Annotated in this window: 79 protein-coding genes and 1 pseudogene (1 of these 80 running past the window's edge); 44 read left to right on the forward strand and 36 right to left on the reverse strand. The window is 73.9% G+C overall.

Annotated elements, in window-relative coordinates:
- Positions 1-180 precede the first annotated feature (180 nt).
- Genes ACLWS4_RS28120 through ACLWS4_RS28135 form a run of 4 tightly spaced genes read right to left on the reverse strand, consistent with a single transcriptional unit; the run spans position 181 to position 3,741 of the window.
- Positions 181-1,029, reverse strand: coding sequence for a class II fructose-bisphosphate aldolase (locus ACLWS4_RS28120; protein WP_416875561.1), 849 nt, complete (start codon positions 1,027-1,029; stop codon positions 181-183).
- Positions 1,020-1,961, reverse strand: coding sequence for a 1-phosphofructokinase family hexose kinase (locus ACLWS4_RS28125; RefSeq protein ID WP_416875562.1), 942 nt, complete (start codon positions 1,959-1,961; stop codon positions 1,020-1,022). Before ACLWS4_RS28125 ends, ACLWS4_RS28120 begins: the two co-directional genes overlap by 10 nt.
- A complete protein-coding gene (locus ACLWS4_RS28130) occupies positions 1,958-2,872 on the reverse strand; it encodes an ROK family protein (RefSeq protein WP_416875563.1) in 915 nt (304 codons plus the stop codon). Before ACLWS4_RS28130 ends, ACLWS4_RS28125 begins: the two co-directional genes overlap by 4 nt.
- The gene (locus ACLWS4_RS28135) at positions 2,869-3,741 is read right to left on the reverse strand and encodes an SIS domain-containing protein (protein WP_416875564.1); all 873 of its coding nucleotides are present in this window, start codon (positions 3,739-3,741) and stop codon (positions 2,869-2,871) included. Before ACLWS4_RS28135 ends, ACLWS4_RS28130 begins: the two co-directional genes overlap by 4 nt.
- A 298-nt stretch (positions 3,742-4,039) precedes the next feature.
- On the opposite strand from ACLWS4_RS28135, the gene ACLWS4_RS28140 reads away from it, so the two are divergent.
- From ACLWS4_RS28140 to ACLWS4_RS28150, 3 genes are read left to right on the forward strand one after another with little or no spacing between them, the layout of a single operon-like run.
- Complete coding sequence (locus tag ACLWS4_RS28140) at positions 4,040-5,299, forward strand: extracellular solute-binding protein (RefSeq protein WP_416875565.1); 1,260 nt, start codon at positions 4,040-4,042, stop codon at positions 5,297-5,299.
- A 31-nt stretch (positions 5,300-5,330) separates the two neighbouring features.
- A complete protein-coding gene (locus ACLWS4_RS28145) occupies positions 5,331-6,311 on the forward strand; it encodes a carbohydrate ABC transporter permease (protein ID WP_117486237.1) in 981 nt (326 codons plus the stop codon).
- A complete protein-coding gene (locus ACLWS4_RS28150; protein ID WP_416875566.1) occupies positions 6,308-7,156 on the forward strand; it encodes a carbohydrate ABC transporter permease in 849 nt (282 codons plus the stop codon). Before ACLWS4_RS28145 ends, ACLWS4_RS28150 begins: the two co-directional genes overlap by 4 nt.
- 72 nt (positions 7,157-7,228) lie before the next feature.
- On the opposite strand, the gene ACLWS4_RS28155 is transcribed toward ACLWS4_RS28150, so the two are convergent.
- From ACLWS4_RS28155 to ACLWS4_RS28200, 10 genes and pseudogenes are all read right to left on the reverse strand, one after another.
- On the reverse strand, positions 7,229-8,407 hold the full coding sequence (locus ACLWS4_RS28155; RefSeq protein WP_074005824.1) for a Glu/Leu/Phe/Val dehydrogenase dimerization domain-containing protein: 1,179 nt from the start codon (positions 8,405-8,407) through the stop codon (positions 7,229-7,231).
- On the reverse strand, positions 8,404-8,622 hold the full coding sequence (locus ACLWS4_RS28160; RefSeq protein ID WP_049650321.1) for an MbtH family protein: 219 nt from the start codon (positions 8,620-8,622) through the stop codon (positions 8,404-8,406). The genes ACLWS4_RS28155 and ACLWS4_RS28160 overlap by 4 nt, the downstream gene beginning before the upstream one ends.
- Before the next feature lie 168 nt (positions 8,623-8,790).
- Positions 8,791-9,372: pseudogene (locus ACLWS4_RS28165) on the reverse strand (indole-3-glycerol-phosphate synthase); the annotation flags it as partial.
- Positions 9,369-10,061: a phosphoribosylanthranilate isomerase gene (locus tag ACLWS4_RS28170; RefSeq protein WP_416875567.1), complete on the reverse strand. Its 693-nt coding sequence runs from the start codon at positions 10,059-10,061 to the stop codon at positions 9,369-9,371. The gene ACLWS4_RS28170 and the pseudogene ACLWS4_RS28165, both read right to left, overlap by 4 nt.
- 6 nt (positions 10,062-10,067) lie before the next feature.
- Positions 10,068-11,207, reverse strand: a complete 1,140-nt coding sequence (locus tag ACLWS4_RS28175; RefSeq protein ID WP_049650324.1) for an acyl-CoA dehydrogenase family protein — start codon at positions 11,205-11,207, stop codon at positions 10,068-10,070.
- 13 nt (positions 11,208-11,220) lie between these two features.
- Positions 11,221-11,595 (reverse strand): ectoine synthase, encoded by a 375-nt coding sequence (locus ACLWS4_RS28180; RefSeq protein ID WP_049650325.1) that lies wholly within the window; start codon positions 11,593-11,595, stop codon positions 11,221-11,223.
- Positions 11,592-12,410: a tryptophan synthase subunit alpha gene (gene trpA / locus ACLWS4_RS28185; protein ID WP_375874681.1), complete on the reverse strand. Its 819-nt coding sequence runs from the start codon at positions 12,408-12,410 to the stop codon at positions 11,592-11,594. Before trpA ends, ACLWS4_RS28180 begins: the two co-directional genes overlap by 4 nt.
- Positions 12,407-13,429 (reverse strand): anthranilate phosphoribosyltransferase, encoded by a 1,023-nt coding sequence (locus ACLWS4_RS28190; RefSeq protein WP_416875568.1) that lies wholly within the window; start codon positions 13,427-13,429, stop codon positions 12,407-12,409. Before ACLWS4_RS28190 ends, trpA begins: the two co-directional genes overlap by 4 nt.
- 2 nt (positions 13,430-13,431) lie before the next feature.
- Complete coding sequence (locus ACLWS4_RS28195; protein ID WP_074005830.1) at positions 13,432-13,695, reverse strand: phosphopantetheine-binding protein; 264 nt, start codon at positions 13,693-13,695, stop codon at positions 13,432-13,434.
- Positions 13,692-15,194, reverse strand: a complete 1,503-nt coding sequence (locus tag ACLWS4_RS28200; protein ID WP_416875569.1) for an AMP-binding protein — start codon at positions 15,192-15,194, stop codon at positions 13,692-13,694. Before ACLWS4_RS28200 ends, ACLWS4_RS28195 begins: the two co-directional genes overlap by 4 nt.
- 436 nt (positions 15,195-15,630) lie before the next feature.
- Between ACLWS4_RS28200 and ACLWS4_RS28205 the strand changes: the two genes are divergently transcribed.
- From ACLWS4_RS28205 to ACLWS4_RS28260, 12 genes are all read left to right on the forward strand, one after another.
- Positions 15,631-17,334: a condensation domain-containing protein gene (locus tag ACLWS4_RS28205; RefSeq protein ID WP_416875570.1), complete on the forward strand. Its 1,704-nt coding sequence runs from the start codon at positions 15,631-15,633 to the stop codon at positions 17,332-17,334.
- Positions 17,335-17,492: 158 nt separating this feature from the next.
- A complete protein-coding gene (locus tag ACLWS4_RS28210; protein WP_416875571.1) occupies positions 17,493-21,443 on the forward strand; it encodes a non-ribosomal peptide synthetase in 3,951 nt (1,316 codons plus the stop codon).
- Positions 21,440-24,601 (forward strand): amino acid adenylation domain-containing protein, encoded by a 3,162-nt coding sequence (locus tag ACLWS4_RS28215; RefSeq protein WP_416875572.1) that lies wholly within the window; start codon positions 21,440-21,442, stop codon positions 24,599-24,601. Before ACLWS4_RS28210 ends, ACLWS4_RS28215 begins: the two co-directional genes overlap by 4 nt.
- Before the next feature lie 34 nt (positions 24,602-24,635).
- On the forward strand, positions 24,636-25,061 hold the full coding sequence (locus ACLWS4_RS28220; protein WP_416875573.1) for a nuclear transport factor 2 family protein: 426 nt from the start codon (positions 24,636-24,638) through the stop codon (positions 25,059-25,061).
- Between the two features lie 104 nt (positions 25,062-25,165).
- Complete coding sequence (locus tag ACLWS4_RS28225) at positions 25,166-27,082, forward strand: amino acid adenylation domain-containing protein (protein ID WP_416875574.1); 1,917 nt, start codon at positions 25,166-25,168, stop codon at positions 27,080-27,082.
- Positions 27,079-28,314, forward strand: coding sequence for a cytochrome P450 (locus ACLWS4_RS28230; RefSeq protein WP_380775854.1), 1,236 nt, complete (start codon positions 27,079-27,081; stop codon positions 28,312-28,314). Before ACLWS4_RS28225 ends, ACLWS4_RS28230 begins: the two co-directional genes overlap by 4 nt.
- A gap of 58 nt (positions 28,315-28,372) precedes the next feature.
- Entirely contained in the window at positions 28,373-29,131 is a 759-nt protein-coding gene (locus ACLWS4_RS28235; RefSeq protein WP_416875575.1) for a thioesterase II family protein, read from the forward strand.
- Positions 29,132-29,301: 170 nt separating this feature from the next.
- Complete coding sequence (locus ACLWS4_RS28240; protein ID WP_416875576.1) at positions 29,302-30,111, forward strand: 2OG-Fe(II) oxygenase; 810 nt, start codon at positions 29,302-29,304, stop codon at positions 30,109-30,111.
- Between the two features lie 127 nt (positions 30,112-30,238).
- Positions 30,239-30,901, forward strand: a complete 663-nt coding sequence (locus ACLWS4_RS28245) for a 2OG-Fe(II) oxygenase (protein ID WP_416875624.1) — start codon at positions 30,239-30,241, stop codon at positions 30,899-30,901.
- A 12-nt stretch (positions 30,902-30,913) separates the two neighbouring features.
- Complete coding sequence (locus ACLWS4_RS28250; RefSeq protein WP_416875577.1) at positions 30,914-31,255, forward strand: metal-binding protein; 342 nt, start codon at positions 30,914-30,916, stop codon at positions 31,253-31,255.
- Entirely contained in the window at positions 31,252-31,818 is a 567-nt protein-coding gene (locus ACLWS4_RS28255) for a hypothetical protein (RefSeq protein ID WP_416875578.1), read from the forward strand. The genes ACLWS4_RS28250 and ACLWS4_RS28255 overlap by 4 nt, the downstream gene beginning before the upstream one ends.
- Positions 31,815-32,573, forward strand: coding sequence for an alpha-ketoglutarate-dependent dioxygenase AlkB family protein (locus ACLWS4_RS28260; protein ID WP_416875579.1), 759 nt, complete (start codon positions 31,815-31,817; stop codon positions 32,571-32,573). The genes ACLWS4_RS28255 and ACLWS4_RS28260 overlap by 4 nt, the downstream gene beginning before the upstream one ends.
- On the opposite strand, the gene ACLWS4_RS28265 is transcribed toward ACLWS4_RS28260, so the two are convergent.
- The gene (locus ACLWS4_RS28265; protein ID WP_063780371.1) at positions 32,567-33,232 is read right to left on the reverse strand and encodes a LysE family translocator; all 666 of its coding nucleotides are present in this window, start codon (positions 33,230-33,232) and stop codon (positions 32,567-32,569) included. The genes ACLWS4_RS28260 and ACLWS4_RS28265 overlap by 7 nt on opposite strands.
- Before the next feature lie 342 nt (positions 33,233-33,574).
- Between ACLWS4_RS28265 and ACLWS4_RS28270 the strand changes: the two genes are divergently transcribed.
- The 3 genes from ACLWS4_RS28270 (at position 33,575) to ACLWS4_RS28280 (ending at position 36,723) form a co-directional block, all read left to right on the forward strand.
- On the forward strand, positions 33,575-34,675 hold the full coding sequence (locus ACLWS4_RS28270) for an SIS domain-containing protein (protein ID WP_049659031.1): 1,101 nt from the start codon (positions 33,575-33,577) through the stop codon (positions 34,673-34,675).
- Positions 34,676-34,715: 40 nt separating this feature from the next.
- Complete coding sequence (locus tag ACLWS4_RS28275) at positions 34,716-35,492, forward strand: SDR family NAD(P)-dependent oxidoreductase (protein ID WP_049659034.1); 777 nt, start codon at positions 34,716-34,718, stop codon at positions 35,490-35,492.
- Positions 35,493-35,568: 76 nt separating this feature from the next.
- The gene (locus ACLWS4_RS28280; protein ID WP_380741068.1) at positions 35,569-36,723 is read left to right on the forward strand and encodes a pyridoxal phosphate-dependent aminotransferase; all 1,155 of its coding nucleotides are present in this window, start codon (positions 35,569-35,571) and stop codon (positions 36,721-36,723) included.
- Positions 36,724-37,047: 324 nt separating this feature from the next.
- Here ACLWS4_RS28280 and ACLWS4_RS28285 read toward each other — a convergent pair whose 3' ends face one another.
- Positions 37,048-38,922, reverse strand: a complete 1,875-nt coding sequence (locus tag ACLWS4_RS28285) for an RICIN domain-containing protein (protein ID WP_416875580.1) — start codon at positions 38,920-38,922, stop codon at positions 37,048-37,050.
- A 261-nt stretch (positions 38,923-39,183) separates the two neighbouring features.
- Here ACLWS4_RS28285 and ACLWS4_RS28290 point away from each other — a divergent pair, with 261 nt between their 5' ends.
- The 5 genes from ACLWS4_RS28290 (at position 39,184) to ACLWS4_RS28310 (ending at position 44,750) form a co-directional block, all read left to right on the forward strand.
- Positions 39,184-39,639, forward strand: a complete 456-nt coding sequence (locus ACLWS4_RS28290; protein WP_416875581.1) for a hypothetical protein — start codon at positions 39,184-39,186, stop codon at positions 39,637-39,639.
- 244 nt (positions 39,640-39,883) lie between these two features.
- Positions 39,884-40,339, forward strand: a complete 456-nt coding sequence (locus tag ACLWS4_RS28295; protein WP_416875582.1) for a hypothetical protein — start codon at positions 39,884-39,886, stop codon at positions 40,337-40,339.
- A 178-nt stretch (positions 40,340-40,517) separates the two neighbouring features.
- Positions 40,518-40,706, forward strand: a complete 189-nt coding sequence (locus ACLWS4_RS28300; protein WP_049651158.1) for a hypothetical protein — start codon at positions 40,518-40,520, stop codon at positions 40,704-40,706.
- Positions 40,703-43,303 (forward strand): ABC transporter permease, encoded by a 2,601-nt coding sequence (locus ACLWS4_RS28305; protein WP_416875583.1) that lies wholly within the window; start codon positions 40,703-40,705, stop codon positions 43,301-43,303. Before ACLWS4_RS28300 ends, ACLWS4_RS28305 begins: the two co-directional genes overlap by 4 nt.
- A gap of 295 nt (positions 43,304-43,598) precedes the next feature.
- Complete coding sequence (locus ACLWS4_RS28310; RefSeq protein ID WP_416875584.1) at positions 43,599-44,750, forward strand: cytochrome P450; 1,152 nt, start codon at positions 43,599-43,601, stop codon at positions 44,748-44,750.
- Between the two features lie 168 nt (positions 44,751-44,918).
- On the opposite strand, the gene ACLWS4_RS28315 is transcribed toward ACLWS4_RS28310, so the two are convergent.
- Positions 44,919-46,103: a macrolide family glycosyltransferase gene (locus ACLWS4_RS28315; RefSeq protein WP_416875585.1), complete on the reverse strand. Its 1,185-nt coding sequence runs from the start codon at positions 46,101-46,103 to the stop codon at positions 44,919-44,921.
- Positions 46,104-46,544: 441 nt separating this feature from the next.
- Between ACLWS4_RS28315 and ACLWS4_RS28320 the strand changes: the two genes are divergently transcribed.
- The gene (locus ACLWS4_RS28320; protein WP_416875586.1) at positions 46,545-47,579 is read left to right on the forward strand and encodes a 3-oxoacyl-ACP synthase III family protein; all 1,035 of its coding nucleotides are present in this window, start codon (positions 46,545-46,547) and stop codon (positions 47,577-47,579) included.
- 18 nt (positions 47,580-47,597) lie between these two features.
- Here the strand turns inward: ACLWS4_RS28320 and ACLWS4_RS28325 are convergent, their stop codons facing one another.
- Entirely contained in the window at positions 47,598-48,881 is a 1,284-nt protein-coding gene (locus ACLWS4_RS28325; RefSeq protein ID WP_416875587.1) for an amidohydrolase family protein, read from the reverse strand.
- Positions 48,882-49,117: 236 nt separating this feature from the next.
- On the opposite strand from ACLWS4_RS28325, the gene ACLWS4_RS28330 reads away from it, so the two are divergent.
- Positions 49,118-50,182, forward strand: a complete 1,065-nt coding sequence (locus ACLWS4_RS28330) for an alpha/beta fold hydrolase (RefSeq protein WP_416875588.1) — start codon at positions 49,118-49,120, stop codon at positions 50,180-50,182.
- Here the strand turns inward: ACLWS4_RS28330 and ACLWS4_RS28335 are convergent.
- The 5 genes from ACLWS4_RS28335 to ACLWS4_RS28355 are packed head-to-tail and all read right to left on the reverse strand — an operon-like array spanning position 50,172 to position 56,692.
- Positions 50,172-51,476: an NAD(P)/FAD-dependent oxidoreductase gene (locus ACLWS4_RS28335; RefSeq protein ID WP_416875589.1), complete on the reverse strand. Its 1,305-nt coding sequence runs from the start codon at positions 51,474-51,476 to the stop codon at positions 50,172-50,174. The two genes, ACLWS4_RS28330 and ACLWS4_RS28335, sit on opposite strands and share 11 nt — an antisense overlap.
- Entirely contained in the window at positions 51,473-52,264 is a 792-nt protein-coding gene (locus ACLWS4_RS28340; protein ID WP_416875590.1) for an ABC transporter ATP-binding protein, read from the reverse strand. The genes ACLWS4_RS28335 and ACLWS4_RS28340 overlap by 4 nt, the downstream gene beginning before the upstream one ends.
- Positions 52,261-54,126, reverse strand: coding sequence for a dipeptide/oligopeptide/nickel ABC transporter permease/ATP-binding protein (locus ACLWS4_RS28345; protein WP_416875591.1), 1,866 nt, complete (start codon positions 54,124-54,126; stop codon positions 52,261-52,263). The genes ACLWS4_RS28340 and ACLWS4_RS28345 overlap by 4 nt, the downstream gene beginning before the upstream one ends.
- Before the next feature lie 2 nt (positions 54,127-54,128).
- Entirely contained in the window at positions 54,129-55,097 is a 969-nt protein-coding gene (locus tag ACLWS4_RS28350; RefSeq protein ID WP_416875592.1) for an ABC transporter permease, read from the reverse strand.
- An 11-nt stretch (positions 55,098-55,108) separates the two neighbouring features.
- A complete protein-coding gene (locus tag ACLWS4_RS28355; RefSeq protein ID WP_416875593.1) occupies positions 55,109-56,692 on the reverse strand; it encodes an ABC transporter substrate-binding protein in 1,584 nt (527 codons plus the stop codon).
- A 225-nt stretch (positions 56,693-56,917) separates the two neighbouring features.
- Here ACLWS4_RS28355 and ACLWS4_RS28360 point away from each other — a divergent pair, with 225 nt between their 5' ends.
- The 9 genes from ACLWS4_RS28360 to ACLWS4_RS28400 all read left to right on the forward strand — a co-directional run bounded on the left by ACLWS4_RS28360 (position 56,918) and on the right by ACLWS4_RS28400 (position 92,846).
- Complete coding sequence (locus tag ACLWS4_RS28360; RefSeq protein WP_416875594.1) at positions 56,918-58,618, forward strand: DUF885 domain-containing protein; 1,701 nt, start codon at positions 56,918-56,920, stop codon at positions 58,616-58,618.
- A 303-nt stretch (positions 58,619-58,921) separates the two neighbouring features.
- Positions 58,922-59,257 (forward strand): DUF5132 domain-containing protein, encoded by a 336-nt coding sequence (locus ACLWS4_RS28365; protein WP_074005859.1) that lies wholly within the window; start codon positions 58,922-58,924, stop codon positions 59,255-59,257.
- A 190-nt stretch (positions 59,258-59,447) separates the two neighbouring features.
- Positions 59,448-61,745, forward strand: a complete 2,298-nt coding sequence (locus ACLWS4_RS28370) for an ATP-binding cassette domain-containing protein (protein ID WP_416875595.1) — start codon at positions 59,448-59,450, stop codon at positions 61,743-61,745.
- A gap of 209 nt (positions 61,746-61,954) precedes the next feature.
- Entirely contained in the window at positions 61,955-85,891 is a 23,937-nt protein-coding gene (locus ACLWS4_RS28375) for a non-ribosomal peptide synthase/polyketide synthase (protein ID WP_416875596.1), read from the forward strand.
- Between the two features lie 3 nt (positions 85,892-85,894).
- Positions 85,895-86,110, forward strand: a complete 216-nt coding sequence (locus ACLWS4_RS28380; RefSeq protein WP_049649155.1) for an MbtH family protein — start codon at positions 85,895-85,897, stop codon at positions 86,108-86,110.
- An 11-nt stretch (positions 86,111-86,121) separates the two neighbouring features.
- A complete protein-coding gene (locus ACLWS4_RS28385; RefSeq protein ID WP_416875597.1) occupies positions 86,122-87,387 on the forward strand; it encodes a cytochrome P450 in 1,266 nt (421 codons plus the stop codon).
- A gap of 49 nt (positions 87,388-87,436) precedes the next feature.
- Entirely contained in the window at positions 87,437-88,186 is a 750-nt protein-coding gene (locus tag ACLWS4_RS28390) for an SRPBCC family protein (RefSeq protein ID WP_416875598.1), read from the forward strand.
- Positions 88,187-88,194: 8 nt separating this feature from the next.
- Positions 88,195-88,395, forward strand: coding sequence for a hypothetical protein (locus ACLWS4_RS28395; RefSeq protein ID WP_416875599.1), 201 nt, complete (start codon positions 88,195-88,197; stop codon positions 88,393-88,395).
- Positions 88,396-88,784: 389 nt separating this feature from the next.
- Positions 88,785-92,846: an LPXTG cell wall anchor domain-containing protein gene (locus ACLWS4_RS28400; protein WP_416875600.1), complete on the forward strand. Its 4,062-nt coding sequence runs from the start codon at positions 88,785-88,787 to the stop codon at positions 92,844-92,846.
- Positions 92,847-92,939: 93 nt separating this feature from the next.
- On the opposite strand, the gene ACLWS4_RS28405 is transcribed toward ACLWS4_RS28400, so the two are convergent.
- Together ACLWS4_RS28405 and ACLWS4_RS28410 are read right to left on the reverse strand one after the other, a co-directional pair.
- Positions 92,940-93,122 (reverse strand): hypothetical protein, encoded by a 183-nt coding sequence (locus ACLWS4_RS28405; RefSeq protein ID WP_380745461.1) that lies wholly within the window; start codon positions 93,120-93,122, stop codon positions 92,940-92,942.
- 565 nt (positions 93,123-93,687) lie between these two features.
- The gene (locus ACLWS4_RS28410; protein ID WP_049649160.1) at positions 93,688-94,044 is read right to left on the reverse strand and encodes a beta/gamma crystallin domain-containing protein; all 357 of its coding nucleotides are present in this window, start codon (positions 94,042-94,044) and stop codon (positions 93,688-93,690) included.
- A 532-nt stretch (positions 94,045-94,576) separates the two neighbouring features.
- Here ACLWS4_RS28410 and ACLWS4_RS28415 point away from each other — a divergent pair.
- From ACLWS4_RS28415 to ACLWS4_RS28445, 7 genes are all read left to right on the forward strand, one after another.
- Positions 94,577-94,975: an ArsR/SmtB family transcription factor gene (locus ACLWS4_RS28415; protein ID WP_416875601.1), complete on the forward strand. Its 399-nt coding sequence runs from the start codon at positions 94,577-94,579 to the stop codon at positions 94,973-94,975.
- Entirely contained in the window at positions 94,972-96,939 is a 1,968-nt protein-coding gene (locus ACLWS4_RS28420) for a heavy metal translocating P-type ATPase (protein ID WP_416875602.1), read from the forward strand. Before ACLWS4_RS28415 ends, ACLWS4_RS28420 begins: the two co-directional genes overlap by 4 nt.
- Positions 96,940-97,164: 225 nt before the next feature.
- Complete coding sequence (locus ACLWS4_RS28425) at positions 97,165-97,356, forward strand: hypothetical protein (protein ID WP_117486199.1); 192 nt, start codon at positions 97,165-97,167, stop codon at positions 97,354-97,356.
- Positions 97,357-97,358: 2 nt separating this feature from the next.
- A complete protein-coding gene (locus ACLWS4_RS28430; protein WP_074005869.1) occupies positions 97,359-97,715 on the forward strand; it encodes an ArsR/SmtB family transcription factor in 357 nt (118 codons plus the stop codon).
- Positions 97,716-97,795: 80 nt separating this feature from the next.
- Positions 97,796-99,439, forward strand: coding sequence for a SulP family inorganic anion transporter (locus ACLWS4_RS28435; protein WP_416875625.1), 1,644 nt, complete (start codon positions 97,796-97,798; stop codon positions 99,437-99,439).
- Between the two features lie 73 nt (positions 99,440-99,512).
- The gene (locus ACLWS4_RS28440) at positions 99,513-99,644 is read left to right on the forward strand and encodes a DUF6126 family protein (RefSeq protein ID WP_220450012.1); all 132 of its coding nucleotides are present in this window, start codon (positions 99,513-99,515) and stop codon (positions 99,642-99,644) included.
- A 148-nt stretch (positions 99,645-99,792) separates the two neighbouring features.
- Positions 99,793-100,242, forward strand: coding sequence for a GNAT family N-acetyltransferase (locus ACLWS4_RS28445; RefSeq protein WP_416875603.1), 450 nt, complete (start codon positions 99,793-99,795; stop codon positions 100,240-100,242).
- Between the two features lie 16 nt (positions 100,243-100,258).
- Here ACLWS4_RS28445 and ACLWS4_RS28450 read toward each other — a convergent pair whose 3' ends face one another.
- On the reverse strand, positions 100,259-101,101 hold the full coding sequence (locus ACLWS4_RS28450; RefSeq protein WP_416875604.1) for a hypothetical protein: 843 nt from the start codon (positions 101,099-101,101) through the stop codon (positions 100,259-100,261).
- Positions 101,094-101,606 carry a SigE family RNA polymerase sigma factor gene (locus ACLWS4_RS28455; RefSeq protein WP_049649167.1) on the reverse strand — a complete coding sequence of 171 codons (513 nt, stop codon included), beginning with the start codon at positions 101,604-101,606 and terminating at the stop codon, positions 101,094-101,096. The genes ACLWS4_RS28450 and ACLWS4_RS28455 overlap by 8 nt, the downstream gene beginning before the upstream one ends.
- 252 nt (positions 101,607-101,858) lie before the next feature.
- Between ACLWS4_RS28455 and ACLWS4_RS28460 the strand changes: the two genes are divergently transcribed.
- Positions 101,859-102,626, forward strand: coding sequence for a hypothetical protein (locus ACLWS4_RS28460; protein ID WP_416875605.1), 768 nt, complete (start codon positions 101,859-101,861; stop codon positions 102,624-102,626).
- A gap of 102 nt (positions 102,627-102,728) precedes the next feature.
- Here ACLWS4_RS28460 and ACLWS4_RS28465 read toward each other — a convergent pair whose 3' ends face one another.
- The 7 genes from ACLWS4_RS28465 to dcd form a co-directional block, all read right to left on the reverse strand.
- Positions 102,729-104,075, reverse strand: coding sequence for a hypothetical protein (locus tag ACLWS4_RS28465; RefSeq protein ID WP_416875606.1), 1,347 nt, complete (start codon positions 104,073-104,075; stop codon positions 102,729-102,731).
- Positions 104,076-104,163: 88 nt separating this feature from the next.
- A complete protein-coding gene (locus tag ACLWS4_RS28470; protein WP_416875607.1) occupies positions 104,164-104,904 on the reverse strand; it encodes a class I SAM-dependent methyltransferase in 741 nt (246 codons plus the stop codon).
- The gene (locus tag ACLWS4_RS28475) at positions 104,901-106,214 is read right to left on the reverse strand and encodes an MFS transporter (protein ID WP_416875608.1); all 1,314 of its coding nucleotides are present in this window, start codon (positions 106,212-106,214) and stop codon (positions 104,901-104,903) included. The genes ACLWS4_RS28470 and ACLWS4_RS28475 overlap by 4 nt, the downstream gene beginning before the upstream one ends.
- 87 nt (positions 106,215-106,301) lie before the next feature.
- The gene (locus ACLWS4_RS28480; RefSeq protein ID WP_380745352.1) at positions 106,302-106,814 is read right to left on the reverse strand and encodes an HIT family protein; all 513 of its coding nucleotides are present in this window, start codon (positions 106,812-106,814) and stop codon (positions 106,302-106,304) included.
- Positions 106,811-107,908 (reverse strand): glycosyltransferase family 4 protein, encoded by a 1,098-nt coding sequence (locus ACLWS4_RS28485; protein ID WP_416875609.1) that lies wholly within the window; start codon positions 107,906-107,908, stop codon positions 106,811-106,813. The genes ACLWS4_RS28480 and ACLWS4_RS28485 overlap by 4 nt, the downstream gene beginning before the upstream one ends.
- Positions 107,905-108,429, reverse strand: a complete 525-nt coding sequence (locus ACLWS4_RS28490; protein ID WP_049649173.1) for a dCTP deaminase domain-containing protein — start codon at positions 108,427-108,429, stop codon at positions 107,905-107,907. Before ACLWS4_RS28490 ends, ACLWS4_RS28485 begins: the two co-directional genes overlap by 4 nt.
- On the reverse strand, positions 108,426-108,953 hold the full coding sequence (gene dcd / locus ACLWS4_RS28495) for a dCTP deaminase (RefSeq protein WP_074005876.1): 528 nt from the start codon (positions 108,951-108,953) through the stop codon (positions 108,426-108,428). The genes ACLWS4_RS28490 and dcd overlap by 4 nt, the downstream gene beginning before the upstream one ends.
- A gap of 121 nt (positions 108,954-109,074) precedes the next feature.
- On the opposite strand from dcd, the gene ACLWS4_RS28500 reads away from it, so the two are divergent.
- A complete protein-coding gene (locus tag ACLWS4_RS28500) occupies positions 109,075-109,995 on the forward strand; it encodes an ROK family protein (RefSeq protein WP_416875610.1) in 921 nt (306 codons plus the stop codon).
- Between the two features lie 79 nt (positions 109,996-110,074).
- Here the strand turns inward: ACLWS4_RS28500 and ACLWS4_RS28505 are convergent, their stop codons facing one another.
- Together ACLWS4_RS28505 and ACLWS4_RS28510 are read right to left on the reverse strand one after the other, a co-directional pair.
- Positions 110,075-111,268: an argininosuccinate synthase-related protein gene (locus ACLWS4_RS28505; protein ID WP_416875611.1), complete on the reverse strand. Its 1,194-nt coding sequence runs from the start codon at positions 111,266-111,268 to the stop codon at positions 110,075-110,077.
- A gap of 91 nt (positions 111,269-111,359) precedes the next feature.
- Positions 111,360-112,694 (reverse strand): hypothetical protein, encoded by a 1,335-nt coding sequence (locus ACLWS4_RS28510; RefSeq protein ID WP_416875612.1) that lies wholly within the window; start codon positions 112,692-112,694, stop codon positions 111,360-111,362.
- Positions 112,695-113,490: 796 nt separating this feature from the next.
- On the opposite strand from ACLWS4_RS28510, the gene ACLWS4_RS28515 reads away from it, so the two are divergent.
- Positions 113,491-115,343, forward strand: the 5' portion of a protein-coding gene (locus ACLWS4_RS28515) for a non-ribosomal peptide synthetase (RefSeq protein WP_416875613.1). 67 nt of this gene lie beyond the right edge of the window; only the first 1,853 of its 1,920 coding nucleotides appear in the window; its start codon is at positions 113,491-113,493; the stop codon falls past the right edge of the window.

The following is a 115,343-nucleotide window of genomic DNA, read 5'->3' on the forward strand; positions in this document are numbered from 1 at the left end:
ACTCGGAGGGCTACGACCTGGTCGCGGTGATGCGCCGCGGCCGGTGGATCGTCGGCGGCGAGAGGTTCTCCACCGTCGAGCCCGCCTGAGCGACGCCGACGGCCGCCCTCCCCCACGCGGGGACGGGCGGCCGTGGTGTGTCGTGGTGGTCCCGGTCGGGCCGCGGGCGGTGGTGGTGGCTCAGGGCGCCGGTGCCGTCGCCTTGAGGACGCCGAGCAGCCGGGCGACCTCGGCGGCGACGGCCGCGCGGGCCGGCCCGAGGTAGCGGCGGGTGTCGACCAGCCGCGCGTCGTCGGCCAGGGCCCGGCGGACGGCGGTGCTGAACACCCGGTTGAGGTGGGTGGCGATGTTGACCTTGGTCATGCCGGCTTCCACGGCCGCGGTGAGGTCCCCGTCCGCCACACCCGAGGAGCCGTGCAGTACGAGCGGGACCGGCACCGCCCGGCGCAACCGTCCGATGAGCTCGAAGTCGAGCGCCGCGTCGCGGGTGGGCATCGCGTGCGAGGTGCCGACGGCCACCGCGAGCGCGTCCACGCCGGCGGCGGCGACGAACGCCGCGGCCTCGGCCGGATCGGTGCGCACCCCCGGGGCGTGGACGCCGTCCTTGCCGCCGACCTCGCCCAGTTCGGCCTCCACCCAGACGCCCGCGGCGTGGCACCGGCGCACCACCTCGGCGGTGGCCCGCACGTTCTCCGCGTACGACAGCGCCGAAGCGTCGAACATCACCGAGGTGAAGCCCAACTCCACGGCCCGGTCCACGAGTTCAACGGAGGTGGCGTGGTCCAGGTGGACCGCGACCGGCACCCGCGCGGCCCGGGCGACGGCCAGCGTGGCGGCGCCGATCGGCCCGAGGGCGCCGTGGTAGCGCACGGCGTTCTCGCTGATCTGCAGGATCACCGGCGCACCGGCGGCCTCGGCCCCGGCGACGATCGCCTGGGCGTGCTCCAGCTGGATGACGTTGAAGGCGCCGACACCGCACGCGGCTTCGGCCGCGGCGGCGGCGATCGGGCCGGTTCCGCTCAGGGGCATGGGTCTGACTCCTCGGTGGCGAAGGGGTGGACGTCCACGCGGGACCGCAGGGCGTGGTGGAGGGCGGGGTCGAAGTCGCCGGCCAGCGGTGCGGCGACGGCGGCCGCGGACAGTGCCACGGCCTCGGCCAGCCGGTCGGGCCAGGGCTCACCGCGGACCAGGCCGAGGGTGAGCGCGGCGACCGCGGCGTCGCCCGCGCCGGTGGGGTTGCCGGCCAGGCGCTCGGGCGAGCGGGCGCGCCAACCGCCGTGCGGGGTGACGGCGACGAGGCCGTCGGCGCCGAGTGAGGCGACCACCGCACCGGCGCCCGCGGTCCGCAGCCTGCGGGCGGCGGCCACCGGATCGGCCAGGCCGGTGGCGGCGGCGAGTTCCTCCGCGTTCGGCTTGACCAGGGCCGGTCCGGCCGCCAACGCCGTGCTCAGCGCCGTCCCGTCGGCGTCGAGCACCGCCGGGACGCCGTGCGCGTGCGCGAGCCGGAGCAGGTGGGCGTAGGCGTCCTCGGGCACGCCGCGCGGCAGGCTGCCGGAGAGGACCGCCGCCGCGGCGTGCGGCAGCAGGGTGTCGAGGTGGTCGAGGAACCGCGCCCATTCCCCGACGCCCACCACCGGGCCGGGTTCGAGCAGGATCGTGGTGTCCCCGGCGTCCTCCTCGACCACGGCCACCGTCCGCCGCGACTCGCCCGCGATCGCCAGCATGCGGTCGGCCAGGCCGGCGGACGCCAGTTCGGCGCGGATCGCCCGGCCGGTGAGGCCGCCGGTCAGGCCGGTGACCACGGTCGGGTGGCCGAGGGCGTGCAGGATCCGGGCGACGTTGACGCCCTTGCCGCCCGCGCGCTGGGCCACCGCCCGGACCCGGTTGCTGCCGTGCGGGCGCATCCGGTCCAGGTGGTGGGTGATGTCCAGGGCGGCGTTCAGGGTGACGGTGAGGATCACGCCGCCGCTCCCTCGCCCAGAAGGTCCCGCGCGAGCAGTCCGGCACCGAAACAGCCCGCCTCGTGGCCGAGTTCGGCGGGCAGGAGCTCGGGCATCGTCTGGAAGGAGAGCCGCGCCGTCAGAGCCGCCCGCAGTGGCGCGAAGTACGGCTCGCCCGCCCGGGCGAGGCCGCCGCCGATCACGATCCGCTCGGGGTCGAGCAGTGTGATCGCGCTCGCCAGGCCGTCGGCGAGCGCGTCGACGGCCTCCCGCCAGACGGTGGCGGCCGTGCGGTCCCCGGTCGCGGCGCGCCTGCCGACCTGCTCGGCGGTGACGCCCGCCTCCCCGGTGGCGGCGGTGTAGCGGCGGGCGACGGCGGCCGCCGAGGCGAGGGTCTCCACGCAACCGCGACGGCCGCAGGCGCACGGCTCGCCGCCGGGACGCACCACCAGGTGGCCCAGCTCGCCGGCCCGGGTGTGGCTGCCGGTGAGCGGCCGCCCGTCGACCATCAGCGCGGCGGCGATCCCGGTGCCGACGGGTACGAAGAGGAAGTCGCGGCTGCCGCGGCCGGCGCCGGCCCTGGCCTCGGCGATGCCCCCGGCCCGCACGTCGTGCCCGAACGCGACCGGGATGCCCAGGTGTTCGGACAGCAGCTGCCGGACGGGCAGGTCCCGCCAGCCGAGGTTGGCGGCCAGCACCGCGGTGCCGGCCGCCTCGTCGACGATGCCGGGAACGGCGATCCCCGCGGCGGCCGGGCGGAAGCGCCCGGCGAGTTCGGCGGCGCGGTCGAGGACGGTCTGGAGGGCGGCCTCCGGCCCGCGTTCGGCGCGGGTGAACCAGCGCTCGGTGTGGCGGAGGCGGCCGTCCGCGGCCACCGCCGCGCCCTTGATGTGGGTTCCGCCGACGTCGAGGGCGATCGCCGTCGCGGTCACGGCCGGGTGAGCACGATGGAGCGGGTGAGGTTGCGCGGCTGGTCGGGGTCCAGGCCGCGGCCCTTGGCCAGTTCGACGGCGAGCCGCTGGGCGCGGATCAGGTCGGCCATCGGGTCCAGCGCGCTCACCGACAGCACGGCGCCGGTCGGCTCGACCTGGTCGACCAGCCCGGTCGGCGGCTCGCCGAAGAACCACACCACGCTGCCGCGGCCGGTGACGCTGATCGGGCCGTGCCGGTACTCCATGGCCGGGTAGGACTCGGTCCACGACCCGGAGGCCTCGCGCAGCTTGAGGGCCGCCTCGTGGGCCAGGCCGACCGTCCAGCCGGTCCCGAGGAAGGTGAACTGGCCCGCCTCGGTGGCCCGTTCGGGCAGCGGGGCGGCCAGCGCCCGCTCGGCGTGGGCGGCCAGGTCGGCGGGGGCGAGCCCGAGGCGGCCGCGCAGCAGCGCCAGCGCGGTGGTGGCGAAGCGGGTCTGCACCACCGACTTCTCGTCGGCGAACTCCAGGTCGACCACGGTGCCGGCGGCCGTGCCGATCGGGGTGGCGAGGTCGCCGGTGAGCGCGACGGTCGGCGTCCCGCCGCAGCGCTGCAGCGCGGCGAGCACCTCGGTCGTGGTTCCCGAGCGGGTGATGGCGACGACACGGTCGTAGGCCCGGGCCGCGGGGAACTCGGAGGCCGCGAAGGCGTCGGTCTCACCGAGGCCGGCACCCTCGCGGAGGCCCGCGTACGCCTGCGCGATGTAGAGCGAGGTGCCGCAGCCGATCACGGCCACCCGTTCGCCGTGCTCGGGCAGTCCTGCGGGCTCCAGTTCCAGTGCCCTGCGCCAGCACTCCGGCTGGCTGGCGATCTCCCGTTCGACGTGACTCATCTGGCTCTCCTCGGTGGGGGCACGGGCGGCGCGCTCGGGGACAGGTCCGCACCGAGCACCGCTTTCTGCTGCAAGCATCTGCTTGAAACTGCTCTATTCATAGCCCAACGCGTCATCTGTGAGCAATACTGATCCACCGAGTGCCTTGCGGCACCCGGCCGGCGAGGCAAACTCAGTTCGGCGTATCTGCTCGATGTTGAGCAAACAGTGGTCATGCAGCGCAGCTTCGTGCAGGTCGCACCATCCCCCACCCGGGCCACCGCGGGGTCGGCCCCCACTCGCAAAGGCGGTACCAGAGATGAAGCGGCGCCTTTTCGCCCTGTCCGCGGCCACCCTGGCCGGAACGCTCGCACTGTCCGGATGCGGCAAGGGCTCGGCCTCCGGTTCGACCTCCGCCGACGGGGTGACGACGATCAGGTTCGTCGCCGCCGACTACGGCTCCAACGGCCAGAACCCGAGTCAGGCGTACTGGCAGGGCGTGATCTCGGCCTTCGAGCAGCAGAACCCCGAGATCAAGGTCGACCTCCAGGTCATCAACTGGAACGACATCGACACCCAGGTCAAGACGATGGTGCAGAACGGCAACCAGCCGGACGTCCTGCAGACCGGCGGCTACGCGGACTTCGCCAAGAACGGCCAGCTCTACCCGGCCCAGGAGGTCCTCTCCGGCAGCACCGCGGCGGACCTGCTCCCCGCGATGGCGCAGGCCGGCGAGCAGGACGGCACCCGGTACGGCATCCCGTTCATCTCCAGCGCCCGGATGTTCCTGTTCAACAACGAGCTCTTCAGGAAGGCCGGCCTCGATCCGGCCGCCCCGCCCAGGACGTGGGCCGACCTCACCACCGCCGCCACCGCGCTGAAGAACGCCGGCGTGGAGATCCCGCTCGGCGTGCCGCTGGGCAAGGAGGAGGCGCAGGGCGAGTCGTTCATCTGGATGCTGGAGAACCACGGCGGCTACCAGGACGCCAAGGGCCGGTACAGCATCAACTCGCAGGCCAACGTCGACACCTTCGGGCAGCTCAAGAGCTGGGTGGACGCCGGCCTGACCGAGCAGAGCCCGGCCTCCGTCAACCGCACCGACCTGGCCAAGGACTTCGCCTCCGGCAAGGTCGGCATGCTCAACGGCATCCCCACCCAGCTGAACGACCTCAAGGGCATGGACGTCACCTGGACCGCGATGCCCAGCAAGGACGGCACCGGAAAGGCCACCCTCGGCGTCGCCGACTGGATGATGGCCTTCAGGAAGGGCGGCCACAAGGAACAGGTCAAGGCCTTCCTCGACTTCGCTTACGGCCGGGACAACGCGGTGAGGTTCGACAAGGAGTACAGCCTGCTGCCGGTCACCCGGTCCGCGCTCACCGCGCTCCAGGCCGACCCGGACGAGCAGGCCCTGGCACCGTTCCTGCGGATCCTGCCCACCGCCACGTTCTACCCCCTCAGCGACCCGACCTGGCCGGCGGTCTCCGCGCAGATCAAGACGCAGATCGGCAGCGCGGTCAGCGACCCGAAGAAGACCCTCGACGCGCTCCAGAAGGCCGCGCAGCAGGCCGGTGAGTGACCCGGACGAGCGAACAAGGAATCCCGACACCGTGTCATTCCCCAGCAGCACAGACGCCCGGCCCGGCGAACCCGCCCGGCCGGCCGCGCCGCCGAAGCGTCCGTCGGCCCCGGGCCCGGGCCCCGCACCCGGGCGCCGTGCCCTGTTCGAACGGCTCGGGCCACTGCCGTGGCTGGCCCCGGCCATCGTGCTCATCCTCGGCGTGGTCGTGTGGCCGGTCGTCGAGATGGTCGCCACCTCACTGCGGAAGATCGACACCACCGGCACCGACCACGGCCCGGCCGGCCTGGTCAAGTACCGCAAGCTCTTCGGAGACCCCCGCCTGGCCGGAGTGCTGACCTGGACCGTCGTCTGGACGGTCGTCGTCGTCGGCCTGACCATGCTGATCTCGCTCGCGCTGGCGCAGTTGTTCAACCGGAACTTCCCCGGCCGTCGCGTCACCCGCTGGGCGCTCGTCGCGCCCTGGGCCGCCTCCGTACTGATGACCGCGATCGGCTTCCGCTGGATGCTCGACCAGGTCGCCGGCGTGTTCAACCGGCTGCTGCTCGACCTCGGCCTGATCGACCGCTCCCAGGCCTGGCTCGGCGACGCCGCCCACGCGAAGCCCTGGCTGGTGCTCGTCGCCGTCTTCGTCTCACTGCCGTTCACCACCTACACCCTGCTGGCCGGCCTGCAGACCATCCCCGAGGAGGTCCACGAGGCCGCCAGGGTCGACGGCGCCACGCCCTGGCAGACCTACCGCAAGGTCACCCTGCCGCTGCTGCGCCCGGCCTTCCTGGTCGGCCTGGTGATCAACCTGATCAACGTCTTCAACTCCTTCCCGGTCATCTGGGGCATGACCCAGGGCGGCCCGAACGCCGACACCGCCACCACCACCGTGTTCATGTACATGTTGCGCGGCTACGACGTCGCCGAGTCCGCCGCGATGTCCGTGGTCAACTTCGTCGTCGTGGTCCTCATGGTGGCCGTCTTCCTCAAGGTCAGCCGCTGGAACGGGGAGGAGGGCCGGTGACCACCCCGCAGTCGCCGCCGGCGAAGCACCACCCGCGCGCACGGACCGTCCTGCTCACCGCACTGGCCTGGGCGCTCGCCGCGCTCTTCGTGCTCCCGTACGTCGAGATGCTGATCACCGGCGGACGCCCGGCCGGCCAGCTGCGGGACAACTCCTACCTGCCGACGCACTTCGACTTCTCCGCGTTCACCAGGGTCTGGACGGACACCACGCTCGGCCAGAACCTGCGGACCACCCTGCTGGTGGCCGGAGGCTCGACGCTGCTGGTGCTGCTGGTCGCCCTGCCCGCCGCGTACTACACCGCCCGGGTGCGCTTCCGCGGCCGCAAGGCCTTCCTGCTGCTGGTGCTGGTCACCCAGATGTTCCAGCCCACCGCCCTTCAGGTCGGCCTCTACCGGGAGTTCTTCGCACTGGACCTGCTGGACACCCCGATCGTCCTGGTGCTCGCCAACGCCGCCTTCAACCTGGCCTTCGCGATCTGGATCCTGAGCGCCTACATCGGCTCCATCCCCAGGGAGCTGGAGGAAGCCGCGATGATCGACGGCAACGGTCGCATGGGCGCGCTGTTCCGCGTCACCCTGCCGCTGGCGCTGCCCGGCGTGGTCACCGCCGTGATCTTCACGTTCATCTCGGCCTGGAACGAGTTCATCATGGGCCTGACCCTCACCAACTCGCCCGACCGGCAGCCGCTCACGGTCGGCATCAACAACATGATCGGCGCCTACAGCGTGCAGTGGAACTACGTGTTCGCCGCCTCGCTGGTGGCCATCGTGCCGGTCGTCGTGCTGTTCGCGGTGATCGAGCGCCACGTCGTCTCCGGGCTCACCGCAGGCTCGGTCAAGTAGCCGACGCGCCGCGCCGCCCCGCTGCGAAGCAGCGTTCCGCGGGGCGGCGCGGGGGCGCGTCCCTCGGCCCGGTCACCGGTCGGCCGGGACCTCCGATCCGGTGGCGCCGGGCGGGGTCGCGCGCGAGCCGAGGAGTTGGGCGACCGGGTCGGCGCTGCCCGAGGCGCTCAGCTCCTGCACCAGCTCGCAGTTCCTGGCGACCCGGCCGGCGACCCAGTCGCGCAGCCACCCGGACAGTTTGGGGAGCGGCAGGTCGGACGGGGCCAGCCCGGTGAGCACGCACCCGGTCGCCGCGGCCCCGCCGACGTTGACGACCACGTCCGGCAGGACGGTGTGGCCGGCCTCGCGCAGCAGCCGGCGGGCCGGTTCGGTGCAGCTCAGGTTTCCGCCCTCGACCACCAGGCGGGCCCGGACCGCCGGCACCGCCTCCTCGTCGACCGCGGCGGGGGAGGCCGCCAGCACCAGCACGTCGGCGTCGACGTGCAGCCAGGCCTGCCCGGGCCCGTGGACCGTGACCCGGGCGGGCAGCCGGCTCCGGTCGATCGTGCCGTCGCTGCTGGTGAGCGCGGTGAGTTCGGCGACGGGCAGTCCGCGCTGGTCCTCGACCGTGCCCAGGACGTCGGCCACCGCCACCACCAGGTGGCCGTGGGCGGCCAGGTGGTCGGCCACCGCGCGCCCGACGGTGCCGAAGCCCTGGATCGCGACGCGCTGCGGGGTCCGCGCACCGGAGGCGCGCAGGGCGCCGAGCACCGCGACGGCCACGCCGAACCCGGTGATGTCGGCCATGTGGTCCCACAGTTCGGCCCAGCCGACGGTGAGGCGGGTGGTGCCGGGGCGGCGGGTGACGTCGTACCCGGCGGCCTCGAAGGCCTGCCGCCGGTCGGCGTAGGTGGTGCCCTGGTCGCAGCCCAGGTACACCCCGCCGTGCAGCAGCGGGGCCGCGGCGCGGCCGAACTCCCGCATCACCGCCCGCCGTTCGACGGCGGCGCCCGGATCGGGGGCGATGCCGGCCTTGGCGCCGCCGATGGGCAGGCCGACCAGCGCCAGCTTGTGGGTCATCGCCCGGGCGAGCCCGGCCAGCTCCCGCTCGGTCACCGTCGGGGTCATCCTGGTTCCGCCCATGGCCAGGCCGTCGACCATGGAGTCGACGACGACCCAGCCCCGGGCCCGGCACTCCGGGAGGTTCAGGGTGGTGGAGAGCACGGGCCCGGTCGCGGGGCGCGCACCGTGCGGCGCGAGCGTCCGGCTCACTGCGCACCACCTTCCTCCGGGACGGACCGCAGGCGCAGGCTGCGGGGGCGCATGTCGGTCCAGACGCGTTCGATGTGCGCGAGGCAGTCGTCCTTCGCGCCCCGGACGCCGTCCTCGTGCCAGCCCGCCGGGGTCTCGCGGTCGGCGGACCAGATCGAGTACTGCTCCTCGTCGTTGACGACGACCTTCCACTGCTCGGGTGCTTCGCTGGTCATGCCGTTACCTCCGGATGTCGATGGTTGGGGGTGGAGCCGGTTCGTGGCGAGGGCCGACGCGGTGCCGCGGTGGGCGTCGAGGCCGTCCAGCCAGCCAGGCAGGCTGGGGGCGAGCAGGAGGCCCGTCCCGATGAGCACACCGGCGAAGCCCTCCTGGAGCAGGCGGGCCGCGTCCTCGGGGGAGCGGACGGCTCCGGCGCTCACCGGGCACCGGGTGCCGCTGCCCAGCACCGCGGGCAGGAGCGCCGAGCTCCGCCCGAGGTCGCCGGCGCCGCGTTCGCGGTCGCCGATGTCCTTGTTGTTCACCGCGATCACGCACTCCTCGGCGCGTGGCACACGGCTGATCTCCTCCTCGGTGACGACCTCGACGAACGGCGTCAGGCCCAGGCCCAGGCCGAGTTCGACCAGGTGGCCCAGGGTGGCGCGCGGCAGCAGCGCGGCGGTGAGCAGGACCGCGGCCGCGCCGCTCTCCCGGGCCTGGTGCAGTTGGCTCCGGCGGGTGATGAAGTCCTTCTGCAGCACGGGCAGGTCCGTCGCCGCCACGACCTCGCGCAGCAGTTCCGGGGTGCCGCCGAACCACCGCCCGGTCACCACGGACAGGCAGGGGGCGCCGACCTCCTGGTAGTCGGCGACCAGCCGGGCGGCCGACCTGTCGCCGAACAGGTCCTGCCCGGCGCCGTCCTGGCGCTTGAGCTCCATGATCACCGGTCGGCGGGCGTCCAGCAGCGCCTCGATGAACGCGGCCGTCATCCGGGCCTCCCGGCCGCCCCGGCGCCGTCCGGCACCCGCCAGCCGCGCCGTACGGCCGTGACCCGCTCGGTGCTCAGCCGTCCGTCGGGGTCCCTGGCCGCGGTGTCCACGTCGATGCCCAGGAACAGGGGGTGGTCCAGCACCGCCCGGTAGGCCTCCCGGTTGTCGGCCGAGAGGCCGCCGGCCAGCAGGAAGGGGCGCGAGAGGCGGTCCGCGATCCCGAGGACGGCCGCGCAGTCGGCCGGTTGCCCGGTGCTGCCGATCCGGCCGTCCCCGGCCACCGCGTCCAGCAGGAAGAGGTCCGTTCCCGCCCGTTCGTACGCCGGGATCAGGGACAGCTCCGCGCGGGTGTCCGCACCGAGGTGCAGCACCTTGACCACGATGAGGTCCGTGCTGCCCTTCAGGGCGCGGACCAGGCCCGGCGGCTGGTAGCCGTGCAGTTGGACCCACGGCACCCGGGCCGCGGCCGTCGCCGCGCGCAGCGCCTCGGCGTCGTTGAGGAAGGTCACGAGGACCGGGCGCAGTCGCGCGGTTCGATGGACAGCGTCTGCCACCACAGTGAATTGATGGAGCGTCAGGTCGGCGTGACCCCTCGGGACGCCGTGCCACAGGCCGACGAGGTCGGCGCCGGCCCGGTCGAGCGAGGCCACGTCCTCGGCCGAGGCGGCTCCGCAGATCTTGAGCAGCATCGGGCGTCACAGCCCCAGCATGGCGGCGACGCGGTTGCGCTGGATCTCCGACGTGCCCGAGTAGATCGGGCCGGCGACGGCGTCGCGCAGGTCCTTCTCCAGCCCGTACTCGGCCAGGTAGCCGCTGCCGCCGAAGATCTGCACGGCGGCCAGGGCGGAGGAGAGGTTGCTCTCGCTGGCGAGGAGCTTGCTGACGGCGATGTCCCTCGTGACGTTCTCGCCCTGCGTCAGCCGGACGGCCGTGTCGTAGAGCCACTTCCGCGCGGTGTCCAGGCCGATGCTCATCTCCACGAGCTTGTGGGAGATCGACTGGTACGAGCCGATCGGACTGCCGAACTGGACGCGTTCCTTGGCGTACTCGACGCAGCGGTCGAGCCGGTGGCGCATCTGCCCGGTGCTGATGACGAAGGAGCAGAGGATCTCCCACTTCATCACGTGGTCCAGGACCAGGAACCCGGAGCCGACCCGGCCGATCACGGCGGACGCGGGGATCCGGCAGTCGTCGAAGTGCAGTTCGCTCAGCGGCGCGGTCCGCAGCCCCATGGTGGCGACGGGCGGCCCGATGACGAGCCCCGGGGTGTCCCGCTCCACGACGAAGGCGGTGATGCTGAGCGGGCCGCTGCTCGGATGGGTGCGCGCGTACACCACGAACACGTCGGCCACCGGGCCGTTGGTGATGAAGGACTTGCCGCCCCGCAGGACGAAATCGTCGCCCTCGCGGGTGGCCGTGGTCCTCATCGCCAGCGCGTCGGAGCCGCTCTCGGTCTCGCTGATCGCGTGCGCGCCGATCGTCTCTCCCGAGCAGATCCCCGGCAGGTGGCGCGCCTTGAGCTCCGGCGAGCCGAACCGTTGCAGCGGGACCCCGACGCCGACCAGGTGGGTGGCGACCGAGAAGTTCAGTCCGCCGTCACGGCACCCGGTGCCGAGCCGTTCGAGCACGTGCATGGTGGTGAGCAGGTCCTGGCCCAGCCCGCCCCACTGCTCGTCGAACGGCAGGCCGAGGATCCCGGACCTCTGGATCAGCTTCCACTTGTCCCACGGGAAGGCGCCTTCGGCGTCCCCTTCGAGATGGCCGGAGCTGAGCTCCTCGCACCACTGGGCGATCCCCTCGCCCAGGGCGAGCTGGTCGGCGTTCCACCTGATCATCTGTCCGTCCCTGTCAGTACTCGGAGAAGTCGGCCGAGTCCAGGTTGTGGCGCTCGTCGCCGCGCAACGCGGGCGAGAACACGCACACCAGGCGGAGGTCCTCCTCCGGGCTCGCGATCAGGAAGTGGGCGTCGTTGCGGTCGAGCGCGTACAGCGTGCCCGGCTCCAGCGGGTGGGAGGTGCCGTCGGTGTCCACGACCTCGCCCTTCCCTTCGATGCAGTAGCAGGCCTCCAGGTGGCGGCGGTACTCCAGCCGCGACTTGGTGCCGGCCCGGACGGTGGTGTCCGTCATCGTGTAGCCGAGGCCGTCGGACTCGAGCAGGAACCTGCGGCTGAGCCCGTTGCCCCAGTCCACGGTCTTCACGTCGGCAAGGTGTCGGACGATCATCGGTGTGCCTCCTGGCGGCTTGGTGAGTACGGCGAAACGGTCTGGATGAAGGTGTGGAACTCCTCGACCACGTCGGCCCCTTCGGCGAGGGCGTGCTCGATCCGGGCGACCCCGGCGCTGCCCACGACCGCGGCGTCGGCGCCGAGGCCGTGCAGCAGGTCGATGTCCGCCCGGGAGCGGACGCCGAACCCGACGGCGATCGGTGCGGTGGTCCTCGGCCGCAGCGCGGCCAGCGCGGCGGCCAGCTCCCGGTGGTCGGCGGTGAGCCCGCCGCCGCTGCGGCCGTAGTGGGCCACCAGGTACAGGTACGCGGTGGCGCAGTCGGCGGCCGCGGCCCGCACCTCGGGCGACGACGCGGCGTAGCAGGTGGCGACCAGGGGCAGCCCGGCCTCGCGCACCGCGTCGAGGCAGTCGGCCCGCAGCCGCGGCGGCAGTCCGTGGACCAGCAGCCCGTGGACGCCCGCGTCGGCGACCCGCCGGACGAAGCCGGGCACGGTCGGGGCCCTGACCGTGTGGCTCCAGTCGGCCAGCAGGGCCACCCGCAGGTGGCGCAGCCCGGGCAGGACCCCGGCGAGGAAGTCGAGCACCTCGTCGAGTCCGACGCCGTCGGCCAGGGCCCGCTGTGCCGAGCGGCGGATGACGGGCCCGTCGGTGACCGAGTTCGGAAAGGGCACCGCCAGCTCCAGGCAGTCCACCCGGCAGTCGTCGAGCATCCGCATCACGTCGGCCAGGACGGGCAGCGGGGGGTCCCCGGCGTTGAGGAACACGGCCAGGCCGGGCCGGTCCGGTGGCCGGCGGGCGAAGAACCCGCTCACCGCGCACGCGCCGGTCGGGTGCGGAGGCGGTCGACGAGGTCGCGGGCGGCGCCGCCGCGCAGGGCGTCCTCGGCCGCCCGGATCGCCTCCGGCCACCCGTCGATCAGCCCGCTCGCGACGGCCAGGGCGGCGGCGTTCAGGCAGACGGTCCGGGTGGCGAGCGCCGTCCCCGTTCCGGAGAGCACGCCGAGGAAGTGCTCGACCACGTCCTCTCCTCCGGTGGCGGGCCGCAGTTCGGCGATCGTGTCGGTCGCGCTCGTGGGAGCCTCGGCCGGCAGGTGGATCGGGTCGGTGCCGTCATTGGGGAGGAGGAGGTTGTCGACGGAGCCGACGAGCTCGTCGATGCCCAGCTCGTTGGAGCAGAGCCAGATCCTCCGGTCGGTGACGGTGGCGGCGACCTTCCCCAGCGCCGGCAGCAGTGAACGGTCCGAGACGCCGACGAGCTGGGCGGAGACCGGCACCGCGGCCAGGAAGGGCCCGACGGAGTTGATGAACCCGCCGATCATCCGCAGGTCCATCGGCACGATGCTCCGGGCCAGCAGCGCCACCTCCCGCGGGTAGACGAAGTTCCCCGGGAAGGCGATGCCGAAGCGTTCCAGCCGCTCCTCGGTCCGCTCGTACGAGGTGGTCCGTCCGATGCCAAGGCGGTCGAGCAGGTCGTGGGAGCCGCAGGCGCTCGTGTAGGCGCGGGAGCCCGTCTTGACGACACGGACGCCCAGGGCCGCGGCGAGGAAGGCCGCGGCGGTGGAGATGTTGAACGTGGCCGGCCCGCCTCCGGTGCCGACGATGTTGGCCGTGCCGTCCAGCCGCGCGGCGACGGCCGGCCGCCGCTCGTCCAGCGAGCGGAGCATGGCGACCAGCGTGTCCCGGTCGGGCATCCGGGTGGACAGCGAGGACAGCAGCGCCACCGTCTCGCCGGGCCGCAGGGCGCCGTCCCGCAGCTGGTCCCAGAAGGACCCCCACAGCTCCTGGTCGACGGCGCGGTCCCGGCGGATCAGCGCTCGCAGCACCTCGTGCATGACTAGAGGGCGTCCGTCCGCTGCGGCTGGGCCTGGTCGATGAACCTGCTGATCGAGCCGACGGAGCGGAAGCTGTCCGGGTCGAGGTCGAACTCCTCGACGCGCACGTCGAAGCGGTCCTCCAGCCAGGCGATCGTCTTGAGCAGGCCGAGGCTGTCGATGACCCCGCCGTCCACGAGGTCGTAGTCGGCGTCCAGCTCGTTCGGGCCGACGTCGGGCAGGAACTCCTCGATGATGAACTGGGTGACTACCGCGGCGTGGTTCACGTGGCCGTTCCTTCGGTGGGCTGGGAGGGGGAGCAGTCGCGCTCGACGGGCGCGCGGTCGATCTTTCCGGTGGACGTCCTGGGCAGCGGGTCGTCCACGATCCGCAGGGTCGAGGGGACGGCGGTGAGCGGGAGGCGCTGTGCGCAGTGCCGGCGCAGCGCCAGCGAGTTCAGCCGGCTGTCCGGGGCGCGGCGGACCAGGCCGCGCAGCAGGCGGCCGGCCACCGGGTCGGGTACGGCCACCACGGCCGCCTCGACGACCTCGGGGTGGTCGAGCAGCACCTGTTCGACCTCGTGGGTGTTGACCCGGGTGCCGCGGACCTTGACCTGGTGGTCGTTGCGGCCTTCCAGGGTGACGCGGCCGTCCTCGTCGCGCCGGACGAGGTCGCCGCTGCGGAAGTAGCGCCGGGTCTCCCCGTCGTGGTGGTGGGTCGCGAACCTGCCGGCGTCCTGGCTCCGGTCCAGGTAGCCGTCGGTCTGGAAGGGCGTCGCGACGTGGAGTTCGCCGGTGCCCGGCCCGGTCACGATCCCGCCGTCATCACCGACGATCACCGCGTGGACCCCGGGCAGCGGGCGCCCGATCGGCACCGGGCCGTCCGGCGGCTCGGTGCCGTCGACCTCGTGCAGGAAGCTGTCGTTGGTCTCGGTGCAGCCGTAGACGTTGTGGAGCCGCGCGCCGGGGAACAGGCGCGGAAGTTCGGCCAGGCAGCGGGCGGGCAGGCTGTCGCCGGTGAAGACGACGTGCTCGACGGTGCCGAGCCGGCGGCCGCTCTGCGCGGTCGCGTCGACCAGCAGTTGGTAGAACATCGGTACCGCCTGGACGAGTTGGACCTCGTGGCGGGAGAGCAGGTCCAGCAGGTGGCCCGGCTGGGTGGCCCGGGCCGGATCGACCAGGACGACGCGGCCGCCGTGCTTGAGCGTGGCCCAGATGTCCAGCAGGCACAGGTCGAAGGTGAGCGGCGCGTAGTTGAGGACCGTCGTTCCCCGACGGATGCCGAACCGCTCGCCGGCCCAGGTGGTGAAGCGGTCCACCGCGCCCGTGCTCAGCGGCACGATCTTCGGCCGCCCGGTGGAACCGGAGGTGGTGAACATGAAGGAGACGTCGGCGGGTTCCGTGGTGCGTGGCGGCTTCGGTTCGGCCGGCCGCTCCCGGGCGTCCGGACCGGGGTCCTCCGGCGAGAGGACGTGCCGGATGCCGGCCCGCTCGGCTGGCGCGTGGGCGGTCCCTCCTTCCGGTACGGGCGCCGGCAGCAGCAGGAAGCGCCGCCCCTCCAGCAGGCAGGCGAGCACCAGGGCGATCGTCGAGGGCGACTTGGCGGCCGGGATGCCGATCGGCTCGTCGCCGTCCGGGGCGAGCCGGGCGATCCGCAGGCGCTCCCGCTCCGCCGCCCGGTGGAGTTCGCGGTAGGTCGTCTCCTCCCCGTGCCACACCAGGGCCGGATCACCGGGGTGGTCGGTGGCGTGCGAGACGAATGAACCCACCAGGTTCTGCTGCATCATGACTTCTCCGAGTTCATGCAACGGGGTGGGCTCTATAGACAACGGATGAGTTCATGCAACGGGTTCACCGATCTTTTTCGGAACAATGAAGGGCCGACACGAAAGGGGCCCGTCCGGCCGCCTTCCCGGCGAAAGAAGAATTATCACGTGGCGCTCGTCCACGGAAGTGGTGTGCTCGATCTACACCATGACGGCACGTCAGGGAGGGTGTGGAGGTCGGGCGCGCGGATGCTAGCCGTCGAGCGTGTTCAATCTACATAAGGATTAGCGGGGTCTGGCGTAAAGATTGTCCTGATGCCTTCGACCCCCTTCTCTGTCTTGCGGAGTGAGACGGGAGCTGCCTAGTATCCGCCGTACTGTTCGCGAAGAAGCGAATCGGCGAGGGGATTTCCGGGGTGCTTTAGCGCTCCCGATCGCCGTGAAAGGTGGATCCGTCATGCCTGGCTCCGATCGGAGCGCGCACGCTCCGACCCAGTTGTCCTTCGCCCAGCAACGGCTGTGGTTCCTCGACCGGCTGCGGCCGGGCCTGCCGGACCACAACGTCCCGACCGCGGTCCGCCTGCGTGGCCGGCTGGACCAGGAGGCGCTCGTTCGGGCGCTGACCGACGTCGTGCGGCGCCACGAGGTGTTGCGCGGCAGGATCGTCGACTCCGAGGACGGCCCGTGCCACGTCACGGAGCCGGTCGAGACCTTCGTGCCGACGATCACCGACCTGGCGCACACCCCGGCGGAGCAGGCCTGGCAGCGGGCCCGGGAGCTGGTGGCCGCCGACCTGGCGGCCCCCTTCGACCTCGGCGCCGCCCCGATGCTGCGGGCCCGACTGATCCGCGTCGCCCCCGACGACCACCTGCTGGTCCTGGTGATCCATCACATCGCCTGCGACGGCTGGTCGCTGCCGGTGCTGTGGCAGGAGTTCTCCGCCGGGTACGGCGCCGCCGTCGACGGCCGGCCGATCGCCCTGCCGGACCTGCCCGTCCAGTACGCCGACTTCGCGCACTGGCAGCGGAACCACCTGGCCGGAACCGCGCTGCAGGGCCAACTCGACTACTGGCGAGAGCACTTGGCCGACCTGGCCCCTTCGGTGCTCCCGACGGACCGGGAGCGCCCCGCGGCGTGGTCCGGTCGGGGCGACCAGGTCGAGATCGAGATCCCGGCGGAACTCGCCGACCGGATCCGCGCACTGGGGCGCACCCACGAGGTGACGCCGTTCATGACGCTGCTGGCCGCCTTCCAGGTCCTGCTCGCGCGCTGCACGGGACAGGACGACGTGACGGTGGGCACCCCGATCTCCGGGCGGACCCGGATCGAGGTGGAGCCGCTGGTCGGCTTCTTCGTCAACACCCTCGTCCTGCGCACCGACCTGTCCGGCGACCCCGGCTTCACCGACGTGCTCGCCCGGGTGCGGCGGTGCGCGGTGGAGGCCTACGCCCACCAGGACGTCCCCTTCGAGCGGCTGGTGCAGGAGCTGCGGCCCGAGCGCGACCTCGGCCAGCACCCGCTGGTCACTGTCATGTTCCAGCTGGAGGATCCGCCCGCGCTCCCGTCCGGCCTTCCGGGGCTGGAGGTGAGCAGCCATCAGATACCGAACGACGTCGCCAAGTTCGACATCGAGGTCTCCCTGACGGACCTCGGCGACCGCCTCACCGGCGTCATCCGCTACGCCGCCGACCTCTTCGAGCGCGACACGGTGCTGCGGCTCGCCGAGGGCTTCACAGCACTGCTCGACCACCTCGTCGGCGCTCCCGAACGGCCGATCTCGGCCTGGCAGACCCCGCCCGGCCTCCGCGTGGGCGCCTCTGCCCCCACCGTGCACCCCGCGGCCCCGCGGCCCGATGCCTCCCAGGCCGGCGCCGCCGAGACCGAGACCGAACTCCTCGTGCTGGAGACCTGGGCCGAGGTGCTCGGAGTCACCCCGGACGGCGTGCACAGCGACTTCTTCGAACTGGGCGGCCATTCGCTGCTCGCCTCGAAGGTCATGTCCCGGCTCGGCCGGGCGCTCGACCTCGAACTGCCGGTCGTCCTGCTCTTCTACCACCCGACCGTCGCCGAACTCGCCGACGGCATCGACGCGGCGCTGCTGGCGGACCTCGGCGAAGCCGAGGCGGAACCGCTCCCCGCCGGAAAGGCCCGTCACCCGTGAAGGCACATCACAGTCGCCCCGAAAAGCCCGGCCAGCCGACCGCTCCCACGCGGGCCGGCCTACGCGCCCTGCTCGACCAACGCGTCCGCGCGGCCCGGAGCAGGGCAGCCGAGGGCGAGCCGGAGGCCGCGGTCCCGCCCCGCCCGGAGGGTCCGCGGGTGCCGTCGTTCACCCAGGAACGCATGTGGCTGATCGAGCGGCTGTCCGACGGCCCCGCGCTGTACAACGTCCACGAGGTCTTCCGGCTGCGCGGCCCGCTGGACGTGGCCGCCCTCGGCCACAGCCTCACCGATCTGGTGCGGCGCCATGAAGTCCTGCGCACCGCCTTCCCCGAGGAGGACGGCCGCCCCGTCCCCTCGGTGGAGCCGGCCCGGCCGGTCGACCTGCCCGTCACGGACCTGCGGACCGAGCCCGCGGAACGCCGGACGGAACTCGCCCTCGACCTCGTCCACTCCGAGATCCTGCGCCCCTTCGACCTGGCCGCCGCCCCGCTGCTGCGCGCGTCGCTGCTGCGGGTCGACGAGGACGAGCACCTCCTGGTGGTGGTCGTCCACCACATCGCGGTCGACGGCTGGTCGATGCCGCTGCTGTGGGACGACCTGTCGGCGATGTACCGGAGCCGGCTGGAAGGCCGCGAGCACGAGCTGCCACCCTTGCGGATCCAGTACGCGGACTTCGCCCACTGGCAGCGGACCCGGCTCTCCGGCGACCGCCTGCAGAGCCAACTGGACTACTGGAGCGCGCAGTTGTCCGGGATGTCGCCGCTGGACCTGCCCACCGACCGTCCGCGCGGACCGGTCCGTACGGGCCGGGGCGAGCGGATCACCTTCACGGTGCCCGAGGAACTGGCCGAGCGGCTGCGGCTGCTGGGCCGGCGGCACGGCGCGACGATGTTCATGACCCTGCTGGCCGGGTTCCAGGCCCTGCTCGCCCGCTACAGCGGGCAGTCCGACGTGGCGGTCGGCACGCCGGTCGCGGGCCGCACCCGGCCGGAACTCGACCCGCTGGTGGGCTCGTTCATCAACACCGTGGTCCTGCGCACCGACCTCGCGGACGACCCGGGCTTCGCCGAACTGCTCGACCGGGTCCGCCGGACCGCCCTGGACGCCTACGCGCACCAGGACGTGCCGTTCGAGCGGCTGGTGCAGGAGCTGCGGCCGGCCCGCGGCCTCGACCGCAACCCGCTGTTCCAGGTGATGGTCGCCGGCCTGTCCGACCCGACCGCCTCCCTCCGGCTGGCCGGGGCGGAGGTCGAACAGCTGGAGGTCGACAACGGCACGGCCAAGGTCGACCTCAGCCTGGTGATCGCCGACCGGCCGAGCGGTCCGGACGGCACGGCCGGCACGAGCGGGACAAGCAGTGCGGCAGGCACGACCGGCACCGTGGCCTTCGACACCGCCCTGTTCGACCGCGCGAGCGTGGAGCGCCTGGTCGGCCACTACCTCCGGCTGCTGGACGCCGCGGCCGACGACCCCGACCGTCCCGTCTCCCGCCTGGACCTGCTCACCGAGGCCGAGCGCGAGGCGCTGCTGGTGGCCGCCAACGCCACCGACGAACCCTTCCCCGCCGAGCTCTGCGTGCACGAGCTGGTCGAGGAGCGGGCCCGGCTGACCCCCGAGGCGGTGGCGGTCCGCTGCGGAAGCGAGCGACTGACCTACCGGGAACTCGACGGCCGGGCCAACCGGTTGGCCCGGCACCTGCGAGCCCGGGGAGCCCGGCCGGAACGCCTGGTCGGTGTCTGCCTGCCGCGCTCGGCGGAGCTGGTCGTGGCCCTGCTGGCCGTCCTCAAGTCGGGCGCCGCCTACCTGCCGCTGGACCCGGACCTCCCGGCCCAGCGGATGTCGTTCATGCTCGCCGACGCCGACGTGCCGCTGCTGCTCACCCGGCGCTCCCTGGCCGACCGGCTGCCGGAGCACGGCGCCGAGACGGTGTGGCTGGACGCCGAGGCCCCGCTCGTCGCGGCCCTGCCCGAGGACCGGCTGCCGCCGCTCGCGACGCCCGCCGACCTGGCGTACTCGATCTACACCTCCGGTTCGACCGGCCGCCCCAAGGCCGTGCTGGTCCCGCACGAGGGCGTCGTCAACTACCTGGTGGTCCGCGGCCGCCAGCTGGACCTCGACGGGTCCGACGTCGTCGCCTCGGTGGCCTCGATCTCCTTCGACGTCATCGTCCCCCAGGTGCTCATGCCGCTGGCCTGGGGCGCGAGCGTGGTGATCGCCCCGTCGGAGGTCGCGGTCGACGGCCCGCGCCTGACGGAGATGATGCGCGAGTTCGGCGTCACCACGCTCATGGCCACCCCGGCCACCTGGCTCCTGCTGCTGGACGGCGGCTGGCAGGGCGGCCGGTTCCAGGCGATCTGCGTGGGCGAACCGCTCCAGCCCGCCCTGGCCCGGCGGCTCCTCGACCGGGTCTCCACGCTCTGGAACGGCTACGGTCCCACCGAGGCGTCCGTCGGCTGCGTCACCCGGCGGGTGGACGCCGACCGGGACCTGGCCCGGCCGGGCGGGTCCGTGCCGATCGGCCGGCCGCTCGGCAACCTCCGGATCTACCTGCTGGACCCGGCCGGCGCCCCGGTGCCCGTCGGCGTCCCGGGGGAGATCCACATCGGCGGGGTCGGCGTCACCCGCGGGTACGCCAACCGGCCGGGGCTGACCGCCGAGCGCTTCGTGCCCGACCCGTTCGGCGCGGACGGCGGCCGGCTGTACCGGACCGGCGATCTGGCGCGGTACCTGCCGGACGGCAGCCTGGTCTTCCTCGGCCGCACCGACGAGCAGGTGAAGATCCGCGGGTACCGCATCGAGCTGGGCGAGATCGAGGCCGCGCTGTGCGCGCAGCCCGGTGTCGCCAGGGCCGCGGTGACGGTGCGCGGCGGCGGGGCGGACGCCGAACTGGCCGGCTACCTGGTGTGGCAGGACGGGCCGGGTGACCTGGCGGCCGTGCGGCGCGCCCTGCGCGAGACCCTGCCCGAGTTCATGGTGCCCACGACGCTGACCGCGCTCGACCGGATCCCCCTGACCACCAACGGCAAGGTGGACCGTGCGGCCCTGCCCGAGCCCGCCCGCCACGACCACGCGGCCGGTGCGCTCCCGCCGCGGGACCTGCCGGAACTCCTGATGACCAGGATCTGGGAGCGCGTGCTGGGCACCCCGCGGGTCGGCGTCCGGGACGACTTCTTCGCGCTGGGCGGGCACTCCCTGAGGGCGGTCGAGCTGGTGGAGGCCGTCCGGCGGGAGTGGGGGGTGACCGTGCCGCTGAACACGGTGTTCCGCCACCCCACCGTCGAGGGGCTGTGCGCGGAACTGCCCAACGCGGCGCGGGCCCTGCGCCGACTGGTCGTTCCGCTGGCCGAGGGGGACCGCCGCCGGGCGCCGCTGATCCTGGTGCACCCGCAGAGCGGCGACGTGTGCTCCTTCCTCCACCTGGCCGGACAGCTCGCCGAATCCCCGGTTGACGCCGCCCGGCCCGTCTACGGCCTGGAGGCCGTCGGCTACAACACCGACGAGCCGCCCCTGGCCACCGTCGAGGAGCTGGCGCAGCGCTACCTGCGCGAGCTGCGGTCCGTCCTGCCCGACGGCCCGTACCTGCTGGCCGGCTGGTCCTTCGGCGGGCTGGTCGCCTTCGAGCTGGCCCGCCTGCTGGAGGAGCAGGGGAACCCCCCGGGGTTCCTCGGGATCATCGACGTCGGAGCGCCCGCGTCCACCGCGTCCACCGGTGAAGCCGCCGACGGGGCGGACGGGGACCTCCACGAGCTCGACGAGGAGGCCGCCCTCGCCCTGCTGCTCCACGACGCGGACGGCCGCGAGCACCTTCCCTCGCACGTGCGCACCGAACAACTGCGGCGCATGGCACGGGTGTTCACCGCCAACGGCGCCGCCGCCCGGCGCTACCGGTCGACGGCACGGCTGCGGACACCGATCCACCTGTTCACCAGCGCCGAGACCCACCCCGAACTCGGCGGCCCGGTCGTGGTCCCCGCCCGGTGGCGGGACCGCACCCGGGGGGCGTTGAGCGTCGTCGAGGTCCCCGGCAACCACCACGACATGCTGTCGCCGCCGCACGTCGCCCCCTTCGCCGACGCGCTGTCGGCCGTCCTGGAGGAGCTCGGATGAGCGACGAGAACGAGCTGCCGCTGTCGTCGGCGCAGTCCGGCATCTGGTTCGCCCACCACCTGCGCCCCGGCAGCCCCGCCTACAACACCGGCGAGTACGTGGACATCCCCGGGCCGATCGACCCGGAGCTGTTCGAGACGGCCGTACGGCGCGTGGTGGACGAGACCGAGTCCCTGCGCGTCCGCCTCACCGACGGCGCCGACGGCCCCCGGCAGGTCGTCACCCCATTGCCCGACTGGACGATTCACCACGTCGACCTCACCTCGGCACCGGACCCGCTGGGGGAGGCCGAGCGCTGGATGCGCGCCGACCTGTCCACCCCGCTCGGCCTCACCCGGGACCCGCTGTTCCGCCAGGCCCTGTTCGCCGTCGCGCCGGACCGCTTCCTCTGGTACCAGCGCGTCCACCACATCGTGGTCGACGGCTTCAGCATGTCGCTCATCGCCCGCCGCGTCGCCAAGACCTACACCGGACTGGTCGGGGGCCGGGCCGGGGCAGGGCCGGCCTTCGGGCCGCTGAGCGCCCTGCTGGCGCACGACGCCGCCTACCACGCCTCCGAACAGCCCGAGCGGGACCGGGAGTTCTGGGCGGCCCGGCTGGCCGGACGACCGGACCCGGTCAGCCTCGCCAGCCGCTCGGCGCCCGCCTCGGACGGCTTCCTGCGGCGGACCGGCAGTCTCGACGCGCCCACCCTGGCCGCGCTGCGGCGGGCCGCGCGACCCGCCGGGGCGAGCTGGCCCACCGCCTTCACCGCCGCGGTCGCCGCGTACCTCCACCGCCTCAGCGGCGAACGGGACATCGTGCTCAGCATGCCGGTGACCGGGCGCACCGGCTCCGCCGCGCCGGCCGTCCCCGGCATGGTGGCGAACGTGGTGCCGCTGCGGCTGCGCGTCCACCCCGAACAGGGCCTGCCCGCGCTCGCGCGACAGGTGGCCGAGGAGGTCGCCGCCCAGCGCGGGCACCAGCGCCACCGCAGCGAGGACCTGCGCAGGGAACTGGACCCGGCCCGGTCGGAGCGGGTCCTGTTCGGGCCCGTCGTCAACATCATGTCCTTCTACTACCACCTGGACTTCGCGGGCGTCCGGGCCACCGTGCACAACCTGTCCAACGGGCCGGTCGAGGACCTCTCCTTCTCCGTCTACGACCGCTCCGACGGCACCGAGCCCCGGCTCGACCTCGACGCCAACCCCGCGCTCTACACCGAGGCCGAACTCACCGGCCACCAGCAGCGGTTCCTCCGCTTCCTGGACGCGGTGGCCGCCGCCGACCCGGACCGGCCGATCGGCCGGCCCGACCTCCTCACCCCCGGGGAACGGCACCGGACCGTCGTGGCCGCCAACCGCACCACGCGGCCCCTGCCACACCCGACGGTGCCCGCGGCCTTCGCGGTCGAAGTCGCGCGCAGGCCCGAGGCGCCCGCCGTGGTGTGCGGCGAAACCACCCTGTCCTACGCGGAGTTGAACGCCCGGGCCAACCGGCTGGCCCACCGGCTCATCGCCCTCGGTGTCCGCTGCGACAGCACGGTGGCCGTGCTCATGGAACGCTCCGTCGACGTGGTGGTGGCGGTCCTGGCGGTCACCAAGGCCGGCGGCGCCTACGTACCGCTGGACACCCGGGCCCCGGCGGCCCGCCTGCGCCGCGTCCTGGACGACACCGGCGCGGCGGTGCTGCTCACCCACCGGGCCACCCGGGAGCACGCGCCGTCCCTCGGCACCCCCGGGGTCGTCGTCGACGCCGACCCCGGCCTCGCCGACCAGCCGGTCACCGACCCCGTCGTGCCGCTGCGCCCGGACCACCTGGCCTGCGTCCTGTACACCTCGGGCTCCACGGGCACGCCGAAGGGCGTGGCCCTGAGCCACCGCAACGTCATCAGCCTGACCGCGCAAGGCTGTTGGCGCGAGGAGGACGGCCCGCGCGTCCTCGCGCACTCCCCGCACGCCTTCGACGCCTCGACCTACGAGTGGTGGGTGCCGCTGCTCAACGGCGGCCGGGTGGTCGTGGCCCCGCCCGGGGAGCTGGCCCTCGCGGACCTCCACCGGCAGATCGTCGACCACCGGGTCGGCGCGCTCTGGCTGACGGCCGGGCTGTTCCGGGTGTTCGCCGAGGAGTCCCCCGGCACGCTGGCCGGGGTCGGCCAGGTGTGGACCGGCGGCGACATCGTGCCGGCCGACGCGGTGCGGCGCGTCCTGGACCGCTGCCCGGACTCCGTGGTGGTCGCCGGGTACGGCCCGACCGAGGCCACCACGTTCACCACCCGCCGGGTGCTCCGCCCCGGCCAGGCCGTGCCCGACGTCGTCCCCCTCGGCCGGCCGGTGGACAACCGGCGGGTGTACGTCCTGGACGAGGCGCTGTCCCCGGTGCCGCCGGGGGTGGCCGGCGTGCTGTACGTCGCCGGGGCGGGCGTGGCGCGCGGGTACCTGAACGACCCCCGCCGGACGGCCGCCCAGTTCGTGCCGTGCCCGTTCGGCGAACCGGGCGAGCGGATGTACCGCACGGGCGACGTGGTCCGCTGGAACGCCGAGGGGGAGCTGGAGTTCCTCGGCCGCGCGGACGAACAGGTCAAGCTCCACGGCTTCCGCATCGAACTCGGCGAGATCGAGGCGGTCCTGGCCGGGCACCCCGCCGTCGCCCAGGCGACCGTGGTCGCCGGCCCGGGCGCCTCCTCCGGCCGGCGTCTGATCGGCTACGTCGTCCCGGCCGGGGCCCCGGGGCCAGACCCGGCGCTCGACCCGGCCTCGGTACGGGAGCACGCCGCCGCGGCCCTGCCGGACTACATGGTGCCCTCGGCGATCGTCGTGCTCGACGCCTTCCCCCTGACGCCCAGGGGGAAGATCGACCGGGCCGCGCTGCCCGTCCCCGACCCCGAGCCGGCACCGTCCGGGCCCGGGCCGCGCACCCCGGCGGAGCGGACGATGTGCGCGCTGTTCGCCGAGGTGCTCGGCCGGCCCGAGGTGGGCGTCGACGACGGCTTCTTCGCGCTCGGCGGCAACTCCCTGCTGGCGACCCGGCTGGTCAACCGGGTGCGGGTGCGGTTCGGCCGGGACCTCACCCTCGGCGCCCTGTTCCAGGCGCCCACCCCGGCGCGCCTGGTCGAAGCCTTGGAGGAGGCCCCGGACGCCGCGTCCGTACCGGTCCTCTCACCCCGTACCCGACTCTGAGCCCCTGAGGGCGATCACAGGAAGCACCTTCGGCATGGTCCACACCCTCTCCCAGCCCGACGACACCCCGGCACCGCCCGCGACACCGGAAGCACCGACCGCCGTAGCGCCGGCGGAGTCCCAGGTCCGCCGGTACTACCGGCTGGTCGACGCCGGCGACGTTCCCGCGCTGGTCGCCCTGTTCACCCCCGACGCCCGCTACCACCGCCCCGGGTACCCGCCCATGGTCGGGCACGCCGCACTGGAGCGCTTCTACCGCGACCAGCGGGTGATCCGCGCCGGCACCCACACCCTGGCCACCGTGGTCACCACCGGCGACGAGGTGGCGGTGCACGGCCTGTTCCGCGGCGTGCTGCACGACGGCGGCGAGGTCGAGCTGCGGTTCGCGGACTTCTTCCGGATGACGCCGCAGGGCCGCATCGCCGCGCGCGACACCTTCTTCCACGTGCCGGCGGTCTGAGGCACAGCCACAACCACAGCCACAGCGGCGCCGGCGGCGACCGCCTACGCGGTCGCGCGTTCACCCCCGACGGGGACACTTCAGCACAGGAAAGCGGGAAGCAGTTGACCCAGACGGTCCTCACCTCCGACATCCCGGCGTTCGTCGGCACTGGACGGCCACCGTTCGACGCCCGGGCGATCCACGAGCTGGTCGCCGAGCAGGCCGTGCGGGCCCCGCACGCGCCCGCCGTCACCTGCGACGGACGGACCCTGACCTACCGGCAGCTCGACGACCGCGCCAACCGGCTCGCCGGGCGGCTGCGGGCCGCCGGACTGGCGCCGGAGGGCGTCGTCGGCGTGCTGGTGCCGCGGTCGCCGGAGCTGATCGTGGCCCTGCTCGCCGTCCTCATCGCGGGCGGGGCGTACCTCGGGCTCGAACCGGACGACCCGGACGCCCGCCACGCGCTGCTGCTCGAAGACGCCGGCGCGGCCATGGTGATCACCGAGGAGGCCGCGGGGCCCGAGCTGCGGGAGCGGCTGCCCCACGCCGTCGTCACGGTGACGGAGGGCGACCCGGCGCAGGAGCCGGCCACCGGCCCGGCGGCCCCGGCCCGCCCCGGCGACCCGGACCGGCTCGCCTACGTCAGCTACACCTCCGGCTCCACCGGCGAGCCCAAGGGCGTCGGCGTGCCCCACCGGGCGGTCGACCGGCTCGTCCGGGGTGCGGACTGGGTGGACGTCCGCGCCGAGGACGTCTTCTTCCACCTCGCGCCGGTCGCGTTCGACGCCTCCACCTTCGAGATCTGGACCCCGCTCGTCAACGGCTGCCGGCTGGTCCTCTTCCCCCCGGTCGCCGTCACCCTGGAGCACGTGGCGCGGATCGTCCGCGCCGAGCGCGTGACGGTCCTGCTGCTGACCACCGGGCTCCTCCACCAGATGGTGAGCTCCCACCCGGAGGCGTTCGCCGACGTCCGGCACGTCCTCACCGGGGGCGACGTGGCCTCACCGGGTCACGTCCAGCACCTGCTGGCCCGCCACCCGGAGCTGCTCTTCACCAACGGCTACGGACCGACCGAGAACACCACGTACACGACCTGCTGGACCAGCAGCACCCTCCCCGAGCTGCGGAGCGTGCCGATCGGCCGCCCGATCAGCGGCACCAGGGTCGCCGTGCTCGACGACGAGCTCAGGCCGGTGCCCGTCGGCGAGTGCGGGGAGCTGTACGTGGCCGGGGCGGGCCTGGCCCGCGGCTACCTGGGCCGCCCGGCCGCGACCGCCGAACGGTTCCTGCCCGACCCGTTCGGCACCGAGCCCGGCGCCCGGATGTACCGGACCGGCGACCTCGTGCGCTGGCTGCCGGACGGCACGCTGGAGTTCGTCGGACGCGCGGACGACCAGGTCAAGGTCCAGGGCTACCGCGCCGAACCGCGCGCCGTCGAAGTCGAGTTGGAACGGCTCCCCGGCGTGCGGCACGCGGTCGTGCTGCCGCAGCCCGACCCGGCGGGCGGCACCCGGCTGCTGGCCTACGTCGTGCCCGCGGAACCCGGCCCGGAGGGCAACGCCGACCTCGGCCGGCGGCTGCGCCACGACCTGCGGGACAGCCTGCCGGACTATCTGATCCCCTGGGCGATCCTGGTCCGTCCCGAGCTGCCGGTGAACCGCAACGGCAAGATCGACCGCCGGGCCCTGCCCACCGCCACCCGGGTCCCGCGCAACGTGCCCAACGAGTTCGTCCCGCCCGTCACCGAGGTGCAGACCCGACTGGCCGACCTGTGGGGCGACGTCCTCGGCATCGAACCGGTCGGCGTCGACGACGACTTCTTCGACCTCGGCGGGCACTCCCTGCTGGCCACCGACCTCCTGGTCGCCACCCAGCGCGAGTTCGACGTGGACCTCCCCGCGCAGACCCTCTACATGTCGCCGACCGTCGCCGAGCTGGCGACGGCCCTCAGCGAGCGGCTGGGGACGGCGGGCCCGGACGGCCGGGCCGATGCGCCAGGCGGGCCGGCCGACGCGGCGGGGGAGGAGCGGCCCCGATGACGACGGTCCCCCCGACCGCGCGCTGCCCGGTCCTCGCCCCGCGGCCGGTCGACCTGATCGACCCCGACCTCTACCACGCGGGCGGGGCGCACGAGGCCTGGCGACGGCTGCGCCGCGAAGCCCCGGTGAGCTGGCAGCCGGTCGGCGACATCGGCTACTGGTCGGTCGTCGGCCACGCCGAGGCCAACCGGGTCCTGCGCGACCACGCCACGTTCACCTCCGAACAGGGCACCCTGCTCAACCTCCTCGGCAAGGGCGACCCCGCCGGCGGCCGCCAGATGGCCGCGACCGACCCGCCCCGGCACGCCCACCTGCGCGGCCCGCTCCAGCAGGCCCTGTCGATCAAGACGGTGGAGAACGACCGGGAGGCCATCCGCCGGGTCGTCGTCGACCTGCTCCGGCCGCTGGCCGACGGCGGCCCGTACGACTTCGCCGCCGCCATGGCCACCCTGCCGATGGCGGTCATCGGCACCATGATGGCGCTGCCGCAACAGGACTGGCCGCGGCTGGTCCGGCTCGCCCACGCCTGCATCGCCGCGGACGACCCCGAGTTCCAGCTCGCCGACGGGCCCCAGGCCACCCTGGTGACCGCCCACCGCGAACTGTTCGCCTACTTCCAGGACCTCGTCACCGAGCGCCGGCGCGCACCGGGCGACGACCTGGTCAGCGTGCTGCTCACCATGGAACTGGACGGACGCCGGCTGTCGCCGGGCGAGATCGTCTCCAACTGCTACAGCCTGCTGCTCGGTGCGACCGTCACCACCGCCCAGCCGCCGATCGCGGCGATGGCCGAACTGGCCGGCACCCCGGTCCTGGACGACTGGGCGGCCCACCCGGAGCTGCTCGGCAGCGGCGTGGAGGAGGCCCTGCGCTGGGCCTCGCCCACCCAGCACTTCATGCGCCACACCACCCGCGACGTCGAGGTCCGGGGCGTGCCGATCCCCGCGGGGGACGCGGTCGTCGTCTGGCTGGCCTCGGCCAACCGCGACGAGACCGTGTTCGCCGACCCGTACACCTTCGACATCCGACGGCGGCCCAACAAGCACATCGCCTTCGGCGTCGGCGCGCACTACTGCATCGGCCACACCGTCGCACGGGTCGCGCTGCGGATCCTGTTCGCCGAACTGCTCGGCCGGTTCACGGACTTCGAGCTCGCCGGGGCGCCGCGGCGGATGCGCTCGAACGTCATCGCGGGCTTCACCCACCTGCCGGTCACCGCGCGGACCCGGTAGGGCCCGACACTTTCACCGCAGCCGAACCCGACAAGAAACCCCACACGGAAGGTCATCAGTGGACGCTCCGACGGCCCGTACCCGCAACAAGTGGTTCCTGCGCGAGCCGTCGCCGGTGGTGCCGGCGCGGCTGTTCTGCCTGCCCTACTCCGGCTGCGGCGCCAGCATGTACCGCCAGTGGCCGTCCTCGGTCGACGGCGTCGAGGTCTGTCCCGTGCAACTGCCCGGCCGGGAGAACCGGATGCGCGAGCCCGCCCACACCACCTACGAGGCGCTGGCCGACGACCTCTGCGAGGCGCTGCGCCCCTACCTGGACCGGCCCTACGCCCTGTTCGGCCACTGCGGCTCCGCGCTGGCGGCCTACGAGACCGCCGTACGGCTGGTCCAGCGGGGCTGCCCCGCCCCGACCCGGCTGTTCGTCTCCTCCGAGGTCGCGCCGCAGGACGGCCCCTACGGCCGCTTCCTCGGCATGAACGACGACGAGCTGGCCGACGAACTGCGCGGGCTCGTCGCGGAGTTGGGCGGCACGCTGGAACCGAGCCTGCTCGCGCTCTACCTCGGCGTGCTGCGCAACGACGTCGACATGAACAAGCGCTACCACGTGGCCGAGCCGGTCCGGCTGCCGTGCCCGGTCACCGCCATCGGCTGGACCGAGGACACGGGCATCGAGCCGTCCCTGATGACCGGCTGGCCGGCCTGCGGCGACACCACCTTCGAACTCCTGGAAGGAGGCCACTACCGCTTCATCGAGGCGCCGGCGGACCTGCTGGCGCTGCTGGTCGCGGACCTGGCGCCCACCCGCTCCCGCACGTCCTGACGGCGGACCCGTCCGACCTCGGACGCGGCGCCCGACGCGACGTCCGAATGCCGCCAGCACACGGACCCTTCCACGGGTGACGATCGGGACAGCCCGACCGTACGCCGGCCACGGCCCGCCTTCCCGCGGCCCGTGCGTCTGCTCGCCCCCGCCCGTCGAAGGACCTCCCCGTGAACGACGCCCTCTTCGCCGTTGCCGAACCTGCCACCGCCGAACCTGACACCGCCGCGCAGGCCACCGCGGCACCCGCGCCGGGCCCGGCCTCCCCGGGCCCGGCCGCCCTGCCCGCGCTCGCCCCGGTCGACTGGCAGGACGTGCGGGAGCAGTTGGACCGGGACGGGGTGGCGCTCACCGGGCCGCTGCTGTCGCCCGCCCAGTGCCGGGAGCTCGCCGACACCTTCGACGACGACGGCCTGTTCCGCTCCACCGTGGTGATGCAGCGCTACGGCTTCGGCCGCGGCACCTACCGGTACTACGCCGACCCGGCCGCCGTACCGGTCCTGGACGCGCTGCGGGAGCGGCTGTACCCGCCGCTGGCGCGGATCGCCAACCAGTGGGCGGCGCGGCTGGGCGAGCGGACCTTCCCCCTCACCCTCGCCGAGCTGCACGCCGAGTGCGCCGCCGCGGGCCAGCACCGTCCCACCCCGCTGGTCCTGCGCTACGGTCCGGGCGACCACGCCTGCCTGCACCAGGACGTCTACGGCGACCTCGTCTTCCCGCTGCAGGCCACGATCATGCTGGAACGGCCCGGCGAGGACTTCACCGGCGGCGAGAACGTCTTCGTCGAACAGCGGCCCCGCTCGCAGTCCCGCGCGATCGTGGTGCGGCCGCGGCTCGGTCAGGCCCTGGTCTTCCCCGTCCAGCACCGCCCCGTCCAGGGCAGCCGCGGCTACCGGCGCCACCCGATGCGCCACGGCACCAACGCCGTCGAGTCCGGGCGCCGCACCACGCTCGGCGTGATCTTCCACAACGCCCGCTGACCGCGCGCCCGCCCGCTCACCACCAGGACACCCCGTGAACACCCTCGCCCCCGAGACCGTCCCCGACACCGCCGCCGGCAGCGTCCAGGCCGCCGTCCGCGCCCTCGACACCGCCGACTGGACCGCCCTGACCGCCGAACTCGACGTCCACGGCTGCGCCCCGACGCCCCGCCTGCTCGACCCCGCCCAGTGCCGGGAGCTCGCCGCGCTCTACGACCGGCCCGAACTGTTCCGCACCACCGTCGACATGGCCCGCCACCGCTTCGGCTCCGGCCAGTACCGCTATTTCACCCACAACCTGCCCGAACCCGTCGCCGCCCTGCGCGAGGCCCTCTACCCCCACCTGCTCACCGTCGCCCGTACCTGGGCCGACAAGCTCCGCCGCCCCGCCCCCTGGCCCGACACCCTCGCCGAGTGGACCGCCATGTGCCACGCCGCCGGCCAGGACAAGAGCTCCCAGATCCTGCTGCGCTACGGCCCCGGCGACTGGAACGCCCTGCACCGCGACGTCTTCGGCGACCTCGTCTTCCCCCTCCAGGTGGTCATCGGCCTCGACGCCCACGGCACCGACTACACCGGCGGCGAGTTCCTCCTCGTCGAACAGCGCCCCCGCGCCCAGTCCCGCGGCACCGCGACCGTCGTCCCCCAGGGGCACGGCCTGATCTTCACCACCCGCGACCGCCCCGTCCCCTCGGCCCGCGGCCACCGCGCCGGCCCCGTCCGCCACGGCGTCAGCACCGTGCGCAGCGGCCGCCGCCACACCCTCGGCCTCGTCTTCCACGACGCCTGAGGCCCCGCCGCCATGGCCGCCACCGGCACACCCGGGCCCACCGCCGACACCGCTGCGCCCACTGTCGGCACCGCCCCGGTCCCGTCCCGCCGCTACACCCTGACCGGACCCGACAACCGCCCCTACTCCAGCACCACGCCCGGCACCCTCGGCGGCCACCGCCGGGGCCGCCTCTACGGCCGCCTCGACTGCCCCTCCGCCCTGCGCACCATCGCCGCCGGCGGCTACGTGCGCCACCGCGTCTTCTTCGCCGACGAGGCCACCGCGATCGCCGCCGCCTACCGGCCCTGCTCGGTGTGCCTGCCCGAGAAGTACCGGCAGTGGAAGACCCGCCGGAAGGACCGCACCCCGTGAACACCCTCCCCGCACCCGACCGCTCCCCGCTCCTCCCCGAACCCGGGCCGACCGCCTACGGCGACCTCCCCGCACCCGCCCCCCACACCGCCCCCGAACTCGCGGCCCTGCTGCGCCTGCTCGCCGACCACCGCCGCCCGCCCCTGCACGGCGTCGCGATCGGCCACAGCCGCGACGACGCCTCCCGCGCGGCGGCCGCCGCCTTCGCCGACGCCTGGCAGGCCGCCGGCCACGCCGTCCTGGCCGTCGTCGACTGGCCCGAACAGGCCGCCTCCTGGCTGCGGCCCGCCCACCGCCTCACCGCCCCCGAGCCCGACGCCCTCGTCATCGCCGCCGCCCCGCTCGGCTGGGCCCAACTCGCCCGACGCCTGCGCCACAGCACCCCCTGGCGCCCGGACCGCACCTTCGGCTTCGCGTCCCTCGCCGAGCCGGTCGCCGCCGCGCTCGCCGGGCCCGGCGTCCTGGACGGCGTACGCGGCGCGAGCGCGGACGGCGGCACCTGGCGCATCGCCTCCGGCTGGACCGACTCCTTCCCGCCTGCCACCCCGGGCGCCGCCGCGTGACCACCACCCCCGCCCTGTTCGGCCCGCCGCCCGCCGGCTACGAGCGCCGCGAGATCGCGCCGGGCGCCGTCCACCTGCCCGGCTGGCTCACCCCCGACCGGCAGCGCGACCTCGTCGCCGCCTGCCGCGCCTGGGCCACCGGGCCCGTCCCGATCCGGCACACCCGGCTGCCGCGCGGCGGCGTCATGTCCGTACAGACCGTGTGCCTGGGCTGGCACTGGCAGCCGTACGCCTACACCCGCACCGCCGACGACGTGAACGGCCGCCGCGTCGCCCGCTTCCCCGACTGGCTCGCCGACCTCGGCCGCCGGGCGGTGGCCGACGCCTACCAGGACCCCGGCCAGGGCGCCGGCTACGAACCCGACGCCGCGCTGGTCAACTTCTACGACGCCGACGCCCGGCTCGGCATGCACCAGGACAAGGACGAGCGCTCGCTCGCCCCGGTGGTCTCCCTCAGCATCGGCGACACCTGCCTCTTCCGCTTCGGCAACACCCGTACCCGCAACCGGCCCTGGACCGACCTGACCCTCGCCTCCGGCGACCTGCTCGTCTTCGGCGGCCCCTCCCGCCTCGCGTACCACGCCGTGCCGAAGATCCTCCCCGGCACCGGCGACCCCGCCGTCGGCCCCGCCCGGGGCCGCCTCAACATCACCCTGCGCGTCACCGGACTCACCGACCCCGCCCCCGAGGCGACCGGAGCGGCCCCAGCCGGGGCCGCCCCCGTCGCCTCGCCGGAGTCGGGAACGCGCTACTGACGGGCCCCCACCGCCGCCCCGAGCCCGAGCAGCGCCACCCCGGCCACCCCCGACAGCCCCCGTTGCACCTTGCGCCGCAGCAGGACGCGCTGGATCGCGCCCAGGACCGCGACCACCACGACGTACCAGGCCAGGGCCAGCAGCCAGAACAGCCCGGCCAGGAGCACGTGCTGGGAGAGCTCGGACATGCCGGGCAGCTGGAACTGCGGGAAGAGGGAGAGGTAGAAGGCGGCGACCTTCGGGTTGAGCAGATTGCTCAGCAGGCCCTGGCGGAAGTCCGCCCCGCTGTCCGGCGCCCCGCCACCGCCGCCACGGCCGTGGCCGGCGGGCTGCGCGGCCGTCGCGTCGTCAGCTCCGTCCTCGCGTCGGCCGAGGCGGATGAAGTCGATCAGGGACCGGATGCCCAGGTAGGCGAGGTACAGGGCGCCGGCGATCCGCACGGCGGTGTAGAGCACTTCGGAGCCCGTGAGCAGCGCGGTCAGGCCCGCGACGGCCGCGCCGGCGAGGACCGCGTTGCCGAGCATGATGCCCATCGCGGTCGCGGCCGCGCCCCGGCGGCCGCCCCGTGCCGCGTTCCGCAGCAGGAGCACCAGGTCGGGGCCCGGAACAACGATGATCAGAAGAGAAGCGAGTACGAACGTCAGTAGCTGCGCAGTCATACACCAATCATGGCGCGGTTGAGAAGGGTTTTGGGCAAGTTGGTGAGAACGGCCGGTTCCTCCGTGTCCCGAAGCGTGGCGGTCGTCTGCATTCAGGGGACTTGTCCGTTCGACTGCCGCCGCCGTTCTCATATTCCGTCAGAATCCCTCTCAGCATGTGAGACCGGCGAAATCGGACCATGCGGTCCCTGGTCGATTCGCAGACTTACCGATGTGAATGCCACGAGGCCTTCCGCGCTTGTTAGAGTCGAATCACCCGAAGCAACCCGGGTCTCCGGAGTTCGGCATCCGGAGTCGCACGACTTCTTCCACCCGCACGCGACCGTGATGGAGTGAGATCGCATGAAGTCCCGACTCGACCGCTACGAGGAATTCATCGAGAAGGAGTACCGGGCCGGCCTGACGAAGCCCGACGAGTACTCGCTCGACGACGTCACCCCGGACCTTCGAAAGCGTCTCTCCGAAGGGAGGTTCAAGCGCATCGTCTTCACCGGAATGGGCTGCTCGGCCATCGTCTCGGATATCGTCCGCGGCTACTTCACGGAGATCGGCCTGCCCCTCGAAGTGCACGTCGTGAACGACTACGACTTCCGCTTCCTGGCCGCTCCCTCGGTCCTCGAGGACGAGGCGACCCTGTACATCATTAGCTCCTACAGCGGGCACTCGCAGGAGCCGGTCCTCGCCTACCAGCGGCTTCGCGCCGTCCGGGACCAGGTGCTCCTGCTCACCTCCGGCGGCAAACTGGCCGAGCTCGGGCGGGCGGACGGCGCCTCCATCGCCTACTGGCGGCTGCGCGAACCGGACCGCGAGTACCCGCTCTTCCACGTCTCGCAGTACTTCGCCATCCTGATGGACATGTTCCACGAATTCGGGGTGCTGAGCGACGACCACCACGCCCGGCTGGGCGAATTGGCGGGCCTGCTCGAGGCGGATTTCGAGGAGAACGGCCGCGAGGCCGCCCGTCGGATCGCCGACGCGAGCGAGGACGCGAACATCATCATGATCGCGTCCCCGAAATGGCACGAGAGCCTGCTCAAGCTGGCCAAGATGCACTTCAACGAGATGGCCATGGTTCCGACCGCCCGGAACTACTTCCACGAATTCTGCCACAGCGAGGTGGCCACGCTTTCCGACCCGGTGCGGAAGCACAGCACGGTCTGGTTCTCCGACGCGGACGACGACGAGTACACCCTCGCCAAGGGTGAGAACCTGCAGCGTCTGCTGACCGACGACCGACCGGAGAACCGGAACATCCGGTTCTCCCGGGTGCACCTTTCGGAGGGGGACTTCCTCCGGAAGTACTTCACCGCCCTCAACGTGGTGCAGCACGCGGCACTCCGCCTCGGCCGGCACCACGAGACGCGGTCGCGCGACCTCATCTCCGAATCCGCCGGAAACCCCTGGTACCACAGCACCACCATCGAGTCCGAGCTGACGGCGTAACACCCGGACGGAGAGAACGGAGAGGACTGTGGTGGCGGACATGGATGACACCAGTCCGCTGCACCTGTTCGACGTCACAGGCAAGGTGGCCCTGATCACTGGGGCCACCCGCGGGCTGGGCCAGGCCATCGCGGCCGGCCTGGCCCGCGCCGGTGCCAGAGTGATCGTCGCCGGGCGCAGCAGCGAAGCAGCAGACGCGGTCGCCGGCAAACTGGCCGTCGACGGAGGATCCGCCGTCGGTGTCGGGCTGGACGTGACGCGGGAGGCAGAGGTCGAGGACGTCCTCTCCCGTGCGGTGCGCGAACACGGCGGACTCGACATCGTCGTCAACAACGCCGGCATCATCGACAGGTTCCCGGCCGAGGACTACCCGGCCGAGACCTGGCAGCGCGTCATCGACACCAACCTGACCGGCGCGTTCCTCGTGTCACGCGCCGCCGGGAGGGCCATGCTCCGGCAGGGCAGCGGAAAGATCGTCAACATCGCATCGGTCCTGGCCCACAGCGGTGGCCGCAACGTCGTCGCCTACGCGGCGAGCAAGGGCGCGCTGGTACAGCTCACCCGCTCCTGTGCGGCGGAGTGGGCCGGGCGGGGCGTCCACGTGAACGCGATCGCCGCCGGCTACTTCGAGACGGACCTGACCGCCGGTCTGCGCACGGACGCGCAGCGCAGTGCGGGCCTGCTCACCCGGGTACCCGCCGGCCGTTGGGGCAGGCCCGAGGAGCTCGTCGGGACCGTGCTCTACCTGGCCTCGGAGGCGTCCAGCTACGTCCACGGAGCCGTCATCGAGGCGGACGGTGGATGGACCGCCGCATGAACAGTCACCGCATGAACAGTCAGCGCATGAACACCCACCGACCCCACGACCGGCCCGAACACGGGAGGAGGCACCGATGAAGCCGCACGCGCGGAGGCTCGACGGGTTCCGGCAGTCGACCATCAGGGCCATGACCGAGCGGTGCGTCGCCGTCGGCGGCATCAACCTCGGCCAGGGCCTGTCCCGCACGCCGCCCCCGGACGACCTGCTCGACCACGCGACCGCACACTTCGCGTCCGCCGACCACTCCTACAGCCCCGCCCACGGAGACGCCGTCCTCCGGCAGGCCGTCGCGCGGAAGCTGGCGGAGTACAACGGAGTCCACGTCGACCCGGAGCACGGGGTGGTGGCCACCATCGGCGCCACCGGCGCGTACAACGCGGCGGTACTGGCCCACCTCGACCCGGGAGACGGCCTGCTCCTGCCCGAACCCTTCTACGGCTACCACCGCACCGTGGCGGAGATCCACGGGGTCGTTCCCCAGCCGGTCAGGACGGACGCCCCCGGGTTCCGGATCGACAGGGCGGCCCTGGAGGCGGCCACGACGGACCGCACCAGGGCGATCGTGCTGTGCACACCCGGCAATCCGTCGGGCCACCGGATGCCACCGGACGAGATCGAGGAGGTGGCGCGCTTCGCAGCGGACCGGGACCTGCTGGTGATCACCGACGAGATCTACGAGCACCTCTACTACGGGGACGAACCGCACCGCTCGCCGGCGTCGTTCGACCTGCTGCGCGACCGCACGATCACAGTCTCCGGCCTCTCCAAGACCTACAGCATCCCCGGATGGCGGCTCGGCTACGCCGCCGGACCCCCGGAGCTGATCGCGCCGTTGCGCATCGCCGCCGACGCGCTCTCGGTGTGCGCCCCCACCCCGCTGCAGCAGATCGCGGCACGGGCGTTCACCCTGCCGGACTCCTTCTACGCGCGGACGCGCCAGGACTACCGCCGCAAGCGCGACCGGATCGCCGCGGCGTTCCGCGACGCGGGCCTCGCGACCAACGACCCGGAAGGCGCCTACTACCTCCTGGTGGACGGGACTCCGCTGGGCGGCGACAGCGGCGAGGTCGCGGAGACGATCCTGAGTGCCGCCGGCATCGCCACCATCCCGGCCGACGCGTTCCATCTCGGGCCGGCCCCTTATCCCTACGTCCGCGCGTGCTTCGCCCTGACCGACGCCGACATCCTCCGCGTGGAGGAACACCTCTCCGAGGTGAAGTGGCCCTGACCGCCGCGGTCATGCCGGCCGGCCGCCGCCCCACCGCGGCGAGGCACCGGCGCCCGCCCGCCTCGCCGGCGGCCGGCCGACAGCCGCGATCAGCACTGCCCAACGGGCCCGCCCCTGGCCGGGATTGGCGTACCTCTCCGCCCGCAGCACCGCGGACTCCGGCGTCCGGGCGGTACGCGACCGCTCTCCGGCGACCCCCTCCCTGTGGGCGGTCTGCGTCCGCGCCGGCGCATGGCGTGCGCCCGTCGCGCCACGGCATCCGGGCCAGCCCGAGACACCCTGCTCGTGCCGGGAAGTCCCCGTTCCCGGCCTCTGGAACGAGCTTCAGCGGCGTGAGCCGTAGCCCCAGTGGTGGTCCGGGTAGTCGCCGCACGGGTACTGCATCAGCGGGGCCTGCGGGGCGTTGCTGCCGTGCGAGACGGCGAGGCACTGGCGGCTGTTGCCGTTGACGAAGCGGATGCCGTGCGGCCACTTCTCGATCTTCCAGGCCTGCCCGGGGTTGTTCCGGCACGCCGACTGGACGACCTGGGCGGTGGCCTCGGTGCTGGAGTCCTGGACGGAGAGACAGAGGGCGCTGTTGTAGCTGACGATCCGGTAGTAGGAGTCGCCGTCGGCGTCCGTGTAGGCCTGCTGGGTCTGCCAGAAGTGGTCGGGGAAGTCCCCGCAGGGATACTGCTGGACCTGCGCGCCCTCCTCCCGGCTCCCGCCGGGCGTGGCGATGCACTGCAGGCTGTTGTTGTTCCTGATCGCCACCGATCCCGTCGGCGGGACGAGCGGGGTGCCGCCGAGGCGCCCCGGTGCCGGAACCGGAGCTGGAACCGGGAACGCGGAAGCGGAGGCGGTGGGCACCGGGGGCGGCGCGGGTCGGTCGCCCCCGGTCGAGGCCGGAGGGCCGGTGGCTTCCGACAGGGCACGGGGCGGCTCGCCGGGAACCGTCGGACCGGGCTGTGCCGCGGCGCTCCGAACCCCCGCCGCCGGAGCCGGCCCGCCGTCCGGTGGGGGTGCGGTCGACGCGGTGGCCGGACCGTCGCCGGGGGGCCGCGCCGACGGGCTGCCCGCCGGTGGTGCGGACGGGTCGGCGCTCGGACCGGGCGTCGGCGCGGCGTCGGTACCGACCGCCAGGGGGAGCGCTCCGGAGGAGGTGGGCACCGGGCGCAGCTGTACGCCCACCAGCACGCCCGCCAGGACCAGGGCCCCGGCCAGGACCGCCGCCGCGCCGACGGCCGCGCCCGTCCTGACGGCCCGACGCCCCGATGCCCCGGCGGGCTCGGCGGGGTAGAGCGGGTCGACGGGTGGAGGGCCGTCGAACGCCGGGCCCGGCGGGAAGAAGCCGGTCGGGCGATTGTCCGTGACCGTGACCAGCTCACCGCGGACAACCACGGCGGCGGTCGTCGCCGGGGCCATCCGGGCCACCTCCAGGTAGCGGCCGGCCAGGGCCGTGCGTACCGCGAGGAGGTCCGTGTGCAGGCGCCGGAGCACGGGCAGGTGCGCCGGCACCCCGTCGGCCACCGCGGGCTCCGTACCCGGCTGTCGGCCACCGTCGGCCCCGGCCGGCGACTGCTCCTGGTCGACCAGGAGCCCCATGGCGCGTTGCTCCTGCTCCGCGGTCCGCCGAGCGTCGTACGCGCTCTCCCGGATGCGGCGCACCTCGTCCAGGCAGCGCGTCGCCTCCAGCAGCCGGGCCCGCCGCTGCCCCGCATCGCCCCCGCCGGGCGGCAGCGGCGCGACGGGGGTCGGCCCGTCCGCTCCGGCGGAGCCCAGTTCACCCCGTAGCTCGGCCACGATGGCGATCAGCACGCGGATCAGTTCCTCCGCCTCCGCCACGCCGGCCTCGGCCTGCCGTTGCGCCTGCCTGGCCAGATCCAGTGCCTGCCGCGCGTCCGACCGCCCTGCCGCGGGCGACGGGAGCCCCCTGGCCGCCAGCCCGGCCCGTTCGTGCAGCTGACCGGCCCGGGCCAGGAGCACCGCCTGGGCCCGGGGGTCCGTCACGCGGTCGTGGATCAGCTGCCGGAGCAGGTGCCACGGGATGTCCTTCTCCGCGGAGCGGTACTCGCTCCAGCTGGTCCTGCCAGCCGGGTACCGGCGCGCGAGTTCGCGGACGGTGAGCCCGGAGGTCACCTCCCGCACCAGCCCGGCCAGGTCGTTCGCCTGCTCGGTCTCGCCCTTGAACCGCCCCTGTGGGCGTCCGGCGCTCCCCATTCCCTGCCCCCTGCCGTGTCCGTGGTCAATCCGGGTTGTCCGCTGTTCACCTGGGCCGCGGCCGAGTCTTGTAGATGGACAATCAAATACGCCCGCACTGTGGGAACTCCACCGGGTCTTCGGACAACTTGTCGGAGCCCGCCTGCGACGGGACACGCCGGCCGGGACCTCCGGTGCCGGAGCCGGGGCTGCGCCGTCCCGCGGCGGCGGTCACCCGACGGCCCCGGACCTTGGCAACCACCGCCCTCGAAGGAGTTCTCGATGATCAGGAAGCAGCTCGCGACGGTCCTCGCGGCCACCGTCCTCGCCGGAGGCTTCGTCGGCCTCTCCGCCGGCGCGGCCCACGCCTCCGCCCGGGTCAACAAGTGCGGGAGCGCGTACGACTTCAAGTGGAGCTGGGACATCACCGACAACTCCAGCGCGGCTCCGGTGGTCGGCTTCATCGACATCTACTACAACAGCGGGAACGGGTACAACTGTGCGATCGCCCGCGGGCGCGACGCGGCCGTCACCGGCCAGCACGAGATCTACGTCGCGATTCGGCGCTCCGGAACGGACGGCTGGATCGAGAACGGCGCCGGCAGCAACTACACCCAGTACGCGGGCCCGGTCTACGCGTATGCCAAGGGGGCCTGCATCGACTTCGTCGGTGGGCTGAAGTACAACGAGTTCACGGGGCAAGGGGGTTCGGGCTACGGTTCCAAGCACTGCGGCTGAACCATCGCCGGGCGGCAGGGCCCGTTCGAGCGGGCCGGGCGCCGCCCTCTGACGGGCGCCGGGGAGTCCGCACCACGGACCCCGAGCGCCGCGACCGGGCGGCCGACCGACGACAACGGGGGCGGTCGGCCGCCCGACGTACCACCCGGCGGCGACGCGATCCAGCAACGCACCACCCGCCGCCGGCAGTTCCGCGCGGATCGCGGCAGCGGTCCGCGAACCCCGGCACTCGAAGGAGTTCTCGATGATCAGGAAGCGTCTCGCGACGGTCCTCGCGGCCACGGTCCTCGCCGGAGGCTTCGTCGGCCTCTCCGCCGGCGCGGCCCACGCCTCCGCCCGGGTCAACAAGTGCGGGAGCGCGTACGACTTCAAGCGGAGCTGGGAGATCAACGACATCCACAACGTGGCCGCGGTGGTCGGCTTCATCGACATCTACTACAACAGCGGAAACGGGTACAACTGCGCGATCGCCCGCGGGAACGACGCGGTCGTCAGCGGCCAGCACGAGATCTTCGTCGAGATACGGCGCTCCCGCGACAGCACCTGGATCAAGGACGGTGTCGGCAGCAACTACACCCAGTACGCGGGCCCGGTCTACGCGTACGCCAAGGGGGCCTGCATCGACTTCATCGGGGGGCTGAAGTACAACGAGTTCTCCGGCATCGGTGACACCGGCTACAGCTTCGAGCACTGCGGCTGAGCCGTGGCCGGGCGGCAAGGCCCGCTGGAGCCGGTCCGGCCCGCCCGAGGCCCGCGCGCGTGGGGTGGGGTTATCCCCACCCCGCGCACGCCGGTCGCCACCATGGTTCGTGCCCACCCGCCGTTCCTAGCCTGGACCCCGTCGCTGACGGACACGATCCACGAGGGATGGCAGCACCATGGCAGCCCGCCACCACCGCCCGGAGTACGAACCGCCCGAGCCTCACGCCCCCGCCCGCCCCGCGATCGGACCGCGCGCGGTGCGGCGCGGCCACGGGCGCGGCGTCGGGACGGCGCACGTGGTGCGCGGGGTCGACCTCGCGCCGGGCCGCGGCAGCTCCACCGCCGCGTCGGGGGCGGCGGCATGAGCAACGGACTCGCGCGCGCCTCGGTGCGCTTCCGGCCGCCTTCCTTCGCGGGGACCTTCGTCGCCCTGCTGTTCGGCGCGGCGGTCATCATGGGCTGCGGCACCCTGTTGCAGACCGGCGTCACCGCGAGCGTGCCCCCGGTGCGCTACGCGCAGGCGCCGGTCGTCGTCGCGGCCGGTCCGGACATCGGGATCGTCCGCAAGGTCAACAAGAAGGAGAAGGCCGTCGATCGGCCGGTGCCCGACCGGCCCCGGGTGGACGCGGCCCTGGCCCAGCGCATCGCCGCCCTGCCCGGTGTCGCGGCGGCCCGTCCCGACACCGCCTTCCCGATCCAGCCGGGTCCGGCCGCACCCGGCCTGACCGGGCGCGGGTTCGCGGCGCTCGGCATCGCCGGCGGCGCGGACACCCTGGTCGAGGGCCGCGCCCCCGGCCCGGACGAGGTGGTCCTGGACGCCGCCACCGCACGGGACGCCCGGCTGGCACCCGGCGCGAGCCTCACCCTGGTCGCACCCGGCGGCAACGGCACCTACCGGATCTCCGGCCTGGCCGCGCCGCAGAACGCCGGCCCGACGGCCTGGTTCGCCGACGCGGTGGCCGGGCAGCTCTCCGGTCACCCCGGCCGGGTGGACGCCATCGCCGTCCAGCCGAGCGAGGGCGTCGGCGCCAAGGACCTCGCCCGCCGGCTCCGCGAGGCCCTGCGCGACACCGCCGGCCCGCAGGCCTCCGGGGCGTCGCCCACCGGGATCAGGGTGGTCACCGGCGAGGACCGCGGCTCCGTCGAGCAGCCTGGGCTCGGGCAGAGCCGGACGCTGCTGATCGCGATCGGCGGATCCTTCGGCGGCACCGCCACCATGACGGCCGTCTTCGTGGTGGTGTCCACCGTCGCCCTGGCCGTCGGTCAGCGGGCCCGCGAGTTCGCCCTGCTGCGCGCCGTCGGCGCGACCCCCCGCCAGATCCGCCGCACGGTCGCCACCGAGGCGATGCTGGTGGCACCCCTCGCCGGCCTGCTCGGCCTCGTCCCGGGCGTGGCGCTGGCCCGCTGGTGGTTCGACGGACTGGTCTCCCGCGGCGCCGTCCCCGAGGGCGTCGAACTGGACGTCGGAGCGGTCCCCGCGCTCGTCGCCGTCGCCACCTGCTCGCTGGCCGCGCTGGCCGCCGGCTACCTCGCCGCGCACCGTCCCTCCCGCCTGCGCCCCGGCCAGGCACTCGGAGAGGCCTCGGTGCCGGCCGGACGGGCGGGCGTGGTGCGGGCCCTCCTCGGTCTGGCGGCCGTCGTGGGCGGCGTCGTGCTGGCCGCCGTCGCCGCCGGCCTGAGCGGTGAGAACGCCGCCAACACCGCGCTCGGCGTGGTCATGTGCTTCCTGGTGGCCACCGCCCTGCTCGGCCCCTGGGTGGCCCGGGTCGCCGCCGGAGTGCTCGGCCTGCCGCTGCGGGCGGGTGCGGGCGGCACCGCCGGATCGCTGGCCGCCGACAACGCCCGGGCCGACGCCCGCCGGCTGACCTCCGCGATCACACCCATCGTGATGGTCAGCGCCTTCTGCGGCACCATGCTGTTCATCCAGAGCAGCGTCGGGCACGCCACCGGCGAACAGCTGCGTGCCGGGGTCGTCGCCGACCACGTGCTCGGCTCCACCGGTCGCGGTCTGCCCGCCGCCACCGCCGAACGGGCCGCCGAGGTGCCCGGCGTCGAAGCCGCCGTGGGCGTGCTGCGCACCGGAGCCGTCTACCGCTCCGACGGGAAGCTCCGCTCCGCCAACGCCCTCGGCGTGTCCGGCGATCCGGCGAGGCTGCCCCGGGTCCTCGACCTGGGCGTGCGCAGCGGCTCGCTCGCCGACCTCGCCCGGGGCACGGACACCGTCGCCCTCGACGCGGCCCTCGCCGACAGGCTCGGCCACAGCGTCGGCGACCGCGCCTCCTTCTGGCTCGGCGACGGCACCCAGGCGCGGCTGACGGTCGTCGCCACCTACGAACGCGGCCTAGGCTTCGGGCAGTTGATCCTGCCCCGGGCCGCCGTCGCCGCACACGCCGCCGTCGCCTACGACAGCCAGGTGCTCGTCGCGGACGCACCCGGAGCCGACCGCGCGGACGTCGCCGCCCGGCTGGCGAAGCTCCCCGCCGAGGCCTCTGCCACCGGGACCGCCACGGTCGTCGGGCTCACGGTGGCCGACCGCGCCGGGTACGTCGCGCAGACCGACCGCAGGCGCGAGGCCGGCGACTGGGCGAACTCCGTGATGGCGGCCGTCCTCGGCGGCTTCGCCGCGATCACCGCCGCCAACACCCTGGTGATGACCGTCCTGGACCGCGGCCGCGAGGTGGCCCTGCTCCGCCTCACCGGCGCCACCCGCCGCCAGATACGCGGCATGATGCGCTGGGAGGCCCTGCTGGTGGCCGCGACCGGGCTGCTGCTCGGAAGCCTGATCGCCTGGATCACCCTGGTCCCGATCGCCCGGGGCCTCGCCGACGCCCCGCCGTACGTCCCGCCCGGCACCGCCCTGCCGCTGGCCGCTGCGGCCGTGGCCCTCTGCCTCGCCGCGACGGCCCTGCCGGCCCGCGCCCTGCTGCGCTCCCGCCCGCTCGCGGCGAGCGGCCGGCGGTAGGCGGACAGGGGTAGGGGAACCGTCGGACCGGGGGCGGGACGCCCGGCCGTCTGCCGCCGGACGGGTGAACCCTGAGCGGGCCGGTTGGCGCCCCGGCTGCCGCTTCGCCACCATGACGTCCGCGAACGACCGTGCCCGTCCGTCCGACGCCGACGGCGGGCGGTGACCCGCCCGAGAGCCGCCGGTGCCTGCCGACCGCACCGCAGCCATCCGACGATCCCAGGGGGAACCGTTGCCCCAGACCGAGAACCTCACAACCACTGTCCCCGGAATGCGGCTGGTCCCGATGCACCGCATGGAGCTGCCGCCCGTGGGGCCGCCGCGCCGTGAGCAGCTGCCGAACGGCACTCCGATCTGGCTGGTCACGCGCTACGACGACGTCCGCCGGGCTCTCGTGGACGCCCGGTTCAAGCGGTCGCTGCTGTTCGCCCCGGACGCGCCGCCGCTGAGTGACACGCCCAATCTGGGCAGCGACCGGGACTCGATGTTCCACAAGGACGGGATCGAGCACCACCGGATGCGCCGCGTCTTCCAACGGGCGTTCACCCCCGGCGCGATCGAGCGGTCGCGTCCGTGGGTGACCTCCGTGGTCGACCGGCTGCTGGACGACCTCGTGCGGCTCGGCGCCCCGGCCGATCTGGTCACCGGGTACACCAGGCCGCTGCCGAGCGCGGTGATCGCCAGGATGATGGACCTCCCCGGCGAGGACCTCGGACGCGTCCGGGACTGGACCGAGCTCGCCTTCGCCACCGCCGACCGCGACCCCGCCGAAGTCATCCGCGCGATGCGGGAGTTCACCGCGTACGTGGCCGGGCTGCTCGCCGGCCGTCGGTGCGCACCCGGCGACGACCTGGTCAGCGCCATCGTCCGGGCCGCGGACCGCGAGGGTGAGGTGTCCGAGCGCCAACTGGTCAACCTCGTGTGCGGGTTGATGGTGGCCGGACACGAGACCAGCATGACCACGCTGGCCAACGCGGTGCTCTACCTGCTCGCCGAACGCCCCGACGCCTGGAGCCGCATCGGCTCGGACGAGGCGGCGGCCGCCCTGGCGGCGGAGCGGCTGCTGCACACCATCCCCCTTGGGGCCAACAGGGAACGCCCCGGAAGCCTCCTTCGTACCGCCGAGGAGGTCGAGCTGGGCGGCGTGACCATCGGTGCCGGCGACATCGTCGCGGCCGACCGCACCACCGCCGGCCGGGACCCGGGCGTTTTCCCACCCGATTCCCTCAGCCGGCTGTTCGACCCGCTGGAAGCCGGCACCCTGGCCTTCGGCGCCGGTCCCCACTTCTGCCCCGGCGCGTGGCTGGCCCGCCTCCAGATGCGGATCGCTCTCCACCGTCTCGCCGCCCGCCTGCCCGGCCTGCGCCTCACCCTGCCGACCACCGGGATCGAATGGCGGCTGGGCACCTCCACCCGCAGCCCCCTGCACCTGCCCGCCACCTGGTGACGAGCCGGACGGCACCGATGCTCCGGGACAGCCGTCCTCGTGAACGCCGGTGTCCCGGAGGCCAGGCGGTCGCCGTCGACGGAGACGGCGACGACCGGTCCACACAGCTCTTGACGATCACGTGGTGGCCGCACCCGCTTCCGGTGAGGGCGACGCAGGAGCGCAGAGTCACACGGAGTGCTGACGGAGGTACTGCTCGATCACGTCGGCGCCGCGTGTGACTCCACCGCTTCGCAGGATGGCTTGGCGCATTCCCGCAAGGCTGACGCGTACTGCCGGGTCTGAGGCGACCCTGTCGATCGCCGCCCGCAGTGCCTCGGCGCTCACCATGTCGGCGTCCAGGCGTTCGCCGAGCCCGAGTTCCCCCAGGCGCCCGGCGTTGGCAGCCTGCTCGGGTGTCCGCGGGACGGCGACGAGGCCGACCTCGTAATGCAGCGCCTCCATAACGGAGTTCATTCCGGCGTGCGATACGAAGGCGGTGGCATGGCGGAGTACCGCCAGTTGCGGGAACCGCGACCGGACGTCCACCCGGCTCGGGATGGCGCCGAGTACGGCGGCATCCGTATCGCCCACGGTCATCGCCAGCTGCCAGGGCCCGTCGGCGATGGCGTCGATGCAGGCGCGGTAGAACTCCGGGCGACCGTTGAAGACGGTGCCCAGTGAGACATACAGCAGTGGCGCGTCGGGGTCGGGCGGCGACCAGTGCTCGGTCTGCTCGCGACTGCCCATCGAGGGGCCGACGAAGTGAAATCGTTCGTCGAAGCTGTCAGCGGCCGGCTGGAACTCTCGCGGGACGAACACGAGGTTGAGCCCGTCCGCCATCGTCATGGTGTCGGCGACACCGAGCGGGACGCCGTACTCGGTGGAGAAGGCCTCACAGTCAGCGGCGAGCAAGGCCATCGCCGGATCGCCGGTGTCGAGCCCTGCGGTCAACTGCCGGTCCAGTGAGTACGCCTCGTTCGAGGCGAGGTGAGGGAAGCACTGCACGGCGGGGATCCCCAGCCTCCTGGCGATGGTCCGGGCAGGCCAGTTCGTCGTGTCGTAACAGATTGCGTCCACCGGCTCCGAGGCACAGTACTTCTGCAACACCGGGTAGGTCGCGCGCATTGCCGCGAAGTAGTGGCGTAACCAGCCGGCCACGGCCTCTGGGCCGATCTTCGATGGTGGTGTGAACGGCTCCAGCGGCGGCAGTTCCAACCAGCGTGCGCCGGCACTGGTGACCGTGGCGGCGTGGCCTGCTCCGGTGGCGTAGTCCACCTGGTGCCCGCGCCGTACGAGTTCCTCGACCAACGGCACCATTGGATTGATGTGTCCATGTCCGGCTAGGGTCATGAAGAGTAACTTCTTCAGCACAGGGACACCCTGGCAGCACCAGCGCCGCAACGCCATCGAGATTCGCGACTCGCCGCAGCCACCGGCGGCGATGATGCCCGGGCCGCCGTCGAGCCCCGCAGTTCGACGCCCTCGCCATCGGCGACCCCTGGTACACCGTTGGATCGGTCATCCGCGCTCTTTTCGTACGACTTTTCGGAGTGGACGGTCAATTGTGAGAGCGGCGTATTCATCTTTCCTGCGCGGATCCATTTCAGGAATCCGGTCGATAGCACATCACGGCGGCTGGATGTCAATTCGTCGGCGGCTTCGTCACGCTTACGGATTACCACGAGACATCTGGCCCCGATGTTTCATGGAACGATGCGACGGTACTGAAAAATGACGGACCGGCAGGGGAAGGAAAAGAACCATGGGAGCCTCTCGCGGCGGACCGATCGAATCCGGGCGGAGCACCCTGCTGTGACCGTCACCGTGGAGCAGACGCTGCACCACCAGACCGGCGCCGGCCTGCCCGTGCCGTTCGCCGTCGCCGGGACGGGGGTGTACCTTCCGCCGACCGTCGTGACCAACGAGCAGCTCACCCGCACCCTGGACACCAGTGACGAGTGGATCACCAGCCGCACCGGTATCCGTGAGCGCCGGCGGCTGGCCCCGGATCTGGCGACCTCCGACATGTGTGTCGCCGCGGCCCACCCGGCCCTGGAGGCCGCCGGGGTCGGGCCTGCCCAGCTGGACGCGGTCGTCGTCGCCTCCTACACCGGGGACCAGCCGCTCCTGTCGACCGCGTTGATCGTCAAGGACGCCCTCGGTGCCCACCGCGCCCTGTCCCTGGACGTCACCCAGGCGGCCTGTGCCTCCGGCGTCCAGGCCGTGCTGATCGCCGCCCACCTCCTGCAGAACCCCTCCATCGGCACCGTTCTGTTGCTCGCGGCCGACTGCGCCTCCAGGATCACCGATCCGACCGACCGGACCGCCGGGGTGTTCTTCGGAGACGCCGCGGCGGCCGTGGTGCTCACCCGCACCGACCAGGCCGGAGCGGGCCTGCTCTCCTACGACCTGGGCTCCCAGCTCTCCTACGGCGTCCAGATCCCCGCCGGGGGCTCCCGGCTGCCCACCACGGCGGCCACCGTCGCCGCCGGGGAGCACTACCTGCGGATGGACGGCCGCGCCGTCTGGAACACCGCCAGCACCCGCCTGCCCGAGAGCATCGCGAGCGCCGCGCACCGGGCCGGGGTGCCGGTCGACCGGATCCGGCACTTCTTCCTGCACCAGGCCAACCTGAACATCCTCACCGAGACCATGACCGCCCTGGGCGTTCCCCGCGAGCGCGTCCCCGTCACGGTCGACCGACTGGGCAACACCGGGTCGGCCGGGCTGTTCACCGCGCTCCACGCCACCATGGCCGAAGGTGCCCTGCTCCCGGGGGACACCTATGTGCTGTCGGGGATCGGAGCGGGATTCCAGTGGGGAACCCTCTGCCTCCGGCACGCCTGACCGGCAACAGCGAGGGGGTCAGCCGAGTTCGTTCCTGTGGACGACGCCGTCCTTGACGATCAGTCGCAGGTTCCGTTCGGGGTCGGCGAGGACGGACAGGTCGGTGGTCGGGTCGCCGTCGACGACCAGGAGGTCGGCCCAGGCGCCCGGCGCGATGACGCCGAGCGGTGCGGCACGGTAGGGGTCCCGGCGGCCGGACAGGCGGAACAGCTCGGCGTTGCCGGAGGTGGCCGTCCGCAGGGCCTCGACCGGGCCGAGGTGGCCGCCGAGCCGGACGAGCATCTCGTTCTGCCGGTGGGCCTTCCCGGGGTCGAAGACCAGGTCGGTGCCGAAGGCCAGCCGCACGCCGTGCCGCACCGCCCAGCCGATGGTGCGGGCGACGCCTTCGCAGACCTCGCGGTTCTTGCGGGCGCTGTCCGGCGAGGCGTAGTGGTGGTCGTCGACCTCGAACGGCTGGGTGCTGAGCCAGACGCCCTGCTCCGCGAGGTGGCGGACGGTGTCCTCGTCGAGGAGGTGCCCGTGCTCGACGCAGCGCACCCCGGCCCGCACCGCGCGGCGGACGCCTTCGGAGGTGTAGACGTGCACGGTCACGTAGGTGCCCCAGTCGGAGGCCGCGGCGACGGCGGCCTCCAGCTCGGCCGTGGTGAACTGCAGGACGTCCAGCGGGTCGAACTCGGAGCTGACGCCGCCGCCGGCCATCAGCTTGATCTGGGTGGCGCCCTTCCTGAGCTGTTCGCGCACCGCGGCGAGCACCCGTTCCGGCCCGTCGGCCACCCGGGTGAACCCGAGCTGCTCGCTCCGGGCCGGCGGCCCGCCCAGGGCGGTCGGGGCGTCGTGGACCGTCCCGAAGTCGCCGTGGCCGGAGGTCTGGGAGACGGCCGCCTGGCTCGGGTAGATCCGCGGGCCGGGAAACAGCCCGCGGTCCAGCACCCGCCGCAGCGGCTCGGTGTCGCCGGCCATGTCCCGCACCGTGGTGAAGCCGCGCATCAGCATGGAGCGGGCCGCGGCCAGGGCCTGGTAGTAGACGGTGCCGGTCGGCGCGAGCTGGAGCTCGGCCATGGTGCCGCCGGCCGCGAACAGGTGGACGTGGGCGTCGGTGAGCCCGGGGATGAGGGTGCGGCCTCCGCCGTCGAGCACCGTCGCGCCACCCGGGGGACCGGACGGGAAGGGGCGGCTCAGCACCACCTCCGCGATCCTGTCCCGCTCCACCCGGACGTACCCCGGCGCCGCCTCCGCTCCCGTCCCGTCGAAGACGCGCACGTTCGTCACCAGCAGCCCGGCACCCGCTCCGTCGACACCCATGCCGCCATCTTCGGCCGGTCACGGATCCGGGACCAGGGGGCCGGACGGATCGGGTCGGTCCGGCGGTGCCCGGCCGGCAGCCGACCGGCCCGGCCCCGGGTGCGTCCGGGGCCCGGAATGCCGGACTGTGGGGGAGTTGATCAGGGTGAGGGCACGAGCGGGCGGGAAAGAGAAGGCCAGGGGGCAGTTGTCGGACGCGCTGCTGTCGCGGAGGGCCGATGCGACGGGACGGACGAATGGCGAACTCCCTGCTCGCGGTGGTGAGCCGGGACTGGATCGGGGCGCCGGTCGCGCTGGCGGTGGCGGCGGCGGGCGGAGGCCTCCTCGCGGTGGGGGCGGCCTGGTCGGTGGCACTCGCTGGCCTGGCGCTGGCCGTCGGGGTGCTGCTGGCGGCCGGGGCCGTTCGGCACCTGGTGCTGGTGGCCCGGGAGGCGCGGGCGCATCCGCCGCCGGGGCGGTTGGTGGACGTGGGCGGTCACCGGATGCACGTCCTCGCCGAGGGGCGGGCCGGGGCGGGGCCGACGGTGGTCTGGATGCCCGGCGGGCACGCCCCCGGCGAGGACCTCCGCGAGCTGCACACGATGCTGTCGGCCCAGGCCCGGTCGGTGCTGGTCGACCGCCCGGGGACGGGCTGGAGCGACGTCGGGCCGTTCCCCCGGACGACGGCGGCCGAGGCGGCGGAGCTGCCGGCGGCGCTGGAGGCGGCGGGGGAGCGGGCACCCTTCGTGTTCGTCGGCCACTCCTTCGGCGGGCTGCTGGTCGCGAACGTGGCCAGGCGCCGGCCGGACCTGGTGGCGGGGCTCGTCCTGCTGGACCCGACCCCCCTGGAGGTCATCGCCTTCGCGCCGCCCAACGGGCAGCTCGCGGCGCTGCGCCGGGGCGTCCTGCTGATGGCGGTGCGGCAGCTGTTCGGCGCGCACCGGGGCCCCGGCGGCCGGACCGGGCCGTGCTGCGCCGCCGCGTCGATCTTCGCCGAGCTGTCGCCGTCCGGGCTGGCACAGGTGGGCTGGGACACCGTGGTGTACGACGGGGATCTCGGGGACCTGCCGCTGGTGCTGGTGGTACCGCGGGACCTGATCGGCGGCGAGGCGGTGCTGGCCGGTGCCCGGGACGCCGTCGAGGCCGAGCGGATCAGCCGCTTCTACCTCCGCAGCAGGGTCCGCTACCTGGCGGCGTCGACGGCGTCGAGGCTGGTGTACACACCGGCGGGGACGGGTCACGACTTCCCGCACGAGGCGCCCGAGTTCGTGGTCGGCGTGGTCGGGGACCTGGTGCGCGAGCTGCCCGCGATCAGCCCATGACCGTCCGCGCGGAGTCCGTCCGGACCGGGCGGCGGCGGGAGAAGGCGCCCAGGTCGACCACGGTGCCGGTGTGGTCGCAGCGGAAGTGCACCGGGTCGCCGTCGTGGTCGTGCCCGGCCTCGACCCGGTCGATCAGGGTGGCGAGGTAGCGGCCCACCAGCGGGGCGTTCTTGAACTGGTTGCCGCTGGTGCCCATCGCCACGTAGTAGCCGTCGAGGGCGGTGCGGTCGTAGATCGGGGTCCAGTCGTCGGCGACGTCGTACACGCCCGCCGCGCCGAGGGGCCGGTTGGGGACCCGGAGCGCCGGGAACCGGCGTGCCGCCCGGGTCACCTGGGTGCGGAAGCGCCGGGCGGTGGGGCGGGGATCGGCCCCGTCCGGGTCGTCGATCCACTCGTGCGGGTCGCAGTCCGGCTCGGTCCCGCCGACCAGGAGCTGCCCGCCGGGGGCCGTGCGGACGTAGGTGCCGACGTCGAGGTCGGCGACCAGGGGGAAGGGGTCGGCGGTCCGGACGTCCGGTGCGGGGACCTGGTGGACCTCCTCGCGCAGCGGACGCACACCGATCGTGAAGTCGTCGCCGACGCCCGCCAGCCGGTTGAGGCCGCCCGACCACGGGCCGGCGGCGTTGACCACGACGGGTGCGGCGATCCGCGAGCCGTCGGCCAGGCGGACGCCGGTGACCCGGTCCGCGTGCCGGTCGACGGCCACCACGGTGTGGTGGAGGAGGAGTCGGGTGCCCAGCGCGACCGCGGCGTCGGCGAGGTTCAGGGCGGCGAGCCGGGGGTCGTCGACGTATCCGGCGTCCGGGGTGAACAGGGCGCCGAGTTCGCCGGACGGGTCGGCGAAGAAGGCGTCGTCGTCCACCGGCTTCGGCGGCCAGTACCGTCCGGGGTCGATCCCGGGAAGGCGCTTGCGCAGCGTCGGGGCGTCCCACCGCTCGTACGGGACGCCGGCGCGCTCGAACAGGGCGGCGGTCTCGGAGGGGTCGACCTCGGGGGAGTCGAGCAGCACGGCGCCGGTGCGGTGGAAGGCGGCGAGCGGGCGGGGGCCGGTGAGCCGCAGGTGGTCGGGCCAGGACGTCCAGAGGTGCTGCGCCTCCCAGGCGGTGGCGACGCTCGCGAAGGTGGAGTAGTTGAAGCGGATGATCGCGCTGGAGGCGCTGGTGGACCCGTGGCCGACGGCGCCCGCCTTGTCCACGACGACCACCTGCCGCCCGGCGCGCGCGAGTTCGAGGGCGACGGCGGCGCCGATCACCCCGGCTCCGACGACCACGGCGTCCGGTCGAACGTCGGTCATGGCGGCCCCTCCCCGGGCGGCGGCGTGCGCAGGCTCGGCACGGCGGCGAGTAGCGTCCGAGTGTACGGGTGCCTCGGGGCGCGCAGGAGGGTTCCGGTGGGGGCGGTCTCGACGATCCGGCCGTGCCGCATGACCGCCACCGCGTCGGAGACGTGGCAGACCGCCGGCAGGTTGTGGCCGATGAACAGCATGGACAGCCCGAGCCGCCGCTGGAGTTCCCGGATCGTGTTGAGCACGGAGGCCTGCACCGAGACGTCGAGCGACGAGGTGATCTCGTCGGCGATCAGCAGGCCGGGTTCGACGGCCAGGGCGCGGGCGATGGCGACCCGTTGGCGCTGCCCGCCGGAGAGCCGGCGTGGCAGCCGGTCGGCGAGCCGCGGGTCCAGGCCGACGAGGCCGAGCAGTTCGGTGACGCGCTCGGCGCGGGCGGGCCGGTCGAGTCGGCGGAAGACGGTGGCCGCTTCGACGAGCGTCTGGCGGACCGTCATCCGCGGGTCGAGCGCGGTGTCCGGGTCCTGGAGGACGACCTGGACCAGGCGGCCGAGCCGGCGGCGGTCGCGGACGGTGCGGGTGCGGGCCTCCCGGCCGTCGAGCAGGACCCGGCCGGCGTGCACGGGGGTGAGGCCGACGATCGCGCGGGCCAGGCTCGACTTGCCGGAGCCGGACTCGCCCACGAGCCCGAGCGTCGTACCGGACGGGACCTCCAGCGAGACGCCGTCCACGGCGGTGACCGGGCCGCGCGGGCCGGGGTGGCGGACGGTGAGGCCGGTCACCTGGAGTTCGGTCATGACGCGGTCACCGTCTCCGGGTCCGCCGCCACCGGTACCGGGGACCAGCACGCGACCCGGTGGCCGGCGTCGAGGTCCTCCAGCGGCGGGGCCTGCTCGGCGCAGTGGTCCCGGCGGCGCGGGCAGCGGGGCTCGAACGCGCACCCCGGGGCGGGTAGCAGCGGGTCGGGCGGTGCGCCGTCGACGGTCCGCAGCGGCCGGTCGCGGTCGGCGGTGAGCTCCGGGACCGAGGCGACCAGGGCCCGGGTGTAGGGGTGCCGGGCGCCGTCGGCGAGGCGGTCGGCGGGCAGGGCCTCGACGATGGTGCCCGCGTACATCACCAGGACGCGTTCGCAGAACTCCCCGACGAGCGCGACGTCGTGGCTGATGAACAGGATCGCGGCGCCGGTGTCCCGCCGGATCTCGGACAGCAGCCCGGTGATCTGCCGCTGCACGGTGACGTCGAGCGCGGTGGTCGGCTCGTCGGCGATGATCAGGCCCGGACGCACCATCAGCCCGGAGGCGATCATCACGCGCTGGCGCTGGCCGCCGGAGAGCTGGTGGGGGCGGGAGCGCAGCAGCGCCGGGGGGAGGGCGACCCGGCGCAGCGCTTCGGCGGCCTCCGCGGCGGCCCGGGCACGGCTCGCGCCCCGGTGGGCCCGGACGGTCTCGGTGAGCTGGGTGGCGATCCGCAGGGACGGGTTGAGCGCCGAGGCCGGGTTCTGGAAGATCACCGCCAGGCCCGTCGCGAGGTGCCGGTCCCGTTCCTTCGGGGGCAGGGCGGCGAGGTCGGCCCCGAGCAGCCGCAGGGTGCGCCGGGGCGCCCGGGCGCCGTACGGCAGCAGGTCGGCGATGGCGAGCGCGGTGAGCGACTTGCCCGACCCCGACTCGCCGACGAGCCCGACGGTCTCGCCCGGCCGCAGGGCGAGGCTGACGCCGCGCACCGGCCGGATCACGCCGTCAGGGGTGGGGAGTTCGACGTGGAGGTCCTCGACCTGGAGCACCAGGCCGTCCTCGGCGGGGCCGCTCGCGGCGGGCGTCGGTACGGGCGTGCGCGGCGCCGGGCCGCGCCGGGCGACGCTCCCGGCCAGGACCTCGCCGAGCAGTTGGAAGGTCAGGGCCGCGTAGAGGATGGCCAGACCGGGTGCGAGGGCGGGCAGCGGCTCGGCGTAGACGCGGTCGAGCCCCTGGTTGAGGAGCTGTCCCCAGTCGTAGCCGGGCGGTTGGACGCCCAGGCCGAGGAAGCTCAGCCCGGAGAGCGCGACCAGGGAGGTCCCCGCCGCCGTGGTGGTGGCCAGGAGCAGCGGCTCGGCGATGTTGGGCAGGACGTGCCGCCACAGCAGCCGCAGGCGGCGCAGGCCGAGGACCCGGGCCGCGGCCAGGTGGTCGGTGCCCGCCACCCCGGCGGCGAGGGTCTGGGCGAGCCGGGCGAAGCCGGGGACGCCCGCGGCCGCGAGGGCCAGCATCGCCCCGGCGGCGCCCGCGCCGAACACGACCGCGAGGAACATCGCGACCAGGAGCGCCGGGAAGGCGAGCAGGAGGTTGACCAGTCCGGCGGTCAGCCGGCGGGCGCGCCGGCCGAGCACGGCGGTGGCGGCCCCGAGGAGGACCCCCGCGCTCGCGCCGAGCAGGACGGCCGCCAGCGCGAGCAGCAGGGAGGGCCGGGTGGCCGCCAGGACCCGGGCGAGCAGGTCCCGGCCGAGGTTGTCGGTGCCGAACGGGTGCCCCGCGGACGGCCCCTGGAGCACCGCCGAGGGGTCCGGGCGCTCGGCCGCCGCGCCCCAGACCAGCGGTCCGGCCAGCGCGAGCAGGACGAGCGAGGCCAGCATGACGGCGGTGACCCAGGCCATGGGCGAGCGCCGGAGGCCGGTCGGAAGGCTCATGGTCACATCTCCCTGATCGCCGAGCGGGGGTCGAGCACGGCGAGCAGCACGTCGACCAGGAGGCCGGCGAGCAGCACGGTGGTGCCCAGCACCAGCACCATCGCCTGGACCACCGGGTAGTCCTGGGCGACCACGGACTGCGCCAGGGCGGAGCCGATGCCGGGCCAGGCGAAGACCTTCTCGACCAGCACGGTGCCGGCGATCAGGCCGGGCAGCAGGCTCCCGGCGACGGTGAGCGCGGCGGTGGCCGTGTTCGGTGCCGCGTGCCGCAGGTAGTACCGCGCGGGGGACAGCCGTTTGCTCCGGGCGGTGCGCAGGTAGTCCTCGTCCAGCACCTTCAGCGCCTCCACCCGGACGATGCGCAGCAGGACGGCGGTGGGCGCGAGGGAGAGGGCGAGGACCGGCAGGACGAAGGACTCGACGCCCGCCGCACCGGCCACCGGGAGGAGTTGGAGGCCGACGGCCAGCAGCGCGGTGAGTCCGGCGGCCAGGACGAAGTCCGGGACCCCGGTCAGGCCGGCGGTGACGGCGGTGAACGCCAGCTCGGTGCGCGGGCGGCGGCCGTCGCGGGTGCGGACGGCGGCGAGCAGGCCGCCGGGCAGGGCGACGGCGAGGGTGGCCAGGAAGGCCAGCCCGGCGATCTCCAGGGTGGCGGGCAGCCGGGTGCCGACCAGCTCCGCGACCGGTGTCCCGGTGGTCAGCGAGGTGCCGAGGTCGCCGTGCAGGAGGCCGTCGAGGTAGTGCCGGTACTGGGACAGGAACGGCGCGTCGAGTCCGAGGCTGTGTCTGCGGGCGGCGACCAGGGCGGGGGCGGCGTCGACGCCGAGCGCGGCGCGGACCGGGTCGCCGGGGACGAGGCGGATCATCGCGAACGAGGCGGTGAGGACGACCGCGAGGGAGAGGAGCAGCCGGACGGTGCGGCGGCCGAGGAACACGGTCCAGGGGTGCCGCAGCAGGCGGGGTACGGACATGGTGGCCCCGGTCACTGGTGGAGGCGGATGCTGGTGGGGACGAGCTGGCCGCCGAAGGTGGTGGTGAAGGTGGTGCGGTGGCCGTACACGCCGCTGCGGCCGTCGGCGATCGGCAGGGCGTCGGCCGCGCGGAAGAGCGCGGCGGCGGCCCGGTTCCAGGTGCCGCAGCCCGTCGTGTCGGTCTCCCGGAGGGCCTGGGCGACCAGGGCGTCGTACTCGGGGTTGCGCACGCCCGCGAAGTTGAGGCCCTGGGCGGGGGTGGGGCCGGAGAAGAAGGGGATGAAGCCGACCGGCAGCGCGAAGCCCGGCGAGGTGCCGACCACCACGTCGAAGTCGGCGCTCTGGTACATGGCGTTGACGAGGGCGGGCAGGCTCTCGGTGACCAGGTCGACCCGCGCGCCGAGCGCCGTCCACTGCCGGGCCATCAGCTCGGCGACGGAGGAGAGGGTCGGGCCGAGGTCGGGGCTGGTGATCAGGCGGAGCCGCAGCGCCCGGCCGTCCTTGGTGAGCGGGCCGCCGGGGGAGCGGGTCCAGCCGGCCGCGCGCAGGGCCTCGGCGCCGGCCTGGGCGGGCAGGTTGGCGTCGGCGAGGTCGGCGTGGCAGACGGCGCCCTCGGCGCCGAGGGCGCCGGCGGGGCGGCCGGTGCCGCCGACGGCGACGTTGGCGAGCCCCTGGCGGTCGAGGGCGGAGACCAGGGCGCGGCGCAGCGCCGGGTCGGCGAGGGCCCGGCCGGGGCGCTGGTTGAAGAAGGTCAGCCCGACCACGGTGGCCACGTCGGTGACGGCCAGGCCGTGGCCGGTGAGCCGGGCGCGGTCGGGACCGTTCACGTTCGCGATGTCGACGCCGCCGGTGAGCAGCAGGTTCGCCGCGGTGGAGGCCTGGGGGACGACGGAGATGACGATGCGCGCGGGGAGGCCGGGCGCCGCGGTGCTCGCCCCGGCGGGCCCCCAGGTGTAGCCGTCGCGGACGGTGAACTCGTACGGGCCGCCGGGGGTGTAGCGGGTGAGCACGTAGGGGCCGGTGCCCTGGGTGGTGCGGTCCAGCGACCGGGGGTGGTCGAGGCCGGCCGGGCAGACGATCGGCAGCAGGCCGATGCTGCGGGTGAGGAACGGGAAGGGGGCGGTGGTGGTCGCCGACACCGTGCCGGTCGCGTCGTCGGCGGTGGCGGTGAACGGGACGTTCGGCAGGACGGTCTGGGCGCCGGCGAGCTGGTTGGCCGGGTCGCCCGCGTAGCTGAGGGACCGGGCGACGGCGGAGGCGGTGAGGGGTGTGCCGTCGGAGCAGGTGACGCCCGGGCGGAGGGTGAAGTCGGCGGTGGTGGCGGTGGCCTGCCAGGACGTGGCCAGGCCGGTGACCAGGGTGCCGTCGGGGGCGACGTTCACCAGGGAGTCGTAGGCGTAGCGGGCCTGGGAGGCGCCGAAGGTGGAGTACGGGTCGAAGCTCGGGGTCTCGCCGGCCGCCGCGATCCGGACGGTCCCGCGGTCCACCAGGGGGGTGCTCGTCGAGGACGTGGCAGTGCTGCCGCAGCCGCTGAGCGCGAGGGCGGCAGCGGTCAGGGTGGCCGCGAGGGCGGCCGGCGGGGGGCGACGGAGCATGGCGTCATGGTGCCACCGGGCCTTGGCGATGGCGAGTCAACTCACATGGGGGAAAGGCGTGTTCGATTCAAGGGGCGCAGTGCTCCCGCCTTGTGGGGAGCGGTGGGCGCCGGGGCGCGGGGCGCGGCGGCGGAGTGCCCCTGGTTCACTCTTTCGAGGGGTGTCGGGGCCTGTCCGCCGTCGGCCGGGTGACCTGGCCGTCCGCCATCGCCACACTGTGTCGACATGACGACGAACGATCCGGGCCGTGAGGTCGGCCACCTGGCGGACCGCTACTGGGAGTTCCTGCTGGAGCGGGAGCCGTTGCTGCGGGTCCGCCAGGGGCTCCCGGTCGACTCGCTGCCGGGGGCGTCGCTCGCCGAGTCCGAGGAGCGGGAGCGGTTCGCGGCCAGCGTGCTGGAGCGGATGCGGCCGCTGGACGGCGCGGAGCTGTCCGGAGCCGATGCCGACACCGCGGCCGTCCTCGTGGCGCTGGCGGAACAGGAGTTGCGCGCCCACCGGTGGTACTGGCTGACGCCCGCCGCCACGCCGTACCGGCTCTTCCCGCTGTCGCTGTACGTCGATGCCGTCCTGGGCGCCTTCCGATTCGCCGAACCAGCCGACGGTGAACGGTACGTGGCGCTGGTGCACGACCTCGCGCGGGTGGTCGGCTCGATCGGTGACAAGGTGGCCGGCCAGGCCGCGCGCGGCTTCCGGGTGCCGGCGCCGGCACTGGCCGGGGTGCGGACCACGGTCGAGGGCCTGCGGTCCTCCGCCGGGCGTCGGGTCACGGTGGCGGACGACCGGCTCGGTGGGCTCGGGCCGGCCGGGCGCGGACGCCTCCGGGACGGTGTGCGGCGGCTGGTGGAGGCCGAGTTGGCGCCGGCCTTCGACCGGCTGCTCGGGTGCGTCGACGACCCGGCGTACCCGGGAGGGGCGCCGCGGGACGTCGGGTGGGCGCACTACGAGGGCGGCGAGGAGGCCTACCGGGACTTCGTCCGGACCCACACCGGGAGCGACACCGGGCCCGAGCGGCTGCACGAGCTCGGCCGCGACCAGTGCCGCGAACTGGCCGAGCGGATGCGGGAGGTGCGCGAGGCCCTCGGCTTCCACGGCACCGAGGCCGGGTTCCACGAGCGGCTGCGGACCGAGCCCCGCTTGTACGCCCGGACGCCCGAGGAGGTCGAGGCCCGGTTCCGCGGCCACCTCGACCGGCTGGAGCCGCGGCTGCCGCAGTGGTTCGCCGTCCTGCCCGCCGCCCCGTACGGGCTGGCCCGGCTGGACCCGGCGCTGGAGCCGGGGATGACCTTCGGGTACTACGAGGCCCCGACCGCGGCCAGTGCCGTCGGGCGCTACCGCTACAACGGCTCGGACCTGGACCGGCGCTCCCTGATCGGCTCGGCCTCCCTGATCTACCACGAGCTCGCGCCCGGGCACCACTTCCACCTCGCCCGGCAGGCGGAGGACGCCGCGCTGCCGCGACTGCGCCGCGAGGCGGCGGAGTTCGGCGCGTTCAACGAGGGCTGGGCCGAGTACGCGGCGGGGCTCGGCTGGGAGATGGGCCTCTACGAGGACCCGTGGGACGCCTACGGGCGTCTCGCGCAGGAGCGGTTCACCGCGCAGCGGCTCGTCGTCGACACCGGGCTCAACCTCGGGACGATGGACCTGGCGGGGGCGCGGGACTTCATGCGCGCCAACTCCACCGAGGAGGACGGCCAGATCGCCTCGGACCTGTTGCGGTACTCGACGGACCTGCCGGGGCAGGCGCTCTCCTACCGCGCGGGCTACCTGGAGTTCGTCCGGCTGCGGGCGGAGGCGGAGGCCGGCCGGGGTGCCGGGTTCGACGTGCGGGCCTTCCACGAGGCGGTGTTGGGAGGTGGCGCGCTGCCGTTCCCCACTCTGCGCCGGCGGGTCGCGCGGGAGCTGAAGGTCGTAGCCGATCAATAAATATTACTATCTGACAAATTGCTTGGCGTACATACAAGCGATCGTTCTGGGTTATGTTCAGATTGCACTCGCACGAGTGAATCCCCTTGGGAGCATTTGGTTTTGGTGAGCTCGACTCGACTACGGTGACGGAGGATCGGGCGGTGGACCCCATCGGCGAGGAGTTTCGGTTCCGCGGGAAATCCGCGAGGGGAACCGGTCATCCCGCGAGGCGGGTACGTCCGTCCGTTCTGCTGTGTGCGCTCCGGAGTCCGAAGCGCCCGGATCCCCTGTCATCCGTCTGCGTAGAGAGATGGGAACACCATGCCGCCCGTAGTTCCGCCGTTCCTGATCGGTCTCGTCGTCGCGCCGCTGGCCAAGCGCCTCCTCAAGCCACTGGTGCGCGGTGTCGTCAAGACGTCCGTCGGCATCGTCATGGAGGTGAAGAAGGCCGCCCACGAGGCCGGCGAGAACATCCACGACCTCGCGGCCGAGGTGGCCGCCGACGTGGTGGCGGCCCAGGTCGCCTCCGGTGAGGGCCACCGCGCCGCGGAGGCCACTGCCCCGTTCGAAGAGAAGGCCGGGGCGACCGCCCCGGGCGACGCCGAGGCGAGGGCGCCGAAGATTCGCGCGAACGCCGGTGCCGGAAAGGCACACTGACGCACCATCATGTCCTGACCCGCCGCCTGGACGCACGCCGCGACCGAACTCGCGCGCCGTGTCCACGCGGCGGTCGGCCGAGGGCCTTCCGGCCGCATCGGCCGCCCGTTCAGAATTCCGCTCCGTCGCAGTGTTCCGTCATGCCCGATGGCGGATCGTCCGCGACCTCTGCAAACAGGTGATCGTACACATGCCATCTCTGCTGGGTGCCGCGGCCGGATTCCGCTCCGTGGATCCGGACGTGAGCCCGCGCTCGGTCATTCCGGGCCGCCAGCGCTGGGACGTCAAGCTGGTCCTCGGACGGCCGAGGACGGCCGAAGTCCTCGCGGCGGCGCTGCGTCGCGTCCCCGGGATCACCGAGGCGCAGGCGAACCCGATCACCGGTGGGGTCCTCGTCCGGCACGAACCGCGGCTGCCCGCCGCGGACGTCGGCCGGATCCTGCGCCGGGTGGTCGCCCGGGTCGCGGCGGGTCCCGTCAGGACCGCCCCGCCGGTGGCGGCCCGGCCCGCCGCCGGACCGGGGACGCGGCCGGACCGCGTTCCCGTCCTGCGCCCCGTCCTCGCCGTGGGCGGCGGGGCGGCGGCCGGCCTCGCGCTGATCCGCGGGTCGGCGCTGAGCAGGCAGCTGGTGGCACTCGGCGGGGTCGCCGTCGCGACGGCCGCCGTCGTCCGGACGGCATGGCGTCGAGCGGTCGAGCGGACCAGGGAGCTGTCCGGGTCCGGCAGCGGCCGGCACCCGCTGCGGGAGGTCGTCGGGCCGCACCGCCGGCGCCTCTACCGGGCCTCCGCGCTCTCGGTCGCCTGCCAGGTCTCGGAGATGGCGCTCGGCACCTTCCTCGGCTGGACCGCCCTGGTCCTCATCAAGGGCGAGGCCGCGCCGCTGGTCCGCTTCGGGCTGACCACCGCCGCCTCCCAACTCTGGGGCCTGGCAGGGCTGGTGACCGTCGCCTGCGCCGCCGTGGCAGGCCTCTCGTACGCCTCGAACCTCCAGTGGCGCGGGCTCGGCCAGGACATCGAGCACGACTGGCGCGGCCGCACCTACGCCCATGTGCAGCACCTCGAACTGGGGCAGCTGGAAGGCGAGCGGACCAGCCGGATCGCCGGCGTGCTCACCGACGACGTCCGGCAGCTGGGCAGCTTCTTCGCCACCTCGGCCAACGACGTGCTGCAACTGGGCACCAGCCTGGCCCTGTTGGTGCCGGCGTTCCTGCTGCTGGCCCCGCAGATCGCCTGGATCGCGTTCCTGCCGATCCCGGTCATCGCCTGGCTGTCGCTCCGCTACCAGGACAGGGCCGCGACCGACTACGCCGTCTCCGGCGAGCGCCGGGCCAGGCTGCACAGCCAGCTGGTGAACACCCTGGAGGCCGGCGCCACCGTCAAGAGCTTCTGCACCGAGGACTACGAGGCCGAGCGCATCGACCGGCTCAGCGGGGAAGCCCAGGAGAGCAACCGGCAGACCGACCGGGGCACGATCCGGCACGCCGAGGTCGTCCGGGTCTGCACGACGAGTTCGATGGCCGGCACCCTGCTGCTCGGCGGCCGCTCGGTGCTCGACGGCACCCTGCGGTTCGAGGTGTTCAGCCCGCTCATCGGGCTGCCGCAGATGGTGATGCTGCGGATGAACCGGCTCGGCGGCATCGTCGACCAGTACCAGCGCACGCTCGCCGCCTACGACCGGGTCCACCGGCTGGAGGCCCTGCCCGCCGAGACCGAGGGCACCGGGGGAGCGCTCGACGTCGCGACGGTGAAGGGCGAGATCGTCCTCGACGGCGTGACCTTCGCCTACCCCGGACGGCCGCCGGTCCTGGAGGACCTCTCGCTGACCATCCCCGCCGGGCAGGTCACCGCCCTCGTCGGCGCCACCGGCTCCGGCAAGACCACCGTCGCCAAGCTGCTGATGCGCTTCCAGGACGCGGAGTCCGGCAGCGTGCTGCTCGACGGTCGGGACGTGCGCGACCTGCGCCGACGCGACCTGCGCCACGCGATCGGGTTCGTCGCCCAGGACGCCTTCCTCTTCGACGGCACCATCGCCGACAATATCCGCTACGGCAGTTTCGGCGCCTCGGACGAGGCCCTGGTGGAGGCGGCCACGATGGCCGAGGCCCACACCTTCATCGCGACGCTGCCGGACGGCTACGACACCGTGATCGGTGAACGCGGCGCCGCCCTCTCGGGCGGCCAGCGGCAGCGGATCGCCCTGGCCCGGGCGATCCTCAAGGACTCGCCGGTCGTCGTCCTCGACGAGGCCACCTCGGCCGTCGACAACGAGACCGAGGCCGCCATCCAGCGCACGCTCCGGGTCTTCGCGGCCGACCGCACGATGGTCGTGATCGCCCACCGGCTCTCCACCGTCCGCCACGCGGACCGGATCTACGTCATGGACAAGGGCGGCGTCGTGGCCGAACAGGGCACCCACGACGAACTCATCGCCCGGCACGGACTCTACGCATCCCTCTGGCAACTCCAGGCCGGCGAACTCGCCGCCTGACCGCACCAGGCCGCTCCGCTCGCCGACAGCGTGATGCCACCGACCAGGCCGCTCCGCTCGCCGACAGCGTGATGCCACCGACCAGGCCGCTCCGCTCGCCGACAGCGTGATGCCACCCACCCGGCCGCTCCGCCCGCCGACAGCGTGACGCCACCGCAGTCGGCGCGTCCTGCGCGCCTGCCCGCCCACACTCTTCCGGAGGTCTTCCCATGTCCCGTCGCGACGGCGACGTCCTTCCCCTGACCGGGGCCCAGCGCGAGATCTGGCTCGCCGAACAGCGCTCCCGGACACCGATCCCCGGCTACCGCGTCGGCGAGTGCCTGGAGATCCACGGGCCGGTCGACGCCGGGCTGTTCGAGACGGCGCTGCGCCGGGTGGTCGACGAGGTCGACGCCCTGCACGTGACCTTCGTCGACGACGGCGAGGGCCCGCGCCAGGTCCTCCGCGAGACCTGGGACTGGGCACCGGCCCACCTGGACCTCAGCGAGGAGCCCGAGCCCCGTGCGGCGGCCCTGGAGTGGATGGAGCGGGACCTGCTGCGCCCGCTGGACCTCGCGCGCGACCCGCTGTTCGGGCACGCGCTGGTCAGGCTGTCGCCGACCGAGTACCTCTGGTACCTGAACTACCACCACGTGGTGCTGGACGCGATCAGCAGCTCCATGGTCCGCGGGCGGGTCGGCGAGGTGTACTCGGCGCTGGCCGACGGCGGCCCGGTGCCGCCGTGCCCGTTCGGCCCGCTGCGGGACCTGGTCGACAGCGACGCCGCCTACCGCGCGTCGGCGGACTTCACCGCCGACCGCGACTACTGGACGGAACGATTCGCCGACCGGCCGGAACCGACCCGGCTGACCCGCACGGCCCCGACCGACCCGGACCGCGCGCTCCGGCTGGCCGAGGAGCGGGAACTGCGGCGCCCGGACGCGCTGCGCGCCGCGGCGGCGAGGACCGGCGTCCGCTGGTCCCGCCTGGTGGTCGCGGCGGCGGCGCTCTACGCGCACCGGCTGACCGGAACGCGGGACGTGGTGCTCGCCCTCCCCGTCACGGCCCGGCGGTCCGCCGACCGCGACCTGACGGCGGTGCCCGGCACGATGTCCAACGTGGTGCCCCTGCGGCTGACCGTACGACCGGACATGCCGTGGGGCGACCTCATCGCCCAGGCGGCGCGGGAGGTCGAGGCGGCCGTCGCGCACGAGCGGTACCGCAGCGAGGACCTGCTGCGGGACCTCGGGGCCCCCGGCAGCATCGGGACGGCGTTCCCGCTGATCGTCAACATCATGGCGTTCAACTCCCGGCCGACCTTCGCCGGGCACCCCGCCTCCGTGCACCACTTCGTGTCGGGGTCGACCAGCGACCTGGCCGTCTGGGTGTTCGACTACCGGGACGGCAACCCGCCGCTGCTCAGGCTGCACGGCTCGCCCGAGGCGTACGGCGCGGACGACCTCGCCGCCCACCAGCGGCGGCTGATCGCCCTGCTCGACGCCGTCGCGGACTGCGACCCGGGCGAGCCGCTGAGCCGGATCGATCTGCTCACCGCCGAGGAGCACCGCGAGGTGGCCGCCCTCGGTACCGGGCCGACGGCGGAAGTCCCGGCCGAGACCCTGCCGGAGCTGTTCCGCAAGCACGCGCGGGCCACGCCGGACGCCGTCGCGGTGGTGGGGCCGGAAGCGTCGCTGACGTACGGGGAGCTGGACGCGCGGGCGAACCGGCTGGCGCACGCGCTGATCGCGCGGGGCGCCGGGCCGGAGCGGTTGGTGGCGGTGGCGCTGCCGAGGTCGGCCGAACTGGTCGTGGCGATCCTCGCGGTGCTGAAGACCGGGGCGGCCTACGTCCCGGTCGATCCCGAGTACCCCGCCGCCCGGATCGCCCACCTGCTCGACGACGCCCGCCCGGCCCTGGTGGTGACCGACACCCGCAGCGCGGGGCGGCTGCCGGGGGAGGGCTCCGTCGACCGGCTGGTCCTCGACGACCCGGCGACGGCCGACCTGGTGAACGACCAGTCGCCGGCCGACCCGATGGCGGCCGTCGACCCGGGCCACCCGGCGTACGTCATCCACACCTCCGGCTCCACCGGCCGGCCCAAGGGCGTGGCGCCGACCCACGGCGGCCTGCTCAACCTGCTCACCGACCTCCGGCAGGTCCACCTCCCGCCGGTGACGGGTGACCGGCCGCGGCGGCGGGTGGCCCTGACCACGTCGGTGTCCTTCGACGCCTCGTGGAACCAGCTGCTCGCCCTGTTCGCGGGCCACGAGCTGCACGTCCTGGACCACGAGACCTGGACCGATCCCGACGCCTTCGTCGGCTACGCGGCGCGCCACGGGCTGGACTACGTCGAAGCCACCCCGTCCTACCTCCAGGTCCTGGTCGCCCACGGGCTCCTGGCCGACGGGAACCGGCGCCCGGCGGTGGTCGCGGCCGGCGGCGAGGCCGTCCCGGAGCAGCTGTGGGGGGAACTGCGGGCGGCGGACGGGGTGTCCTGCCTCAACCTGTACGGACCGTCCGAGTGCACCGTCAACCCGGTGGTCGCCTCCGTGGGGTCGAGCCCGCTCCCGGTCATCGGCCGGCCCGCCACCAACGTCCGGCTCCACGTGCTCGACGGCGCCCTGCGGCCGCTGCCGGCCGGCACGCCCGGCGAGCTGTACATCGCCGGGCCCGGCCTGGCCCGCGGCTACCTGAACCGGCCGGGCCTCACCGCCGGACGGTTCGTCGCCGATCCGTACGGTCCGGCCGGCTCGCGCATGTACCGCACCGGCGACCTGGTGCGCTGGAACGCCGAGGGGCAGCTGGAGTTCCTCGGGCGCACCGACGACCAGGTCAAGGTCCGCGGCTTCCGGGTGGAGCTCGGCGAGGTCGAGGCCGTCCTCGCCGAGCACCCGCTGGTCGCCGGGGCCGCCGCCGTGGTGCGCACCGAGGACGAGCCCCGGCTGGTCGCCTACGCCGTCGCCGAGCCCGGCGCCACGGTCACCGACACCGCCCTGCGCGAACACCTCCGGGAGCGGCTGCCCAAGCACATGGTGCCCTCGGCCTTCGTGCTGCTGGACGCCCTGCCCTTGACGCCGAACGGGAAGCTCGACCGGCGGGCCCTCCCCGCGCCCGACCGGCAGCCCACCGACCGGGGCCGTGCCCCGCGCACCGCGACCGAGCAGCTGCTCGCCGGGCTGTTCGCCGAGGTGCTCGGCGTACCGGAGGTCGGCGCCGACGACGACTTCTTCGACCTCGGCGGGCACTCCCTGCTGGCCACCCGGTTGGTCGCCCGGGCCCGGTCGGTGCTGGGCGTGGAGCTGGGGCTGCGCGACCTGTTCGACGCGCCGACGGTGGCGGGACTGGCCGCGGCGGTGGACGTCGCGGGCCGGGCCCGCCCGGCACTCGGGCGGCGCGAGCGGCCCGCGGCCGTCCCGCTGTCCTTCGCGCAGCGCCGGCTGTGGTTCCTGCACCGCATGGAGGGCCCGAGCGCCACGTACAACATCCCGCTGGCGCTGCGGCTCGGCGGAACCCTCGACCAGCGGGCCCTGGACGCCGCCCTGGCGGACCTGGTCGAGCGGCACGAGAGCCTGCGCACCGTCTTCCCGGTGGTCGACGGCGTGCCGTGCCAGCGGGTCCTGGAGGCCGACGAGGCCCGGCCGGGGCTGCGGGTCACCGAGGCCGGCGGGCGCGAGCTGCCGGACCTGCTGGGAGAGGCGGCGCGGTACGGCTTCGAGCTCGCCGAGGAGCCGCCGCTGCGCGCCGAGCTGTTCCGGCTCGGCGCCGAGGAGCACGTGCTGCTGCTGGTCGTGCACCACATCGCCGGTGACGGCTGGTCGGCGGGGCCGCTCCTGCGGGACCTGCGGACCGCCTACGCGGCCCGTACCGGGGGCGCGAAGCCGCAGTGGTCGCCGCTGCCCGTCCAGTACGCCGACTACGCCCTCTGGCAGCGGGAGCTGCTCGGTGACGGCGCCGACCCGGACAGCCTGCTGAGCGGCCAGCTCGCCTACTGGCGGGAGCGGTTGGCGGACCTGCCCGAGCAGGTGGAGCTGCCGTTCGACCGGCCCCGTCCGGCGGTGATGTCCTACCGGGGCGCCCACCTGCCGGTGCGGATCGACGCCGAGCTGCACCAGGGCCTGCGCGACCTCGCCCGCGACGGCGGCGCCAGCCTCTTCATGGTGCTCCAGGCCGGGCTGGCCGCCCTGCTGGGCAAGCTCGGCGCGGGCAGCGACGTCCCGATCGGCACCCCGATCGCCGGCCGCACCGACGAGGCCCTGGACGACCTGGTCGGCTTCTTCGTCAACACCCTGGTGCTGCGCACCGACCTGTCCGGCGACCCGTCCTTCACCGAACTGCTGGGCCGGGTGCGCTCCGACGCGCTGGCCGCGTACGCCCACCAGGACGTGCCGTTCGAGCACCTCGTGGAGGCGCTGAACCCGACCCGCACCCTGGCGCACCACCCGCTGTTCCAGACCATGCTCGCCCTGCAGAACGCGCCGCTCGACACCGTCGACCTGCCCGGGCTGCGGGTGACGACCGACCTGGTGCACACCGGGACGGCCAAGTGCGACCTGACCTTCATCCTGGCCGAACAGCCCGAGGGCCTCTCGGGCGTCCTGGAGTACAGCACCGACCTGTTCGACGAGGCCACCGCGGCGGGCATCGTCGACCGGTGGCTGCGGCTGCTGCGCGCCGTCGTCGCCGACCCGGGCCGACGGATCGGCCGGGTGGACGTGCTGTCCGCCGACGAGCTCCGCACGCTGCTCCCGGCCCGTACCGAGGAGGAGGACGCGCCGGAAGGCAGCCTGACCGCGCTCTTCGAGCGGCAGGTCCGTACCGACCCGGCCGCCGTAGCCCTCACGGATGGTGAAGCAACCTTCTCCTACGGCGAGTTGAACGCCCGAGCCAACCGGCTCGCGCACGCGCTCATCGACCGGGGCGTGGGCCCGGAGCAGCTGGTGGCCCTGGCCCTGCCGCGCTCGGCGGAGCTGGTCGTGGCCGTCCTCGCGGTGCTCAAGGCCGGCGGCGCCTACGTGCCGGTGGACCCGACGTATCCGGCGGCCCGGATCTCCTACCTGCTCCAGGACACCCGGCCCGCGCTGCTCGTCACCACGAGCGCCGTCGGCGAGCTGCCGGGGGCGGACCACCTGGACCGGCTGCTGCTGGACTCCGCCGACCTGGACGGGCGGCCGGACGCAGACCCGGGGGTCGCCGTCGACCCCGGCCACGCCGCCTACGTCATCCACACCTCCGGCTCCACCGGCAACCCCAAGGGCGTCGTGGTCCCGCACCGCAACGTGGTGCGCCTGTTCCGGACGACGGAGGAGCTGTTCGGCTTCACCGCCGCCGACGTCTGGACGCTCTTCCACTCCTACGCCTTCGACTTCTCCGTCTGGGAGCTGTGGGGCCCGCTGCTGCACGGCGGCAGGCTGGTGGTCGTGGACCACGAGACCAGCCGCTCGCCCGGCCGGTTCCTGGAGCTCCTCGCCCGCGAGCGGGTGACCGTCCTCAACCAGACGCCGTCCGCCTTCTATCAGCTGATGCAGGCGGACGCCGAGCATCCGCGTGAACTCGCCCTGCGCACCGTCGTGTTCGGCGGCGAGGCGCTGGAGCACGCCCGGCTGGCGAGCTGGTACGAGCGGCACCCGGAGGACGCGCCGCGGCTGGTCAACATGTACGGCATCACCGAGACCACCGTGCACGTCACCCACGCCGCGCTCGACCCCGTCGGCACCGGCGCCGGCGGGATCGGCGCGGCCCTCCCGGACCTGCGGACGTACGTGCTCGACGACGGCCTGCGGCCGGTGGCCCCGGGCGTGCCCGGCGAGCTGTACGTCGCGGGCCCCGGCCTGGCGCGCGGCTACCTGAACCGGCCCGGCCTCACCGCCGGACGGTTCGTCGCGGACCCGTTCGGACCGGCCGGATCGCGGATGTACCGCAGCGGCGACGTGGTGCGCCGCGCGGCCGACGGCGGCCTGAGCTACGTCGGCCGGGCCGACCAGCAGGTGAAGGTGCGCGGCTTCCGGATCGAGCTCGGCGAGATCGAGGCGGCGATGGCCGCGCACCCCGGCGTCGGCCAGGTCGCCGTCCTCGCCCGGCAGGACCGCGCCGACGACACCCGGCTGGTCGCCTACCTGGTGCCGGCCCCGGGCGCCGAACCGCGCCCGGCCGAGTTGCGCGAGCACCTCGCCGAGCGGCTGCCGGAGCACATGGTGCCCTCGGCGTTCGTCGCGCTGGACGCGCTGCCGCTGACCGCCAACGGCAAGCTGGACCACCGGGCCCTGCCCGCCCCCGACCTCGCCCCGGCGTCGGCCGGCCGCGCCCCGCGCACCCCGCAGGAGCAGGTGCTCTGCGAGCTGTTCGCCGAGGTCCTGGGCTTGGCGTCGGCCGGCGTCGAGGACGGCTTCTTCGACCTCGGCGGGCACTCCCTGCTCGCCACCCGCCTGGCCGCCCGGATCCGCGCGACGCTCGGCGTGGAGATGCCGCTGCGCACCCTGTTCGAGGCGCCGACCCCGGCCGCCCTGGCCGCCGCCCTGGTGGCGGCCGGACCGGCGCAGACCGCCCTGGTGCGGCGCGAGCGCCCCGAGGCGGTCCCGCTGTCCTTCGCGCAGCGGCGGCTCTGGTTCCTGCACCAGCTGGAGGGCGCCGGCGCGAACTACCACATCGCGCTGGCCTGGCGGCTGTCCGGGGAGCTGGATCGGCGGGCCCTGGAGGCCGCCCTCGCGGACGTGGTCGGACGGCACGAGAGCCTGCGGACCGTCTTCCCGGCCGTCGACGGCGTCCCGCACCAGCGGGTACTGGACGTCGTGGCGGCCCGCCCGCGGCTGCTCGTGAGCCGAGCCACGGAGGCCGGGCTGCCCACCCTGATGGCGGCGGCGAAGGACCGGCCGTTCGACCTGGCGGCCGACGCGCCGCTGCGGGTCGAGCTGTTCGAACTGGCGCCGGACGAGCACGTGTTCCAGCTGGTGCTCCACCACATCGCGGGTGACGGCTGGTCGCTGGGCCCGCTCACGCAGGACCTGACCGCCGCCTACGCGGCGCGCCGCCGCGGCGAGGCACCGCGGTGGGAGGGCCTGCCGGTCCAGTACGCCGACTACACCCTGTGGCAGCACGAGCTGCTCGGCGACTCCACCGACCCGGACAGTCCGTTCGCCCGCCAGGCGGCCTACTGGACGCGGCAGTTGGCCGGCCTCCCGGAGCGGATCCAGCTGCCCGCCGACCGGCCCCGCCCGGCCGTCGCCTCGCACCGGGGCGGCTTCGTGCACGCCGGACTGGACGCCGAGCTGCACCGTGCGCTGCGCGCGCTCGCCCGCGAGCACGGCACCAGTCTCTTCATGGTCCTCCAGGCCGGCCTGGCGGCGCTGCTGAGCAAGCTCGGCGCGGGCGACGACATCCCGGTCGGCAGCCCGGTCGCCGGCCGGACCGACCAGGCGCTGGACGAGCTGGTCGGCTACTTCGTCAACACCCTGGTCTTCCGCACCGACACCTCGGGCGATCCGACCTTCGCCGAACTGCTGGACCGGGTCCGGGACACCTCGCTGGCCGGGTACGCCCACCAGGACCTGCCGTTCGAGCACCTGGTCGAAGCCCTCAACCCGGTGCGCTCGCTGGCGCACCACCCGCTGTTCCAGGTCATGCTGGTGCTGCAGAACGCGCCCCGGGCCGACTTCGCGCCGCCCGGGCTGAACGTCGACGACATGCCGTTGACGACGACCACCGCCAAGCTCGACCTGATCCTCACCCTGTCCGAGCGGCAGGCGCCGGACGGTTCCCCGGAGGGGATCGACGGGCTCGTCGAGTACGCCGACGACCTCTACGACCCGGCCACCGTCGAGACGATGTTCGGGCGCCTGGAGCGGCTGCTCCGCGCCGTGGTCGCCGACCCGCGGCGGCGGCTCAGCCGGTACGGCCTGCTCTCCGCGGAGGAGCACGGCGACCTGGCGGCCCTGGGCACCGGACCGGAGGTGGAGCTCCCGGCCGCGAGCGTGCCGGAGCTGTTCCGGGCGCAGGTGCGGGCGACGCCGGACCTGGTGGCGCTGGTGAGCGGGGACGTCTCGCTGACGTACGAGGAGCTGGACGCGCGGGCGAACCGGCTGGCGCACGCCCTGATCGCGCGGGGCGCGGGGCCGGAGCGGCTGGTGGCGGTCGCCCTGCCGAGGTCGGCCGAACTGGTCGTGGCGATCCTCGCCGTGCTGCGGACCGGGGCGGCCTACGTGCCGGTCGATCCCGAGTACCCGGCCGCGCGGATAGGGCACATGCTGGACGACGCAGGCCCGGTCCTGGTGGTGACCGACGGCCGGACCCGGGACGGGCTGCCGGAGGCCGGTCCGGCCGGGTGGCTGGTGCTCGACGACCCGGCGACGGCCGCCCTGGTGGCCGACTGCCCGGCGACGGACCCGCTGGTCGCCATCGACCCGGGGCACCCGGCCTACGTGATCTACACCTCCGGTTCCACCGGCAGGCCCAAGGGCGTGCTGTCGACCCACGGCGGCCTGCTCAACCTCTTCGTCAGCCAGCGTCCGCTGCTGTTCCCCCGGGGGACGAAGGAGCGGCTGCGCATCGGGCTGACCACCTCGGTGTCCTTCGACGCCTCCTGCGACCAGCTGTCCAGCCTGTACGCGGGCCACGAACTGCACGTCCTGGACGAGGCGACCTGGTCCGACCCGGACGCCTTCGTCGACTACGTCAGGCGCGCCGGGCTGGACTACGTCAACGCCACCCCGTCCTACCTGCACGAGCTCGTCGCACGGGGGCTCCTGGACGACCCGGAGCGCCGTCCCTCGGTGGTCTCGATGGGCGGGGAGGCCGTTCCGGACCGACTGTGGGAGCGGCTGCGGGCCGTCGAGGGCGTGTCCTGCCTGAACTACTACGGGCCGTCCGAATGCACGGTGGACGCCGTCGTCGCACCGCTGGGATCGAGTCCGCGCCCGGTGATCGGCCGGCCGCTCGGGGGCCTCCGGCTGTACGTCCTCGACAGCACGCTGCGCCCGGTGCCCGCGGGCGTGGCGGGCGAGTTGTACCTCGCCGGGGCGGGCCTGGCCCGCGGCTACCTGAACCGGCCGGGCCTCACCGCCGGCCGCTTCGTGGCGGACCCGTTCGGTCCGAGCGGCACGCGCATGTACCGCACCGGCGACCTGGTCCGCTGGGGCGCCGACCGGAACCTGGAGTTCCTCGGCCGGACCGACGACCAGGTCAAGGTGCGCGGCTTCCGGATCGAACTCGGCGAGGTCGAGGCGGCGTTGGCGGAGCACCCGCAGGTCGCCCAGGTCGCCGTGACCGTCCGGGAGGACCGGGCCGGGGACGCGCGGCTGGTCGCCTACCCGGTGGCCGTCACCGGGGCGGAACTCCGGCCGGAGGAGCTGCGGGCGCACCTGCGCGAGCGACTGCCGGAGTACATGGTCCCGACCGCCTTCGTGCCCCTGGGGAGCCTGCCGCTGACCGCCACCGGCAAGCTGGACCGGCGCGCGCTGCCCGCACCCGTCCACACCGCGCCGATGACCGGCCGCGCGCCGCGAACCCCGCAGGAGCAGGTCCTCGCGGAGCTGTTCGCCGAGATGCTGGGCGTGGCCGAGGTCGGGGCCGACGACGACTTCTTCGACCTCGGCGGGCACTCCCTGCTCGCCACCCGGCTGGTCGCCCGGGCGCGGGCCGCCCTCGGGGTGGAACTGGAGCTGCGCGCCCTCTTCGAGACGCCGACGGTGGCCGGGCTGGCCGCCGGCCTCGGCGGGGCCGGCCGGGCCCGGCTCGCCCTGGAGCGGGCGGAGCGGCCCGCGCTGGTGCCGCTGTCGTCCGCCCAGCGGAGGCTGTGGTTCCTGCGCCAGCTGGAGGGCGCCGACTCCGTCTACAACATGCCGCTCGCGTGGCGGCTCTCGGGACCGCTGGACCTGGCGGCCCTGGAGGCGGCGCTGGGCGACGTCAGTGCCCGGCACGAGACCCTGCGCACCGTCTTCCCGGCCGTGGACGGGGTTCCCCACCAGAAGGTGCTGCCCGCCGGAGCGGCACGCCCGACGCTGTCGGTCACCCCGGTCGACGAACCGGCCCTGCCGGAACGGCTGGCGGCGGCAGCGGCGCGCGGATTCGACCTCGCGGCCGAACCGCCGCTGCGCGCCGAGGTGTTCGAGCTCTCGGCGGAGGAGCACGTGCTGCTCCTGGTGATCCACCACATCGCCGGTGACGGCTGGTCGCTGGGCCCGCTGGCGGCCGACCTGGCCACCGCGTACGCCGCCCGCCGCCGGGGCGGGGAGCCGCGGTGGGCGCCGCTGCCCGTGCAGTACGTCGACTACACGCTCTGGCAGCGCGACCTGCTCGGCGACGCGGCCGACCCGGACAGCCTGTTCGCCCGCCAGGCGGACCACTGGACGCGGACACTGGCCGGCCTGCCGGAGCAGCTCCTGCTCCCCGCCGACCGCCACCGCCCCGCGACCCCCTCCTACGCCGGCGGCCACCTCGACGTCGAACTGGACGCCGAACTGCACGCCGGACTGGTCCGGTTGGGCCGGGAGCACGGCGCCAGCGTCTACATGGTGCTGCAGGCCGCCCTGGCCTCGCTGCTGGACAAGCTCGGCGCGGGCGACGACATCCCGGTCGGCAGCCTGATCGCCGGCCGGACCGACCAGGCGCTGGACGACCTCGTCGGCTTCTTCGTCAACACCCTGGTGCTGCGCACCGACACCGGCGGCGACCCGACCTTCGCCGAGCTGCTCGGCCGGGTCCGGGAGGGCGCGCTCGGCGCGTACGCCCACCAGGACCTGCCCTTCGAGCACGTCGTCGAGGCCCTCAACCCGGCCCGGTCGCTCGCCCGGCAGCCGCTCTTCCAGGTGCTGCTCGCGCTGCAGAACGTGCCCCGCACCGAGTTCGCGCTGGACGGTCTGGACTCCGAGATCCTCCTGGTGCGCACGCCCACCGCGATGTTCGACCTCGGCTTCCACCTGCTGGAGCACGGCGGCACCGGCGGGCCGGCCGAGGGCATCGTCGGGCGGGTCGAGTACAGCACCGACCTGTTCGACCACGCCACGGTGGAGACGCTGCTCGCCCGGTGGCTGCGGCTGCTGGCGGCGGTGGTCGCCGAGCCGGACCGGCCGCTGAGCCGGATCGACGTCCTCACCGCCGAGGAGCGGCACGAGCTGCTGGTCGTGCGCAACGACACCGCCCGCCCGGTGCCCGTCGAGAGCCTGCCTGCGCTGTTCGAGGCGCGGGTCCGGGCGACCCCGGAGGCCCCGGCCGTGGTGTTCGAGTCCACCGTGCTGACGTACGGCGAGCTGAACGCCCGGGCCAACCGGCTGGCGCACGCGCTGATCGCGCGGGGCGTCGGGCCGGAGCAGACCGTCGCCCTGCGGCTGCCGCGCTCGGCCGAGCTGGTGGTCGCCGTCCTCGCGGTCCTCAAGACGGGCGCGGCGTACCTGCCGGTCGACCCGGACTACCCGGCCGCCCGCATCGCGTACATGCTGGAGGACGCCCGGCCGACTGTGGTGCTCGACGACCTCGCGGCCGTCACACCGGACGGGGACCACCCGGAGACCGACCCCGTCGTCACCGTGGACGCACGGCACCCGGCCTACGTCATCTACACCTCGGGCTCCACCGGCCGGCCCAAGGCCGTGGTGATGCCCGCCGCCGGGCTGCTGAACCTGCTGGAGTGGCACCACGAGGCCGTCGGCGGCGAACCCGGCACGCGCACCGCGCAGTTCACCGCGATCAGCTTCGACGTCTCGGTGCAGGAGATGCTCTCCGCGCTGCTGTACGGCAAGACCCTGGTGGTGCCGACGGAGGAGCAGCGCCGCAGCGCCGAGCTGTTCGCCCACTGGCTGGACCGGCACGGGGTCGAGGAGCTGTTCGCGCCCAACCTGGTGGTCGAGGCGCTCGCCGAGGCCGCCGAGGAGGCCGGGCTGGAGCTGCCGCACCTGCGGCTGGTCGCCCAGGCCGGTGAGGCGATGCGCCTGAGCGGTGCGGTGCGCCGCTTCCAGGGCCGTCGGCCCGGCCGGGTGCTGCACAACCACTACGGCCCCGCCGAGACCCATGTGATCACCGCCTACCCGTTGCCGGCCGACCCGGCGGACTGCCCGCTGCCGGTGCCGATCGGCCGCCCGATCGCCAACTGCCGCGTCTACGTGCTGGATTCGGCCCTGCGTCCGGTCGCCCCCGGGGTGCTGGGCGAGCTGTACCTGGCCGGGGCGGGTCTGGCCCGGGGCTATCTGAACCGGCCCGGGCTCACCGCCGGGCGCTTCGTCGCCGACCCGTACGGTCCGGCGGGCAGCCGGATGTACCGCACCGGCGACCTGGTGCGCTGGCGGGCCGACGGGGAGCTGGAGTTCGCCGGCCGGGTCGACCACCAGGTGAAGGTGCGCGGCTTCCGGGTCGAGCCGGGCGAGATCGAGGCTGAGCTGACCGCCCACCCGGGCGTCGCCCAGGTCGCGGTGCTCGCCCGCGAGGACCGGATCGTCGCGTACGTCGTCCCGTCGGCCGGGAGCGGGGCGACCGCGGCGGCGCTGACGGCGTACCTGCGCGGCCGGGTGCCGGACTACCTGGTGCCGTCCGCGTTCATGCTGCTCGACGCGCTGCCGCTGACGCCGAACGGGAAGCTGGACCGAGAGGCGCTGCCCGCGACCGAGGCCACGGCCAGGGAGACGGGCCGGGCGCCGCGGACGCCGCAGGAGCAGATCCTGTGCGAGCTGTTCGCCGAGGTGCTGGGCCTGGCCCGGGTCGGGGTCGACGAGGACTTCTTCGACCTCGGTGGGCACTCCCTGCTGGCCACCCGCCTCGTCTCCCGGGTCCGGGCGACGCTCGGCGTCGAACTGGAGCTGCGGCGCCTGTTCCGGACCCCGACACCCGCCGGGCTCGCGGCCGGGCTGCACGACGCCGCCGGCGCGCGGCAGGCGCTGGTGCCCAGGCCGCGCCGGGAGGAACCGCTGCCGCTCTCCTTCGCCCAGCGCCGGCTCTGGTTCCTGCACCAGTTCGGGGCACCCAGCGCGACGTACCACATGCCGCTGGCCCTGCGGCTGTCCGGCCGCCTCGACCGGGCCGCGCTGAGCGCCGCGCTCGCCGACGTGGTGGCCCGGCACGAGACGCTGCGCACGGTGTTCCCGCAGACCGCCGGAATCCCGTTCCAGCGCGTGCTGGACAGCACCGAGGCCGCCGTCCCGCTGACCGTCCGAGCGGCCGGCGAGGCGGAGGTGCCCGCGCTGCTGCGCGAGGCCGCGGTGCGCGGCTTCGACCTGACCTCGGAAGTGCCGCTGCGGGCCGAGCTGTTCGCGGTCGCGCCGGACGAGCACGTGCTGCTGCTGGTGATGCACCACATCGTCGGGGACGGCTGGTCCATGGGCCCGCTGGCCCGCGACCTGGCCACCGCCTACACCACCCGCCAGGGCGGCGGGGCGCCGGACTGGCCGCCGCTGCCGGTGACGTACGGCGACTACACCCTGTGGCAGCACGAGATCCTCGGCGACGAGCACGACGCCGACAGCCTGTTCGCCCGCCAGGTCGCCTACTGGAAGGAGGCGTTGGCCGGGCTGCCCGAGCAGCTCCCGCTGCCCGCGGACCGGCCGCGCCCGGCCGCCATGTCGTACGGCGGAGACCTGCTGGAGGTCCGGCTCGACGCCGAACTGCACGCGGCACTGGTGGAGTTGGCGCGGCGCTCGGGTGCGACCCTGTTCATGGTGCTGCAGGCCGCGCTGGCGGCGCTGTACACCCGGCTCGGCGCGGGCACGGACATCCCGATCGGTTCGCCGATCGCGGGCCGGACCGACGAGGCGCTGGACGAGCTGGTCGGGTTCTTCATCAACACCCTGGTGCTGCGGACGGACACCAGCGGCGATCCGAGCTTCACCGAACTGCTCGGCCGGGTCCGGGAGACGGCGCTGTCGGCGTACGCGCACCAGGACGTGCCGTTCGAGCACCTGGTGGAGGCGCTGAACCCGTCCCGCTCGCTCTCCCACCACCCGCTGTACCAGACCGGGCTGGTCGTGCAGAACGCGCCGGGCGGCGACTTCGAACTGCCGGGCGTCCGGGTCTCCGGGGTGAACGTGCTCACCGGGACCGCGCGGCTCGACCTGACCTTCGGGTTCGCGGAGGAGCACGGGCCCGACGGTGCGCCGGCCGGGCTCAGTGGCGCGGTGGAGTACAGCACCGACCTGTTCGACCGCTCGACGGTCGAGGCCCTGGTCGCCCGCTGGACCAGGCTGCTGACCGCGGTCGCCGCCGCACCCGAGCGGCCGATCGGCTCGGTCGACCTGCTGTCGGCCGAGGAGCGGCGCGAGCTGCTGCCCGCCGTCGACGGCGGGGCGGCCGGGGCGAGCCTGCCGGCGCTGTTCGCGGCACGGGTGGCGGCGACGCCGGACGCGGTCGCGCTGGTCTGCGGCGAGGCCGAGTTGACGTACCGGGAGCTGAACGCCCGGGCGAACCGGTTCGCTCACGCGCTGATCGCGCGGGGGGTGGGCCCGGAGCAGCTGGTGGCGGTGGCGCTGCCGCGCTCGGTGGAGTCGGTGGTGGCGGTCCTCGGCGTACTGAAGGCCGGAGCGGCGTACCTGCCGGTGGATCCGGCGTACCCGCGGGCGCGGATCGACTTCATGCTGGCGGACGCCCGGCCGGTGCTGGTGGTCGACGACCCCGCCATGGTGGCTGAGGGCGACGGGCCGGAGAGCGACCCGGAGGTCGTTCTCGACGTCCGGCACCCGGCCTACGTGATCTACACCTCGGGCTCGACCGGGCGCCCCAAGGGCGTCGTGGTCAGCCACGGCGGTGTGTCGGGCCTGGCGGCGGCGCAGGTCGAGCGCCTCGGCGTCGGGCCGGGCAGCAGGGTGCTGCAGTTCGCCTCGCCCAGCTTCGACGCCTCGTTCTGGGACGTCTGCAGTGCCCTGCTCAGCGGCGCCGCCCTCGTCCTGGCCTCGGCTGACGCGCCGCTGGAGTCGCTGACGGACCGCCGGCTCGGCGTCACCCATGTGACCCTGCCGCCCTCGGCCCTGGCGGCCGTGGACGGCGCCGAGGTCACGGCCGGCACCCTGGTGGTGGCGGGGGAGGCGTGCCTGCCGGAGCTGGTGGCGCGCTGGGCGCCCGGCCGACGGATGATCAACGCGTACGGCCCGACGGAGACGACGGTCTGCGCGACGATGAGCGACCCGCTGGCGCCGGGCTCCGGCGTGCCGCCGATCGGCCGCGCGGTCGCGGGCTTCCGGGTCTACGTGCTGGACGACCGGTTGCGCCTGGTGCCGCCGGGTGTGCAGGGGGAGTTGTACGTCGCCGGTGCGGGTCTGGCCCGGGGTTACCTGGACCGACCGGGGCTGACGGCCGGGCGGTTCGTGGCCTGCCCGTTCGAGCCAGGGGAGCGGATGTACCGCACCGGAGACCTGGTGCTTCGGCGCGCCGACGGTGAGCTGGAGTACGTCGGCCGCGCCGACGACCAGGTGAAGGTCCGCGGCTTCCGGATCGAACTCGGCGAGATCGAGGCGGCCCTGGCCGGGCACCCCGCCGTCGCGCAGTCGACGGTCCTGGCCCGGGACGAGCGCCTCGTCGGCTATGTGGTTCCGAGGCCCGGCGTTTCCGCCCGTCCGGCGGAGCTGGCGGCGCACCTGCGCGAGCGCCTGCCGGACTACCTGGTCCCGTCCGCCTTCGTGCTGCTGGAGGCGCTGCCGCTGACGCCGAACGGGAAGCTGGACCGGGCGGCGCTGCCCGCGCCCGAGTCCGTGCCCACGGCGGCGGGCCGGGCGCCGCGCACCCCGCAGGAGCAGATCCTCTGCGAGCTGTTCGCCGAGGTGCTGGGCCGGCCCCAGGTCGGGGTCGACGAGGACTTCTTCGACCTCGGCGGGCACTCCCTGCTCGCCACCCGGCTGGCCGCCAGGGTGCGCTCGGTGCTCGGCGTGGAGCTGGGGCTGCGCACGCTGTTCCAGACGTCCACGGTGGCGGGTCTGGCGGGGGCGCTGGCCGAGGCGGGCAGTGCCCGCCCGACGCTGGCCGTACGGGAGCGGCCGCAGGCCGTACCGCTGTCCTTCGCCCAGCGCCGGCTCTGGTTCCTGCACCGCATGGACGGCGCGGCCGCGACGTACCACATCCCGCTGGCCCTCCAGCTGACCGGGACGCTCGACCGGGCGGCGCTGGACGAGGCGCTGGCCGACGTGGCGGCCCGGCACGAGAGCCTGCGGACGGTCTTCCCGGAGGTGGCCGGCGTCCCGTGCCAGCGGGTCCTGGACCCGGCCGAGGCCCGGCCCCGGGCCGGGCTGACCGAGGTCCCGCAGGACGAACTGCACGGCCGGCTCGCCGAGTTCGCCCGGCGGCCGTTCGACCTGGCGGCGGAGCCGCCGCTGCGGGCGGAGCTGTTCGCGGTCGCGCCGGACGAGCACGTGCTGCTGCTGGTGATGCACCACATCGCCGGTGACGGTTGGTCCACCGGCCCGCTGGCCCGCGACCTCGCCGAGGCGTACGCCGCCCGGAGCGCGGGCCGCGCGCCCGGTTGGTCGGACCTGCCGGTGCAGTACGCCGACTACACGCTCTGGCAGCGCGACCTGCTCGGCGACGCCGCCGACCCGCAGAGCCGGTTCGCCGAGCAGCTCGACTACTGGAAGCGCCAGCTGTCCGACCTCCCGGAGCTGCTCCAATTGCCCGCCGACCGGCCGCGGCCGGCCGTCGCCGGCTGGCGCGGGGACCACGTCGGTCTGGAGCTGAGCCCTGAACTGCACGCCGCGCTGACCGAGTTGGCGAGGAACACCGGCACCAGCCTGTTCATGGTGCTGCAGGCGGCGCTGGCGGCGCTGTACACCCGGCTCGGCGCGGGCACGGACATCCCGATCGGTTCGCCGATCGCGGGCCGGACCGACGAGGCGCTGGACGAGCTGGTCGGGTTCTTCGTGAACACGTTGGTGCTGCGGACGGACACCAGTGGTGATCCGAGCTTCGCCGAACTGCTCGGGCGGGTGCGGGAGGCGGCGCTGTCGGCGTACGCCCACCAGGACGTGCCGTTCGAGCACCTGGTGGAGGTGCTGAACCCGTCCCGGTCGCTGTCGCACCACCCGCTGTTCCAGACCATCCTGGCCGTGCAGAACGCCCCGATGGGCCGGTTCTCGCTGCCGGGCCTGGAGGTGGCGACCTATGCGGTGGCCACCGGAACGGCCAAGTTCGACCTCGGGGTGAGCCTCGTCGAGCAGTTCGGTCCGGACGGGAGCCCGGCCGGGATCGTCGGCGCGGCGGAGTACGCCACCGACCTGTTCGACCGCTCGACGGTCGAGGCCCTGGTACGGCGCTGGACGCTCCTGCTGGAGGCCGTCACCGCCGACCCGGACCGGTCGATCGGCGCGGTCGACCTCCTCGACGGCGAGGAGCGGCACCGGTTGCTGGAGCGCGGCAACGCGACCGCCCGTGAGGTGGCCGGGGTTCCGGTGCCGCAGGCCTTCGCGGCGCAGGTGTCGGCGACGCCGGACGTGGTCGCCCTCGTCCGGGGCGACATCGAGCTGACGTACAGTCAATTGAACGCCCGGGCCAATCGGTTCGCTCACGCGCTGATCGCCCAGGGGGTGGGGCCTGAGCAGCTGGTGGCGGTGGCCCTGCCGCGCTCGGTGGAAGCCGTGGTCGCCGTCCTGGGCGTCCTGAAGGCCGGGGCGGCGTACCTGCCGGTGGATCCGGCGTACCCGCGGGCGCGGATCGACTTCATGCTGGCGGACGCCCGCCCGGCGCTGCTGGTCGACGACCCCGCCATGGTGGCCGGGGGCGACTGGCCGGAGACCGACCCGGAGGTCGCTCTCGACGTCCGGCACCCGGCGTACGTGATCTACACCTCGGGCTCGACCGGCCGCCCCAAGGGCGTCGTGGTCCCCCACGGCGGTGTGGCGAGCCTGGTCGCGGCCCAGATCGAGCGGTTCGCGATCGAACCCGGCAGCAGGGTGCTGCAGTTCGCCTCGCCGAGCTTCGACGCCTCGGTGTCGGAGATCTACACCGCGCTGTTGTGCGGTGCGGCCCTGGTGCTGCCTCCGGCGGGGGACCCGGTCGCGGCGCTGGCCGACCCGGGCCTTGCGGTCACCCATGTGACCGTGCCCCCGTCCGTCCTGGCCGCCGTGCCGGAGGGCTCGGTGGCGGTGTCGACACTGGTGGTGGCGGGGGAGGCGTGCCCGCCGGAGCTGGTGGCGCGCTGGGCGCCGGGCCGGCGGATGATCAACGCGTACGGTCCGACCGAGACCACGGTCTGCGCGACCATGAGCGACCCGCTGTCTGCGGGTTCGGGTGTGCCGCCGATCGGCCGGCCGATCGCCAACGCCCGGGTGTACGTGCTGGACGACCGGCTGCGGCCGGTGCCGCCCGGTGTGCCCGGCGAGCTGTACGTCGCGGGCGCGGGTCTGGCGCGCGGCTACCTGGACCGGCCGGGCTTGACCGCCGGACGGTTCGTGGCCTGCCCGTTCGAGCCGGGGGAACGGATGTACCGCACCGGCGACCTGGTCCGCTGGCTCGGTGACGAGCAGCTGGAATACGTCGGCCGCGCCGACGAGCAGGTGAAGGTGCGCGGCTTCCGGGTCGAGCCCGGCGAGGTCGAGACGGCGCTGGCCGAGCACCCCGCCGTCGCCCGGGCCGCCGTCCTCGCCCAGGACGACCGGCTCATCGGCTACGTCGTCCCCCGCCAGGAGGAGGCCCGCGACAGCGCCCTGGAAGCGGACCACGTGGGCGAGTGGCAGGACATCTACGACGCCCTGCCGATCGTTCCCGAGGACGCCGGCTTCGGCCAGAACTTCGTGGGCTGGAACAGCAGTTACGACGCGAGCCCGATCCCGGTCGAGCAGATGCGGGAGTGGCGGGACGCCACGGTGGCCCGCATCCTGGCCCTGCGCCCCCGCCGGGTGCTGGAGGTCGGCGTCGGAACCGGTCTGCTGCTCTCGCAGGTCGCACCGCACTGCGAGACGTACTTCGCGACCGACTTCTCCGCCACCGCGATCGACGCGCTGGCCGCCCAGGTGGCCGGCCAGGAGGAGCTGGCCGGCCGGGTCGTCCTGCAGACCCGCCCGGCGCACGACACCGACGGGCTCCCGGCCGGGGAGTTCGACACCATCGTGATCAACTCGGTGGTGCAGTACTTCCCGTCCGCCGACTACCTCGCCGACGTGATCGGGAAGCTGATGGGGCTGCTCGCCCCCGGCGGCGCGCTCTTCGTCGGCGACGTCCGCAACCTGCGGCTGCTCCGTCCACTGGCCACCGCCGTCCAGCTCCACCGGGTCGGCGAAGGTGCGGACCTCGCTTCGGTGCGCCGCACGGTGGAGCAGGCCCTGCGGGTGGAGAAGGAGCTCCTGGTCGACCCGGACTTCTTCACCGCCCTGCGGGAGCACGGCACGGACATCGGCACGGCGGTCGTCGAGGTCAAGCGCGGCCGCCACCACAACGAGCTGACCCGCTACCGCTACGACGTGACGCTGCACAAGCCGCCGGTCACCCCGGCGGCCCCGGAGCGGTCCCTCGAACTGGCCTGGGGCCGGCAAGTCGCCGGTCCGGCCGAACTGCGCGAGCTGCTCGCCCAGTCGCCCCTCGGAGCGCTGCGGATCACCGGGGTGCCGAACCGCCGGGTGGCGCGGGAGGCCGCACTGGCCCGGGCGGTGCAGGACGGCGACGGCTCGCTCGCCGAGCTGCTGGAACGCCTGCACGCCCCGGAGGACGCCGACCTGCCCGATCCGGAGGACTTCCATGCCCTCGGCTCGGAGTTCGGCCGCTCGACGGCCGTCACCTGGTCGGCCACCGCGGCGGACGCCGTGGACGTCGTCTTCACCGACCCCCGGGCGCTCGACGGCTCCCCGGTCGAGGCGTACCGGCCGGCCCGGGCCACGGGTGCGCAGCTGTCCTCGCTGACCAACCGCCCGACCGGCAACCGGGGCACCAGCGCCCTCCTGGGTGAACTCCGCGACTGGCTGCGGGACCGGCTGCCCGACTACCTGGTCCCCTCGGCGTTCGTGGCGCTGGAGGCGCTGCCCCTGACGGCCAACGGCAAGCTCGACCGCCGTGCTCTGCCCGCCCCCGACCTCGGCCCGGTCGCGGTCGGACGGGCGCCGCGCACCCCGCAGGAGCAGCTCCTCGCCGAGCTGTTCGCCGAGGTGCTGGGCCTGGCACAGGTCGGCGTCGACGACGGCTTCTTCGACCTGGGCGGGCACTCCCTGCTGGCGACCCGCCTGGCCTCCCGGGTCCGGGCGACCCTCGGCGCGGAGCTGGAGGTCCGGACGCTGTTCGAGACCCCCACCGTGGCCGGGCTGGCCGCCCGCCTGGACGGCTCCGGAGCGGCGCGGCCCGTACTGACCGCCCAGGCCCGCCCCGACCGGGTGCCGCTCTCCTTCGCCCAGCGCCGTCTCTGGTTCCTGCACCGGATGGACGGGCCGAGCGCCACCTACAACATGCCGCTCGCGCTGAGCCTGACCGGCGAGCTGGACCGCCCGGCCCTGCACGCCGCGCTCGCGGACGTGGTGGCCCGGCACGAGAGCCTGCGGACGGTGTTCCGCGAGACGGACGGCGTGCCGTACCAGGTCGTGCTGAGCGCCGAGCAGGCGCGCCCCGCACTGCCGGTGGTGGAGATCGACGAGAGCGCCCTGGCCGGGCGCCTGGCGGAGACGGCCGGGTGCGGCTTCGACCTGGCCGCGGAGCCGCCGGTCCGGGCGGAGCTGTACGCGCTCGCCCCCGATCGGCACGCCCTGCTGGTCGTGGTGCACCACATCGCCGCCGACGGCTGGTCGATGGGCCCGCTCTCCGGTGACCTCGCCGCGGCCTACGCGGCCCGCTGCCGCGGCGAGGCCCCGCGGTGGTCCCCACTGCCGGTGCAGTACGCCGACTACAGCGCTTGGCAGCGCGACCTGCTCGGTGACGCCGCCGACCCGGACAGCCTGTTCGCCCGGCAACTGGCCTACTGGAAGGAGGAGCTGGCCGGCGTCCCGCAGCAACTTCAGCTGCCCGCCGACCGGCCCCGGCCGCCGGTGGCCTCCCAGCGCGGCGACGGGGTCGCGGTCCGGCTCGACGCCGAACTGCACCAGGCTCTGCGGGACCTGGCCGCCGCGCGCGGCGCCAGCATGTTCATGGTGCTCCAGGCCGGACTCGCGGCCCTGCTCACCCGGCTCGGCGCCGGCACGGACATCCCGGTCGGCAGCCCGATCGCCGGCCGGACCGACCAGGCGCTGGACGAGCTGGTCGGGTTCTTCGTCAACACCCTGGTGCTGCGCACCGACACCGGCGGCGACCCGACCTTCGCCGAACTGCTCGGCAGGGTCCGACAGAAGGCGCTCGGCGCGTACGACCACCAGGACGTGCCGTTCGAGTACCTGGTCGAGGTGGTCAACCCCGCGCGGTCGCTGGCCCACCACCCGCTGTTCCAGATCATGCTGGCCCTGCAGAACGCGCCGGTCGGCGAGTTCGCGCTGCCGGGGCTGGAGACCGGCCACCTGGCGGCGCCGACCGGCACCTCCCGGGTCGACCTGACCTTCAGCCTGGCCGAGCGGTTCGGCCCGGACGGCGCCCCCGACGGCCTGGTCGGCGCGGTGGAGTACGCCACCGACCTGTTCGACGCGCCCACCGTGGAGCTGCTGTTCGAGCGCCTGGCCCGGCTGCTGCGCGCGGCGGTCGCCGACCCGGACCGGCCGATCAGCCGGATCGACATCATGCCCGCCGAGGAGCGCCGCCGACTGCTCGCCGGGTCCACCGGCGTCGCGGCCGAGCTGCCGGAGGCCGCGGTGCCGGAGCTGTTCGCCCGCCAGGTGCGGGCCACCCCGGAGGCGGTCGCGGTCGTCGCGGGCGGCACCGAGCTGACCTACGCGCAGCTCGACCAGTGGGCCGGCCGCCTGGCGCGGGCGCTGATCCGCCAGGGCGTACGGCCGGAGACACCGGTCGCGGTCATGCTGGACCGCTCGGCGGAGCTGGTCGTGGCGATCCTGGCGATCATCAAGGCCGGCGGCGCCTACGTGCCGCTCGACCCGCGCTTCCCCTCCTCCCGGGTCGACCTGATCCTGCGGGAGAGCGGGGCCGCCCTGGTGCTCACCCGGGAGGTGCTCACCGCACTGGAGCGGTCCGCGGCCGCCGATCCGTCCGACGTCGAAGTCCCCTGTGCGCCGGAGCAGTTGGCGTACATCATGTACACCTCCGGCTCGACCGGCCGGCCGAAGGGCGTGGCCGTCACCCACCGCGACGTGGTGGGCCTCGCGCTCACCCCCGAGTGGCGGAGCGGCGGACACGCGCGGGTGCTGATGCACTCCCCGACGGCCTTCGACCTCTCCACCTACGAGCTGTGGGTGCCGCTGCTCAACGGCGGCCGGGTCGTCGTGGCGCCGCCGGAGCAGCTCGACCTCGACCTGCTCCAGCACACCATCACCGCGCACGGGGTGACCGGACTGTGGCTCACGGCCGGACTGTTCCGCCTGGTCGCCGAGGAGCGCCCGGGCCTGCTCGCCGGGGTCCGCGAGGTGTGGACCGGCGGCGACGTGGTCTCCCCGGCCGCCGTCGCCCGGGTGCGGGAGGCCTGCCCCGGCATCGAGGTGGTCAACGGCTACGGGCCCACCGAGGCCACCACCCTGGCCACCCGGCACCCGGTGGACGACCTCCCCGAACACGCCGCGACCGTGCCGATCGGCCGGCCGATGGCGAACATGCGCGCCTACGTGCTCGACGAGCGGCTGCGCCCGGCGCCGACCGGCATGGTCGGCGAGCTGTACCTCGCGGGGACGGGCGTGGCCCGCGGCTACCTCGGACGGGCCGGCCTGACGGCGGAGCGCTTCACCGCCGACCCGTACGGGCCGTCCGGCAGCCGGATGTACCGCACCGGCGACCTCGCCTCCTGGCGGACCGACGGCACGCTGGACTTCGCCGGCCGCGCCGACCACCAGGTCAAGCTGCGCGGCCTGCGGATCGAACCCGGCGAGATCGAGGCCGTCCTGGCGGGCTGCCCGGGCGTCGCCCAGGCGGCCGTCGTCGCCCGCGAGGACCGGCCGGGGGACAAGCGGCTGGTCGCCTACCTGGTGCCCGCCCCGGAGGGGGCGCCCGAGGCGGGCGAGCTGTCCGGCCGGCTGCGCCGCGACCTGCCCGACTACATGGTGCCGGCGGCGTTCGTCACCGTGGACGCGCTGCCGCTGACCGCCAACGGCAAGCTCGACCGGGCCGCCCTGCCCGCCCCCGAGTACGGGTCCTCGACCGCCGGGCGCGGCCCCCGGACGCCGCAGGAGCAGCTGCTGTGCGGCCTCGTCGCCGAGGTGCTCGGCCGGGAGCAGGTGGGCATCGACGACAACTTCTTCGACCTGGGCGGGCACTCGCTGCTGGCCGCCCGGCTGGCCTCCCGGGTCCGCGAGACCCTCGGCCTGGAGCTGGGCCTGCGGATGCTGTTCGAGGCGCCGACCGTGGCCGGTCTCACCGAGCGCCTGCTCATGGACGACCCCGAGGACGCGTTGGACGTGGTGCTGCCGCTGCGCTCGACCGGGACCGGGACGCCGCTGTTCTGCGTCCACCCCGGCGGCGGCATCAGCTGGTCGTACAGCGGACTGCTGAACCACCTCGGCCCGCAGCACCCGGTCTACGCCATCCAGGCGCGCGGCCTCGGCCGGCCCGAACCCCTGCCGGACTCCTACGAGGAGATGGCGGCGGACTACGCCGACCAGATCCAGAAGATCCAGCCGGAGGGCCCGTACCTGCTGCTCGGCTGGTCCGCCGGCGGGCTGATCGCCCACGCGCTCGCCTGCGAGCTGCAGTCGCGCGGCGAACGGACCGCACTGCTGGCGATCCTCGACGCCTACCCGGTGAAGGAGGTGCGGTTCGAGGTGGCCCCGGTGCCCACCGTGCGGGACGTGCTCGTCGGCGTGCTCGACGTCGACCCGGACGAGCTGGGCGACCGGGAGATCACCTACGCCGAGGTCGCCGAGGTGCTCAACCGGCGGGGCAGCGCGCTGGCCGGCCTGACCGAGCGGCAGGTCGAGGTGATCGTCGAGATCATGATCAACAACTCGAAGCTGGCGGTCGACTTCGTCCCCGGCGACTTCGACGGAGACCTGCTGCTGTTCAACTCCACGATCGACCGCGCCGAGGACAACGCCGGGCCCGAGACCTGGCGCCCCTACGTCACCGGCCGGATCGAGTCCCACGAGATCACCACCCGGCACGACCGGATGACCCAGGCCGGCTCGCTGGCCCAGATCGGACCGGTCCTGGCCGCGAGGATCACCGAGGCCGTCGGTGACACCGACGGCACCACCACCCTTTCCCACCAGGAGGACTGACCCATGACCAACCCCTTCGACGACCAGGACGGCACCTTCCTCGTGCTCGTCAACGAGGAGAACCAGCACTCGCTCTGGCCCCAGTTCGCGGACGTCCCCGAGGGCTGGACCGTCGTCCACGGCCCCGACACCAACGCCGCCTGCCTGGAGTACGTCGAGAAGTCCTGGACCGACATGCGGCCCAGGAGCCTCGCCGACGCCATGGACACCCGGAAGTAGCGCGGCCCGTAGTGAACCCGACCGACACCACGGACGAGGCCCGCCCCGCGGCGGGCCTCGCCCCGGCCCACGACCCCGTCCCGTCCCACGACTTCGCCGCGGACCTGCTCACCCCCGAGGCCCGGCGGGACCCGTACCCCCTCTACGCCCGCATGCGGCGCGAGAGCCCCGTCCACCGCAGCGACCAGGGCATCTGGTACCTCACCCGGTACGCCGACATCGAGGCGGCCCTGGGCGACCTGCGGCTGTCCAACGACCGCGACCGGATGACCCGGGCCTACAGCGCGCTCGGCGGCGACCTGAAGGCCCTGAGCCGGCTCACCGACCGGCTCGGCCGGGTGATGACCAACACCGACCCGCCCGACCACAGCCGGCTGCGCAAGCTGGCCAACCGGGCCTTCACCGCCCGCCGGGTCGAAGCGCTGCGCGACGGCGTCCAGGGCATCGTCGACCGGCTCGTCGACGAGGCGGTCGCGGCCGGGCCGAGCATGGACCTGATCGAGGCCGTCGCCGCCCCGCTGCCGATGTCCGTCGTCTGCGAGCTCTTCGGCATCCCGGAGGAGGACCGCCCGCGGGTCAAGAGCTGGTTCCGCCGCTTCGGCCGGCTCACCGAGGACATCGACAAGTCCGAGGCGGCGATCGACCAGTACGAGGAGTACCTGTCCGGACTCATCCGGCAGCGCCGGCGCGCGCCGGGCGACGACCTGATCAGCGCCCTGGTCGCCACCCAGGCGCAGGACGAGCGGCTCACCGACTCCGAACTGCTGTCCACCTGCTTCGTCCTGATCACCGCCGGCGACGAGACCACCGCCAACCTGATCAACAACGGCGTTCTCGCCCTGCTGCGCCACCCGGACCAACTGGCCCGGCTGCGGGCGGATCCGGGGCTGATCCGCGGCGCCGTCGAGGAGCTCGCCCGCTACGACACGGTGACCCAGGCGATCGTCCGGGTCGTCGCGGAGGACCTGGAGATCGGCGGACGGACACTGCGGGAGGGGGACCTGGCGTACCTGTTCCTCGCCGCGGCCAACCGCGACCCGGACCGCTTCGAGGACCCCGACCGGCTCGACCTCACCCGCCCCGGCAACCGGCACCTGACCTTCGGCCACGGCCCGCACTTCTGCCTCGGCGGCCCACTGGCCAAGCTCCAGGCCGAGGTGGCGATCGGCACGCTGGTGCGCCGGCTGCCCGGGCTTCGGCTGGCCGACGAGGCGGCGCTGGACTGGCGGCCCAACCCGCTGCAACGGCGGCTGAGCGCCCTCCCGGTCACCTACTGACCATGAACGACGACCACTGACCATGAACGACGACGAAGGAGTACCGACGATGGCCCGAGAGTTCGAGGTCCGCCGGGAACAGGACCTGCCCGCCACGCCCGAACAGGTCTGGGACGCCGTCGCCACCGGCGCCGGCAACCTCGGCTGGCTGTACCCGATGGAGGTCGAGCCGCGCGTCGGCGGAAAGGCCAGCCGGGGCGACTCCACCGTCGTGGCGTGGGAGCCGCCGCGGCGGTTCGCCGTCCGGGCGACCCAGGACGGCGGGTTCTCCAACACGCTCAGCTACCACATCGAGCCCGCCGACGGCGGAACGAGCCACCTGCGGATGGGCATCCACTGGGTGCACACGGGCGTCGTCGACGAGGCCTGGATGTGGGACGCCAAGTCGGACGCGGCCGAGAAGCACGTCGACTTCTACCAGCACGGCCTCGCCGAGTACCTGCGGCACTTCGCCGGCCGCCCCGCCGTCTACGTCAGGGCCCCGCGCCCCGAACCCACCGCCGACCCGGCCGACTTCGCCGCCCTGCGGCTGCGCCTCGGCCTCGTCGCCGACGCGGCCGTCGGCGACCGCCTGCGGCTCGACGTCCCCGGTGCGGACGGCGGCCCGGAGGAGGTGGTCGTGGACTGGCTCAGCCCCGACTTCGTCGGCCTGCGCGGCCCGGACGCGCTCTACCGGTTCTTCAACGGCAGCACCTGGAACGTGCCGATCTGGCTCGGCCACCACCTGTTCGCCGAGGACGCCGACGAGCAGCGGGCCACCGCGGCGTGGACCGCCTGGCTCAACGACACCCAAGCCTAGGAACCCCGATGGAAACCTCCACCAGGACACTGCTCTTCGCCGCCGAACTCGTCGAGGAGAACGGCACGTACACGCTGCTCGTCGAGGACGTGCGAACCGGCAGCGTCGAGACCACCCCGGTCCCCAAGGCCATGGTCGACAGGCTCCCGACCTTCCTCTCGGCGCTCGCCGCCAAGCTCAACCCTCCGGCGCCGCGCCGCCGTTGGTAGCCCTTCCCGCACCGTGAGGCCGGTGCCGTCCGGGAGTCGCCGCTCCCGGACGGCACCGGCCTCGCCGCGTCCGGCGGCGTTCACCGGTCGGTCCGCCCTCGCCGGCGCGGGTGAGGGCCGACTTCGCTCGACGCGGTTAGTTCATATGACGATGCGTCAACAGGCCTGGCGCTGGCCCGGGTCGAGGTCGTCACGGTCGGTCGCACCCCGTGCAGGGGGCGCGCGACGGGCGTCGAGCGCGGTGGTCGGACCGTTCGTGTGGGCCGCCGGGATGACCTCCCCAGCGCGCCGGACCGACCCGGATGGTGGAGACGGCATAGTCGTCCCGTCGCCCAATGGCGTGTTCACTCCGTCATCCAGAGTCCTGTGCACACCCTGGAGAGTCCTCGATGCCCAAAGTCAGACGTCGCCGGGGCCTGGCCCCGGCCTTCGGGGTGCGGGGCAGTACCGTCCCGGCTCGTCCGTCGAACCGTGCCGCGGCGAAGCGGCGCGGCTGGTCCGGAGTGCTGGTAGCGGCGCTGACGCTGGCACCGCTGTCGCTCGTCCCGCTGATGGCCGCCCCCGCCGCGCACGCCGCCCAGGCCTGCCCGCCCGACCCGGGCTACACCGACTGCCTCGCCTTCACCCACACCGGTGGCGGCCAGGACTTCACCGTTCCCCCCGGCGTCACCTCCGTCCGGGCGAAGGCCTGGGGCGCGGGCGCGGCCGCCGAAGCCGACAGCCCCGCGGGAACGGCCGGCGCCGACCACCGGAGCCGACCGGGGGCCGCCGGCGCCTTCGCGACCGCACTGCTGGACGTGACGCCGGGGCAGCGGCTGACAGTGGTGCCCGGCCAGGGCGGGCGGGCGCACTCCGAGGACCCGAGCTCCCCGGCGGCCCGTACGGCCCTCGGCGGCGGAGCCTCCAGCGTCCTGGCCGACGAGCCGCACGCCTCGGCCCGCACCCTGCTGGCGGCCGACGGCGGCACCTCCCCGAGCGCGGGCGGCACGGCCGTCGGCTCCGGGGGCGGCGACGTTCCGGCGGGCCTGGCGTCGCACCTGACCGAGCGCCAGTACGTCGCCGGGGCCGGCTTCGGCGGTACCGCTCACCCCACCGCCTCGGTGAAGCCCGGCGACCGCGACGGACGTGACGGACGCGACGGACGTGACGGCGGCAACGGCCTCGTGGTGCTGGAGTGGCAGGCCCCGGACGCCGCCTCGGCGAAGGCCGCCCCCGTCCAGGGCAACGCCTCGCAGGCCCCGGCCGCCTCGCCGTCCGCCGCGAGCGCCCCCGAGCGCCCGTCGGCCGCAGCGTCCGCTGAGAGCGTCCCCCCGTCGGGCACGGCCCCGGCCGGCCACGCGCCCCGGGCACCCGGCCCCCCCTTGGACTGCAGCGGCAACACGATCTACGCCGTCCAGCGCGGCTCCTCGGGCGCCGGTACGGGCACCCTGCTGGCCCTGGCCTCCGGCACCGTCGGCGGCGCCAACGTGACCGCCACGACGGTGAGCACGCTCCCCGCCGGGTCCGGCTTCACGAACGCCCTCGGCATCACGGACGGCGGCACCGCCGCCTACGTGGTCGACCAGACGCCGGCCGTCAGCGGGTCCGTGAACGTGTACGGCTACAACGCGGCCACCGGCGCCTGGACCGTCTACACCGGATCCGCCGGTCCCACCAGCGACTCCTTCGTCGCCGGCGCGGTGAACCCGGTCAACGGCATCTACTACTACGCCAGCTTCGAGCCCGGTACCGCGACCACGCCCGGCGTGGCCACCCTCTACGGGTTCAACACCACCACCAACACCGCGATCCCCGGCGTGATCGGCACGTTCGACCTGCCGGTCACCGGCACCTCCGGCCCCAACGGCGACATCACCTTCGACGCGGGCGGCAACCTCTACATCCTCTCCTCCGTCGGCACCGACGCCGCCATCGGCCGGGTCTCCGCACCGATCCCCACCACGGGGTCGGCCACCGGTGTGCCGCTGACCAGCACGACGCTGAGCACCCTGGACAACCCGACGGACAGGTCCTTCAACGGGGCGGCCTTCGACAACGTCGGCAACCTCTACATCGAGTTCACCTCGGGGACCACCACCTACCTGGAGCGGCTCAACCCGAACACCGGCGCGGTCACGGCCGGTCCGACGCCGTACACCAACAACGCCTTCCTCTCCGTGGACCTCGGCGCCTGCTCCACCAACCCGACCCTGACCCTGCAGAAGGACATCGTCGGCCGGTTCGCCGAGTCGACCACGTCCAACGACCAGTTCACGCTGGAGATCACCGGCGGTGGCGTCACCCAGGGCAACACCGCCACCACGACCGGCACCAGCACGGGCGTCCAGTCGCCCCCGGCCGGCCCGGTCATCGCGCTGTCCGGCACCACCTACACCCTCACCGAGACGGCGGCCTCCGGAAGCCTCTCCGACTACACCACCACCTACGACTGCGTCGACACGGCCAACGGCAACGCCCCGGTCGCCTCGGGCAGCGGGGTGACCACCTTCAACCTGCCGTTCCCGGCGACAGTGGAGGACAAGAACAGCCCGATGGTGCTCTGCACCTTCACGAACACCCCGGTCCCGGCGACTCCCGCGCTCGCCATCGCGAAGTCGGCCTCCCCGACGACGGTTTCGGCGGTCGGGCAGGTCGTGGACTACAGCTTCCTGGTGGCGAACACCGGGAACGTGACGCTGACGGACGTGACGGTGAACGAGACGGCGTTCTCGGGCACCGGGACGCCGCCGGTGGCGAGCTGCCCGCCGGGTGCGGCCTCGCTCGCCCCCGGCGCGTCGGTCACCTGCACGGCCAGCTACACGGTCACCCAGGCGGACATCAACGCGGGCAGCATCACCAACACGGCGATCGCGACCGGCACTCCGCCGTCCGGCCCGCCGGTCACCTCCCTGCCGTCCAATGCGACCGTCACGGCCACCGCCAACCCGGCCCTCACCATCGTCAAGTCGGTGGACGCGACGGAGCTGACGGCGGCGGGCCAGGTGCTGCACTACGCGTACCTGGTGACGAACACCGGGAACGTGACGCTGGCGAATGTCACGGTGAACGAGACGGCGTTCTCCGGTTCCGGGACGCCGCCGGTGGTGACCTGCCCGCCTGCTGCGGCCTCGCTCGCTCCCGGTGCGTCGGTGACCTGCATGGCGAGCTACACGGTCACCCAGGCGGACATCGACCGAGGGAAGATCACCAACACCGCGACCGCGACGGGCACTCCGCCGTCCGGCCCGCCGGTCACCTCCCCGCCGTCCTCGACCAGCGTCCCGAATACCCCCGAGGCGGCCCTCACCATCGTCAAGTCGGCGTCGCCGACGACGGTTTCGGCGGTCGGGCAGGTCGTGGACTACAGCTTCCTGGTGACGAACACCGGGAACGTGACGCTGACGAATGTCACCGTGAACGAGACGGCGTTCTCCGGTTCCGGGACGCCGCCGGTGGTGACCTGCCCGCCGGCTGCGGCCTCGCTCGCTCCCGGCACGTCGGTCACCTGCACGGCCAACTACACGGTCACCCAGAGCGACCTGCGGAGCGAGAAGATCACCGACACGGCGACCGCGACGGGTACTCCGCCGTCCGGCCCGCCGGTCACCTCCCCGCCGTCCACCGTGACCGTCACGGTCACGCCCGCACCGGCGCTCACCGTCGTCAAGTCGGTGGACGCGACGGCGCTGACCGGGGTGGGCCAGGTGCTGCACTACGCGTACCTGGTGACGAACACCGGGAACGTGACGCTGACGGACGTGACGGTGAACGAGACGGCGTTCTCGGGCGCCGGGACGCCGCCGGTGGTCTCCTGCCCGCCCGCTGCGGCCTCGCTCGCCCCCGGTGCGTCGGTGACCTGCACGGCCGAGTACACCGTGACGCAGGCGGACCTCAACACGGGCAGCATCACCAACACCGCGACGGCGACCGGTACTCCGCCGTCCGGCCCGCCGGTCACCTCCCCGCCGTCCTCGACCACCGTCCCGAACACCCCTGAGCCGGCGCTCACCATCGCGAAGTCGGCGTCCCCGACGACGGTTTCGGCGGTCGGACAGACGGTCGACTACGCGTACCTGGTGACGAACACCGGGAACGTGACGCTGACGGACGTGACGGTGAACGAGACGGCGTTCTCTGGCTCAGGGGCGCCGCCGGTGGTGGCATGCCCGCCGGGTGCGGCCTCGCTCGCTCCTGGTGCGTCGGTCACCTGCACGGCGAGCTACACGGTCACCCAGGCGGACATCGACCGAGGGAAGGTCACCAACACCGCGACGGCGACGGGCACTCCGCCGTCCGGCCCGCCGGTGACCTCCCCGCCGTCCACCACCACGGTGACCACGAAGGAGGCGCACGGGCACCTGCCGAACACCGGCACCGGCACCGACACCCGGCTCGCAGAGCTGGCCGGGAGCCTCCTGCTCCTGGGCGGCGGCCTGACGCTCGCGACACGCCGCACCCGTCGTCGCGGCTAGCACGACGCCCTGACTGGCGGTGGTCCCCGGAGCCCGTGCTCCGGGGACCACCGCCTTTCGTCGTCCCGGCGGGCACCGGAGAACCGCTACCCGTCACCCCCACTCCGACCGATCGGCCAGGCGGCGGTACCACCAGAACTCCGTGCGCCACTGGCGCCGGTCCGCGAACGGGTCGGGGAGGGTGCGGCGCAAGAACACCGTGTCCAGGGCCTTCACGAGTCGGCCGAGCTCGGCACGGGCCCGTTCCGGCAGTCGCTCCAGGACTTCCTCCAGCACGTCGCGTGCGTGTCTGACGTCGTCGAAGGAACATCCCGGGCACGGGCAATGCGACTCCTGCGGGTACAGCGGACGTCTTCCCGGCGGGTGCAGGAACTCGCGGTACCGCCGCAGTGCCCGGTCGGTGGCGCCCGCGTGAAGGTAGAAGCTCTCGCTCAGGCGCTCGACCCGGTGGACGGCCAGGCTCGCCCTGTCGGAGAGTCCGTGGATCCGGAGCGGAGGGGTCGGCCCCGAGACGCGGGAGGCCGGTCGTTCGGCGCGCAGTGCGCGGGGCCGTCTACGCGGCATCGGCCTTTCGACACGTGATCATGGGCGCCATGATGCCAGGCAGGGCCGCGCTGCCGCACCCGGTTTTTCCCCTTCGAGGTGCGGAGTTCGGGGCTCGGCGGGCAGCCGTGGCGCAGCATGCCGGCGCCGGCCAGCCCCTGGAGGGGGTGGCCGGCGCCGGTGAGCCGGGGTGGAGCGAATTCACGTCACAGAAGATTCGGTGGCGATCGAAGCACTGCGGGAATTCCGGGTGATTCGGTCGGGCGAATTTCTGTTCGGGGTTCGCTCTGCCGGTTCGTCAGAGGATCTGGATGGAGTTGACTCGCGGCGGGCGGTTCGGGAAGGAGATGTCGGTCCAGCGGTTGATCCGCACCGAGTCGCCGTTGGCGTCGGAGTAGACCAGGTCGTTGTTCCCGGTGGAGATCCGGTCGACCCACCACCCGCCGAAGCCGATCGACCCCCCGTTCGCGTAGCAGTCGACGCTGTCACGGCCGTCGAGGTGCGACCAGATCTTCAGGAAGTCGTTGCGGCTCCCGTCGCACTGGACGTGGTCGATGGCGAAGGCGTTGCCGGACGGCACGGCCACGGTGAGCGTGGCGGCCGCGGCGAAGGCCATCGCCATCGAGCTCACGACCTTCTTGGCTTTCGAGATCATGGATTCTCCTCAGTCGGATGAAATGTCGAATCGGAGACCGCTTCGCAACGAGTTTCGGTTGCGTCGTGCTCGATCAGTATCCAGACCGCTTTTGTGACGGTCAATCGAACGAAGCCTGGCCTCACGTGTTCTCGGTCATTTCCGTCCGTGTTTTCGGCGAGGCGTGGGGTGTGCTGTTCTGGTGGGTCGCTAGTGGTTCCGGGGCCGGGTGGACGGGCCGTCGACCGAGGGTCGCCTAAGTGCTGCGCTGACGTGGGGTGATGGTCGGACCGCCGACCGCGCGCGACGGCTGTCGGGGGACGCCTGGCTGGGAGAGGGGGGTGGGGCTGGCGGGTTCGCGCAGGACGTGTCGTGCGGTGCCGGGGGAGGGCGTGGACGGCGTCCCCGCGCCCCAAGCGGCCGCCGTGGCCGCCCGTGGCGACGGCGACGACCTGTCTCTCCGGCGTCCTCTCCCGGATGCGGTCGCGGTCGAACCGGGCCGCGACAGCCCGTCTGGAGCGATGACATCGGCATTGACAGCTATCATCGCTTCATGACGATGAATAGCCCGGCGGTCGGGCCCTCGGCCACCACCTCGTGCGGCGCGCCCTCGGCAGCGGTGGCCCTGTTCCGCTCGCTCGGCGACCCGGCCCGCCTCGCGATCCTGCTGCGCCTGGCCCGGGGCGAGGCCAAGGTCGTGGACCTGGTCGGCTGCGTGGGCCTGGCCCAGTCCACGGTCTCGGCGCACCTGGCCTGCCTGCGGGACTGTGGCCTGGTCGACTCCCGCCCCCAGGGCCGGGCCTCCCTGTACTTCCTGGCCCGCCCGGAACTGCTGGACCTGCTGGCCTCGGCCGAGCAGGTGCTCGCCGCGACCGGCGAGGCCGTCGACCTCTGCCCGATCTACGGGACCCCGGCGGCGCCCGCCCCGGACAGCACCGGGGCCGGCCGATGAGCGACGCCTGCGGCTGCGGCGACGACAGGAAGACCGTGGAGGGAGGGGAGGGGCGCGAACCGGAGAAGCTCTGGGAGGTCGGCGAGCTGCGGGCCGCCGCCGTGGCCGGCGTCCTGCTGCTGGCCGGACTGATCGCCGGCTGGTCCGGCGCGTCCGACACCGCGGTGACCGCGCTGAACGCGCTCGCCCTCGTCGTCGGCGCCTGGACCTTCGTACCCGCCACGCTGCGCCGCCTGGCCAAGGGCAAGGTCGGGGTCGGCGCGTTGATGACGATCGCCGCCGTCGGCGGGGTCCTCCTCGGCGAGGTCGGCGAGGCCGCCATGCTGGCCTTCCTCTACTCCGTCAGCGAGGGCCTGGAGGCCTGGTCCCTGGCCCGCACCCGCCGCGGCCTGCGCGCCCTGCTCAACCTGGTGCCCGAACGGGCGACCGTGCTGCGCGACGGCACCGAGCGGACCATCGCTCCGGCCGAACTGCGCATCGGCGACACGATGGTGGTCAGGCCCGGCGAGCGGATCGCCACCGACGGCACCGTCCGCGCCGGCCGCACCGCCCTGGACGTCTCCGCCATCACCGGTGAGTCCGTCCCCGTCGAGGCCGGTCCGGGCAGCGAGGTGTACGCGGGCGCGATCAACGGCACCGGCGTGCTGGAGGTCGAGGTCACCAGCACGGCCGAGGACAACTCGCTGGCCCGGATCGTCCGGATCGTGGAGGCCGAACAGGCCCGCAAGGGCGCCGGCCAGCGCCTCGCCGACCGGATCGCCAAGCCCCTGGTGCCCGGCATCATGGTCGCCGCCGCCCTCATCGCCCTCGTCGGCTCCCTGCTGGGCGATCCGGCCACCTGGATCGAGCGGGCCCTGGTCGTCCTGGTCGCCGCCTCCCCGTGCGCACTCGCCATCTCCGTACCCGTCACCGTGGTCGCCGCCGTCGGCGCGGCCGGCAGGCTCGGCGTCCTGGTCAAGGGCGGAGCCGCCCTCGAAGCCCTCGGCGCCATACGCGCCGTCGCCCTCGACAAGACCGGCACCCTCACCCGCAACCGGCCCACCGTCGTCCGCGTCGCCACCCTGGACGGCCACAGCCGCGACACCGTCCTCGCGGTGGCCGCCGCGCTGGAGGCCCGCAGCGAACACCCCCTGGCCAAGGCCGTCCTGGCCGCCGCCCCCGGGGTGCCCGTCGCCACCGACGTCGAGGCGGTCACCGGCGCCGGCCTCACCGGCCGGCTGGACGGCCGCCCCGTCCGGCTCGGGCGCCCCGGCTGGATCGAGCCCGGCCCGCTGGCCGAAGCCGTCACCGCGATGCAGGACTCCGGCGCCACCGCCGTCCTCGTCGAGGACGACGCGACGGTGATCGGCGCGATCGCCGTACGCGACGAACTGCGCCCCGAGGCCCGCGAGGTCGTCGACCGCCTCCGTGCCCGCGGCCTGACCGTGGTGATGCTGACCGGCGACAACGAGCGCACCGCCCGGGCCCTCGCCGCCGAGGCCGGCATCGACACCGTGCACGCGGACCTGCGCCCCGAGGACAAGGCCCGCATCATCGCCGGGCTCCGCACCCTCCGCCCGACCGCGATGGTCGGCGACGGCGTCAACGACGCCCCCGCCCTGGCCACCGCCGACCTCGGCATCGCCATGGGGGCGATGGGCACCGACGTCGCCATCGAGACCGCCGACGTCGCGCTCATGGGCGAGGACCTGCGCCACCTGCCCCAGGCCCTGGACCACGCCCGCCGCGCACGGCGGATCATGCTCCAGAACGTCGGCCTGTCCCTGGCGGTCATCGTCGGTCTGATGCCGCTCGCCCTCCTCGGCGTCCTCGGCCTCGCCGCCGTCGTCGCGGTCCACGAGCTCGCCGAGGTCGTCATCATCGGCAACGGCGTGCGGGCCGGACGCACCAAGCCGCTGCCCCCGGCCCCGACTTCGACCCCGCACCGCGCGAGCGCGCCCGCCCCGGCCGGAGCCGTCGCCTGACCCCTCGCCCGTAGCACGGTCCGCCGGCCCCGGCCGCTCCACGCTCCGCCGCCGACGGCGCGTGGAGCGGCCGGGGCCGCTGTCGATCACCGCGTCCCCGGGCCGGGTGGAGATCGATGTGCAGAAGTCGCAACTTGAAGAATTCTTCAAGTGCATAGATGATGCTGCCCTGTACTCGGCAGAGATGCGGTCGCGCGCGGCAGCGCCGGCGGCGAGGAGGGGCGCATGAGCGACGTATTCGACCAGGAGCTTCGCGAGCAGCTCGACGAGGCCCGCAGGCAGCGGGCCGAGGCTCGGACGGCAGGTGACGAGGACAGCGCGCAGGCGTACGCCGGACGCGTCACACAGCTGCTGCGGATCGCCGCCCAGCACGGCATCGAGATCGAGCACACCGCCGAGGAACAGGAAGAGGACTGAGCATGGCCGTCCCGCTCTACCAGGCGAAGGCGGAGTTCTTCCGCACGCTCGGCCACCCGGCGCGCATCCGCGTGCTGGAACTGCTCCAGGACGGTCCGCGTCCGGTGCGCGAGCTGCTCGCCTCGATCGAGATCGAGCCGTCCAGCCTCTCCCAGCAGCTCTCCGTCCTGCGCCGCAGCAACCTGGTCACGGCCACCCGCGAGGGCAACACCGTGGTCTACGCACTGAGCACGCCGGACGTCGCGGAGCTGCTGCGGGCCGCGCGCCGCATCCTCACCGAGATGATCGCCGACCAGGGGACGCTGCTCGCCGAGCTGCGCTCGGCCGGGCTTCCGGACGCGGCGGAGCAGACGGCGTGAGCGCCACACGGGCCACCCTCGCGGGCCGGGCCGCCGGGCGGGTCCGGGCCGTCCTGCCGAACCGCGCGGCCCTCGCCGCCATGGGGCGCTCGCCGCGCAAGGACCTGGTGGCGGGTCTGACGGTGGCGATCGTCGCGCTGCCGCTCGCGCTGGGCTTCGGCGTCGCCTCCGGCGCGGGGGCCGAGGCCGGACTGGCCACCGCCGTGGTCGCCGGGGCGCTGGCCGCGGTGTTCGGCGGCTCCAACCTCCAGGTCAGCGGACCGACCGGCGCCATGACCGTGGTCCTGGTGCCGATCGTGCACCGGTACGGCACCTCCGGCGTCCTCACCGTCGGCCTGATCGCCGGCCTGCTGCTGGTCGCCCTCGCCCTCGGCGGGGCCGGCCGTTTCATGGCCTACGTCCCCGCGCCGGTCGTCGAGGGCTTCACCCTCGGCATCGCCGGCGTGATCGGACTCCAGCAGGTGCCCGCCGCCCTCGGCGTCACCAAGGGCGACGCCGAGAACGTCGTGGCCGTCGCCGGACAGGCCCTCGCCGACTTCGCCCGCCACGCGCACCCGGCCGCGCCCGCCGTGGCGCTCGCCGTCGCCGCGGTGATGCTCGTCGGCGCACGGCTGCGCCCCGGCATCCCGTTCTCGCTGCTCGCCGTCGCCGCCGCGACCGCGGTGGCCGACCTCGCCCACCTGGACGTGGCGACCATCGGCCACCTCCCGGCCGGTCTGCCGCTGCCGTCGCTGGGCTTCCTCGACCCCGGCGCGGTGCCGCACCTGCTCACCGCCGCCCTCGCGGTCGCCGCGCTGGCGGCGCTGGAGTCGCTGATGTCGGCGACCGCCGCGGACGCGATGAGTGCTTCCGAACGGCACGACAGCGACCGGGAGTTGTTCGGCCAAGGAGTGGCCAACCTGGTCGCCCCGCTGTTCGGTGGCGTCGCCGCCACCGGCGCGATCGCCCGTACCGCCGTCAACGTCCGCTCCGGCGCCGTCTCCCGGCTGGCCGCCCTGGTGCACGCCGCCGTGCTCGCGGTGGTCGTGTTCGCCGCCGCTCCGCTCGTCGAGGGCATCCCGCTGGCCGCGCTCGCGGGCGTCCTGATCGCCACCGCGGTCCGGATGGTCGAGGTGGCCTCACTGCGGGCGCTGGCCCGAAGTGGACGCGGCGAGGCCGCCGTTCTGGCGCTGACCGCCGCCGCGACCCTGGCCTTCGACCTGGTCACGGCCGTCGTCGTCGGCCTGGCCGTCGCCGGGATCCTGGCCCTGCGCCAGGTCGCGCGGTCCGCGCGGCTCCAGCAGGTGCCGCTGCACGACGGCCTGGCCCCGGCCGAGCACCACGAGGAGGAGCGGGCGCTGCTCGCCGAGCACATCGTCGCCTACCGGATAGACGGGCCGGTGTTCTTCGCGGCCACACACCGCTTCCTGCTCCAACTCGCCGAGACCACCGACGTCAAGGCCGTCATCCTGCGCCTGTCCCACGTCACCGCGATCGACTCCACGGGCGCCCTGGCGCTGGGCGACGCGATCGGCACGCTGGAACGGCGCGGCATCCTCGTCCTGGCCGCGGGGGTGCCGGACGGCCACCGGCGGACCCTGGACGCCCTCGGCGTCCTGGACACCCTCCAGCGGCAGGGGCGGGTCTTCGCCCGGACACCGGACGCCATCGCCCGTGCCCGCACCGAGCTGCGGACCACCGGAGTCCTGGCGGAGGCCACGGCACGAAAGGGAACGGACCGATGACCGCCCGGCGCCCGCACATCCGCCCGAGGCCCCGCCACGACCGCCCCACGACCCGACCCCAGGAGCACCGACCATGAGCAGCGCCACCGGTGACGAGAAGAAGCGGCGCAAGGCCATGCTCATCCGCGCCGGGATCTACATCCTGGGCACCCACCTGTTCGCCGGCTTCGTCATCCTGCTCTTCGCCCTCGGCAACCGCCACTGACCCCCGTCCGGTCGCCGACCCCCGAACTGCTGCCACAACGGCCGGGGTTCGCGCTGCTGACGGTTGGTCGCAACGCCTGGACGGGAACGGGAGTGCTCCAGCGCCGGCAGTGTGGCAGGCTGGCCCGATGTCTACGACCCTCCGCCCCATGGATGCCCGACTCCTGCCCGCCTGGCTCGATCGCAGCCGGGCCGAGTACGCCAAGGACCTCGTCGCTGCGGGGCAGACGCCCGAGGAGGCCGGCCGGCACGCGGCCGACAGCATGGCCCGCTACTTCCCCTCCGGTGCACCGAGCCCCGGGCATGCGGTCTTCGACGTGGTCGATGCCGCCGGGGCCACCGTCGGCCACCTCTGGATCGGACCGGACACGAGCGAGGACGCCGGCTCCTGGTGGGTCTGGGACATCGCGATCGACGCCGACAAGCGCGGGCTGGGCCTCGGGCGAGGGGCCATGCTCCTCGGCGAGGAGTACGCCCGGGCGCAGGGCGCCCATACCCTCGGGCTCAGCGTCTTCGGGTTCAACACGGGCGCGCGCGGCCTCTACGAGTCGCTCGGCTACGAGACGACCTCGGTCAAGATGCTCAAGCGGCTCGGCTGAGGTCCTGGGGCATCGCCTACGGGTGGGTGTCCTTGGCCGTGGGCTGCGTCCTCTGGTTGTAGATCTCCTTGCCGTCCGCGTTGTAGGCGTGGACGTAGGGGGCCGGGGGGAAGGGGTCCGCGTCGGGGCCGGTGGAGACGGCCGCGGTGTAGACGAAGGCGCCGCCCGCCATGACGGCCGGGTACTGCGTCGGGTCGTCGCCGTAGCTGATGGTGACCTTGGCGACGTCGGCGGTGTAGTGCCCGGCGCCCAGCGAGAGGACCTGCCCGGCACCGGTCGGGGCGTTGAAGCTGTCGAAGAACTCGACCAAGTGGCCGGCGCCCCACAGACGGTCGTTGATGAACGTCGGGGGGAGGGAGATGCTGTGCCCGGTCCGGCCCTTCGACTCGCACTGCGCGTACTGGCCGGCGGAGTCGACGGCGATGACCACGCCGTCGGTGTCCGACGAGGCGACGGGAGCGCGGACCCCGATCACCGCCTGGTACTGCGAAGCCTCGGAGCCCAGGCAGGAGGCCAGGATCCCGGCGACGGTCCCGGCGTCGATCGGGGTCGTCGTCGTGCTGGTGACGGTGAAAGCCGCCGGGGGGTGGGGGGAGGCCGGCACAGAGGGGGTGCCTGTGGCGGCCGGCCCCTGCTGTGGTGCCGGTGGGTGTTGTGGCCCCGGCGGGTTCAGCACGGACGGGAGGGCCAGGCACAGGGCCGCCGCGGTGCAGGCCGCGGTCGCGCCGAGGGCGTGTCGGCGGTGGCGGCGCCGGTCGGCGCGTCTGCGGATCTCCGCAGCGGGCAGGGTCGGTGCCGGCATCTGCGTGCCGAGCAGCCGCAGCCGGTCGTCGAGGCTGTCGTGGACGGGGTCAGACACGGAGCTTTCCTTCCTCGCTGGTCGGGGTCCGGTCGGAGAGTCTGGCCGCGAGCGCGGTCCGGCCGCGGGCGAGACGGCTCTTGACGGTGCTGATGCCGGCGCCGGTCTCGGCGGAGACCTGCTCGATGGAGAGGTCGCACATGTGGTGCAGGACCAGGGCGATCCGCTGTGCTTCGGGTAGGTCGCGGAGCGCGGTGACCAGCATCAGGTGCTCCTCGGTGGGCGGCTCGACGGTGGACGGTTCGTGGCGGTGGTGGTGTCCGGCCAGGTGCAGGCCCCGGGCGAGGCGCCGCCAGCGGGAGTGGGCCAGCCGCCGGGCGGTGGTCCGGATCCATGCCTCCGGGGCGTTGCCGGGGTCGAAGGTGCGCCTGCGGTCCCAGGCGCGGATGAAGGCCTCCTGGACCACGTCCTGGGCTTCGGACCAGTTGCCGGTTATCGCGTAGAGCTGCCCGGTGAGGCGGGAGAAGGACGCCGCGTAGAACGCGTCGAACTCCTGTGGCGTCATCAAGGGCCTCTCCTCCGGGGCTGTCCGTCAGCTCGCGGCACGGGCGGTGCGCGAGGGAGCACTCCTCGGCCACGGCGGGTCAGCCGTGCGTCCTGGGTGGAGCCTCCCGCCCTGTACGCACGAGCGCCGTCCCAGGGTTACATCGACGACCTATGACCTGGATCACACGCGCGGGGTGCGACCGCTCGGGCGTCGGGAGGCGTACAGGGGCGCGGGCATCAACCGGACGCCCGCAGGAAGGGACACGGATTCATGCGTATCCGCCCGATCATGATCATCACCGCCACCGCCGCGGCCATCGCGACCGCGGGGGGAATGGCCACCGCCGCGACCGGCACCCCCACGGCCACCCCCACGGCCCAGAGCAAGCCCGCCGCCGCGCCGGCCGCCCCTGCCGCGCCTGCCGCCCCGGCCTCCGGCGGCGGCTCGGCCGCGACCGGGGCGACTGCCACCCCGGCGGCCTCCACCGTCACCAGCACGACGACGACCCCGATCGACGCCGGGACCGTCGCCGGGATCCTGGCCTCCTGCCTGGGTTCCGAGGCTTCGCAGTACCAGGCGGTGATCGGGGTCCGCGCTCCCGTCGCCTCGTCGGACACCGACGGCGTGGTCGTCGCCGTCGACTCCGCCGGCCAGTACGTGCAGTGCGAGTCGAAGGGCGACAAGGGCACCAGCATGTCCTCGCCCGCGACGTTCATCAACGACCGCCTGTGGGGCACCGGTCACCTGGTCGAGTTCTTCGACAGCTTCAGCACGCCGACCGGTGCCGGGCAGGTCCTCTCGCTGGGCGCCGGGCACTACACCGCCGACGTCGCCAAGGTCACCATCAGCTACGGCGACGACGCGACGGAGTACCCGGCCGTCATGGCGGGCGGCGCGTTCGCCTACACGGCTGCCATCTCCACCGGCTCCGACGCGAACGCCTTCCCCCCGGCCCCCTACGTCCACGCCTACAACGCGGACGGCAAGGAGATCTACAACCAGAAGACGCAGCCCACGGTCAAGAACACCCACCCGTAGGCGACACCCCGGGCGGGCGGCCGTTGCGACCGCCGCGGGGGGAGTGAGCCGGATCCTCCGCGGAGGATCCGGCTCACTGCCTGACGAACCGGGCCGAGCGGGTCAGCGCTGCCGCTCGGGCTCCGCGTAGGTGCGGAAGTCCGAGGCGGTCTCCGGCCAGTTGGCCCGCTGCCAGCTCCGCAGCTCCGGGTACGTCGCGTGGGCGGGCACGACCACCAGGCGCTCGTCGAACCACCGGGTCAGGAACTCGCGCCGGCTGCGCACCTCCTCCCGGGTGCGCCCGCTCAGCATGACCTGCCCGACCCCCTGGGTGGTGTCCTGCACCGTGTCCCCCGTCCGGAAGCCGTACGGGAGGTCCAGCCGCACGTGCTCGACACCGGGCAGGGCCCGGATCTGCTCCAGTGAGGGATAGCCGACCAGGACGCCGGGCCGGTTGGCGAGGAAGAGGGTGCTGACGCTCTCCGGGCGGACGGTCGGTTCGATCGTCGGCTCGATCCCCTCCGCGCACCGGATGGCGGCTTCGCCCAGGTCCACGCCGAACTTGAACGCCACCGCTTCGGAGATCAGCCCGCCGCCGGTGCGGGCGGCGCACTCGCCGAACACGAGCCCGCCGGTGTCGGGCCGGCGGAACAGCTCCATGTGGAACACCCCGCGCCGCAGGCCGAGGGCCCGCAGCGCCTCCGTCACGACCGGCCGTGCCAGGGCGAAGGCGTCCGCGTCCTCGGTCGGGTCGAAACGTTCCAGCTGGAGCACCCGGTTGGCGTCGACGGCGGTCAGGCACGGCTCCGCGTAGGTGCCCACGCTGAGGAACCGGAGTTCGCCGTCGAAGACCACGCCGTCCGCCATCCACTCCTCGCCCGGCGTGAACTCCTCCAGGACGAAGGTGCGTTGCGGAACGCCCCGGCGCCGGTACTCGGCGCAGGTGTCGATCAGCTCGGACAGCCCCCGGACGACCGAGGTGTTCCGGGTGCCCGCCCCGGCGATGGGCTTGAGCACCGCCTTGTCGAAGTCCGCGAGGGCGGACGGATCCAGGTGGTGGATGTCCTCGATGACCTGCGAGGCGCCGACGTCCAGGCCGGCCGCCGCGACGGCCCGCTTCTGCAGCCACTTGTCCCGGAAGTTCGGGGCGATGTCCGCGGCCACGGCCGTCGGGAGGTCCAGGACCCGGGCGAGTGCCGCGACGGTGACCAGGGCCTCCTCGTCGGAGGTCTGGAGGAAGCGGAACTCCCGCTCGGCGGCGCCGGTCCGGCGCAGGGCGAGGAGGACGCTCTCGATGCTCGTCGGGTCCTCGGCGAAGATCCCCACGGCCCCGTCCGGGAGCTTCAGGTAGCCCCAGTCCGCCAGGTGCGGGCCGTGCACCACGTAGGGCGTGATGCCGTTCCGGAGGCAGGCGCGCATCGCGTACGGGTCCGTGCCGACGATCAGGGCCGAGGACTGGTCCTGGGGCAAGGGTTCTCCTTCGTTGTGGGGCTGAGGGGGCGGCGGTCCGCGGGCGGACCGGGAAGACGGGTCGGAAGGGTGGACCGGGACGGCGGGTCTAGAGGTCGGCGATCCGCCACACCCCGATCGACTTGTCGGCGAAGCGGTGCTCGACCCGCCTGCCGTCCTCCTCGGTGACGTAGACCTCGGTGCACTGCTCGTCGAGCACCCGGAAGGGCTCGGGCAGCAGGAAGGGGGCCCGCCGGAGGTTGAGCGGACGCCAGCCGCCCGCTTCGGTGGCGGCCTCGTTCCCGGCCCGCCCGACGAAGGTGGTCGTCGCCAGGTAGGTCGAGCCGCTGCGCCGGATGTTGTCCAGCGCGCGGTGGACGTCGTCGTCTCCGAGGTGCACCAGGCAGTCGCGGGAGAACACCAGGTCGACCTCCGGCAGCGGGTCGCGGGTGAGGTCGAGGACCCGGAACTCGCGGTCGGCGCGGGCGAAGCGCGCCCGGTTGCGCTCGACCACCGCGGGGACGATGTCGGCACCGATGTAGCGGTCGACGCCCAGGTCGACCCTGGACATCCAGAAGAAGTCCCCGCACGGCGCGTCGAGCAGGCTCCGGACGCCGAGCTCGGCGAGCAGGGACGGCAGTTCGGCACGCAGCGCGGCCGTCTGGGCCAGGTTCGACCCGAGGCCGGAGCGGGATTCGTCGTCGTCGGCCCCGCTGTCCTCGGTCAGCGTCCAGGCCCCGCTGGCGTAGATCCGGGCGAAGGTCTCCTGGAGCGTGTCGCGCGGTGGCCCGGCGGCTTCCGGTGCCGCCACGGAACCGCGCGTGCCCTGCTCCCGGGTGTCGTCGGTCATTGGTCCTCCTTGGTCGTACGGACGGATGCCGGCACTGCTGCCGAAGCCTGTTGCGGACGGTCCGCCCCCGCCTCCGCCCCCGCCGCGGGCTGCGGCTCGGACGGCAGGGTGCGGACCCCCGGGACGGCCAGCACGACGCCCGCGGCCGCGGCGACCAGGCAGGCCGCGCCCAGGAAGACGGCGCCGCTGCCGGCCCGGTCCGCGATCGGGGCGGCGACCGCCAGGCCGAGCGGGAGGAAGACGAAGGAGCCGAAGGCGTCGTAGGACATCACCCGGGACATCGACTCCTCCGGCACGTGCTTCTGCAGTGCCGTGAGGAAGGTGACGTCGTTGAGGCTCATGCACAGGCCGGTGACGAACATCGCGCCGGCGGTGACGGCGACCGGCGCGGCGCAGGCCAGCGCGACCAGGGACGGCACGATCCCCAGGGTGAACAGCACCGCGGCCCGCAGGGGCCGGCGGGGCCGCAGCCGGATGGCCAGCAGGCTGCCCGCCACGAAGCCGACCGCCTGCGCGGTGAGGACGGCGGCCCATCCGGAGGCGCCGCCGAGGTGCGCCTCGGCCTCGACCGGTCCCAGCACGATGAAGCCGGCGCCGATGCACACGTTCACCAGCGCGAGTTGCGCCACCGCCGCCCACAGCCAGGTCCGTTCGGTGAACTCCCGCCACCCGTGCCGGAGTTGGAAGAAGATCCCTTCCTCCGTGGGCGACGGCTGGTCCGCCGTGCCGGTCAGCCGGACTCCGGCGAGGAGCACCGCGGACACCAGGAACGTCGCCGCGTCCACCACCAGTGCCCAGCCGGCGCCGAGCAGGACGACCAGCACGCCCGCGAGCGCCGCGCCGCCGATGCTGCCCGCGTTCATCGACAGCTGGACCAGCGCGTTGGCGGACTGGATCTTCTCGGCGGGCACGAGCTGCACCGTGACGCTCCGGGACGCCGGGGTGAACAGCGCGCTGGCGGCGCCGCTGACCATCGACAGGACGACCAGGCCCGCCAGGGAGTCCGTCCCGGTCAGCACCAGGACCGCGACCGCTCCCTGGGCGAGACCCGCGGTCAGGTCCGCCCCGACCATGACCCGGTGCCGCGGCAGCCGGTCGGCCAGGACACCGCCGTACAGCAGGAACGCGACCTGGGCGGCGATCCGGGCGGCGGCCACGATCCCGAGGGTCGAACCCGAGCCGTCCGGCATTCCGAGGACGGCGAAGGCGAGCGCCACCGGTGCGATGGCGTCACCCAGCAGGGAGACGGACCGGGCGGAGAACAGCAGCAGGAAGGAACGGTCTCGGAGGATGGAGAGGTCGGCGCGCACACAAGGCCTTTCACGTTCTGGCCCGACGGGATCGAGCTGGTCGGGGAGCCGTCACACCGCGGTCCGGTCCGGGCGGTCGGGGAACCGTCACACCGTGGTCCGGTCCGGGTGTTCGGGTGGCGGTGCCGAGAGGCGGGCGCGGGTGGCGGCGAGCCGCTCCAGCGGCACCGGGTCGGCCTTCCAGGGGCGGTGGAGATGGTCCCCGGCCGCCCGGGGCACCAGGTGGACGTGCAGGTGGAACACGTCCTGCCAGCCCGCGTCCCGGTTCGCCTGGAACAGCGTCAGGCCGTCCGGCGCCAGCACGTCCCGGATCCGCCCGGCCATCAGGTGGACGGTGGCCATCACGGCGGCGGCGTCCTCCGGGGTGATCTCCCAGAGGTCGGCGGCGTGGCGCTTGGGGATCACCAGGGTGTGCCCGTCCATGACCGCGGTGATGTCGAGGAAGGCGATGGTCCGCTCGTCCTCGTGGACGACGGCGGCGGGCAGCCGGCCCCCGACGATGGCGCAGAACACGCAGTCCGCGGACCGCGGGCCGTCGCCCCGGTCCCGCTCCGGCCCGCCGGTGGGCGCAGGGGCCGCGGTGGTCGGCCGGGCCGTCATCGCGCGACCCGGCGGGAGAGTTCGGCCAGGTCGCCGGCGGTCCGCGACAGCGGGAAGCGCCCGCTGTTGACCAGGCCGGCCGCGGCCAGGTCGTCCAGCCGCTCGGGCGAGCGGAGGAACTCCTCGATGCGGCCCCGGAGCGCCGTGAAGTCCCCGAAGTCGACCGGGAGCGCGGAGCGGCCGAGCACCTCGGTCAGGCCCGGCACGGGCTGGTAGGCGACCGGCAGGCCGCACGCCTGCGCCTCGATGGTCACCAGCCCGAACGCCTCCAGCCGGAGCGAGGGGACGATCAGGAGGTCGTGTCCGCCGAACGCGCGCCACAGGTCCTCCCGGGACAGCCAGCCGAGGCGGCGCACCCGCGACAGGTCGGAGCGTGCGGCCAGGGCCGCGAACTCCGCCGGGGGAGCGGCCACGGAGAGCTCCACCCCGGGGAGCGAGGCCACCGCCGCGATCAGGCCGGAGGTGGCCTTCTCGGCGGTGAGCCGACCCGCGTAGAGCACCCGCAGGACGCCCGCTTCGCGCTCCGCGCGGTGCCCCGGCCCGGTGGGCCGGCCGGCCAGCAGCCGGTCGGGGACGCCCCAGGGGATGTGGACGATCCGGTCCGACGGGACCGGGGCGATCCGGCGCAGCCGGTCCGCCATCGCCCGGGTGGGGACGACGATCGCGTCGGCCGATGCCGCGGTCTCCCGCAGGACGACGGCCTGGGTCGGGTGGTCCTCGGCGAACAGCAGGTCGGTGCCGTGCACCAGCGCGATGCTCGGCCGGTCGGGAAAGACCTGCTGCAGGGCGGCCGTCGCGCCGAAGGCCAGGTGCTGGAGGTGCAGCACGTCGTGGTCGGCGGCGGGGTACCTGTCCCGGACGGCGGCGCCGAGCCGGTCCACGTAGGCCCAGAACGCCGGCCCCGACACCGTCTTGCCCGGCACCGCGAGCAGGGCCGGTGAACCGGAGGTGTCGGCCACCTGCCGGTCCTCCGGGGCGAGCATGAAGACGTCGGCGGGGATGAGCGGTTCCGGCCCGCCGTACAGGTCGCGCAGCAGCTCGACGCTGCCGCCGGGGCTGTCCGGGGGGAGGTCGATCCCGGTGAGGACGTTCACGCGAGCTCCTCGTACAGTCGCGACGTGTCGATGCCGCTGGTCCGGGTGTACTTCCGGCCCATGTTCTGGTAACTGGCCTCCGCGCCGAGGGTCTTGAGGAAGATGATCTTCCCGAAGGTCATCCCCGGATAGATCCGCACCGGGCGCACGACGCGGATCTCGAGCGTCCACCGGATGGCGTGGCCGACGTGGCCGAGCGGTGCCGAGACGTGCACCCAGACGCCCAGTGCGCCCACCGTGCGGTCACCGTTGATCATCTGCGCGAAGCGCTCGGAATGGGTGCGCTCGTGGGTGACCCCGAGGTAGAGCCTGCCCGGCAGCAGCACCATGCCGTCCGGCGGGATGGTGCGCTCCTCGAACTCGGTGGAATGCGCCGCGTCGAGTTCGGACTCGCACACCCGGATGGTGTCGCCGAGTCGCCAGTCGTAGGCGTTCGGGGAAATCCTTCGGGGGTCGAACGGCTCTATGACGATGTCACCGGAGTCGATCGACCTGGCTATTTCCGCCCGGGTGAGGATCACAGCTGCCCCAACTTGTCCCGCCAGTAGCGCGATTCCTGCGGTCCGACCGCGCCCTGGTACTTCCCGGAATAGGGCTCGATATCGCCGAGCGTGTCGAAGAACATGATCTGCCCGATCTTCATCCCGGGATACACCCGCAGCGGTCGGACCGCGGACAGCATGAGGGTCCACTGGCCGTGGAAGCCGATGTCCCCGATCGGGGCGGTGATCTCCACGAAGAGCCCGAGCCGGCCGACCGAGGAGCGCCCGAAGAGCAGCGGCACGAAGACGTCGGATCCGACCTCCTCCACGGTGTGCCCCAGGTAGAGCTGGTCGGGCTCCAGCACGAAGCCGCTGGAGTCGATCTTGGTGGCGTCGGTCCGGTTGGGCCGGTACGCGTCGATGACGCTGTCCGTGTAGGTGATCAGCGTCTCCCCGAGGCAGACGTTGTAGCTGTTCGGGTTCACCTGGTCCCGGTTGAACGGGGATATGGAAATCCTGCCGTCGCGGGCGGATTCAACGATTTCTGGTCCCGTCAGGATCACAGGAGGCTCCCACTCTTCCGGCCTGCCGGACAAAACGGCGGGCGCGCACCGACGAGGCTTTTACGGGTCGTTTTCCAGGACGTTTGCCAGCTCGTCCGAGCATGCTCCATACTCATCCCCCATGAAACACGTCATAGCCCTTGATGTGGGCGGTACCGGAATCAAGTCCGCCCTGATCGGAAGCAGCGGAGAATTACTTCACCAGGCCCGCCGGGAAACCCCTCGCGAACGCGGCACCGACACCGTCGTGGAATCGGTGCTCGAGGCGGCCGCCGAAATGCTCGCCCACGGCGAGCGCCGCTTCGGTCGGCCCGCGGCCGCGGTGGGCGTCGCCGTGCCCGGCATCGTCGACGTCGGCACCGGCACCGTCGTGTTCGCGGCCAACCTCGGTTGGCACGACCTCCCGCTCGGCGCGCTGCTGGCCGACCGCCTGGGCGGCGTGCCGGTCGCCTTCGGCCACGACGTCCGCACCGGAGGACTCGCCGAGCAGCGGATCGGCGCCGGCCGGGGCACCGAACAGTTCCTCTTCCTGGCCATCGGCACCGGCATCGCGGGCGCGATCGCCCTCGGCGGACGGATCGAGGCGGGCGCCCACGGCGCCGGCGGCGAGCTCGGCCACATCGTGGTCCGGCCCGGAGGCGCCGCCTGCCCCTGCGGCCGGCGCGGCTGCCTGGAGCAGTACGCCTCGGCCTCGGCCGTCGGACGGGCCTGGGCCGCGGCCTCGGGCCGGCCCGCCGCCGACGCGGCGGACTGCGTCCGGGCGCTGGAGGCCGGCGACAGCCGCGCCCGGACGGTCTGGGACGACGCCCTGGCCGCGCTCGCCGACGGTCTCGTCACCTGCCTCACCCTGCTCGACCCGGGCACCGTGATCATCGGAGGCGGGCTGGCCGAGGCCGGGGACACCCTGTTCGAACCGCTGCGCGCGGCGGTCGGGAAGCGGCTCGCCTTCGAGCGGATGCCGGAGATCGTGCCGGCGGCACTCGGGGAGACGGCGGGCTGCCTCGGCGCCGGCCTGCTGGCCTGGGACCTCCTCGGCGGCTGACGTCCCGCGCCCCCCGCCGTCGGCCCGCCGCTCCCGCAGCGGGCCGACGGCGCGGGTACGGGACGGTACGGGCCGCGCATCAGGCCCCCGCCAGCACGGCGAGCTCCGCCCTCACGGACTGCTGCTCCCAGCTCTCCCGATCGCGCAGGTAGACCGGCCGGTCGGCCTCGATGGCCCGGGTCTCGGCCCCGCCGGGCGTGAGCCGCCAGCGCACCGAGCCCGTCACCGGCCGGGCGCAGAAGTCCATGAACGACTGGGTGGCCGCCCGCAGTTCGCCGAACCAGCGGCCCTCCAGGGCCTCCCGCACCCACAGCTGTTCGAGGTGCATCTTCTCGCGGATCGTCTCGGCCGAGAGCACCGCCGACTCGAGGTGCCGGTAGCTGCGCAGCAGGAGCCAGGCGGCCGGCATCTCCCGGATCTCCAGCACCTTCTCGCCGCCGGCGAGGTGCTCCAGGCCGCTGTACCGCCCGAGGCCGAAGGCGCCGACCCGCCGGTTCAGCTGGTCGATCAGCGGCACCAGCGGCAGGCGGGTGCCGTCGACCGCCACCGGCGTGCCCCCCTCGAACCGGACCTCGATGCCGTCCTCGGTGACCGCAGGTCGGCGCGCGCTCCACCGGAACAGCTGCTCCGGCACCGCGTGCTGCTCGGGGTCGTCCAGGAGCCCGGACTCGAACTCGCGGCACCAGAGGTTCGAGTCGCCGCTCACGACGCGCTCGCTCATCCGGGCGAGGCCGGCCTCCTTCAGCTCCTGGATCTTGACCTCCCGGCCCACCGGGTCGAGGTCGTACGGGCTGCCGTAGGCGCCGTCGAAGCCCAGCAGTTCCAGGGCGCCGTTGAGTCTGCGCATGGTGTTCTGGGAGCGGTTGGCGGTGTGCAGGACGGCCGCCGCCCCGAGTTCCGCCGCCAGTTCGGTGGCGAACCGGGCGATCAGCGGGCGGCTCAGGGTCGAACTCACCGGGTGGGTCCCCAGGTAGACCGCCTGGCTGACGATGGCCGCCCGCACGAACTCGTCGGCGAAGGCTCCACGGCCGTCCACGACGTGCAGCCGGACCCCCAGCTCGTCGGCGATCTGCTGTTTCTGTTCGCTGGTCTCGTCCTCGCCGAGGTCCACGCTCAACGCGTGGACGTTCCGGAACCCGGCGTTCTTCAGCCGCAGCAGGAGGAAGCTGCTGTCGAGCCCTCCGCTGAAGAGCGTGACGACGGGGGCTTCCGCCGGCAGGGCATCGGTGGTGAGTTGACGGAAGGAGCGGATCAAGCGGTGATGGCTTTGCATGATGGTCCTTCGAGACGCGGTGGGGGAAGTGGTTCGGCGCGTGCGGCGGCCGTCCCGCGGGTGAGGTCCGCGGCCCGGGCGGCGGGCGGCCTCAGTCGTCCGAGTAGGTGCCGAAGGAGGAAGCGGATTCCGGCCAGTTCTCCTTCTGCCACCGGCGCAGTTCGGGGTAGCTCGCGTGCGCGGGCACGACCAGCAGCCGCTCGTCGAACCACGCGGTCAGGGAGTCGCGGCGGTCGCGGAACTCCTCCCGGGTGCGGCCGCTCAGCACGACCTGGCCGACGGCCTCGGTGGTGCTCGCGAGCGCGTCCGCCATGCGGAAGCCGTACGGGAGTTCCAGTCGCAGGTACTCGACCCCGGGCAGGGCGCGCACCTCGGCCGGGGTCGGGTAGCCGACCAGGACGCCGGGACGGTTGTTGAGGTAGGTGGAGCCGATCGTTTCGGGCCGCACCGAGGGCTCGATCCGGGGGTCGGTCCCGGCCGCGCAGCGCAGCCCGGCGAGCGCCAGGTCGACGCCGAACTTGGCTTCGACCAGCTCGGGTTGGAGCAGTCCGCCGGTCCGGGCAGCGCATTCGCCGAACACCAGCCTCCCGGTGTCCGGCTGGTGGAAGAGCTCCATGTGGAAGGTGCCGCGCCGCAGGCTGAGCGCTCGCAGGGCCGGTTCCACGACCGAGCGTGCGAGGTCGTAGGCGGAGGCGTCGGCGACCGGGTCGAACACCTCGACCTGGAGCGCCCGGTTGAAGTCCACCGTGCTCAGGCAGGGCTCGCCGTACGTGCTGACGCTGAGGAACCGCAGCTCTCCGTCGAAGACCACGCCGTCGGCGATCCACTCGTCGCCCGCAACGAACTCCTCCAGCACGAAGGTCCGTTGGGGCATGCCGGCGCGCCGGAGCTCGGCACACCGGGCGATCAGCCCGGCGCGGCCCTCGACGACCGAGGTGTTCCTGGTGCCGGCACCGGCGACCGGCTTGAGGACCGCCTTGTCGAAGTCCTCGACGCTCGCCGGATCCAGGTGGTGGACGTCCTCGATCAGGCGGGACCGGGTGACCTCGATGCCGGCCGCGGCGAGCGCCTCCTTCTGCAGCCACTTGTCCCGGAACCGCACGGCGGTATCCGGGTCCACGGCGACCGGGGCGCCCAGGACCTCGCCCAGGGCCGCCACGGTGACCAGGGCGAACTCGTCCCCGGTGTGGACGCAGTCGAAGTCCCGGTCGGCGAGGCCGGCCCGGTGCAGCGCGAGCAGCACGCTCTCCACGCTGGAGGTGTCCTCGGCGAAGACGGTCTCGACCCCGTCCGGAATTCCGATGAACCCCCAGTCGCGCAGGCCGGGGCCGTGCACCACGACGGGCTCGATTCCGTTGCGGAGCGCGGCCCGGATCAGGTACGGGTCCGCTCCGACGATCAGGGCCGAGGATCGGTTCTCAGACACGGGTCTCCTTTGGAACGGGGCGGGTCCAGCCCACGATGTTCGTGCATCGATTCAGTGGCAATGCCCCACCTGATGCCGCCGCTTCGGCGAATTCGCCGGGGCCTCGGGCGCGAATGACCGGGGGAATGCCTGCGGGGATGCGCGGAATGCGTCCCGTTCCACGTATCCGTCACGCTCCGACGGATACGCGAACCCCCCGGTCGGCTCCGGAACCATGGCGTCGTGGTTCTTGATCCATAGTCCATGACAAGCAGTTGATGTGCAATGGCACATTGCATCTCGCGGTGCCGGCGTCCCCATTTGACCCGTTTCGGCCGTCTATTTTCACATCGGATCACAAGTGGAGTCGGATCCTCCAGCGCGCTCGACAGGGCTTCCCTGGAAAGCATGTGACGGACCATCGGACAACCGGGCGTGTCTCCGGCGATCTGGGCAAGCGGGGCCGGATCGGACATAGCGCATGATTGCCGGTATTCCCCGGAAGAGGGTGGCGGGACCTCCTCCGATTGCTTAGGCTCCTGGAGGTTCCGGCACTTGCCCGGTGCGGCGGAAAACGGGATCCGACGGAATTCCCGGACGCGCCGCGGTCGGCCCTTTCCGCCTCCCGGCCCGGCCGGAGTGAGGACACCTGACAATTCCGTCCCGGCCGACCCGGACCTTCACGGGAACCCGCGCGACCCGTCGGCCGCCGGGATTCCCGCCCACCCGCGCGGCGTCGGCGTCGGTCCCATCAACACGCATTACGCGGCGCCGTGTCCACCGACCCGGTCAGCGCACGAGAGGACGGAGTCAGCCAGTGATCCAGTGGAACAACGGACCGACCGGGGACGAGCCGGGGGCCACCGTGCACGCCCTGTTCGAACACCATGCGGAGCTCGCCCCGGACCGGACGGCCGTGGTCGCGGACGACGGGCAGCTGAGCTACCGAGAGCTGAACGCCCGCGCGAACCGGCTGGCCTGGCGGCTGCGCGAGGCGGGCGTCGGGCCCGACACGCTCGTGGGCATCTGCGTCGAACGCTCCGCCGCGATGATCGTCGGACTGCTGGGCATCCTGAAGGCGGGCGGCGCGTACGTCCCGCTCGACGCCGGATACCCCGCCGAGCGGCTGGAGTTCATGCTGCGGGACACCGCCGCCCCGGTGCTGGTGACCCAGCGCCGGCTCGCCGACCGGCTCCCCGCGGGCCGGGCGACCGTCGTCCTGCTCGACGAGGACCCGGCCCACCACCCCTCCGGGAACCCGCCCGTCGTCGGCCGGCCGGAGCTCGCCAACGTCATCTACACCTCCGGATCCACCGGAACACCCAAGGGCGTCCTGGTTCCGCACCGGAGCGTCGTCCACCTGGTGACCGATCAGGACTACGTGTCCATCACGCCGGACGACCGGGTCGCCGCACTCGCCACACTGTCCTTCGACGCCTCCACCTTCGAGATCTGGGGGCCCCTGCTCAACGGCGCGACCTGCGTCGTCTACAGCTTCGGCGGCACCGACCTGACCACCCTCTGCCGCCGGGTCCACCGGGACGCCGTCTCCGTCCTGCACCTGACCAGCCCCGTCTTCCGGCTGCTGGAGCCGGCGCACCTCGCCGAACTCTCCGGGGTGGACACCCTGCTGTTCGGCGGGGACTCCATCCGGGCCGAGGTGGCGGACCTCGCGCGGCAGGCCTTCGCGGGGCGGCTGATCCACCTGTACGGGCCGACCGAGACGACGGGCTTCGCGACCTACCAGGACGTCCGGACCATGGCACCGGACGCCACGATGATCCCGATCGGCACCCCGCTCGACCGGGTCCGGGTCCGGGTGCTCGGGCCGGACGGAGCGGACGTTCCGGACGGGGAGAGCGGAGAGCTCCACATCGGCGGAGCCGGCATGACCCGCGGCTACCTCGGCCGCGCCGAACTCACCGCCGAACGCTTCGTCCCGGACCCCGACGACCGCGCCGGCTCCCCGCTCTACCGCACCGGTGACCTCGTCCGGCGCGGCCCGGACGGGGCGCTGCGCTTCCTGGGCCGGATCGACCGCCAGATCAAGGTGCGCGGCTACCGGATCGAACCGGGCGAGATCGAGGCCGCGCTCACCCGGCACCCCGGGGTGCACGACGCGGTCGTGGTGGCCCGGGACGACGGCGCGGGGGACAAGCGCCTCGACGCCTACGTCGTCCCCTCCTCCGGACCGGCCTCCGGTCCGGCCTCGGGACCTGACTCCGGACCCGTCGGCACCGCCGACGGCGCGGGACGCGACCGGGAACTGGTGGCCGACCTGCGCCGGCGGCTCTCGACGGAGCTGCCGCGGTACCAGCGCCCGGCCTCGATCACCGTGATACCGGCGATCCCGCTCACGACGAACCTCAAGGTGGACGCGGCGAAGCTGCCCGCCCCCGCCGAGGAGCGCGATGCCGCCCAGGGCTCCCCGACCGCCCCCCGTGACGAGCTGGAGTCGGCGCTCGCCGCGCTCTGGCGCGAGATGCTCGGACTCACCGAGGTCGGGATCGACGACGACTTCTTCACGCTCGGCGGAGACTCCGTCTCGGCGGTGCAGCTGGCCACCGCCGCGACCCGGCTGTCCGGCGTCCCGGTCACGGTGCGTGATGTCATCGGCTCCCCGACCATCCGCGGACTGTCCGCCCTGGCCGACGGATCCGCCGCGGTACG

This window comes from Kitasatospora sp. SC0581 (assembly GCF_048159585.1).
Taxonomy (GTDB): Bacteria; Actinomycetota; Actinomycetes; order Streptomycetales; family Streptomycetaceae; genus Kitasatospora.

What these genes read in the sequence shown, in the direction of transcription:
- ACLWS4_RS28505 (WP_416875611.1), bottom strand. Translation starts at nt 111,268, where the DNA reads ATGCAAAGCCATCACCGCTTGATCCGCTCCTTCCGTCAACTCACCACC.
- ACLWS4_RS28180 (WP_049650325.1), bottom strand. Translation starts at nt 11,595, where the DNA reads ATGATCGTCCGACACCTTGCCGACGTGAAGACCGTGGACTGGGGCAAC.
- ACLWS4_RS28440 (WP_220450012.1), top strand. Translation starts at nt 99,513, where the DNA reads ATGAGCAGCGCCACCGGTGACGAGAAGAAGCGGCGCAAGGCCATGCTC.
- ACLWS4_RS28325 (WP_416875587.1), bottom strand. Translation starts at nt 48,881, where the DNA reads ATGGGTGTCGACGGAGCGGGTGCCGGGCTGCTGGTGACGAACGTGCGC.
- ACLWS4_RS28305 (WP_416875583.1), top strand. Translation starts at nt 40,703, where the DNA reads ATGAGCAACGGACTCGCGCGCGCCTCGGTGCGCTTCCGGCCGCCTTCC.
- ACLWS4_RS28220 (WP_416875573.1), top strand. Translation starts at nt 24,636, where the DNA reads ATGGTCCACACCCTCTCCCAGCCCGACGACACCCCGGCACCGCCCGCG.
- ACLWS4_RS28360 (WP_416875594.1), top strand. Translation starts at nt 56,918, where the DNA reads ATGACGACGAACGATCCGGGCCGTGAGGTCGGCCACCTGGCGGACCGC.
- ACLWS4_RS28425 (WP_117486199.1), top strand. Translation starts at nt 97,165, where the DNA reads ATGAGCGACGTATTCGACCAGGAGCTTCGCGAGCAGCTCGACGAGGCC.
- ACLWS4_RS28275 (WP_049659034.1), top strand. Translation starts at nt 34,716, where the DNA reads ATGGATGACACCAGTCCGCTGCACCTGTTCGACGTCACAGGCAAGGTG.
- ACLWS4_RS28430 (WP_074005869.1), top strand. Translation starts at nt 97,359, where the DNA reads ATGGCCGTCCCGCTCTACCAGGCGAAGGCGGAGTTCTTCCGCACGCTC.
- ACLWS4_RS28480 (WP_380745352.1), bottom strand. Translation starts at nt 106,814, where the DNA reads ATGACGGCCCGGCCGACCACCGCGGCCCCTGCGCCCACCGGCGGGCCG.
- ACLWS4_RS28460 (WP_416875605.1), top strand. Translation starts at nt 101,859, where the DNA reads ATGCGTATCCGCCCGATCATGATCATCACCGCCACCGCCGCGGCCATC.
- ACLWS4_RS28175 (WP_049650324.1), bottom strand. Translation starts at nt 11,207, where the DNA reads ATGATCAGGTGGAACGCCGACCAGCTCGCCCTGGGCGAGGGGATCGCC.
- ACLWS4_RS28380 (WP_049649155.1), top strand. Translation starts at nt 85,895, where the DNA reads ATGACCAACCCCTTCGACGACCAGGACGGCACCTTCCTCGTGCTCGTC.
- ACLWS4_RS28415 (WP_416875601.1), top strand. Translation starts at nt 94,577, where the DNA reads ATGACGATGAATAGCCCGGCGGTCGGGCCCTCGGCCACCACCTCGTGC.
- ACLWS4_RS28200 (WP_416875569.1), bottom strand. Translation starts at nt 15,194, where the DNA reads ATGATGCAGCAGAACCTGGTGGGTTCATTCGTCTCGCACGCCACCGAC.
- ACLWS4_RS28140 (WP_416875565.1), top strand. Translation starts at nt 4,040, where the DNA reads ATGAAGCGGCGCCTTTTCGCCCTGTCCGCGGCCACCCTGGCCGGAACG.
- ACLWS4_RS28335 (WP_416875589.1), bottom strand. Translation starts at nt 51,476, where the DNA reads ATGACCGACGTTCGACCGGACGCCGTGGTCGTCGGAGCCGGGGTGATC.
- ACLWS4_RS28160 (WP_049650321.1), bottom strand. Translation starts at nt 8,622, where the DNA reads ATGACCAGCGAAGCACCCGAGCAGTGGAAGGTCGTCGTCAACGACGAG.
- ACLWS4_RS28300 (WP_049651158.1), top strand. Translation starts at nt 40,518, where the DNA reads ATGGCAGCCCGCCACCACCGCCCGGAGTACGAACCGCCCGAGCCTCAC.
- ACLWS4_RS28215 (WP_416875572.1), top strand. Translation starts at nt 21,440, where the DNA reads ATGAGCGACGAGAACGAGCTGCCGCTGTCGTCGGCGCAGTCCGGCATC.
- ACLWS4_RS28470 (WP_416875607.1), bottom strand. Translation starts at nt 104,904, where the DNA reads ATGACCGACGACACCCGGGAGCAGGGCACGCGCGGTTCCGTGGCGGCA.
- ACLWS4_RS28390 (WP_416875598.1), top strand. Translation starts at nt 87,437, where the DNA reads ATGGCCCGAGAGTTCGAGGTCCGCCGGGAACAGGACCTGCCCGCCACG.
- ACLWS4_RS28340 (WP_416875590.1), bottom strand. Translation starts at nt 52,264, where the DNA reads ATGACCGAACTCCAGGTGACCGGCCTCACCGTCCGCCACCCCGGCCCG.
- ACLWS4_RS28410 (WP_049649160.1), bottom strand. Translation starts at nt 94,044, where the DNA reads ATGATCTCGAAAGCCAAGAAGGTCGTGAGCTCGATGGCGATGGCCTTC.
- ACLWS4_RS28250 (WP_416875577.1), top strand. Translation starts at nt 30,914, where the DNA reads ATGGCCGCCACCGGCACACCCGGGCCCACCGCCGACACCGCTGCGCCC.
- ACLWS4_RS28420 (WP_416875602.1), top strand. Translation starts at nt 94,972, where the DNA reads ATGAGCGACGCCTGCGGCTGCGGCGACGACAGGAAGACCGTGGAGGGA.
- ACLWS4_RS28400 (WP_416875600.1), top strand. Translation starts at nt 88,785, where the DNA reads ATGCCCAAAGTCAGACGTCGCCGGGGCCTGGCCCCGGCCTTCGGGGTG.
- ACLWS4_RS28350 (WP_416875592.1), bottom strand. Translation starts at nt 55,097, where the DNA reads ATGTCCGTACCCCGCCTGCTGCGGCACCCCTGGACCGTGTTCCTCGGC.
- ACLWS4_RS28355 (WP_416875593.1), bottom strand. Translation starts at nt 56,692, where the DNA reads ATGCTCCGTCGCCCCCCGCCGGCCGCCCTCGCGGCCACCCTGACCGCT.
- ACLWS4_RS28170 (WP_416875567.1), bottom strand. Translation starts at nt 10,061, where the DNA reads ATGCTGCTCAAGATCTGCGGAGCCGCCTCGGCCGAGGACGTGGCCTCG.
- ACLWS4_RS28455 (WP_049649167.1), bottom strand. Translation starts at nt 101,606, where the DNA reads ATGACGCCACAGGAGTTCGACGCGTTCTACGCGGCGTCCTTCTCCCGC.
- ACLWS4_RS28395 (WP_416875599.1), top strand. Translation starts at nt 88,195, where the DNA reads ATGGAAACCTCCACCAGGACACTGCTCTTCGCCGCCGAACTCGTCGAG.
- ACLWS4_RS28285 (WP_416875580.1), bottom strand. Translation starts at nt 38,922, where the DNA reads ATGGGGAGCGCCGGACGCCCACAGGGGCGGTTCAAGGGCGAGACCGAG.
- ACLWS4_RS28290 (WP_416875581.1), top strand. Translation starts at nt 39,184, where the DNA reads ATGATCAGGAAGCAGCTCGCGACGGTCCTCGCGGCCACCGTCCTCGCC.
- ACLWS4_RS28345 (WP_416875591.1), bottom strand. Translation starts at nt 54,126, where the DNA reads ATGAGCCTTCCGACCGGCCTCCGGCGCTCGCCCATGGCCTGGGTCACC.
- ACLWS4_RS28270 (WP_049659031.1), top strand. Translation starts at nt 33,575, where the DNA reads ATGAAGTCCCGACTCGACCGCTACGAGGAATTCATCGAGAAGGAGTAC.
- ACLWS4_RS28370 (WP_416875595.1), top strand. Translation starts at nt 59,448, where the DNA reads ATGCCATCTCTGCTGGGTGCCGCGGCCGGATTCCGCTCCGTGGATCCG.
- ACLWS4_RS28120 (WP_416875561.1), bottom strand. Translation starts at nt 1,029, where the DNA reads ATGCCCCTGAGCGGAACCGGCCCGATCGCCGCCGCCGCGGCCGAAGCC.
- ACLWS4_RS28330 (WP_416875588.1), top strand. Translation starts at nt 49,118, where the DNA reads ATGGCGAACTCCCTGCTCGCGGTGGTGAGCCGGGACTGGATCGGGGCG.
- ACLWS4_RS28190 (WP_416875568.1), bottom strand. Translation starts at nt 13,429, where the DNA reads ATGCACGAGGTGCTGCGAGCGCTGATCCGCCGGGACCGCGCCGTCGAC.
- ACLWS4_RS28280 (WP_380741068.1), top strand. Translation starts at nt 35,569, where the DNA reads ATGAAGCCGCACGCGCGGAGGCTCGACGGGTTCCGGCAGTCGACCATC.
- ACLWS4_RS28230 (WP_380775854.1), top strand. Translation starts at nt 27,079, where the DNA reads ATGACGACGGTCCCCCCGACCGCGCGCTGCCCGGTCCTCGCCCCGCGG.
- ACLWS4_RS28365 (WP_074005859.1), top strand. Translation starts at nt 58,922, where the DNA reads ATGCCGCCCGTAGTTCCGCCGTTCCTGATCGGTCTCGTCGTCGCGCCG.
- ACLWS4_RS28265 (WP_063780371.1), bottom strand. Translation starts at nt 33,232, where the DNA reads ATGACTGCGCAGCTACTGACGTTCGTACTCGCTTCTCTTCTGATCATC.
- ACLWS4_RS28375 (WP_416875596.1), top strand. Translation starts at nt 61,955, where the DNA reads ATGTCCCGTCGCGACGGCGACGTCCTTCCCCTGACCGGGGCCCAGCGC.
- ACLWS4_RS28445 (WP_416875603.1), top strand. Translation starts at nt 99,793, where the DNA reads ATGGATGCCCGACTCCTGCCCGCCTGGCTCGATCGCAGCCGGGCCGAG.
- ACLWS4_RS28435 (WP_416875625.1), top strand. Translation starts at nt 97,796, where the DNA reads ATGGGGCGCTCGCCGCGCAAGGACCTGGTGGCGGGTCTGACGGTGGCG.
- ACLWS4_RS28500 (WP_416875610.1), top strand. Translation starts at nt 109,075, where the DNA reads ATGAAACACGTCATAGCCCTTGATGTGGGCGGTACCGGAATCAAGTCC.
- ACLWS4_RS28295 (WP_416875582.1), top strand. Translation starts at nt 39,884, where the DNA reads ATGATCAGGAAGCGTCTCGCGACGGTCCTCGCGGCCACGGTCCTCGCC.
- ACLWS4_RS28205 (WP_416875570.1), top strand. Translation starts at nt 15,631, where the DNA reads ATGCCTGGCTCCGATCGGAGCGCGCACGCTCCGACCCAGTTGTCCTTC.
- ACLWS4_RS28135 (WP_416875564.1), bottom strand. Translation starts at nt 3,741, where the DNA reads ATGAGTCACGTCGAACGGGAGATCGCCAGCCAGCCGGAGTGCTGGCGC.
- ACLWS4_RS28310 (WP_416875584.1), top strand. Translation starts at nt 43,599, where the DNA reads ATGGAGCTGCCGCCCGTGGGGCCGCCGCGCCGTGAGCAGCTGCCGAAC.